82 protein-coding genes and 2 pseudogenes are annotated in these 90,222 nt (G+C 66.4%); 33 read left to right on the forward strand and 51 right to left on the reverse strand.

All coding sequences use genetic code 11. The annotated features are described in order from the left end of the window. Positions 1-34: 34 nt before the first annotated feature. The 3 genes from LBW94_RS25310 to LBW94_RS25325 all read left to right on the forward strand — a co-directional run bounded on the left by LBW94_RS25310 (position 35) and on the right by LBW94_RS25325 (position 3,201). Entirely contained in the window at positions 35-514 is a 480-nt protein-coding gene (locus LBW94_RS25310; RefSeq protein WP_225060559.1) for a hypothetical protein, read from the forward strand. Continuing rightward, on the forward strand, positions 511-855 hold the full coding sequence (locus tag LBW94_RS44475; RefSeq protein WP_416276944.1) for a hypothetical protein: 345 nt from the start codon (positions 511-513) through the stop codon (positions 853-855). Before LBW94_RS25310 ends, LBW94_RS44475 begins: the two co-directional genes overlap by 4 nt. Before the next feature lie 630 nt (positions 856-1,485). Further along, on the forward strand, positions 1,486-3,201 hold the full coding sequence (locus LBW94_RS25325; protein WP_225060558.1) for a CocE/NonD family hydrolase: 1,716 nt from the start codon (positions 1,486-1,488) through the stop codon (positions 3,199-3,201). Positions 3,202-3,466: 265 nt separating this feature from the next. On the opposite strand, the gene LBW94_RS25330 is transcribed toward LBW94_RS25325, so the two are convergent. The 8 genes from LBW94_RS25330 to LBW94_RS25365 all read right to left on the reverse strand — a co-directional run bounded on the left by LBW94_RS25330 (position 3,467) and on the right by LBW94_RS25365 (position 13,962). Continuing rightward, positions 3,467-6,889, reverse strand: coding sequence for a serine/threonine-protein kinase (locus LBW94_RS25330; protein WP_225060557.1), 3,423 nt, complete (start codon positions 6,887-6,889; stop codon positions 3,467-3,469). A gap of 503 nt (positions 6,890-7,392) precedes the next feature. Next, positions 7,393-7,950, reverse strand: coding sequence for a TetR-like C-terminal domain-containing protein (locus tag LBW94_RS25335; protein WP_225060556.1), 558 nt, complete (start codon positions 7,948-7,950; stop codon positions 7,393-7,395). A gap of 445 nt (positions 7,951-8,395) precedes the next feature. Continuing rightward, a complete protein-coding gene (locus tag LBW94_RS25340; RefSeq protein ID WP_225060555.1) occupies positions 8,396-9,319 on the reverse strand; it encodes an NmrA family NAD(P)-binding protein in 924 nt (307 codons plus the stop codon). A gap of 46 nt (positions 9,320-9,365) precedes the next feature. Beyond that, positions 9,366-10,355: a nitronate monooxygenase gene (locus LBW94_RS25345; RefSeq protein ID WP_225060565.1), complete on the reverse strand. Its 990-nt coding sequence runs from the start codon at positions 10,353-10,355 to the stop codon at positions 9,366-9,368. Between the two features lie 40 nt (positions 10,356-10,395). Next, a complete protein-coding gene (locus LBW94_RS25350) occupies positions 10,396-11,226 on the reverse strand; it encodes an enoyl-CoA hydratase/isomerase family protein (protein ID WP_225060554.1) in 831 nt (276 codons plus the stop codon). Beyond that, a complete protein-coding gene (locus tag LBW94_RS25355; protein ID WP_225060553.1) occupies positions 11,166-12,419 on the reverse strand; it encodes a cytochrome P450 in 1,254 nt (417 codons plus the stop codon). Before LBW94_RS25355 ends, LBW94_RS25350 begins: the two co-directional genes overlap by 61 nt. A gap of 17 nt (positions 12,420-12,436) precedes the next feature. Then, positions 12,437-13,108 carry an enoyl-CoA hydratase-related protein gene (locus LBW94_RS25360; RefSeq protein ID WP_255634851.1) on the reverse strand — a complete coding sequence of 224 codons (672 nt, stop codon included), beginning with the start codon at positions 13,106-13,108 and terminating at the stop codon, positions 12,437-12,439. Between the two features lie 47 nt (positions 13,109-13,155). Continuing rightward, entirely contained in the window at positions 13,156-13,962 is an 807-nt protein-coding gene (locus LBW94_RS25365; RefSeq protein ID WP_225060552.1) for an SDR family NAD(P)-dependent oxidoreductase, read from the reverse strand. Between the two features lie 116 nt (positions 13,963-14,078). On the opposite strand from LBW94_RS25365, the gene LBW94_RS25370 reads away from it, so the two are divergent. Beyond that, positions 14,079-14,879, forward strand: a complete 801-nt coding sequence (locus LBW94_RS25370; RefSeq protein WP_225060551.1) for an enoyl-CoA hydratase/isomerase family protein — start codon at positions 14,079-14,081, stop codon at positions 14,877-14,879. A 95-nt stretch (positions 14,880-14,974) separates the two neighbouring features. Here the strand turns inward: LBW94_RS25370 and LBW94_RS25375 are convergent, their stop codons facing one another. The 5 genes from LBW94_RS25375 to LBW94_RS25395 all read right to left on the reverse strand — a co-directional run bounded on the left by LBW94_RS25375 (position 14,975) and on the right by LBW94_RS25395 (position 21,084). Continuing rightward, positions 14,975-16,246 carry an ABC transporter substrate-binding protein gene (locus LBW94_RS25375; protein ID WP_225060550.1) on the reverse strand — a complete coding sequence of 424 codons (1,272 nt, stop codon included), beginning with the start codon at positions 16,244-16,246 and terminating at the stop codon, positions 14,975-14,977. 141 nt (positions 16,247-16,387) lie between these two features. Beyond that, complete coding sequence (locus LBW94_RS25380) at positions 16,388-17,083, reverse strand: hypothetical protein (protein WP_225060549.1); 696 nt, start codon at positions 17,081-17,083, stop codon at positions 16,388-16,390. Continuing rightward, on the reverse strand, positions 17,080-18,327 hold the full coding sequence (locus LBW94_RS25385; RefSeq protein WP_225060548.1) for a phenylacetate--CoA ligase family protein: 1,248 nt from the start codon (positions 18,325-18,327) through the stop codon (positions 17,080-17,082). Before LBW94_RS25385 ends, LBW94_RS25380 begins: the two co-directional genes overlap by 4 nt. Positions 18,328-18,789: 462 nt before the next feature. Continuing rightward, positions 18,790-20,076: an ISL3 family transposase gene (locus tag LBW94_RS25390; RefSeq protein ID WP_255634871.1), complete on the reverse strand. Its 1,287-nt coding sequence runs from the start codon at positions 20,074-20,076 to the stop codon at positions 18,790-18,792. 378 nt (positions 20,077-20,454) lie between these two features. Further along, positions 20,455-21,084 carry a TetR/AcrR family transcriptional regulator gene (locus LBW94_RS25395; protein ID WP_255634849.1) on the reverse strand — a complete coding sequence of 210 codons (630 nt, stop codon included), beginning with the start codon at positions 21,082-21,084 and terminating at the stop codon, positions 20,455-20,457. A 210-nt stretch (positions 21,085-21,294) separates the two neighbouring features. On the opposite strand from LBW94_RS25395, the gene LBW94_RS25400 reads away from it, so the two are divergent. From LBW94_RS25400 to LBW94_RS25415, 4 genes are all read left to right on the forward strand, one after another. Then, positions 21,295-22,908 (forward strand): AMP-binding protein, encoded by a 1,614-nt coding sequence (locus LBW94_RS25400; protein WP_225060546.1) that lies wholly within the window; start codon positions 21,295-21,297, stop codon positions 22,906-22,908. Beyond that, positions 22,905-23,699, forward strand: coding sequence for an enoyl-CoA hydratase/isomerase family protein (locus tag LBW94_RS25405; RefSeq protein WP_225060545.1), 795 nt, complete (start codon positions 22,905-22,907; stop codon positions 23,697-23,699). Before LBW94_RS25400 ends, LBW94_RS25405 begins: the two co-directional genes overlap by 4 nt. After that, positions 23,696-24,454: an SDR family NAD(P)-dependent oxidoreductase gene (locus LBW94_RS25410; RefSeq protein WP_225060544.1), complete on the forward strand. Its 759-nt coding sequence runs from the start codon at positions 23,696-23,698 to the stop codon at positions 24,452-24,454. Before LBW94_RS25405 ends, LBW94_RS25410 begins: the two co-directional genes overlap by 4 nt. 125 nt (positions 24,455-24,579) lie before the next feature. Further along, positions 24,580-26,250 (forward strand): CocE/NonD family hydrolase, encoded by a 1,671-nt coding sequence (locus LBW94_RS25415; protein WP_225060543.1) that lies wholly within the window; start codon positions 24,580-24,582, stop codon positions 26,248-26,250. A gap of 145 nt (positions 26,251-26,395) precedes the next feature. Here the strand turns inward: LBW94_RS25415 and LBW94_RS25420 are convergent, their stop codons facing one another. From LBW94_RS25420 to LBW94_RS25445, 6 genes are all read right to left on the reverse strand, one after another. After that, entirely contained in the window at positions 26,396-28,021 is a 1,626-nt protein-coding gene (locus LBW94_RS25420; protein ID WP_323137926.1) for a class I adenylate-forming enzyme family protein, read from the reverse strand. 45 nt (positions 28,022-28,066) lie between these two features. Next, positions 28,067-30,433, reverse strand: coding sequence for a GNAT family N-acetyltransferase (locus LBW94_RS25425; protein WP_225060542.1), 2,367 nt, complete (start codon positions 30,431-30,433; stop codon positions 28,067-28,069). Between the two features lie 76 nt (positions 30,434-30,509). Then, positions 30,510-31,202 carry a hypothetical protein gene (locus LBW94_RS25430; RefSeq protein ID WP_266272042.1) on the reverse strand — a complete coding sequence of 231 codons (693 nt, stop codon included), beginning with the start codon at positions 31,200-31,202 and terminating at the stop codon, positions 30,510-30,512. Beyond that, entirely contained in the window at positions 31,199-32,554 is a 1,356-nt protein-coding gene (locus tag LBW94_RS25435) for a phenylacetate--CoA ligase family protein (protein ID WP_225060540.1), read from the reverse strand. The genes LBW94_RS25430 and LBW94_RS25435 overlap by 4 nt, the downstream gene beginning before the upstream one ends. A gap of 120 nt (positions 32,555-32,674) precedes the next feature. Next, positions 32,675-33,205 carry a PaaI family thioesterase gene (locus tag LBW94_RS25440; protein ID WP_225060539.1) on the reverse strand — a complete coding sequence of 177 codons (531 nt, stop codon included), beginning with the start codon at positions 33,203-33,205 and terminating at the stop codon, positions 32,675-32,677. Positions 33,206-33,345: 140 nt separating this feature from the next. Further along, the gene (locus LBW94_RS25445) at positions 33,346-34,449 is read right to left on the reverse strand and encodes an amidohydrolase family protein (protein ID WP_225060538.1); all 1,104 of its coding nucleotides are present in this window, start codon (positions 34,447-34,449) and stop codon (positions 33,346-33,348) included. 127 nt (positions 34,450-34,576) lie between these two features. Here LBW94_RS25445 and LBW94_RS25450 point away from each other — a divergent pair, with 127 nt between their 5' ends. Together LBW94_RS25450 and LBW94_RS25455 are read left to right on the forward strand one after the other, a co-directional pair. After that, positions 34,577-35,926, forward strand: a complete 1,350-nt coding sequence (locus LBW94_RS25450) for an acyl-CoA dehydrogenase family protein (protein WP_225060537.1) — start codon at positions 34,577-34,579, stop codon at positions 35,924-35,926. Between the two features lie 70 nt (positions 35,927-35,996). Then, the gene (locus LBW94_RS25455; protein WP_225060536.1) at positions 35,997-36,662 is read left to right on the forward strand and encodes a TetR/AcrR family transcriptional regulator C-terminal domain-containing protein; all 666 of its coding nucleotides are present in this window, start codon (positions 35,997-35,999) and stop codon (positions 36,660-36,662) included. A gap of 41 nt (positions 36,663-36,703) precedes the next feature. Here the strand turns inward: LBW94_RS25455 and LBW94_RS25460 are convergent, their stop codons facing one another. The 10 genes from LBW94_RS25460 to LBW94_RS25505 form a co-directional block, all read right to left on the reverse strand. Continuing rightward, on the reverse strand, positions 36,704-38,143 hold the full coding sequence (locus tag LBW94_RS25460; protein WP_225060535.1) for a class I adenylate-forming enzyme family protein: 1,440 nt from the start codon (positions 38,141-38,143) through the stop codon (positions 36,704-36,706). Between the two features lie 43 nt (positions 38,144-38,186). Beyond that, complete coding sequence (locus LBW94_RS25465; RefSeq protein WP_225060534.1) at positions 38,187-39,221, reverse strand: hypothetical protein; 1,035 nt, start codon at positions 39,219-39,221, stop codon at positions 38,187-38,189. 299 nt (positions 39,222-39,520) lie between these two features. Then, the gene (locus LBW94_RS25470; protein WP_225060533.1) at positions 39,521-39,742 is read right to left on the reverse strand and encodes a hypothetical protein; all 222 of its coding nucleotides are present in this window, start codon (positions 39,740-39,742) and stop codon (positions 39,521-39,523) included. A gap of 20 nt (positions 39,743-39,762) precedes the next feature. Continuing rightward, positions 39,763-40,248, reverse strand: a complete 486-nt coding sequence (locus tag LBW94_RS25475) for a hypothetical protein (RefSeq protein WP_225060532.1) — start codon at positions 40,246-40,248, stop codon at positions 39,763-39,765. Between the two features lie 126 nt (positions 40,249-40,374). Beyond that, entirely contained in the window at positions 40,375-41,118 is a 744-nt protein-coding gene (locus LBW94_RS25480) for an ABC transporter ATP-binding protein (RefSeq protein WP_225060531.1), read from the reverse strand. Continuing rightward, on the reverse strand, positions 41,111-43,816 hold the full coding sequence (locus LBW94_RS25485; protein ID WP_255634847.1) for a branched-chain amino acid ABC transporter permease/ATP-binding protein: 2,706 nt from the start codon (positions 43,814-43,816) through the stop codon (positions 41,111-41,113). The genes LBW94_RS25480 and LBW94_RS25485 overlap by 8 nt, the downstream gene beginning before the upstream one ends. A gap of 190 nt (positions 43,817-44,006) precedes the next feature. Further along, positions 44,007-44,198, reverse strand: a complete 192-nt coding sequence (locus tag LBW94_RS25490; protein WP_225060529.1) for a ferredoxin — start codon at positions 44,196-44,198, stop codon at positions 44,007-44,009. Continuing rightward, positions 44,195-45,385, reverse strand: a complete 1,191-nt coding sequence (locus LBW94_RS25495; RefSeq protein ID WP_225060528.1) for a cytochrome P450 — start codon at positions 45,383-45,385, stop codon at positions 44,195-44,197. The genes LBW94_RS25490 and LBW94_RS25495 overlap by 4 nt, the downstream gene beginning before the upstream one ends. Before the next feature lie 16 nt (positions 45,386-45,401). Further along, a complete protein-coding gene (locus LBW94_RS25500) occupies positions 45,402-46,286 on the reverse strand; it encodes an SDR family NAD(P)-dependent oxidoreductase (RefSeq protein ID WP_255634864.1) in 885 nt (294 codons plus the stop codon). A 19-nt stretch (positions 46,287-46,305) separates the two neighbouring features. Next, positions 46,306-47,772 (reverse strand): aldehyde dehydrogenase family protein, encoded by a 1,467-nt coding sequence (locus LBW94_RS25505; protein ID WP_225060526.1) that lies wholly within the window; start codon positions 47,770-47,772, stop codon positions 46,306-46,308. 218 nt (positions 47,773-47,990) lie between these two features. On the opposite strand from LBW94_RS25505, the gene LBW94_RS25510 reads away from it, so the two are divergent. The 4 genes from LBW94_RS25510 (at position 47,991) to LBW94_RS25525 (ending at position 52,482) form a co-directional block, all read left to right on the forward strand. Beyond that, positions 47,991-48,623 (forward strand): TetR/AcrR family transcriptional regulator, encoded by a 633-nt coding sequence (locus tag LBW94_RS25510; RefSeq protein ID WP_225060525.1) that lies wholly within the window; start codon positions 47,991-47,993, stop codon positions 48,621-48,623. Positions 48,624-48,932: 309 nt separating this feature from the next. Continuing rightward, entirely contained in the window at positions 48,933-49,571 is a 639-nt protein-coding gene (locus tag LBW94_RS25515; protein WP_225060524.1) for a TetR/AcrR family transcriptional regulator, read from the forward strand. Between the two features lie 49 nt (positions 49,572-49,620). Further along, positions 49,621-51,156 (forward strand): AMP-binding protein, encoded by a 1,536-nt coding sequence (locus tag LBW94_RS25520; protein ID WP_225060523.1) that lies wholly within the window; start codon positions 49,621-49,623, stop codon positions 51,154-51,156. Between the two features lie 66 nt (positions 51,157-51,222). Then, positions 51,223-52,482, forward strand: a complete 1,260-nt coding sequence (locus LBW94_RS25525; RefSeq protein WP_225060522.1) for an acetyl-CoA C-acetyltransferase — start codon at positions 51,223-51,225, stop codon at positions 52,480-52,482. Between the two features lie 338 nt (positions 52,483-52,820). On the opposite strand, the gene LBW94_RS25530 is transcribed toward LBW94_RS25525, so the two are convergent. Both LBW94_RS25530 and LBW94_RS25535 read right to left on the reverse strand, forming a co-directional pair. Then, positions 52,821-53,279 (reverse strand): MaoC family dehydratase, encoded by a 459-nt coding sequence (locus LBW94_RS25530; protein ID WP_225060521.1) that lies wholly within the window; start codon positions 53,277-53,279, stop codon positions 52,821-52,823. 26 nt (positions 53,280-53,305) lie between these two features. Beyond that, positions 53,306-54,514, reverse strand: a complete 1,209-nt coding sequence (locus tag LBW94_RS25535; protein WP_225060520.1) for an amidohydrolase family protein — start codon at positions 54,512-54,514, stop codon at positions 53,306-53,308. Between the two features lie 146 nt (positions 54,515-54,660). On the opposite strand from LBW94_RS25535, the gene LBW94_RS25540 reads away from it, so the two are divergent. Then, a complete protein-coding gene (locus LBW94_RS25540) occupies positions 54,661-55,428 on the forward strand; it encodes an SDR family NAD(P)-dependent oxidoreductase (protein WP_225060519.1) in 768 nt (255 codons plus the stop codon). Between the two features lie 65 nt (positions 55,429-55,493). Here LBW94_RS25540 and LBW94_RS25545 read toward each other — a convergent pair whose 3' ends face one another. Next, entirely contained in the window at positions 55,494-56,267 is a 774-nt protein-coding gene (locus LBW94_RS25545; RefSeq protein WP_225060518.1) for an SDR family oxidoreductase, read from the reverse strand. A 50-nt stretch (positions 56,268-56,317) separates the two neighbouring features. Then, positions 56,318-57,067 (reverse strand): crotonase/enoyl-CoA hydratase family protein, encoded by a 750-nt coding sequence (locus LBW94_RS25550; protein WP_416276948.1) that lies wholly within the window; start codon positions 57,065-57,067, stop codon positions 56,318-56,320. 166 nt (positions 57,068-57,233) lie between these two features. On the opposite strand from LBW94_RS25550, the gene LBW94_RS25555 reads away from it, so the two are divergent. Together LBW94_RS25555 and LBW94_RS25560 are read left to right on the forward strand one after the other, a co-directional pair. Next, positions 57,234-58,127, forward strand: coding sequence for an enoyl-CoA hydratase (locus tag LBW94_RS25555; protein WP_225060516.1), 894 nt, complete (start codon positions 57,234-57,236; stop codon positions 58,125-58,127). Further along, positions 58,124-59,635, forward strand: a complete 1,512-nt coding sequence (locus LBW94_RS25560; RefSeq protein WP_225060515.1) for an acyl-CoA synthetase — start codon at positions 58,124-58,126, stop codon at positions 59,633-59,635. Before LBW94_RS25555 ends, LBW94_RS25560 begins: the two co-directional genes overlap by 4 nt. Before the next feature lie 9 nt (positions 59,636-59,644). Here LBW94_RS25560 and LBW94_RS25565 read toward each other — a convergent pair whose 3' ends face one another. From LBW94_RS25565 to LBW94_RS25610, 10 genes are all read right to left on the reverse strand, one after another. After that, the gene (locus tag LBW94_RS25565; RefSeq protein ID WP_225060514.1) at positions 59,645-60,487 is read right to left on the reverse strand and encodes an acyl-CoA thioesterase; all 843 of its coding nucleotides are present in this window, start codon (positions 60,485-60,487) and stop codon (positions 59,645-59,647) included. Between the two features lie 82 nt (positions 60,488-60,569). After that, positions 60,570-61,715 carry a thiolase family protein gene (locus LBW94_RS25570; RefSeq protein ID WP_225060513.1) on the reverse strand — a complete coding sequence of 382 codons (1,146 nt, stop codon included), beginning with the start codon at positions 61,713-61,715 and terminating at the stop codon, positions 60,570-60,572. Further along, complete coding sequence (locus LBW94_RS25575; protein ID WP_225060512.1) at positions 61,712-62,161, reverse strand: Zn-ribbon domain-containing OB-fold protein; 450 nt, start codon at positions 62,159-62,161, stop codon at positions 61,712-61,714. Before LBW94_RS25575 ends, LBW94_RS25570 begins: the two co-directional genes overlap by 4 nt. Before the next feature lie 2 nt (positions 62,162-62,163). After that, entirely contained in the window at positions 62,164-63,333 is a 1,170-nt protein-coding gene (locus LBW94_RS25580) for a thiolase family protein (protein WP_225060511.1), read from the reverse strand. A gap of 71 nt (positions 63,334-63,404) precedes the next feature. Beyond that, positions 63,405-64,592 (reverse strand): acyl-CoA dehydrogenase family protein, encoded by a 1,188-nt coding sequence (locus LBW94_RS25585; protein WP_225060510.1) that lies wholly within the window; start codon positions 64,590-64,592, stop codon positions 63,405-63,407. Positions 64,593-64,619: 27 nt separating this feature from the next. Beyond that, positions 64,620-65,414 (reverse strand): enoyl-CoA hydratase-related protein, encoded by a 795-nt coding sequence (locus tag LBW94_RS25590; RefSeq protein WP_225060509.1) that lies wholly within the window; start codon positions 65,412-65,414, stop codon positions 64,620-64,622. Further along, positions 65,411-66,268, reverse strand: coding sequence for an enoyl-CoA hydratase-related protein (locus LBW94_RS25595; RefSeq protein ID WP_225060508.1), 858 nt, complete (start codon positions 66,266-66,268; stop codon positions 65,411-65,413). Before LBW94_RS25595 ends, LBW94_RS25590 begins: the two co-directional genes overlap by 4 nt. A 3-nt stretch (positions 66,269-66,271) precedes the next feature. Further along, a complete protein-coding gene (locus LBW94_RS25600) occupies positions 66,272-67,174 on the reverse strand; it encodes an SDR family oxidoreductase (protein WP_225060507.1) in 903 nt (300 codons plus the stop codon). Then, positions 67,174-68,115 (reverse strand): amidohydrolase family protein, encoded by a 942-nt coding sequence (locus tag LBW94_RS25605; RefSeq protein WP_225060506.1) that lies wholly within the window; start codon positions 68,113-68,115, stop codon positions 67,174-67,176. Before LBW94_RS25605 ends, LBW94_RS25600 begins: the two co-directional genes overlap by 1 nt. Before the next feature lie 25 nt (positions 68,116-68,140). Further along, the gene (locus LBW94_RS25610) at positions 68,141-68,932 is read right to left on the reverse strand and encodes an enoyl-CoA hydratase/isomerase family protein (protein WP_225060505.1); all 792 of its coding nucleotides are present in this window, start codon (positions 68,930-68,932) and stop codon (positions 68,141-68,143) included. A gap of 176 nt (positions 68,933-69,108) precedes the next feature. On the opposite strand from LBW94_RS25610, the gene LBW94_RS25615 reads away from it, so the two are divergent. Genes LBW94_RS25615 through LBW94_RS25635 form a run of 5 tightly spaced genes read left to right on the forward strand, consistent with a single transcriptional unit; the run spans position 69,109 to position 74,373 of the window. Further along, positions 69,109-69,630, forward strand: coding sequence for a DoxX family protein (locus tag LBW94_RS25615; protein ID WP_225060504.1), 522 nt, complete (start codon positions 69,109-69,111; stop codon positions 69,628-69,630). Beyond that, positions 69,528-70,874 carry an acyl-CoA dehydrogenase family protein gene (locus LBW94_RS25620; RefSeq protein ID WP_225060503.1) on the forward strand — a complete coding sequence of 449 codons (1,347 nt, stop codon included), beginning with the start codon at positions 69,528-69,530 and terminating at the stop codon, positions 70,872-70,874. The genes LBW94_RS25615 and LBW94_RS25620 overlap by 103 nt, the downstream gene beginning before the upstream one ends. Position 70,875: 1 nt before the next feature. Continuing rightward, the gene (locus LBW94_RS25625; protein WP_225060502.1) at positions 70,876-72,105 is read left to right on the forward strand and encodes a CaiB/BaiF CoA transferase family protein; all 1,230 of its coding nucleotides are present in this window, start codon (positions 70,876-70,878) and stop codon (positions 72,103-72,105) included. Between the two features lie 40 nt (positions 72,106-72,145). Next, positions 72,146-73,309 (forward strand): acyl-CoA dehydrogenase family protein, encoded by a 1,164-nt coding sequence (locus tag LBW94_RS25630; RefSeq protein WP_225060501.1) that lies wholly within the window; start codon positions 72,146-72,148, stop codon positions 73,307-73,309. Then, the gene (locus LBW94_RS25635) at positions 73,306-74,373 is read left to right on the forward strand and encodes an acyl-CoA dehydrogenase family protein (protein ID WP_225060500.1); all 1,068 of its coding nucleotides are present in this window, start codon (positions 73,306-73,308) and stop codon (positions 74,371-74,373) included. The genes LBW94_RS25630 and LBW94_RS25635 overlap by 4 nt, the downstream gene beginning before the upstream one ends. Positions 74,374-74,464: 91 nt before the next feature. On the opposite strand, the gene LBW94_RS25640 is transcribed toward LBW94_RS25635, so the two are convergent. Further along, positions 74,465-75,580 (reverse strand): acyl-CoA dehydrogenase family protein, encoded by a 1,116-nt coding sequence (locus tag LBW94_RS25640; protein WP_225060499.1) that lies wholly within the window; start codon positions 75,578-75,580, stop codon positions 74,465-74,467. Positions 75,581-75,659: 79 nt separating this feature from the next. Between LBW94_RS25640 and LBW94_RS25645 the strand changes: the two genes are divergently transcribed. After that, positions 75,660-76,433: an enoyl-CoA hydratase/isomerase family protein gene (locus LBW94_RS25645; RefSeq protein ID WP_225060498.1), complete on the forward strand. Its 774-nt coding sequence runs from the start codon at positions 75,660-75,662 to the stop codon at positions 76,431-76,433. Between the two features lie 56 nt (positions 76,434-76,489). Here LBW94_RS25645 and LBW94_RS25650 read toward each other — a convergent pair whose 3' ends face one another. Then, positions 76,490-77,638, reverse strand: coding sequence for an acyl-CoA dehydrogenase family protein (locus tag LBW94_RS25650; RefSeq protein ID WP_225060497.1), 1,149 nt, complete (start codon positions 77,636-77,638; stop codon positions 76,490-76,492). Positions 77,639-77,752: 114 nt separating this feature from the next. Between LBW94_RS25650 and LBW94_RS25655 the strand changes: the two genes are divergently transcribed. After that, positions 77,753-78,541 (forward strand): FadR/GntR family transcriptional regulator, encoded by a 789-nt coding sequence (locus LBW94_RS25655; protein WP_225060496.1) that lies wholly within the window; start codon positions 77,753-77,755, stop codon positions 78,539-78,541. Positions 78,542-78,615: 74 nt separating this feature from the next. Beyond that, complete coding sequence (locus LBW94_RS25660) at positions 78,616-79,227, forward strand: TetR/AcrR family transcriptional regulator (RefSeq protein ID WP_225060495.1); 612 nt, start codon at positions 78,616-78,618, stop codon at positions 79,225-79,227. On the opposite strand, the gene LBW94_RS25665 is transcribed toward LBW94_RS25660, so the two are convergent. The 4 genes from LBW94_RS25665 to LBW94_RS25680 are packed head-to-tail and all read right to left on the reverse strand — an operon-like array spanning position 79,206 to position 82,974. Beyond that, positions 79,206-79,760 (reverse strand): GTP-binding protein, encoded by a 555-nt coding sequence (locus LBW94_RS25665; RefSeq protein ID WP_323137927.1) that lies wholly within the window; start codon positions 79,758-79,760, stop codon positions 79,206-79,208. The two genes, LBW94_RS25660 and LBW94_RS25665, sit on opposite strands and share 22 nt — an antisense overlap. Positions 79,761-79,794: 34 nt before the next feature. Then, positions 79,795-80,175, reverse strand: coding sequence for a DUF742 domain-containing protein (locus LBW94_RS25670; RefSeq protein WP_225060493.1), 381 nt, complete (start codon positions 80,173-80,175; stop codon positions 79,795-79,797). Then, on the reverse strand, positions 80,172-80,585 hold the full coding sequence (locus LBW94_RS25675; RefSeq protein ID WP_255634856.1) for a roadblock/LC7 domain-containing protein: 414 nt from the start codon (positions 80,583-80,585) through the stop codon (positions 80,172-80,174). Before LBW94_RS25675 ends, LBW94_RS25670 begins: the two co-directional genes overlap by 4 nt. A gap of 25 nt (positions 80,586-80,610) precedes the next feature. After that, positions 80,611-82,974 carry a nitrate- and nitrite sensing domain-containing protein gene (locus tag LBW94_RS25680; protein ID WP_225060491.1) on the reverse strand — a complete coding sequence of 788 codons (2,364 nt, stop codon included), beginning with the start codon at positions 82,972-82,974 and terminating at the stop codon, positions 80,611-80,613. A gap of 270 nt (positions 82,975-83,244) precedes the next feature. Here LBW94_RS25680 and LBW94_RS25685 point away from each other — a divergent pair, with 270 nt between their 5' ends. From LBW94_RS25685 to LBW94_RS25715, 7 genes are read left to right on the forward strand one after another with little or no spacing between them, the layout of a single operon-like run. Then, complete coding sequence (locus LBW94_RS25685; RefSeq protein ID WP_225060490.1) at positions 83,245-83,754, forward strand: Zn-ribbon domain-containing OB-fold protein; 510 nt, start codon at positions 83,245-83,247, stop codon at positions 83,752-83,754. Beyond that, positions 83,751-84,947, forward strand: a complete 1,197-nt coding sequence (locus LBW94_RS25690; RefSeq protein ID WP_266272064.1) for a thiolase family protein — start codon at positions 83,751-83,753, stop codon at positions 84,945-84,947. Before LBW94_RS25685 ends, LBW94_RS25690 begins: the two co-directional genes overlap by 4 nt. A 44-nt stretch (positions 84,948-84,991) precedes the next feature. Further along, entirely contained in the window at positions 84,992-85,771 is a 780-nt protein-coding gene (locus tag LBW94_RS25695; RefSeq protein WP_225060488.1) for an SDR family NAD(P)-dependent oxidoreductase, read from the forward strand. Beyond that, a complete protein-coding gene (locus tag LBW94_RS25700) occupies positions 85,768-86,625 on the forward strand; it encodes an SDR family NAD(P)-dependent oxidoreductase (protein WP_225060487.1) in 858 nt (285 codons plus the stop codon). Before LBW94_RS25695 ends, LBW94_RS25700 begins: the two co-directional genes overlap by 4 nt. Beyond that, the gene (locus LBW94_RS25705) at positions 86,626-87,399 is read left to right on the forward strand and encodes an SDR family NAD(P)-dependent oxidoreductase (protein WP_225060486.1); all 774 of its coding nucleotides are present in this window, start codon (positions 86,626-86,628) and stop codon (positions 87,397-87,399) included. It begins immediately after the preceding gene. Further along, positions 87,396-87,977: a nuclear transport factor 2 family protein gene (locus LBW94_RS25710; RefSeq protein WP_225062776.1), complete on the forward strand. Its 582-nt coding sequence runs from the start codon at positions 87,396-87,398 to the stop codon at positions 87,975-87,977. The genes LBW94_RS25705 and LBW94_RS25710 overlap by 4 nt, the downstream gene beginning before the upstream one ends. Continuing rightward, the gene (locus LBW94_RS25715) at positions 87,974-88,966 is read left to right on the forward strand and encodes an LLM class flavin-dependent oxidoreductase (RefSeq protein ID WP_266272067.1); all 993 of its coding nucleotides are present in this window, start codon (positions 87,974-87,976) and stop codon (positions 88,964-88,966) included. The genes LBW94_RS25710 and LBW94_RS25715 overlap by 4 nt, the downstream gene beginning before the upstream one ends. 83 nt (positions 88,967-89,049) lie before the next feature. Here the strand turns inward: LBW94_RS25715 and LBW94_RS25720 are convergent, their stop codons facing one another. Together LBW94_RS25720 and LBW94_RS25725 are read right to left on the reverse strand one after the other, a co-directional pair. Next, entirely contained in the window at positions 89,050-89,472 is a 423-nt protein-coding gene (locus tag LBW94_RS25720; protein WP_266272069.1) for an SDR family oxidoreductase, read from the reverse strand. Between the two features lie 20 nt (positions 89,473-89,492). Next, positions 89,493-89,999, reverse strand: a pseudogene (locus LBW94_RS25725) (transposase); the annotation flags it as partial. A 53-nt stretch (positions 90,000-90,052) separates the two neighbouring features. Here LBW94_RS25725 and LBW94_RS25730 point away from each other — a divergent pair. Then, positions 90,053-90,222: pseudogene (locus tag LBW94_RS25730) on the forward strand (ISAzo13 family transposase); the annotation flags it as partial.

Consider the following 90,222-nt stretch of genomic DNA (forward strand, 5'->3'; position numbering starts at 1 on the left):
GCCCATCATTGTTCGGTGCGGAAGAGGTGACCTCATGGTCGCGACGATCGGATTCCCCCGCGAATCAGCACCCGGCGAGCGGCGCACGCTCCTGACCCCGACGGTGGCGGCCGTGCTGACCAGTGCCGGGTTCGCGGTGCTCACCGAGCCCGGCATCGGCGCCGACGTGTACCTCGGCGACAGTGAGATCGCCGCCGCGGGTGCACGATTCGCTGATCCGGACGCGGTGTGGTCGGCGGGGCTGGTGCTGCGCTACAAGTCGCCGGATCCCGCCGATCTGTACCGGTTGCGTCCCGGGCAGTCGATCGCGGCACTGTTCCACGCCGAGGGTGATCCCCGGCTGCTGGCCGCGCTGACCGAGTCCCGGGTGACCGCCTATTCGTACGAATTGCTGTGCGAGGCAGGGCGTTCCGTTGGCGGTGCCGCGCGGGCAGGTGGCGGGCGTGCAGGCGGTGCTGTACGGTGCGCTGGCGTTGCAGGCCCCGGCCGGCGGCCGGGGTCGAGGTCGTCGTGAACACCGCCGCGGCGCGCGCGGCGCTGCTGGCGGACGCGGATCTGGTGATCGGCGCAATCCTGATCTCCACCTACGACACCCCGGCAATGATCACTGCGGTGGAGCTGGCGTCGATGCGGCCCGGCGCGGTGATCGTGGACGCCACCTGCGGGTACGGGCCCGGCGGGTATCTGCCGACCGCGGGCCCGCGGCAACACCCCGGCGACGCACCGCATGTCGAGGCCGGGATCGGGCATGTGCGCCTGGACATGCCTGGCTCGAGAACTACCGCCGACTGCGTGTCCGCACCGAGCGCCGGGCCGATGTCCATCAAGCCCTCCTCAGCCTGGCCTGCTCGATGATCTGCCTACGCCAACTCACTCTGAACTGATCAGTATGACCGGGCCGGACCTGCTACTTCTCAGGCCGGACCTGCTACTTCTGTAAAGCTGAGGGGACTCGAACCCGTCACCCCCACTCAGCAGTCCGGGCCGCTCACGACAACCACCGAGTCGACCTACAAGGGGTAGTCGGCTTCGATCATCAGCTTCCGGAACAGTTGGACGCTCGTGGATGGCATCGGTGGTGTCAGCTACTCTGCCTGCGGTCCGGTCGTGCCGACCGGGGTGACTCGCCTTCTGGTAGCGGCACCGCGCGCCGCGAACACCACTGCCGCATCCAGCTCCGACCTGTCCGTTGCCCATCGTCACCACACAGGTCGGATCCACCCACCACCCGAGGGAGTCCGCACCCACGCGGCACGGATGGCCCTGCCCGAGTCCGATTCGATCGCCCCGTAGTGGGCGGCTACCTCGGCCAAGTGGACGAACGTGGCGTCCCCGAGCGGTTGACACCTCCGTTAAACAGATAAATAATTGTGTTTGTCATACGGAATACTCCAGCACAACCCATCGTGCGATCGATATCTGTTCTGCCCGTCCCGACGCTCACCGAGGAGCCTCGTGAAGTACCTGAACGAATACAATGTCGAGATGTCCATGCGCGACGGCGCAACGCTCGCCGCGAACGTCTGGCGACCGGTGGACGGGACCGCCCCGACACTGCTGATCCGGCTTCCTTACAGCAAAACCCTGGAGGCACCCTTCGGCGACACCCTCCCGAATTTCGCGGTGCTCCTCGAGGCCGGATACGCGATCGTGGTGCAGGACTGCCGGGGCACCTTCCGCTCCGAAGGCGACTTCGTTCCGCACGCCGCCGAGCGGACGGACGGCGAGGACACCATCGCCTGGATCGCCGAACAGCCGTGGTCCGACGGCACCGTGGGCATGTTCGGGCCGTCCTACCTGGGCATGGTCCAGTGGGCAGCCGCAGTGATGAAGCCGCCCGCTCTGAAAGCGATCGCTCCGTTCTTCACCTCCGCCGACCCGTATCGGACGCCGTGGTATTCGAACGGTGGCGCTCTGTCCCTGAGCTTGGTGACGCTGTGGGGCACGTCGATGTACACCGCAGACGCGAAGCGGGCCCTCGAACGGGGGACCGGGTCGGTCGATCAGTTGCTGAAACTCGGCGGGGCGCTGCTGGAACCCGAGCGCCTCAACGACGTGCTGCCCACCGGCGACGTGCCGGTTCTGGCGGAGTACGGCCAGTGGTGGAGCGACTTCATGGCTCACCCCGCGCACGACGAGTACTGGAACCAGTACGACGTGAGCACCGAGATCTCGCAGGTCTCGGTCCCCGCCCTGCACATCGGTGGCTGGTACGACCTCTTCCTCGGAGCGACCGTGCGTGCTTTCGTCGCCGCGCGAAGGCACGCGGGAACCGAGCAGGCCCGCGCCGAACAGCGTCTCGTCATCGGCCCGTGGGATCACTTGTCCACCGACGGCATCTACCCGGACCGATCGTTCGGCGCGAGGGCGTCGGCGAGAACCCTGCGTCTCACCAACCTGCAACTGAAGTTCTTCGACCGCTGGGTTCGCGGCGACACCGCCGCCCTCGAGGACATCGCGCCGGTCAAGATCTTCGTCATGGGGATCGACCAGTGGCGCGACGAGCAGGACTGGCCGCTGCCCGACACCCGATGGACCGACTATCACCTGAGCAGCGATGGCCGTGCCAACACCTCGAGCGGCGACGGCACCCTGAGCACCGAGCCCGCACCCACTGCGGACCGGGACACCTACCTCTACGATCCCCGCCGCCCGGTGCCCACGACGGGCAGTGCCAGCCTGCCGACGACTCCGGGGTTCGGCGGACCGGTCGATCAACGCACGGTGGCCGGTCGTGACGATGTCCTCTGCTACACCACGCCGATTCTCGAGGCACCCGTAGAAGTCATCGGCCCGATCAGCGTGACCCTGTTCGTCTCCTCGTCCGCGGTCGACACCGACTTCACCGCCAAGCTCATCGACGTCTTTCCCGATGGCAAGGCGATCAACCTGTGCGATGGGATTCTGCGTGCCCGGTACCGCGACGGCCTGGAGCAGGAGGTGCCGCTGGAACCCGGAACGATCTACGAGATCACCATCGACCTCATGGCGACGGCCAACGTCTTCCTGCCGGGGCACCGGATCCGGCTGGATATCTCCAGCAGCAATTTCCCTCGCTACGACCGCAACACCAACACCGGCGGCGTCATCGCCCGGGAGTCCGAGGTGCAGATGATTCCCGCAGTCAACCACATTCACCACGGGCCGGAACACCGCAGTCGCCTCGTCCTGCCCATCATCGATCGGAACGAATCACACTAACTGATCAGTTCACGGTGTCACCTATTCGTGCAGCAGCCCCGGAACCCTGGTGGTGGATCTTCCGGCGCGAAGCCCTCGCCGGGCAGACCTTCGCCGACGTGACCGAGATCGACCGAGCCACCCACCAGGCCACCGCCGCCCTCAACGCCCGTGCACGACCATGGATCTGGGGCAGACCCCCACCCAAGCCCCGGACCCTACGCGCGCACCCACCAAAACAGCCTTATTCAGCAGTCTCCTAGTCTCGACGGCCTCGGCGCGCAGATCAGATATCGTCGAGTAGACGTTGCAGGAACTGCCGCGACGGTAGCCCGGACCGATCGGGCGCTCCGTGAAGAGTCTCTGCGATGGAGGCGAGTCCCGGGCCCCCCGCGTCGACAGCGAATCGGACGAGCCCGAGCTCTGCGCACCGAGACAACGCAGGCGTCAGTAGGTCGATGGACTCCGGGGTCCGGCCGCCGGCGACCAGGCAGCTTCCGTAGAGTAATTGCGCTTGCAGCAGGGCTCGCGGTCGCTTCTGTTGCCGAATTTGCTCGAACAACTTGCCGGACCTCTCGATCGACGACCGGCTCGCCACCGGTGTGCGCTCTGCGAGCAGGAGCCGGACTGCCGCATCTTGTTCCAATTCAGCCGTGACAGCCTGGATATGGTCGGGCTGCTGATGATAGCCGCCGAGGTCAGTCAGGCGGTGGCGCTCGTCGTGAGTGATGGGCAAACCGAGCCGGACCCGCTCATCGAGCATCTGGACCGCCAGGCGGCGAAGTGAAAGCCGGTGCGCGACACGGTGTCCCTCGTTGAGGCAATGCTCCGCCGCGGTGACATCGCCGCGGACCGCTGCCAGGCCCGCGGTGGTCCGGTACGCGGTCAGCAGGACCTCCACGTTTGCTACGTCGATGTCCGCCGCGTCGGGCGCCAGTTCGTCAGCTTCGGCGAACTGGCCGGTTTGGTAAAGCAATCCTGCGAGTTGCGTGGAGACGATCAATTTCGCAGTGTGCGACCGAGCGCCCGACTCCAGAGTTATTTCCAGCGCTCGCCGGAGGATCGATTCGGCTCCATCGATATCCAGCTGCTCGAATGCAGCCATCGCGGCAATCGTATCGTTCAGCGCCATGACGACCGGATGATCGGTCACACTGTTCGAAACGACGTATTCATGCCACCGGCGGGCTCTTTCGAAATCAAAATGGAAGAAGGCTGTCGTGGCCACCGCGACGGCTCCGGCGTCGGCTACGAACGACCGTAACGGTCGCTGCATCAGGCGATGCTCTGCCGCAGGCGATACCTCGTCGAAGCGGTCGGACTGTAAGGATTGCGTCACCCTGACGATCTCGGATTCGATTGCGAGGTCGTCGGTTTCGATGTTGGACGGAAGTCGGGCGAGTACGGCGTCGGCCCGATTCCGTGCCGCCCCGGCGGCGTCAGGGTGGAACAGCCCCAGCTCTGCCCAGGCCACCGCCAATTGCAATCGTGGATCGGCCTCGGCGAGCGCTGGTGGCAACTTCGCGACGAGGGCCAGGAATACAGAGTTCCGGGAGTCCGAGAGCATGTCGTCGGCGTGGTCGAGAACCAGGCGAAGTCCACGATCGAGGTCACCTGCCGCCAAGGCGTGATCCACGGCCTCTAGTGTCATCGAGTGGCCGGCGAACCAATCGGCAGCGGCGCTGTGCAGCTGTTCGGTCAGCCCCGGATGGCACCGGGCCAGACGATGGCGCAAGAAGTCGGCGAACATGCTGTGGTAGTGGAACCAGTGCAGTTCGTCGTCGGCGCTACGCAGAAACAGGTCTCGACGGTGAATCTCCTCCAGCGTGTCCTGCGCGGTCGGGCTTCCGGTCAGCGCCTGGGCGAGATCGGCGCAGATCGTATCGATCACCGCCGTCCGCATCATGAACTCGAGCAGCTCCGGTTCGATATCATCGACGACGTTTTCCATCAGATACTCGCCGATGGCTCTGTGGTGTCCCGATATACGGCCGATACCGGACGCCGGATCGGCCTTTCCTCGCATCGACAGGGACGCGAGCTGCAAGGCGGCGACCCAGCCTTCCGTGGTGTCCCGCAGGCGGTCCGCGTCGGCCGGGTCGAGCGCGAGCCCACCGATATCGACGAGAAGTTCCTCGGCCTCAGCATAATCGAATCGCAGTGCACTCTCACCGATTTCGACCAACTCGTCGCGAACTCGCAAGTCGGCCAGCGGAAGTCCTGCGGACGACCGGCTGGTTACGATCAGACGCAAATGACGACAACCATTTTCGATAACGAAGCGCATCGCATCGTAGGCTTCGCCGCCACGGATACGGTGCCAGTCCTCGACCACGATCGCGACTGCCTTTCCGGCATCGTGAATCTCATCGATGAGCGTGGCAAGGACGTGACGGGCCACATCGGACGCCCCTTCTTCGACGATGCCGGCGAGCTCGCCACCCAGATCGGGTCGGACCCGGCGGATCGCCTCCACGAAGCGAGGCAGACCCCAGACGACGTTGTTGTCGTCGGGCACGATCGTCAACCATGCCACCGGAATTCCCTCGCCTTTCAGCTCCGCGGCCCACTGGGCAGCGAGGGTGGTCTTGCCGTATCCGGGCGGCGCATGGATGAATGCCAGCCGACGCTGCCCGCCTTCGCGCAAGATGCGGATCAGTCGTGGACGGTCGACCAGCCGATGGGACGAACTCGGCGGCCGAAACCGGGTTACGGGAGTGGCAGCCGCCCCGCGCCGGGGAGGTGGCTTCTCCGAAAACGACTCCGTGGTCTCGGTTCCGCGGCTCCCGCTGCGGCCCTTCAAAACCAACACGTCGACGTGTAGCCCATTGGCGAACTGGATATTTCGGAGCTGCGCTGCGAAGTCGGCCACAGACGTCGGTCGATTTTCCGGCGCGCGTTCCATGGCCGCTTCTATCGCCGAGCACAGTGCCGGGGGCATACCCGATGAACGCACATCCGGAACGGGGTCGCTGCCGATTCGAAGGAACTGCGCGACAAGAGATTCATTTTGCTTGCGGGCGAACGCTGCATGACCGGTGAGAGCGGTGAACAGAGTGGCGCCGAGCCCATAGAGGTCGGATGCTGCCGTGGCAGGCTTGCCCTGGAGGACTTCGGGGGCAGTGTAGGCAGGCGTCCCCGCAACGACTCCTTCTGCAGTACGAAAGGCACCGGCAACCCGCGCCAGGCCGAAGTCGGCCAGCTGAGGCTCTCCGTAGTCGGTAAGCAGGATATTCGACGGGTTCACGTCCCGGTGGAGGACTCCGGCCGTGTGCGCCGTGGCCAGAGCGCTGGCGATTTTCACACCGAGCGACAGCACATCGGCCCACGGCAGGGGACCCTCATCACGAATTTGACGATCCAACGACCCGCGGACGTGGAACGGCATGACGAGAAACGGATAGCCGGCTGGAGTGGTATCGACTCTCAGCACCTGCACGATGTTGGGATGGGAGGAGAAACTGCCGGCGATACTCTGTTCCCGGAAGAATCGAGCACGCCACTCGTCGTCCAGCGCTGTGGCGAGCACCTTCACGGCGACAACTCTGTTCAGCGACAACTCGACACAGCGGAAAACGGCCCCGAATCCACCTCGTCCAACCTCGGTAGCGTCGCCGAATCCAGCCTCTCGCAACTCGTCAGCAATCTCAGGCGGAAGCCGAGGTTGTGTCGAGTCCGGATTCGAGTCGGGTAGGTCGCCTCGACTCACACAGCCGCCCCGACCACCTGGAGCGCCGCGTCGGCGTATACAAACATGTCATGAGAATTGTGAGCAGTCATGTCTCAACCTGGGTGCGGAAGTGAACCGACCTCTGCCAGTATAGGCGAGCAACTTCTCAGCAGTGAAATGGCTGGTGGTAGGCGTCCACGCGAAAACACCGGCGAGCGGGCCGAGTGGTTGAACCGTTACAAGTTGGGGACCGGCTTCGGCGTCGAACCAGCGCCGGTCGGCGTGGCGGTTGTCGAGCATGGTACGCGGTCTCGTATTCGGCCCGGGTGAGGTAGTCCAGCCCGGCGTCGTTGTGCCAGTCGGCCCATTCCATGAGGGCGAATCGACTTTGGTGAGGGTTTGCAACGGGCGGGACTGCCCCGGGTTCGGTTGACCGACTGGGTATCCAGATTTCAGGGCCGCGGAGCAAAGCCTGGCAGACACCGCAAAACGACCCAACGCCGTACCTCCCGCAACGGCGACGAAAAGTGAATCGGGCGGACCTACGCCGACCGGTTGGACAGTGCCGCAAAGGTATCTAGCACGGTCTCGAGGCCTGTCCCCACATTGTGGCCGCCGACCGACCATTGCTCGACCACCGTCAGTGCGCCGATAAAAGCCGCCGCAAGGGCTCGCGGATCGGCGTCTCCAGGGAAATCCTTACGCGCACAGGCACGTTCGAATACCGCGATGACCCGCTCGTTACCCGGGATGATCACTGTTCGCTGTACGCGCGCGTACAGTTCCGGATGCCGGGCGGCCTGACCCGCGAAAGTGAACAGAATCTGCAGGCTCCGCCACGCCCCCGGCCGATCGAATGCCTCGATCAGGACGCGCAATTCCTGTCGGAGATCGCCGAGGTCGGGGACGTCCGGCCATGTGGCGATCGAAGCGAATGCGTCGACGATGAGGTCCTGCACACTGGCCCATCGCCGATAGAATCCGCTATTGCCGACCCTCGCACGCCGCAACGTCGCCGTGAGGCTGAACGCGTCGACCCCGGCTGTCACCAACTCGGCCCTGGCCTCCCGTAGCACGCGTTGCTCGACGGTGGCATCCACCGGTCGCCCGGCGCGCCTGCGGTCGGTGGCAGGTGACCGAGGGTGCTGCGGCGATACCATTTCTTGACTGTAGGCCATCCGTCCCGGCCCGGGATGGGGCGTGTCAGCCACCGCCGCCCGGGCTCATCGATCCTTTCCACGTCCCCGGTGCGGAACCGGCCGTCCGCGAGGAACGGAATGCTCGTGCACAACGGTATAGCTCCGGGCTACGCAAAGACCTCGGATCTCGATCTCGTTTCCTTCGCCGAACCGAGCCCGGTTGGGCCGCGATATCCTCACTGGCCTTCGCCTTGTCCCGGACTGCCGGTACTCGACGCATGATCGCGTGCTGGCCGCCCTCATCGTCCCTCAGGGTGCCCCAGAGGATCCGATCGGAGAGAGTTGGTCGGCGAGGCCGGTGGTCACGTCGACGGTCCCCGCGGTGGGAACGGCGCAGACCAGGTGGTCAGCGTTGGCCGACTACGAGGTCGGATGCGTGTTCGGTGGCCCAGTCCGCGAATGTCACCGGATGGAAGCCCCAGCGCGGCATCTGCGACAGGTCGACCCGATAGCCCTCGGCCGACAGCCACTGGTGGTTCTGGACCGGGCCTCGGGAACTGCCTGCGGCAACCGCGCCCTCGGGATCCAGATGGCGGGCCCGGACGGTCCGTCCGGTGATCTGTGTGAGCACCGCCGCAACCTCGGACATCGTCAGCGATTCGGCGGCGAGATCAATTTCCTGGCGGTCGAAGTGTGCGGAGTCGGCAAATGCCGCCGCCGCAACCCGGCCGATGTCCGCGGCCGCGATGAGGTCCAGACGGGTCTCCGGAGCCATCGCCGTCGTGATCTCGCCCTTCGCCAGTTGCGGGAACATCAGATCCGCCTTGGGCGGGACGAAGTTGTCCATCATGTAGGCGGGCTTGAGTATGACCCACCGCTCGAGGGAACTGGATCGCACGACATCGTTCGCTGCGGCCTTGCTGGTCCAGTACGGCTGCCACCAGCGGTTCTCGTCCCATCCGGCGAACTGCGCATGGTCGCCCGCCCGAGCGACGGAAGTGTGCACGAACATCCGGACGTTCGCGTCCTCCGCCGCGCGCACCAGGGTCTCCGCCGCCCGCCGCTCGCTGTCGAGGTCCTTGGGATGCGGCGGCAACTGCATCGAGAACACCCCATCGGCGCCGTCGACGGCGGTGCGGACGGCATCCACGTCGTCGAAGCTGCCCGCGCACAGCTGCACACCGCGCTCGGCCAGTCGCACCGCGGCCTCGGACGCGGGATCTCGGACCAGTGCCCGGACCGATCGCCCTGCGCCGAGCAACGCGTCGACCGCGGCTCCGCCCTGTGCCCCGGTTGCGCCGGTGACCATCACGACCTGCGGCTCGTCCATTGGTTCCTCTCGGGATGGATGGGGTTCTCGTGGCCGGTCCGGCCACTCATCCGGCGACGGGAAGATCGCCGACCGTGCTCGCGACCAGGCGAGATCGAATGAGGGCTTCGGCCTCGGCAACGATGCGGACGATCACGTCACCGACCGTGGGTATGTCGTGCACCAGGCCCTGTGCCATCCCCACGGTCCACACACCGTGATCCAGGTCGCCGGTCGTGTAGACCTCTCTGCCGCGAACACCCGCGACGAGCGGCCGGATGTCCTCGAAGTTCGCGCCTCGGCGCAACATGTCGACCACCTGTCGGCTGATCGCGTTACGAGCCACGCGTGAGGTGTTCCGCAACTCGCGGAAGATCAGGTCGGTATCGCGCAGGTCCGAGTCGCGGATCCGCTGCTTGACGTTGTCGTGGATAGGGGACTCGGCGGTGCACATGAAGCGGGTGCCCATGTTGATGCCCTCGGCACCCAGCGCCAGCGCGGCGACCAGTCCACGGCCGTCCGCGAATCCGCCCGAGGCGATGACCGGAATACTCAATTCGTCCACCGCGGCGGGGATGAGAACGAGACCGGGCGTGTCGTCCTCACCGGCGTGCCCGGCGCATTCGAAGCCGTCGATGCTCACCGCGTCGACTCCCAGACGCTGCGCCGACACCGCATGGCGGACACTGGTGCATTTGTGCACCACGGTGAGGCCGGCGGACTTGAACGCGTCGACGTGCTCGGCCGGATTCGAACCCGCGGTCTCGACGACCGTGATTCCGGCATCGATGATGGCTCTCCGGTATTCGTCGTACGGCGGTGGCGTGATCGAGGGCAGGATAGTGAGATTCACTCCGAAAGGCTCGGCGGTCAGGGCTCGGCACCGCTCGATCTCCCGAACCAGATCCGCTGGAGTGGGCTGGGTGAGCGCGGACAGGAAGCCGAGCGCCCCGGCCTCCGCGACAGCCGCGACCAGGGGCGCCGTGGCCACCCATTGCATGCCCCCTTGCACGATGGGGTGCCGGATACCGAACAGATCGGTCAATCTGGTTCTGATCACGAGATCTCCGAAACGAGGAAATATGTCACAACCGGGCTCACGACCCGAGTTGCCGATTCACGAATTCGCAATGCTCTTCCGAGGCCATGCTGTAGCGCTCGGTCATCAACGAATGTCCCACCGGACCGGCCAGGCTGGTTTCCAGGTACATGTTGAGCGCACGCTTGGTGTCCTGGAGGGCGCCTGCCGGAAGTGCGGCGAGCCGGTGCGCGATGTCGAGAGCTTCGCCGAGAACATCGTCGCGGGGAACGACTCTGTTCACCATGCCCGCGGCTTTTGCCTCCGCGGCGCCGATTCTGCCGCCGAGCAGGAGCAGTTCCTTGGCGCGCAGGAGTCCCACGTGCAGCGGCCACGCAACGCCACCGTCGCCGCACACCAATCCGACCGCGACGTGGGGATCAGCGATGAAGGCGGATTCGGCCATCACCACGAAGTCGCTGAAGGCGAGAAAGCTCGCGCCGAGACCGACTGCCGCGCCGTTCACGGCGGCGACGATCGGCAGCGGGAAGTGGACGAGTTCGACCAGCAGGCGCCGCGCTTCGTCGACATTCCGCCAGCGGCCCGCCGGCTGCAACGAGAGTTGCATCATTTCGTAATCGCCGCCAGCACTGAATGCCTTGCCCGCACCGGTCACGACGACGCAGCGTGCACCCGGATCGGCAGCCAGTTTCGGCCACAGGGACAAGAATTCGTGGTGCATGGTCACGCTGGTGGCGTTTCGACTATCGGGCCGATTGAATGTGACCAGCCGCACCGGGCCGTCCGCCTCGACCAGGATCTCGGGTTCGGAATTCGTTGTCATCTGGTTCATCCCTGTTCCATAGCCTGCGGATCGTCCCAACGGACCGGAAGGCGGCGTCGGCCCCACAGATGCCACTGCGGCACGCGTTCACCAGGGCCGTCGAGACGAAGGTGGGGCAGCCGTGTGCGCAGGATCTCCAGCGCGCGGTAGCCTTCCGAGCGCGCCAACTGGGCACCGAGGCAGAAATGCACGCCGGCACCGAACGCCAAATGGCGGCGCAACTCTTTCTGTGTCCGGTCGAGCCGGAATTCGTCCGGATGCTCCCATTGCCGCGAATCCCGATTCCCGGAGCCGAACAACAGCATCACCTTGGAGTTCGCCGGAATCGGGCAACCGTCCACGGTGACATCTTCGGTATTGGTCCGGAACAGTCCGAGCACCGGCGGATCCAGACGCAGGCTCTCCTCGATCGCGGTTTGGACCAGTTTCCCGTTGTCGACGACCTGCTGCCACAGCGACGGCCTCTCCAGTAGCCGGTGGATCACATTCGTCAACATCGATGTGGTCGTGTCGTTCCCGCCGGTGAGAGCGGTCGCCAGGACATAGCCGATCTCGGCCGGTGTCAGGCCCCGGTCTCGGTAACGCAGCACGAGCATGTAGCTGAGCAGATCGTCCGGCAACACGTCCCCGAGATCGCGCTCCGCCGGCTCGCTGATCCCGGCCTCGCGCAACAGGGCACGACGATGTTCGAGATGCGGCGCGAAATACGCATTGAGCCGGGCGACCGCAGGCGCGACACCGTTGGCGGCGGGAATGCAGAATGCGCCCAGGAACTCGTCCGTCATCTCCTTGAGCTCGGCCGCGTCCTCCGGCGGGATACCGATGAGACGTGCGATGACTCGGATCGGCAACAGGACAGCGAATTCGGTGGCGAAGTCGCCCCGCGTCCGCCCGTCGACGATCATCTCATCGATCAAGTCGTGGATCGTGGCGTCGATCAATTCGGCGTTCACCGCTCCCGCCGAGGGAGACAGCCACTTGCGGAACAGCTTCCGGAACTCCTGGCTGTTCGCGCCGTCCTGGTTGAAGCCGATCGGGCGGTTGAACTGCGGGCTGCTCCCACTCTCGGCGGACCATATTTCCGCGTGTGCGTCGTTCAATGCCGCCAACACATCGGAAAACCTTGTGAGACTGTAGAACTCGGGTGAGAACTCGGCAGTGTGGTGTACCGGGCACGCGTCCCGGGCACGCTCGAATGCCGCGAACGGGTCGTCCGCGATCGTCGCGGAGAGCGGGTTGAAATCGGCGACTTCGGCCACGTCCGACGGCGGCGGGGTCACGGGTGTGTCTTCCATCCTCGGCCTTTCTCCCGGTGTTCCCGGAGGGCTGCGGCTTCCAGACCCAGACCTGCTTCGGCGGTCGTACGGTCGGTCGCATCGCACAGTCGTTTCGTTGTCGAGACCAGGGCCGGATCCATCGCCGCGATCCGGCCCGCGAGGGCCGTCGCGCGATCCAGCAGTTCGGGCATGGGCACAAGTTCGGTGACCAGGCCGACCTGGAGCGCGACCTCGGCCGGCATGGGGTCACCGGCGAGAATCATTCGCCGAGCCCAGCCGCGCCCCACGGCGCGCGAGAGAAATACGGTCATCCCGCTGCCGCTCATCGCGCCGATTCGCACGTGCGTGTCGCGAAAGATCGCCTCCGGTGTCGCGAGGAGGATGTCGCAAGCCAGCGCCAGTTCCAATCCACCGGTGACCGCGGCGCCGTTGACGGCACCGATCAGCGGCTTCGAAAAGTCGCGTGCGCGACGAATCGCGTCTCCGACGAGTCCACGAGGCGCGTCGGCCCCGCTGAACTCGGCCAGATCCAGGCCGGCGCAGAAACCTGGACCCGCTCCGGTGAGTACGACCGCCCCGACCTCCGCGTCCGCCTCTGCGCGCGCCAGCTCCGCGAGGAGCCGCGCGGCGAGCGTGCTCGTCAACGCGTTGCGTGCGGCGGGCCGGTTCAACGTCCAGACCTCGACACGGATGGGGTGCGCCTGCACCAGCAGCTCACTCACGAGTACGAGTCCCAGAGCACCGAGTAGCCACCGTCGACGTTGATGGCCTGGCCGTTGATGTAACCGCCCGCGTCCGACGACAACAACAGAGCGAGACCGGCGAATTCGCTGGCCTGGCCGACTCTTCCGGCAGGGCAGCGTTCGATGTAACGGCGGAGGCGGTCTTCGTCGGACAACACCGAATGCGCCTGCCGGGTGTCGAACAGAGCGGGAGCGATGGCATTGGCCCTGATCCCGTGCCTGCCGTATTCACAGGCGAGATTGCGCGCCATTTGCACCAACGCCGCCTTGGTGATGCCGTAGGGCCCGTTGTCCGAGCTCCCCAGCGTGGAACCGATCACCGATGACGTGAAAACGATTCTGCCCCAGCCACGTTCCACCATTCCCGGCAGCACCTCACGGCAGAACCAGTGTGCCGACATCACACTGCTCTCCAGGAACTTGGCGAGGGTGCGATCCTCGAGCTCGGTGGTCTCACCGAGCCAGATGTTCATGCCCGCATGCAACATCAGCACGTCGATGCGGCCCAGGTCGCGTTGTGTCCGCGCTACCAGGTCCAGCACCGTGTCACGATGGCCGATATCGGCCACGACCGGGTGCGCACGTTCGGCGCCGATCGCCGCGTTGATCGTCTCGGCCGCAGCACCGGTGTCCCCGACATTCCGGCCGACGATCACGACCTCGGCACCGTGCCGGGCGAGCTCCTCCGCGGCGGCCATGCCCATGCCGCGGGTGGAGCCCGTGATCAGGGCGACCCGGCCGGTCATGTCGAAGAGGTCGCGATGGCCGGAAGGCTCCGTCATCGGGCGGTTCACCCGCGCATATTTTCGGTCACGACTATTACCGTAATAGGCTTGCTTCGCAAATGCAACGACCGCTCCGCCCGGGATGCGCGGACGAGGACAGAAGGATTCGCACGATGGACGTCGACAACTCTCTGCTGCTGGTGTCGGACCCCGAGCCCGGCGTCGCCCTGGTGACGCTGAACCGGCCCGACCACCTCAATGCGCTCACGTGGCCGCTGATCGATGAACTGTTGCGTGTACTGGCGACGCTGGACGCACGTCGCGACCTGCGGGTGGTGGTCGTCACCGGCGCCGGACGCGCCTTCTGCGCCGGATCCGACGTGGCCGGAGCCCGTGAGCGGAGTTCAGTGGACATTCCGGCCCGGTTCGAGGCCCAGCAACGCACCAGCGGCCTGGCCGTCGCGGTGCGGGAACTCCGGCATCCCGTCATCGCCGCAGTGAACGGGCCGGCTGTCGGCGCCGGCCTTGGGCTGGCCCTCGCTGCCGACATCCGCATCGCGGGTGAGTCCGCCGCATTCCGCGACGGTGCGATCCGGATGGGCCTGAGCGCCTGCGAAAGCGGCATCAGCTGGCACCTGCCCCGGCTGATCGGCACATCGAGCGCCCTCGAGCTCATGCTGACCAACCGGCTGATGCCCGCGGCGGAAGCCGAACGACGGGGACTCGTGTCGGCGGTGTATCCGGACGATGAGCTGCTCGCCCGGGCGGTCGACATGGGCACCCGCATCGCGTCCTTTGCACCGTTCGGGCTCGCCGCGACCAAGGAGGTGTTCTGGGCCAATCAGTCCGGCGACTTCCAGCACGCAGTCGATCGGGAGAACCGGACCCAGATCCTCGCGGTCAATACGGCCGATTCGCGCGAAGCGATGTCAGCCTTTCTCGAACATCGGAAACCGGAATTCCATGGCCGATGACGGCCACCGCGGCGTGGCACCGGCACCTAGGCGGCGCGCACTGGGGAGGCGGTCGCGCACCCGGCACGACCGCCTCCCCGGTTCCGATCGGTCGGTCAGCGAGTGGGCAGTGCGAACATCGATGGGTCGGCTTTCAAGACCTGGTATGCGCCGAGGACGCCCTGCTTGTCGGCCGTCGAGACGATGAAGTCGTTCTCACAGACATTCGGCCAGAGCGCGAGTGCTTTGCCGTCGCACTGGAATTGGATACCGTTCGTCAGCGGGTACGGCTGCGGCGGCGCGGTCCGGAGCCCGTCCGACACCGACTGACGAGTGATGTCCTGTCCTTGGACCGCATTCAAGGCCCGCGCCAGGCCCACCATCGGCTGCCAGCCACCCGCTGCGTTCGCATCGATCCGCAGACCGGGGTGGTATTTGTCGATCGCAGCCTGGAAGACCTTGACGTCCTCGGTGGCCGGATCGAGATTCGCGGTCGTGCCCACACGCACTCCCTCGAACCCACCCGGGATGGACGAGGCGATCGTCGGATCAACGCATCTGTCGTTGACGGCCACCGTCGCCTCGCGGTCCGCGGTCTTGATGGCCTTGAGCACACCACTGCAGAAATTGGTGCTGCCCAGGATTGTCCACATGCCGGGATGGCTGCGGTTCGCTGCGGCGATCTGCGACGTAGGGTCCGGAGTGCCGGGCGCGATCGCCACGACATCCAGTTGCACACCGGCATTGCCGAATACCAATTTACCCAGTTGGTTGGCGACTTCGGTCGCGCCTGGCACATCGATGGTCACCAGGGCCGCCTTGGTGACGTTCTTCTGCTTCGCCAGTTCGGCGGGTGCACCGAAAATCCCCGTGACACCGTTCAGCAAACCGAAGACATTCGGAGTGGTCAGCGACTTCGCCGAGTTCGCGTAATCCAGTACCACCGGCACCCCGGCGGGCGACAGCACGTCGATCGTCTGATCCACGAGACCCAGCGCGCCTTCCACGACGGCGACGGCACCGGCACCGGCCATCTGATTCGAGCAGTCCGCGGCCGCGGCCGGATTGCCCTTGGACTCACAGGTCTTCAATTCGATTCGGTGCCCGCGCAGGCCGCCGAGGTGCTCGTTGATGTAGTCGACCGCGACCTGTGCGGCGACCATCTCGGCACTGGTGTCATAGGCGACGGCCTTGCCCTCACTGATGTAGCCGATGGTGACTGCCGACCCCGTCGCGACATTCTGCGCGCCCAGCAGAGCGGGATCAGCAGTCTTCGGATTGGGCGTCGTGTCTCCGCCCGAACTGCACGCGACCGCGGTCACGGCCGCGAGCGCAGCCACGGCGACACCGACCACGGTGCGCCGGGTGTGGTGTAATCCCAGCTTCATTTCTCTCCTTCAGGTGGTACGGGCCGAGCAACGGCCCGCAGAGTCGTATCGCGATGCCGGAGGCGGCGATCCGCCGACGCGCAGGCTGTCGATACCGACTGCGCGAGGCTGGCGAACGTCCGCGTCACCGCGACGGCGGGGTCAGTGCCGGAGCCTGGGCCCCGGTAGCCCGCAAGCACACGGGGTCCGCTCGACCGATCCTGCGAAATCCAGCGCCAGATCACGGCTCGGGTGAACACGCTGCCCGACCGCGGACAGCACCGGGCCCGTGGCGGTCGCACCGATCTCCCACTCCGCGGGATCGATGTGCAGACCCGCCCGTTCGGGGCACTCGACCCCCAAAGCCGGTCCCAGCAGCGCCATTTCGGCTGGCTGGAGGCCCGCGGATCGGAGCGAGCCGATCGCTTCGGTTCGCGCCCAGATCACCGGCAACTCGCGTAGCAAGCCGGTCGACCGCTCGTCGGCCAGGAGTACCTCGGCGTGTTCGGCAGGAAGGCCGATCATCGCCTTCATCGTCAGGAATCCCAGCAGGGCCGTGCTACGCCGCGCGTCCCAGGCGTAGGGCTCGGCATTGCTGTGCACCGAGCCCATGGCGCGGATTGCGCGCACAATCGGGTTGAACCACGGACTTTCGGAATTCCGGCCGGTGAACAGGACGAAATCCCCTCGACCGATACCCCAGACCGCCAGCAACCGGTGTGCCCACACCGTATCCCGCTCGACCTCCGGCCACCCGATCTCGAACGCGACATTGCCACCCTCATAGGGGAATTGCCCGATGCCGGCGAGGGACGGGTGGTGCCCGGCCATGGCCTCCGCGATCGATTTCCGACTCATTCCTTCACCACTCTCGGGAACTTCGCAACACTCGAACTACGGGCCAGCAGGTCGTCGACCGGAACCAGTTCGATCTCGGGTTCCAGTCCGACCCGGGCGACTACCGCGGCGGACAACCGACCACGTAGGTCGTCCAGATCCGGGGTGCCGGTCGACTGGTAGCCGACGCGCAGGCGTAGCCGATCGGCGACCCGCGACGTGCGGATGACCTGGAACATCCCGTCGTGGGTCTCCTCCTGGGATTCGATCGCGGGCCACAGCTCCGCCAACACCACCGGTTTGCCGTCGACGACCGTCTCGTCGCCCAATCGGCCGATGATCCACTGCCGGACGTGAGTGCGACCGCAGCCGCAGACGCCTCGGTCCAGCCGGACCAGATCACCGCTGCGGTATCGGATCAGCGGGGCCGCACGGTTGTCGAGGTCGGTGGCGACGAGTTCACCGATCTCGCCGTCGGGGACCGAGCGCAGACCATCCGTCGCCAGGGACTCGGCCATCACCAGGTCCTCCCACAGGTGATAGCCATCGTGTTCGCGGCATTCCCAGGCCGTTCCGGTGTCTCCGGCACTGGTGAAGGTGAACAATTCCATGCCCCAGTCGTCACGGACCTTCGAAGCCAGCGCGGCCCCCAACGGCTGGCCGGCGAACGCCGCACCCTTGAGTGACGAACACGCCTCCCGGATGTCGTAGGCACCCTCCAACCGCTCCAACTCCAGCACCATGGGCATCACGAGCTGGATCCACGCCGGCCGGTAACGCCGCAGCGCGGCGATGATCTCCGCGCCCTGGCCGATCCAGGAGTCGACGAAGACCGGCACCAGTCCCATCTCCTGGAAGAAGGTGTCGTAGAAGCCGCGGAACGTGCCGGCGGGCACGATCACACGGTCGCCGGGACGGACCCCCAGCTCCCAGAAATCGCGGGCCTGACAGCCCGGCAGCGGGGGCACCGACTCCCAGATCTCGGGCAGGAGTTCCGGAGTCCCGGTCGTGCCGGATGTGGACATGATCGAGGTCAGCTGCGTCGGCGGCACCTGCAGCAGACCGGCGAACGGGTCCCCGGTGCGGTCGCGGTACGCGCGGAGATCGTCCTTCGTGAACGTCGGGATCATCGCCGCGAAATCGTCGAGTGACCGGACCTTGCCCGGATCCACCCCCGCCGCGGACCAGAGCTCGCGATAGAACGGCGAATGCTCGTACGCCGCCGGTATCAGCTCCAGAATTCGCTGTTCCTGCAGCTCGCTCAACTGCTTCCGCGGCATCGCCTCGATATCGGGCTGGAAGAACCGCCGGTTCGGATCTTCCGAGCTTCGTTCGAGCGTTCTGGACCGGATCGCATCCACGTCGCCACTTCCTTCGTCGGGTACTCACAGCACCAAGAGATTTGGGTCACACCGTAGGTCTTCCTTGCGGCGTGGACCTAGGGAACGTTGTTCCGGACCCGGATGGTCCAACTCTCTGCTATGCAGTAGAATTATTTATCTGATTTCCCGAGCGGATCGTCGTGTTGCGATCAGGCGAGCAGAGCTACACTCAACCGCTCTTCAAGATCATCGGTAGTCACAACCACTCACGAATCCGACCAGGAAAGAGCAAGGCTCGCGCCCGAACAGCACGCCTGACCAAGTTCGTGAAGCCGCTGCGCGGCGTGTCAACGGACATCGGGACCTGGCTCTGGCACAAAGTTGTTGGTGGCGTTGCTGATCGGGTCATTCGTTGAGGAGCAGACGGCGGCGGAGAAGATCGAAATTTGCCCTGCCGCAGGTGGCCCTTTTGAGTGCCTTCAACTTCGTGACGATGCCCTCGACAGCACCGCTGCTCCAGGAGAGGGTGAGTCCGTTGCGGACGGCGTCGTAGTCCTTGACCAGTCCTGCCGCGAACCCTTGGAGTTGGGAGATACCGCTGGTCTCGGCCGCGGTAATCCAGGTATCGAGATGCTGACCGCGGCGGTGGCGCAGCATCCCGCCGAAGTCGCTGACCAGCTGATCGACGGTGCGCAGGACCGGGCAGCGGTCGAGGATCCGGGTCAGGTCGGCTTGGTCGGACTCGGTGCGCTTGTGCGCTGGGCGGATGATCCAGCCGGTGACCTGCCGTGGCTCGGGCGTCGTGATCGGTGTAGCGGCCGGTGGCGTACTACTCTCGCGCCACGTGTGGAGCAGGCGGCGGACGTGACGTTCGCTGCCCCGGTATCCGCGCTCGCGGAGTTCGCCGAACAGCCGCCGGGCGTTGGTGCAGCCCTGCCGCCAGCGTTCGGCCAGGTAGGCGGTGTGCTCGTCGAGCGCGCTGCCGCGTCGCAGTGCCTGGGTCAGCAGTTCCTCGGCGCTGCCAGCTCGCGCGTAGCGGCGTACCGTCTTGTCGTCGAGGTTGAGCGCTCTGCAGATCGCGGTGTGCCCGATTCCCTTGTCCCACAAGGTATGAACCTCGGCCCATCGTTGGCGGGTCAGCTCTGCCCGTGCCCCTTCGACGGGTGCCGGTGCGGGGACGGGCTGGGCGACAGCGTCGTCGGCGGGTTGATCGTGCAGGCATGTGCGGTGGGCGCGGACTACTCGGTCGACCGCGGTGGTGAGGTTGTAGAGCAGGTGGAAGCGGTCGGCGACCTGGATGGCGTCGGGTGCTCCGCGGCGGGCGCCTTCGGCGTACCCGCCCGCACGGTCACGGCAGACGACGGTGGCACCGGGATGGGCGCGCAGCCACGCGGCGAAGGTGTCGCCGAGCCGGTCCGGCAGCAGGTCCACCGGGCGATGGGTGTGCATGTCGACCAGGACGCTGCCGTAGGTCGCGCCTGTGCGGAAAGCGAAGTCGTCGACGCCGAGTGCGGTCACCGTGCCGGGTTCGGGCAACGGCAGTGCCCTGATCAATCGCAGCAACGTCATCCGCGACACAGTCACGGCCAGGCGGTGGGTCAGTCGCTCGCCGGGCCGGCCGCCCAGCGACAGCGCGATCCGCTCCAGCATGCCGCGCAGCAGTGGGGTCCGGCGGGCGTGAGCGGCGGTCAGGCCCGGAACCTGTTCGGCGAACGTGGTTCTCGCGCACTCGGGGTTGCCGCAGGTAGAACCGGCGCACCCGCAAGCAGATCACCGTTTCGGCACCGCCGATGGCGGCATCGGACAGGTATCGCTGGTAGCGGCTGTGTACTCGCACCGACCGGTGAGCGCACTCCGGGCAGGATGCGCTCCGGGCGGTGGTGCTGGCTTCGATCCGCAGGACGGCTCCGCGGCGGGTGATCTGCTCGATACTCAGGTCGGCCAGATGTGGAAGGAGGACTCTCGCGTCGAGATCAGCACACCCGGATCATGATCGATTACTGCCAGCCCGCCTCCAAATCCCCAGCGCGCCAACAACTTTGTGCCAGAGCCCCTCGCCGCGGCGGTCGCTCAACTCGGTCGGCGGATCAGCCCATCGAGCAGCAGTGTGCCGAGCTCGGCGAAGGCGTCGGCCGCGGTCATGCCGGTACGTTCGAGCAGCGCCCCTGATTGGACGCCTTCGATGGCCAGGGCGACCAGATGGGCGGCGAAGTTGCCGTCGGCGGAACGGAATTGTCCGTCGGCGATACCTTCGTCGATGAGTTCGCGCACGCGCGCGGCGGCGCGTTCGGTGTTGCGGGCGTAGATCGCGGCGGTCGGGGCGAAGGCGACCATGTCGTCGTAGAAGGCCGGGGAGTTGCGTCGCATCGCTTCGGCCACGCCGTCGAGGTAGACCAGGATGCGCTGGCGCGGGTCGTGGTGCTCGCTCACGCGGCGTTCGATGAGCTGGGCCGAGGAGCGGAAGAACTCCTTGGTCGCCAGCACGACCAACTGCTCCTTGGTGGAGGCCACGCTGTAGAGCGTGGCCCGTGAGCAGTGCAGCCGCTCGGCCAGTTCCCCGATGGTGACCGTGGTGAATCCTTCGTCGAGGAAGATCTGCTGGATGCTGGCGAGCAGATCGTCGCGGCGGGCGGAGTCGACCTGCCGCCGACGGCGGGGGGTTTTCACCGGGGATCGGTCACGGGACGAAAGTGCGGCCATTGCGCGAGTTTGACACATGCCACCCCCCACCTTCCGTGCGCGGCCACGGGCACAGCGCCCGATCAAGGCCCGGCTTGCCAATGGCCTCGATTCCCGATCACGCCCCGACCACCTGAAATAAGCCGCCGATTTGCTGTCTTCCCTCCGCGTCCACAGTGAGGTAAGTTACATGGTACTTGAGAACTATATTTAGTACCCAACGGAGTGGTGATGGACGTCGAAGTCGCAGCGCGTGTCGGTCGGCTGCTGGAGGAGTTCGGTGCACCGCAGGCGGATGTGGCGTGGCTGCTGTGCGATCGCCATCCGGCCGCGAGCACGGCGTTGACGGTGGCCGAGGGGCCGGGGCCGGTCACGAGCTTCACCTTCGGTGAGCTGGCCGAGGCGTCGCGGCGGGTCGCGGCGGTGCTGGCCGATGCGGGGGTGGGGCGTGGTGACCGGGTGGCGACGGTGATGGGCAAGAGCGCGGATCTTGCCGCGGTGGTGCTGGGTATCTGGCGGCTGGGCGCGGTGTACGTGCCGTTGTTCACCGCGTTCGCCCGTGAGGCGGTCGGGTCTCGGTTGGCCGATGCCGCGGTGGTGCTGGTGGTGGCCGACGTGGATCAGCTGGCGAAGGTGCCCGAGGGGCGGTGGTCGGTGCTGGTGGCAGGTAATGATGCCGCCGACGGGCTGCGGGCGCGGATGGCGGCCGCGGATCCGGGGCAGGTCACCTCGGTCCCTGTCGGCGGGGATGCGCCGCTGGTGCACATGTTCACCTCCGGCACCACCGGCAAGCCCAAGGGGGTGGTGCATCCGGTCCGCTACATCGCCGGGTGGCAGGGCTACCTCGAGTTCGGCCTCGGCGTCCGGCCGGAGAGCGTGTTCTGGTCGGCCGCGGATCCCGGCTGGGCCTACGGCCTCTACACCGCGATCGTGGCACCGCTGGCCGCCGGAGTGCCGACGATCCTGCTGCGCGGTGGCTTCTCGCCCGAGACCACGTGGGCAGTGCTGCGCGACCTCGCGGTGACCGACTTCGCCGCCGCCCCGACCGTCTACCGCGGCCTGCGCGCCGCGGCCGCGACCGTCCCGGAAGGGCTTGCGCTGCGACGGCTGTCCAGCGCCGGGGAGCCGCTGACCCCGGAGGTCAACGAATGGGCCACCCGGGTGCTGGAGCTGCGGGTGCACGACCACTACGGCCAGACCGAACTCGGCATGCCGATCGGCTTCCCGCATCATCCGCACCTGGAAGTACCGGTGCAGAACGGGGCGATGGGTCCCGCGCTGCCGGGCTGGACGATGACCGTGCTCGCCGAGGAGAGCGACGAGCCGGCCTCGCCCGGGCAGCCGGGGCGGCTGGCCGTGGTGGTCGCCGAGAGCCCGTTCATGACCTTCCGGGGTTATGCCGGGGGAGTCGGCGCGGAGCGTTTCCGGGCCGAGGGTGCGTATTTCCTGACCGGGGATCTGGCCTCGATCGACGGCGAGAGCATCATCCGGTTCTCCTCCCGCGACGACGACGTGATCATCATGGCCGGCTACCGGATCGGGCCCTTCGACATCGAGTCGACGCTGCTGCGCCACCCCGCGGTCGACGAATGCGCGGTCGTCGCCGCCCCCGACGAGGTCCGCGGGGAGGTGGTGGAGGCTTTCGTCGTCCTCGCCCGCGGCACCGCCGGCTCCGACGACCTCGCCGCCGAGTTGCAGCGGTGGGTCAAGACCGAATACGCCGCGCACGCCTACCCCCGGCGCATCCACTTCGTCGACACGCTGCCCAAAACCCCCAGCGGCAAGATCCAGCGCGCCCAGCTGCGCCGCGACCGCGCCGCCGAGATCACCGCGAGCAGCCGATGACCGCACCTGCCCCGATCCTGGTCACCGACTCCGGGCCGGTCCGCACACTCACCTTGAACCGGCCGGGCCACCGCAACGCGCTCGACCCCGAGCTGATCGACGCGCTGGAGGCCGCGCTCACCGACGCCGAAGCCGACGCGACCGTCGGGTGCCTGATCCTGACCGGCGCCGGGAAGAGCTTCTGTGCCGGGGGCGACCTGCAGTACTTCCTGAGCGTTCGCGACAACCCGGGCGGACCGACGCAATTCCTGCGCCGCGTCTCGGCGGTGGTGACCCGGTTCGAACGCAGCCGGCTGCCGGTGGTGGCCGCGGTGCACGGCCACGCGGTAGCCGGTGGGCTCGAGCTGGCCCTGGCCTGTGACGTCGTGGTCGCGAGCGCGGGCACGCTGATCGGTGACGGGCACATCCGCAACAACCTGCTCCCGGCCGCCGGATCCAGCGTCCGGCTGCCCCGCAAAGTCGGCGACTCGATGGCCCGCTGGCTCGCGCTCACCGGCGCCCTGCTCCCGGCCGAACAGCTCACCACCACGGGCTGGCTGCACGCCGTCGTCCCGGACGCCGAGCTCAACGCCACCGCCCACGCGCTGGCCGCCGAGCTGACAGCCGCCGCCGGACCGGCCCAGTCGGCCTTCAAATCCCTGCTGCACGACCTGACCGGCCTACACGAAGACGACGGCCTGGCCGCCGAACTCACCGCGTTCGAGAAGCACTGGAACAACACCGATGTCCCGGCGGCGCTGACCGCGTTCCTGCACCGCCGCCCACCCCGCACCGAAGAGGAAAACCGTTGAACCGCTACACCGACCAGGTGGTCCTGGTCACCGGCGGCGCCCAGGGCCTGGGCGCGGCCATGAGCGAACGCTTCGCCACCGAAGGCGCGCACGTGGCCATCGCCGACGTCAACATCGACGCCGCCACCGCGCTCGCTGCCCGCCTGCAAGCCGAGACCGGGCACACCTGCACCGGCCACGCCGTCGACGTCACCGACTCGGCGGCGGTCACCGCCTGGGCCGACGAGCTCGCCGCACGCCTGGGCCGCATCGACGTGCTGGTCAACAACGCGGGCATCATCCGCGACAACCGCATCGAGGACATCGGCGACCACGACTGGCACGCCGTGCTCGACGTCTCGCTGTCGGGATCGTTCTACTGCGCGCGAGCGGTGCTGCCGCACATGCGATCCCGCGGTTACGGGCGCATCGTGTCGTTCTCCTCGATGAGCTGGCGCGGCAACTTCGGCCAAGCCAACTACGTCGCGGCCAAAGCCGGCATCGTCGGGCTCACCCGCACCCTGGCTCTCGAGGTCGCCCGCCAGGGCATCACCGCCAACGCCATCGCCCCCGGCCTCATCGAGACCCCCATGCTCGCCTCCATGAACGGCCCCGCCCGCGACAAACTCATCGCCAAGATCCCCCAACGCCGCACCGGCACACCCCACGACATCGCCGAAGCCGCCGCCTACCTCTGCTCACCCGCCGCCGGCTACGTCAGCGGCATCGTCCTCGACGTCGACGGCGGCCTCGGCATCGGCTCCTCCATCCGCTGACCACACGGTGCCCAGCCCCGTGCGGACTTCCGTGTCCGTCATGGGCTCCGTCCCCGCCTCAGCGAGCGGCACCCCTGATCCACTCACGCGAAACCTGAAGAGAAAGCGAGACAACGATGTCCGGAATGGAAGTCGAATTCGATGTCGAGGCCACGATGCGCGACGGCACCGTCCTGCGCGCCGACGTGTATCGGCCGGTCGGGGACGGACCGTGGCCCGTCCTCATCCAGCGCACGCCCTACGGTCGGCGCGCGATGCTGCAGATGTTTATCGACCCGTTCCCGGTAGTGTCGCGTGGCTACATCCTGGTTCATCAGGACACCCGCGGCCGGTTCGGTTCCGAGGGCGAGTGGCTCCCGTTCACCTACGAGGTCGAAGACGGCTATGACACCGTGCGCTGGGCGGCGGGGCTACCCGGCAGCAGCGGTGTGGTCGGCATGGTCGGCGCCAGCTACACCGGCAATACCCAGTGGACAGCCGCCCTGGCCAAGCCGCCGGAGCTGCGAGCGATCAGCCCACAGACCACGTGGAGCGACCCGAGCGACGGCCTGCACTTCCGCGGCGGCGCCATCGAGCACGGTCTCAACGGGGCGTGGTCGCTGAGTACCGGTGCGGGGGAACTCGCCGCCCGGGCACAGGACCCCGCCCGCGCCGCCGACACGCTCGCCGCCCTCGGCGCGCTCATGGCGGACCTCGACAGGCTGGTCCCCGACGGCTACCGGGAACTGCCCTCCGGGCAACCGGCCGCCGTGACCCGCCACAACGTCCCCGACATCGGTGTCCACCGCGCACTGGCCGACCCCACCACCGCCGACGGGGCAACCATCGCGGGCAAACTCAGCAGCGTCGAGGCCGCCGCCCTCAACACCGGCGGCTGGTTCGACGTCTTCCTGCAAGGAAGCCTCGACAACTACAGTGCCATGGCCGCTCTGGGTAAGCCCGCCCGGCTGATCGTCGGCCCGTGGACCCACACGGCCAAAGCCGCACTCACCGGAAGCGTCATCGGCGAGACGAACTTCGGCCTGGCCTCCACCCATGCCGGCATCCGCTACGACGACCTGCAACTGGACTGGTTCGACCACTGGCTCAAAGGCGCCGACAACGGAATCGATGCCGCACCGCCGGTGAAGATCTTCGTCATGGGCATCAACCAGTGGCGCGAGGAAACCGAATGGCCCCCCGCCCGCGCGGTCGACACCCCCTGGTACCTCGGCGCCGAGGCCACCCTCACCCCGGACGCGCCTGCCACCGATCAGACCCCCGACCACTACCTCTACGACCCCGCCGACCCGGTGCAGACCCGGGGCGGGAACCTGGTCATGGCCCACGAGTACCCAGCCGGCCAGTTCGCCCAAACCGCGACCGAAGCGCGCCCCGACGTGCTGCTCTACACCAGTGAACCCCTCACCGAGGACCTCGAGGTCACCGGCCGGATCCGCATGCGCCTGCACGCCGCCACCGACGCACCCTCCACCGACTGGGTCGTGCGGCTGTGTGACGTCGGCACCGACGGAATCTCACGCAACCTCTGCGACGGAATCCAGCGCATCCGGGCCGTCTCCGGTGAGCCCGGCGAATACGAGATCGACCTGTGGTCGACCAGCAACGTCTTCCGCACCGGGCACCGCATCCGGGTCCAGGTCACCTCCAGCAACTTCCCGCGCTGGGACCGCAACCTCAACACCGGAGAACCCGCCACCACCGCGACCACGATGCGCACCGCCCAGCAGACCATCTACCACGACCAGGCACGGCCCTCCCACATCATCCTGCCGATCGTGGCGCCCACGCTGTAACAACACCGCCTCCGGCGGGCCCGGCAGACCACGATGGGCAGTCCGAGGACCCCGACCAAGGGTCCTCGGACTGCCCACGTCAGGCCCTTGTGCAGGTCCAGGCCCCCCGGGGGGCCTGTAAATTCTCAGGTGTGAGCCGGTCGGATCAGGAACCCCACCGGTCGTTCTGCACCACGTCGCACTCGGCTCGGATCGAACCGTTCTCGTACCACTCCCGAAGCTGATGTTTGCGAATTTTTCCGGTGCTGGTCCGCGGCACTTTCCGGACGATGATCCACTCACTGGGGCGCTTGTAGTGACTCAGCTGTTCTTCTGCCAGCGACGCCAGATCATCGAGATCCACCGCATGGTGGGCAGACGGAAGAATCGCCGCGACCACTCTTTCACCGAGGCGCGGATCGTGAACACCGAAAACCGCCACTTCCGATACCGACCCGTGGGCCGAGACAACGCGCTCGACTTCTGCCGGGAAGACATTCAATCCACCGCGGATGATCATTTCACGGATTCGGCCGTGGAACGTCACTACGCCATCGGCATCCATCGAGCACAGGTCGCCGGTGCCTCGCCATCCTGCCGTATCGGTGGCGGGATCGATGCTGCCGTCGCCCTGGAGATAACCGGTCATGGTCAGGGGCCCTCGAACACCGAGTTCGCCGACCTCGCCCAGCGCGGCGATACCTCCGTCGGCTGCGACAATCCGATAATCCCGGCCCGGTAGGCACCGGCCCAGCGTCCGGGTTCGTACGGCCGCGGAGTCGTCCGGCGCGCTGACGGTCATAGTCGGGGCTTCGCTCTGGCCGTAGGCCACCATGAACGTGATGCCCAGGCGGCTCTCCACGTCCGCGATCAGACTCGGATCGACCGCGGTAGCCCCGCCGATCACCAGCCGGACGCTGGTGAAGTCGGCCGCCGAGGCGCCGGGCAGGTTCAACAGGTCGATGATCATGGTGGGCACCAGTCCGACGAGCGCGGGGCGGACCTCCCGAATCACCCGCAGAGCAGTGTCGGGGCTGAACCGGTCCATGACGACGTAGGCGCTCGAGAGCTCCAGGGAGACGAGCAGGCCGGCCACCGAACCGCCGACATGAAACAACGGCAGCGGGTTCAGCCAAATCTCTCCCTTTCGTGCGGTGCATCCATCAGCGTATATGCGGGCGCAATTGACGGATGCGCGGTGCGAGAGCACCGCTGCCTTCGGTACCCCGGTGGTCCCGGAGGTGAACTGCACGAGGAATTCCGAATTCGCTTCGACCGGCTCCGGCGCCACGAGCGAATCGGAGGGAATGTTGAATTCGGCGATGTCGTGAACGCCCGGCGGGTGCGGAAGGTGCCGAGCCGCCTCGGTCACCCTGATCAGCGGTGCGTCGTCACCGGCACGATCCACGACCAGGACCGTGGTCACCTGGGCAAGCGACAGCATGTGGGTGACCTCGGCCGCGGTCGCCGCCGGACTGATGGGAACGACGGGCCGTCCGGCCAGCGCGCATCCATACATCGCGACGATCCAGTCCACGGAGTTGTAGGAAATCAACGCCACCCGGCCACGGCCCGGATCCAGAGCCTTCAATCGGTGTGCGGCACTGCTCGCTCGCTGATACAGCTGCTTCCACGTGAGCGAGCCGACGCCGTCCGGAGTCAGCCAGTACAGGGCCGGTGCGTCGGGAGCGGCGTTCGCGATTCGAACGAATTCCTCGCCGACCGACACATTCGACAACATCGCCGATTCGGTCGCCTCGATGAGCGACAGATCTTGGTGCGGGTGATTCATCTTCCGTCTATCTACTTCGCTACCGGCAACGGCAGCATCGGGCTTTCAGGGATGGGCTTTCATATCCAGCACCAGGGCGGCGGTCCGTACCTCGACGCCCTGTCCGGTAGCACCGACCGCTACCGGCGACAGGTGCAATCGAATGAGTCCGGGCAACTCTTCGACCAGCCATGCCACCCGCAGAATCAGGTCCACCACAGCATCCACATCCCATTCGGCCAGCAGCGGAATAGCCCGGACCGAACGAACCATCCGGGCTGCGTCCAGGTCGGTGACCGGGGTGATGTGGGCAGCGATATCGCCGTACAGGGTGATCGGATCTCCGAGGACGCCGAAGGTGAGCACCGGACCGAACACGTCGTCCGCGGTCACCGATACGGAGACTTCCGGACCGGAGATGCCGGTGTCCGTCCCCACGGCGAGCCCGGCCGCGGCCAGCAGTTCCGAGACGTCGGCGGTACCGACGGGGCCGGTACCCACCCGCTCGGCGACGGCATGGACACGATCGGCCGCCACCCCGGCCGGTCGTCGGACGATACCGGCCGGCTGCTGACGCCACGCGCCGTACACGGTTGCCCGGCCGAGGGCCACGGCAGCCGCCTCGGGAAATGTGTAGCTCGGAATCGCATGTCCTCGGCCGTCGGCTGCCGACAGCACGCCCTCGGTGCCGTCGAAGCTGGCCAGCAAGGGTTTTTCGGGCACGGACGCGCCGGCGCGCAGCACGGCGGCCATGATCGCTTCGGGATCCTGGGCCAAGGGCGGAATGAACAGGGCGATAACGGAATCGACCGCGTCGTCGGCAAGCAGGGCACGCAGGGCCGCCTCGTAGCGTCCCGCGTCGGCGCGTGGCGACAGATCGTGCACGGACGCCAGGCGCAGTCCCGCCGCCCGGCACGCGGCCGCGGTCAGGACGCCGGGCTGGCTCGCATTGGTCACCACTGCGACCCGATCACCGCGCGGCACTGGCTGAAATGCGAAAAGCCTTGCCACATCGAACATCTCGGCCAGTGTCCGGGTGGCCACCACCCCGGTCTGGGCGAACAGCGTATCGGTGATCGCAGCGCGGCCGCCGAACTCCGAGCCGATGATTCCGTCGAGTGTGGTCTGTATCGCGCTGGTGACGGTCACGATCGGTTTGCGGGCGCTGACCCGCCGGGCGATGCGAGCGAATTTTCTTGGGTTGCCGTACTTTTCGAGATCGAGCAGGATGACGGAGGTGGCAGGGTCCTCCTCCCACCACTGGAGCAGGTCGTTGGGTGACACATCTGCCGATCGCCCCAGTGACGCGAAGCCGGAAAATCCCAGTCCGGTCCGCCGGGCGTGTTCGAGAATGGCGAGACCCAGCGTCCCGGACTGGCTGGCCATCGCGACCACGCCGGGCGGAGGCAGCGATACCGAGAAGGTTGCCGCCAGCCGCCGCGAACCTTGCTGGGCGAGAATGCCCATACTCCCCGGCCCGATCAGCCGCATTCCTTGTCCCCGGGCGTAGCGAACCATGTCGAGTTCGGTCGCTCGGCCGTGTTCACCCAGTTCACCGAAACCGACCGACACCACCACCACCGCGGCCACCGAGGCAGCGGCACAGTCACGCAGAATCTCCGGGACGAGCTCGGCGGCTACCGCCACCACCACCAGATCGACGGGTTCACCGATCGCACTGACGGAAGGGTACGTCGGTACTCCCATCACGGACCGGGTGTTCGGGTTGACCGCGTAGACGCGGCCCGGAAAGCCGTGTGACGCCAGGTTTCTCAGCACTGCGCGACCGAGGTTGTTCGCGCTCCGGCCGGCGCCGACCACGGCGACCGCCCGGGAGTCGAAGATGCGCTGCATCGATGACCGGACGGACTGATGTTCTCGGCGATCCGAGCGCGCCGTGACCTGTGCCTGGGGCCGGAGCACGACGTCCGCATGGAGAATCGAGCCCGGCGGACCGAACTCGACCGGGTAACCGGAGCTTTCCAGGGTGCGGATCATCGCCAGGTTCTCCGCCAGGACGTCGGCCTCCAGGATCGTGATCTCGCTGTCGCGGGCGGCGGTGGCGATGTGTTCCAGCAGCAGGCCGCCCAAGCCGAGGGATTGGAATTCGTCGGCGATGGTGAAGGTCATCTCGGCATGCCCTGGATGGCCTTCCACGCGGACGAAGTCCGCGACTCCGACCGCCCGGTTCTCGTGGATCGCGACCAACGCCAGCTGGCGATCGGGGCCGAGATCCATGAACCGGGCCAAGCCCGCCCGATCCAACGTCACCACCGGACCGAGCATGCGCATCGAGACGGTGCGCCGCGACAGCCGACGACTGAAGTCGACGATCAGCTCGAGGTCATCCGGGATCAGACGGCGTACGAGGACCGATCGGCCATCCCTGAGCAACCCCGGGATGCCATCGTCGAGATCCAGATCGTCGGCCACAACACTGCCGCCTCTCGTCCGAGAAATATCGCGGGTTGGGTGCTCGTCCCCGGGGCTCGGGGACGAGCACCCTTGATCACAGTTCGATCAGCAGCGTGCCGCCGTCGGTGGTGACTCGACCGGATATGCCCGTGGGCATATCAACGATCCGCGCGGTCCGTGCCTCGGTGGACGAGACGAGCAGTCCGTTACTCGATTCCCGAATCGCCCACTCGGCTCCATCGACGAGTAATACTCCGGGTGCCTCGGGCCGCGCCAAGCCGAGGGCCGGACCGAGGAATGCCACGAGCATGGAATTCACATTCGCCGCGGCCAACTCGATGTGCGCCTCCGGCCGGGCCCACATGAGCCGAACCTTCTCGAGCAACGCCGCCAGATCCGGATTCTGTGCCTGGACGGAACCGAGCGTTTCACCGCACAGACCGAAGATCACGGTGATCGGCATCCGATCGAGCACCGAGAGGAATCTGGCCGAATCCCAACTGTAGGTCTCGGCCGGCGTGTACGTCGCCCCGATCTGACGCAACGCCCGCACGACGGGGCTCAGCCATGGGCTTTCGTGGTTTCCCGCAGTGATGAGCACGTGATCGTCGCCGGTCACCCCGGCCGCCAGCAACTGCTGCCGCGCCCACACGACGTCACGTTCGAGATCGTCCCAGCCGATCTCGTAATCCACAGCACCGTGGTCACCCGTGCGGCACACACCGATCCCGTAGATCGGGGATCGCGGCAGCCTGCGGGCGGCTTCCAACATCGTCTTGCGTGTCATTCTTTGGCCGTCCTCGGAAACTTGGCGACGCTGGAGCTGAACTGCAAAATGTCCTCGACAGTGAGCATGACGAGATCGACGCCGACACCCAGTTCGGACTCCAAGAGCCGGCGCAGACGGTGCTCCAGACCGGGCAGGTCGGTCGTCCGGTCGGGTGCATACCCCACCCGCAGGCGTAGCCGCTGCATCGGCGTGTCCGCTCGCAGGATCTGAAACATGCCATCCGACAGTTCGGGCAGCGATTCCACCAGCCGCCAGACGTCACCGATCACGATCGCCTTGCCGGCCACGACGGTCTCGTCGCCGCGCCGGCCGGAGAACCACATCCGGGCGTGCGTCCGGCCGGTCGAGGACGGCTTCCGGGTCACTCGCACGAGGTCGCCGGAGCGGAAACGGATATACGGTGCGGCACGGTTGTCGAGGTCTGTCGCGACCAGTTCACCGATTTCCATGTCCGCGACGGGCCGGTCGGTCGCGGTGTTCAGGACCTCGGGAAGCATGGTGTCCTCCCAGAGCTGGAACCCGTCGAGATCCGGTCCCTCCCAAGCTGTTCCGGTATCTCCGGCGCTGGTGTAGGTCACGATCCTGACCCCCCAGTCCTCGGTGACCTTACGCTTGAGCGCCGCGCCCATCGGCTGTCCGGCGAATGCGAAGAACTTCACCGACGAGAATGCCTCACGCAGGTCGTACTTGGCTTCGAGCTTTTCGAACTCCATGATCGCGGGCAGGTGTACCTGCATGTAGGCCACCTTGTGCGCACGAATGGTCCGCAGCAGGGACTCCCCCTGCCCCAGCCAGCTGTCCACGAACACCGGGGTCAGCCCCAGCGACAGGTAGAAATCATCCCAATAGTTGCGAAATGTGCCGACCGGGACGATGACCCGATCACCCGGGCGGAGCCCGTGTGCGTAGAGGTCGCGGGCCGACGCCGACGCCAGCGGCGGGGCATCGGTCCAGATCTCCGGAAGCGGCTCGGGTGGCGAGGTCGTGCCCGAGGTCGTCGTCACCGAAGTGAGCTCCTTCGGATCCACACACAGCAAACCACCGTAGGGATCACCGGTGCGCTCCCGGAAAGCCCTGATATCGGCCTTGGTCAAGGTCGGGATCTTGGTCGTGAAGTCCTCGAGGCTGTTGATGTCGTCGGGCGACACACCGGCAGCTCCCCAGTGCTCGCGATACAGCGGCGAATTGTCCCACGCGAACCGAACCAGCTGCAGCACCGCGGCCTCTTGGTCGGCTTCTATCGCCTCCCTGGGGGCAGTTTCCGCATCTGGTTCGAGGAACTCGTAGACCTCGCCGTCGAGCGTCTCGCGCGGGTCCTCCAGCCCACTGATAGTCACCATCTCCTCCATCGCCGGGCAAAGACACGCTCGGTCATACCGAGCGGGCACACTCGCAGAAACACCGCCAGCGTGATCCACCACACAGCCTAACAGCATAAATATCTAACTGTATAGAGGCCCATTTTTCGGTCACCCGGCACCACGCTGGCCCTCCAACCACTGGTAATGCTGTTCGAAATGAGTGTCGGGCCGCTTGATCATGATGGCGTCGGCCTCGGCCAGAACAGCTCCGGAACTCGCCAGCACCAACGTTGCCCGAACGAAGACCTTCCGGTTCTCCCGACCGGTGAACCAGGCCCGCCCGATCAACGGCCATCCGATCGGAACCGGCCGGACGAACTTGACCGTCAGAGTTCCGGTAACCCCGAACTCTTCGTTCAGGAGAAGCGTATGCCCGACGAGTTCGTCCATGACGCCGGCTGTCCAGCCACCATGAGCCACCTCCGGTCCGCCTTCGTTCGCCGACTCGCACACGACGTGACTGATCACCACGCCCTTGTCGTCCAGCCGCTCGCTCTCGATACCGAGACGGCAGCGCTGCAACCGGCGGCATCCATAGCAGAGGCGCATCCCATCGGCCGATTCGGGAGCGGAGAACGGCGATGACGGATCGAGGCCGACCCCCGGATCGGTGTGCTGATACTGCGAGTTCTCGTTCACCCGAGATTCGGACACAGGAGTCCTTTCGATATGAAAAGGCCCGGACCACGGTGTGCCGCAGTCGCGGGCGAGGATGAGCCGGCGATGGACAACGGCCACGCCGCGAGCGTGCCGGCGGCACGCTCGCGGCGTTCCGGGACTCAGGCAGCCACGGCCGCCGGGAACAGCTCCTCGAACGTGCCGCGCAGAACCCGATCGCGGATCCGCAGGTCGACGCCGTCGAAGATCGTATGCAGGGTCTGCTGGGTATGCCCGTAGGTACCTTCGAGGTGCGGGTAGTCATCACCCCAGAGCACGTTGTCGTACCCGGTGTCCTCGATGACCTGCACGGCACTGATGTCATGCTGGAACGAGGCGTAGACCTGTTGCCGGATGATCTCGCTGGGCAGGCGTGAGAGCCGCGGGCGCACGAACATGCCGTGCTGGCGATACGCCTCGTCCATCCGGTCGCCGATCGCGGGCACCCAGCCGGCTCCGCCCTCGGCGATCAGCACCTTCAGATCCGGATGCCGGTCCAGCGCGCCGCCGGCGACCAGATGCGTGATCACCCGCATACCGGGGTAGGTGGTCTCCATGTAGTTGACCACCGCACCGCCCGGGCCGCGGTAGACGACGTTCTGCGCCCCTGTGCCGATGTGCCAGCACAGCGGCATGCCGAGTTCCTCTGCGGCGGTCCACAGCGGTTCCCACAGCTCGAGACCCCAGGCGCGATCGTCCTCGATGCCACACGGGAAGTACAGCGCACGGAAGCCCATTTCGGCGGCGCGATACGCCTCGGCGACGGCGTTTTCGATATCCCTGAGCGGAACGATGGCGGGCGCGAAGATCCGGTCCTGCTTGCCCATCACATCCTCGATCGCCCAGTCGTTCCACGCGCGGGCGACCGCGTTCTCGAGTTCCGGATCGCGGATCGTGCAGGTCCAGAACCCCATCGAGGGAAACGCGAGCTGGTTCTGCACGCCCTCCTGATCGAGGTCCTGCAGCCGGATGCTCAGATCCTTGAACCCCGGGGGGCGCATGGCGTCCATGAAGTCGTTGAGCTGGCGATCGATCTGCATGCCGTCGATGTACAGGATCTCGTACTTCTCCCCGCGCTCCGAGCGGGGCGCCCGGTCCGCCAGCCGTTTCGGCAGCCGAGCAGTCCACAGATCTTCCGGCTCCATCAGGTGGGAGTCGCCGGAATTCGCCCAGATCTTCTCGTCTCGATGGGTTTCCTGAACGGCGGCAGGCATCGCCTCTTCCATGGATCTCTCCTTCGTCGAGTGGCTTCGGACCGCACCGCAGCGGGTCGGCCTCCTATATACTTTACACTGTAACGAAAAGTGGGCATCCTGGGTAGCGAATGCCGAAACGACAGTGCTGGGAGGCGCGATGGAACCGACGACAGGCGGCAAGGCACTCACTCGCGAGCTGCGCGACAACTACCTCGCAACCTTGACCGAGGAGTCCCTATCCGCGCTCATGCGATCCACGTGGACCTGGGACGATCGCGCCCTGCGGCGTCGACTCAGCGAGCTCCTCACCGGACTGACGGCCGTACGCGAACTACGCGTCGGTGCGGTCGGATGCCCGGCTTCGGCGCTCGAGGCCATCGAGTCGAGGGTGCTCGCCGCTGCGGGTGAGTTCGTCGCCGAGGTTCTCGGCTTACGACTGCTGGCCGATGCCGACAACGCATACCGCGAGGCCCTACTCCCGCTGGTCGCGGCTACCGGCGAGTTGACCGCCGAAGCCTCCCGCGCTGTCGACACGCTGGCCGTGGATGTCACCGGCCGGGTGATCGTGCGCAACGAAGGATCGACCTCGGTTCTTCCAGAGGTCGAATGGGACACGAAAGCGTTCCAACACGACGCGAAGGCGCTTTCCGAAGTCGCCTACGCGGCCGGCTACACCCTGACCCGACGCGATTACTTCCCGGCGGCCGGGCTTGGTGCGCAGGCATTCGCCATCGCGAGTTCCCCGACGGACAACAGCGTCGACGTGCGGCGGTCGACGCTGGCGGCAGCCGAGAAAACCGGTTCCTGGGATCCTGCTCTGGTGCGGACCCGGGCGACGGCCGCCGGCGACGGATGGCAGCTCACCGGCGAGAAGTGGTACGTGCCGGGCGCGGAAGCAGCGGAGCAGATCTTCGTGATCGCGCGCACTGTCGGCGGGCCCTCGCTGTACCTGATCGAGCGTGACGCTCCGGGCGTCACCGTCGAACAATCGGACTCGCTGGACGCGACACGACCGCTTGCTCACATCCGGTTCGAGAACGCTCCCGCCGTCCTGATCGGCCGCGAGGGCGCCGGCGGCCGCACCATGAACCGCACCGTCGATCGCGCGACCACAGTGCTCGCCGCGGAACAGATGGGCATCGTGGACCGGGCGTTGAAATGCTTGTCCGAGGTGCTGCCGGCATCCACCGATGCCGAGTCGTGGCATGCGTACACCAGGCAACTGGCTGAACTCGAACTGGCTCGGGCGAGCGCGACCGCACTCTGGTATCGGTCGGTGCGACTCCAGGGCGGAGACGACCTCGAGGCGAGCTCGGTCGCCGCGGCAATGGCACACATCGGTTGTTCGAACGCGGTACGGCAGGTTGCGCTGCACCTGCCCTCCATCACCGCTGATCTGGACCGAGCCACCGCCGACACGATCGCCGTTCGCGCCCGGTGCACCGACCTGATGTTCGGTGGTCCGGCACTGGCACACGAACGATTGCTGGAACGCCTCGGAATCTGACGCGGTGTCCGGCGGCCGGGCGGAAGTGGTACTCCCCCCTCTCGAACAGGTGGGTGAGTACACTCGATCCGTGGGAACGAGCGACCGCCTGGCGCACGCCGACGGGTCCGCGACAACGTCCCGGCGCGGTCGGCCCCCCTCGCTGACCGAGGACCAGATCGTCGATGCCGCCCTGGAGATCATCCGGGCCGACGGGCTCGAAGCGCTGTCCATGCGGCGGTTGTCTCAGCGGCTTCGCAAATCGCAGATGGCCGCGTACTCCTACGTGGCGGACAAGCAACAACTGCTGGATCTGGTGGCTCGCCGCACCCTGGCCGACGTGCCGATCCCGGATGAAGCGACCGGGCCCTGGGATGTCCGGTTGAGAGTGCTCATCGACGGTATCGACGCTCAACTGCGCAGGCATCCGGGCATTGCGGGCTTGCTGTTGCAGCGGATGCTGCATTCGGATCGACGGTTGGTCGATGCGATCATGACCATTTTGCTCGAGGCGGGCTTGGCCGAACGGCAGGTTCTGCTCTCCTACTCGATGATCCACACGTATCTGTTCGGCCGGTACGAGGTTGCGCTGGCGGATGCTCCTCGCCACGACACCGATCTACCACCGACGCTGGCACAGGTGATCCCATATCTCGACGATCTGCACGGTGCCGACTACTACAACTTCGGCATCGAAACCCTCATCGATGGGTTGCGCGCGCGGGTGGCCGAGAACTCTCGTGAGGTCATCGACTGATCCGCCTCCCGTCGCGCCGACCTCGATCAGAGGGCAGCGCGTCAGCCGCCGTCCCCGCGCAGCCGCGCCCGCTGCAGCTTCCCGGCCGCAGTCCGCGGCAACTCGTCGACGATGACGATCTCGCGCGGAATCTTGTATGTCGCAAGACGTTTCGAAAGGAACTCGAGCAGGTCCGCCGGAGAGGTCGCTTCCGACAGCGTGACGAAAGCGACCACACGCTCGCCGCGGTGCTCGTCGGGACGCCCGATCACCGCGGCGTCGGTCACCGCCGGATGTCGCGAGAGCTCGGCCTCCACCTCGGCCGGTGCGACCTGGAAACCCGAGACCTTGATCATGTCCTTGAGCCGATCCAGGATCCACAGCCGCTCGTTCTCATCGACGCGGCCCGCGTCGCCGGTCCGGAACCAGCCCTCGGCGAGGAACGGGTCGTCCTCGACGGTGACGGTGTATCCACTGGCCACGCACGGGCCGCGGACCTCGATCTCGCCGCCCTGGCCGAGTCTGATCTCGTTTCCGGCGGCGACGAATCCCGGGGAATCCAGGCGCCATTGCGCAGGTTGTCCCACCGGATTGAACGCCACCGCAAACGCTTCGGTCATTCCGTAGGAACACAGGAACCCGATGCCCGTGCGCGAGGTGATGGCCGCCGCCAGTTCGGCCGGAACGGCGCTACCTCCCCACATGAAATACCGCAGACCCGGGAATCGGGCCGCGCTCAAGTCGGGCAGCGAGGCCAGACGATTCGCGACAGCGCCGGCGAGCGGCCACACGGTCACCGCGTCGTCCTGAATCTGGCGCAGGCAGCGATCGAAGTCGAATCGTTCGAACAGTGTCACCTCCGCCCCGGCGCTGAGGGCCGCGCCCATCATCGAGGTTCCGAAGATATGGCAGAGCGGCAGCGAGATCTGCAACCGATCCGTGTCGGTCAATCCCAGATGCGCGACCAGCTGGCCGATGCCACCGGACAGACTTCGAACGGTGTGCACGACGCCCTTCGGGAGTCCGGTGGTGCCCGAAGAGAACGGGATGCACAACTCGGCATCCGCGGGTGAGCCGGCCGGATGAGGAGACCGGGCCGGCGTGGCGTCCGCCGACGCATCGGAAATCACGTCGGCGGACAATCGGATCGGCAGTGTGGTGCCCGTGTCACAGTGGCGGCTCGAGTAGATCATCGCCTCGGCGCCGGCGGTCGCGATCACCCGGTCGATCTCGGCACGGGTCCAATACGGGTTCGGCAGCACGAACACCGCGCCGATCCGCGCCAGCGCGAACTGCGCGAACAGATACTCCGGCCGACTCTCCAGCACCAGCAATGTGCGGGTGCCGGCGCCGATACCGGACTGGACGAGTCGCGCCGCCACTCGGGAGATCGCCTGATCGAAGGCCTGATAGGTCCACCTCCGGCCCTCGAATCTCAGCGCGGTCCGGCTCGGCCAGCGTTGCGCCGCCAGAGTCGGCAGGTCGCCGTACTCCGCGATCATTTCCGCACCTCGATCCACCCGAGCCGTGCACGGATCCCGCGCGTCACCAACGACGGCGATCACCGTTGCCCGGAACGGACTCTCCCCACGCCATCCAGACATCCGGCACCCGGGTGTCGGCGACTCGATGCATCCGGCCCTCCTGCTGCGGGTTCGGGATCCGGCCCAGCCCCTCCATCCGGCCGCGCGGATCGGGATCACAGGTCCAGGCCTCGCCGTCGATCGTGTAGTCGATGCCGTCGTGCCAGTAGCCGTCCGCGTTCCGCCGGATCTGCGCGTCCATGGTGTGGGCGCTGGTGACACTGCCGTCGCTGTGCCCGATGACCCCGACGTGGAGACGACCGTTGCCGTAGAGGAAATGTCCGACCTCGGCGGTGCCGTCCTCGTAATGGTTGGCCCACGAGTACCAGGTGGTGTACTCGGCATCGTGCAGCGGATCCTTGTCGACGTAGAGCCGGGCGCCCGCCCGCATCCACGCCTCCTCCCAGAACAGGAAGCCGCGCACCCGCTTGCCGCCGAGATCGCCCTGCACGAGCCATGTTTGGGTCAGATACAGCAGCGAGGAGTCCGGCCCGGGGAGGAACCACTGCAGCGGCGGCGCGATCAAGGTGCCGGTGACGTCGATGATATCCGTCTCGCGGTAGGCCATGCCCTCGGTGGTGAGCGTCAGGGCCACGGCACGCCCGTGCTCGTTGGCCGGTGCGGACAGCTCGACGGTGGTCGAGTCCACGACCCGGCGCGACATCTCGTTGCTGTCCGGAGCGTAGCGTGGCTCACGCCGGAGCTGTAGCTGCTCGTCCACGCCCGTGCTGGACAGCAGGATGAGTTTGCCACCGAGTGAGCGGATGTCGTCGCCGGCCTTGACGTTGTCCCGGACAGCGGGGATTCGTCGCATGATCGAGTGCAGACCGCCCTCGTCGTCGCGGAGCGTGCCCCAGATATAGCCCGCCTCCGGGGCCAGGCCATGGATGGTGCTGTCGGCTGCGAGGACAGCGGCGGGCTCGAAGCGCCGCCCGGAGCTGAGCGCGGCATGGTTGAACGAGCCGGTCGACGGCAGTTCGATGCTCACACTGGTCACAGTGTTCGTCCTTTCGGTGAATTGCGGCGGCTGTTGCGCCGCCGTCGGCGGATGTCGGTCGGCACCGATATCGGCCCGTCGTGCGGGTCGATATCGTGGCCACCTCCCATGCGCGGCCGGCAGCCCGAGTACGGCGGACCGGCGTCGGCCGTAGTTTCGGTCACTACCATTACCGTAACTTGTCGGCTGGGTAAGAGCAACGATTTCCGTGGTCAGCACTCGGTTCGGCAGACAGCCGACGTCACGGTGCGCGGAAGCGGTCGTGCGCAGACACGTGCCGCCGCCGCGCTCCGCGTCGGTCAGCGGGTCGGCGGGATGAACAGCGCCGGGTCGCTCTTCAGCACCTGGTATGTGCCCAGCACGCCCTGCTTGTCGGTGGTGGCGACGATGACGTCCGACCCGCAGACGTTGGGCGAGAGAGCGAAAGCCTTACCGTTGCACTGGAACTGGATACCGTTGGTGAGCGGGTACGGCTGCGCCGGCGCGTTCCGGAGGCCGTCCGCCACCGATTCACGCGTCACCTCTTGTCCTCGGACCGCGTTCAGCGCGCGAACCAGGCGGGCGTACTCGGCGGGATGGCGACGACGTCCAGCTGCGCCCCGACATTGCCGAATGCCAGCTTGCCCAGCTGATCGGTGGCCGCGGGCACGTCGATCGTCACCAGGGCCGCCTTGGTGACGTGACTCTGCCTGGCCAGTTCGGCCGGCGTGCCGAAGATCGAGGACACACCGTTCATCAAGCCGAAGACGTTCGGGGAAGTCAGCGACTTCTGCGACGTGGCGTAGTCCAACACCAGCGGAACACCGGCCGGCGACAGCACATCGACGGTCTGGTCGACGAGCCCCGGCGCGCCTTCGACGACGGCGACCGCGCCAGCGCTGATCATCTGGTTGGCGCAGTCGGTCGCCGCAGCCGGATTACCCTTCGACTCATTCGGCGGACCCAGCAGCGCCGGGTCGGCCGTGGCGGTCGGGGATGACGTGCTGCCTCCCGAACTGCACGCGGCGACGGTCGCGACGGCGAGCACGGTGACGGCGGCACCGACCACGGCGCGCCGGGTCCGAGGTAATCCCAGCTTCATTTCTCCCCTTCTGGTGAACACGAGCCGAGTGACGGCTCGCGGAGTCGACTTTTCGGCGCGGATGCGGACGGCTCACGCCTCGGCCGCGGTGGCAGACCCGAGGTAGACCTCGCGCAGGCGCTGCGGATTCGCCCGCAGTTCCGCGGCGGAGCCCCGCAGTCGCACCTGGCCGTGCACGAGGATCAATGCCTGATCGGCGATCTCCAGTGCCAGTCGAACGTGCTGTTCGACCAGGACCACGACCGCCCCGGTGTCGTCTGCGATCCGTCGCACGACCGGCAGCAGTTCCTCGACGATGACCGGCGCCAGGCCCATGCTCATTTCATCGATGAGCAGGACTCTGGGCTTCTGCACGACTGCCCGGGCCACGGCGAGCATCTGTTGCTCACCGCCGGACAGATCGCCGGCGCGTACCTTCAGCCGGTCCCGCAGCGCGGGGAACAGCTCCAACGTCGCTATCAGCGCACTGCCGTCGTCACGAGCGACCTTCAGGTGCTCGCGGACGGTCAGGTCGACGAAAAGGCCCCGGTCGTCCGGCACCAGTACCAGCCCGTTCCGGTTCGCGTGCCGCGGATCGCCGTTGTGCAGTGTCGTCGTTCCGACCCGCACCGAGCCGCGCCGGTGCTTCAGAAACCCCGCCATCGTGTTGAGCAGCGTGGTCTTTCCCGCGCCGTTGGGGCCGAGGACCGCGAGTACCGTACCGGCGGGTGACTCGATATCGATGTCTCGGGCGACGGTGATGTTGCGGTATCCCACTGCCAGCCCGGCACATTCGAGAACGGACTGCTGTTCGGGGACCGGTTGCGTGTCAGGCACCGACAGCCACCTCGCTTCCGAGATAGGCGGCCGCGACGAGCTCGTTGCGCCGGATCTCGTCGGGTGTGCCCACGGCGATGACCTTGCCGAAATCGAGGACGTAGACCAGGTCGCAGGCGCCGAAGATCAGGTCCATATCGTGATCGACCATCAGAACCGCGATTCCGGATGCGGCGATACGCCGCAAACGGGTTCCGAGCCACAGGCTTTCGTCGCTGTCCAGACCACCGGCAGGCTCATCGAGCAGCAGAACCGAGGGATTCCCGGCGAGAGCTCGGGCGATGGAAACCAGCTGCCGCTGCCCTTGTGACAGCTCGCTGACCGGCCGCTCACCCGCTGTTCCGAGGCCGACCGCCTCGAGTACGGTGTCCGCCGATACCGGTGTGCCGGTTACCGTCTCGCGCTGTACCGCTACCTTCACGTTCTCGCGAACCGAGAGGTCGTCGTACAACTCGAGCGCCTGGAATGTACGGCCGATGCCACGCCGAATTCGCTGATGGGGTGCCAGGCCGTCGATCGGTTGTCCGAGGAGTTGCACGGATCCGCCGCATTCGGAGAATCCACACAACGCGTCGATCAAGGTGGTCTTACCCGCGCCGTTGGGGCCGATGAGGCCCACCAATGCACCTGCCGGAACCGATAATGTCACGCCGTCGAGTGCGACCACTCCCCCGTAATGCACCGACACTCCGTCGGCGCGCAGGACGACCCTGCCCGACTCGTCGACGCCGGTGCTCGTGGGATCGCCGTGCGGGCGCGCGGCCTGGTCGTCGCCGTCGTCCGAAACCATGCTCGTGACAACATCATTCGGCCGACGGCGGGCGATGAGAGCGTGCACCGGGCCGACCAGTCCTTCGGGATTCACGATGACGGTGACGATCAGCAGGAGCGCAGCGATGGTCGGGTACCAGGCACCCGCGCCGACCGTCTCGTCGACGGCGATGTAGAGGAGCCCGCTCGTAGCGAGGACGCCGGCCAGAACACCGCCCGACATCGAGGTGACGCCCGCCAGGTAGACGGTTGCGAAGAATCCCACTGAGCTCATCGCCGAGAACGGCTCGAAGATCACCGACTGCTGCTGGTAGGCGAGCAGTGCCCCGCCCAGTCCGGCGATGAAGGAGCCCACCGCGAAAGCGATCAGCTTCACCAGCACCACATTGACGCCCGCCGCGGCTGCTGATTTCTCGTTGGCCCGGACCGCCAGCATCTGCGAGCCGAACCTGCTGCGCCGCAACATCGCTACCGCGAGAACGGTTGCCGCCAACACCATCAGGCACAGCACACCGAAGGCGAGCCGCGGATAGTCCGCGCCGACGCCGATCCCGAGATTCCACCCGAACAACGACGGCTGCGGTGTCGCGACGCCGGAGGAACTGACGAAATCGGTATTGCGGAACCACACCGCTTCCACGGCGTATGCCATCGCGAGCGTGACGACCGCGACCGACAGCCCGCGGATCCGCAATGCGGGCAAGCCGATCAGCACCCCGACCACGGCAGCGACGAACGCGGCCACCAGCGGCGCTACCGGGAACGGCAGATGCCAGGCCCGGGTCACGGGCCCGACGAGGAACGCCGCAACGCCCGCGATCGTCAACTGCGCCAACGAGACCTGTCCGGCGTACCCGGTCACGACGACCACCGACAGCCCGATGACGGCCATGATCAGCGACAGGATCAACCCGCTGCGCCAGCGGTCATCGAGGACGGTCAGCAGTATCAGCGCGACCACCGAAACCACAGCCGTACCGAGGAACGGGCGTCTCGGCCGCGGTGCGGAACCGAGCGCTTGGACCACGACCGCTCCCCGCGCGGGCAGCGGCCGTGCCCGGACCACCAGCACGATCAGAATCAGCACCAGCGGAACGAGTTCCGGCAGACCCGTCGCCGGCAGCCAAGTGTGGATGGTGGTGAGATATTGAATCCACGACTGCGCCGTACCGATACCGATACCGGCTACCACCGCGACCACGGCAAGATCGAAGCGTGCCACCACGGCGGCGGCCAATGCCGGGACGATGAACAGGGTGTAGGACACTGGTGCGAGCGATGTGATCGGTGCGATCAGGATCCCGGCCAGGCCGGCGACCACCGAACTCAGCATCCAGTTGTAGGCCGCGATCCGGTCCGGGGACAAGCCGCTCAGATAGGCACCGCGCTCGGATGAGGCGACCGCCCGCGTCACGAGTCCGAATCGGCTGAATCGGAGCCAGATCATCAGCGCAGCGGCCAGGCCGACGATCGTGACGGCGAGGTAGACACGGTCCTGCGGCAGTATGAAGTCTCCCCACCTCCAGACCCCGTCCGGGTAGATCGGATCGATCGTGACGGGTGCGGTTCCGAGACGCTGAGCGAGCAGCGCCGGAACGAGCACGGCAATCCCCAGTGCGGCAACCGCTTTCGCGACGGCAGGCGCGGTGCGCAGTGGCCGGAACACCGCGAAATACAGGAACGCACCCAGCAGCGCCGCTGCTACGGCAGCGAGTGCCATCGCCGGCCATTGCCCGAGCCTGCCACCGATGTTCACGGTCTTCGGCAGGCCCGGGATCGGAATCATCAATTGCCCTTGGCGCAGAAAGGCGTAGAAATACGCCGTCAGCAATGCGATTGCGCCGGTGCCGAAATTGACTACTCCCGAGCTTCGGTAGGTCAGCACGACCGCCAGCGCCAACGCTCCGAAGACCGCACCGCTACCCAAGCCAAGGAGCAGAAAGGCTATGTGCTCCATTCCACTCTCTCTCGAAATGCTCGGGTGCCGGTCCGCCCTCCGTGCCGGCCACCCGAAATCAGTTGTCATATTTGTGTGATGCGGACACATCACAGGCACGGAGATTTCCTGGGCGAACCGGCGCCGGGTCGTCGACCTCGGGACGAGCGGTCGATTCGGACTATTCCTCGATGGCCAACGCGCGCTCGGGGCACGCGTTCACACCGGCATGTGCTCGGCCGAGGTCGGCCGAATCCAATTCGTTGTCATCGACGGCCGAGTAGCCGGCATCGTCGATCGGAAAGAGCGCGGGGTCCACCGTGTGGCACAGTGCATGCCCCGCGCATTGACCGTGCTCCAAGCGTAGCCTCATCGGACCGTCACCGGAAGGTTGGTGACCGCCCGCACTGCGACGTTGTCGTAGGTCAGCGCATCGACGTCGACTTCGTACAGCGGCACACGCCGGAGTACCTCTTCCAATGCGATACGCAGTTCCAGGCGAGCCAGATGTGAACCGAGACAACGATGTACGCCGCTGGCGAAAGTCATGTGCGCGGTTCGCTGCCGGTGGAAGTCGACACGCAGCGGATCCTCGTGGTAGGTCGGGTCCACATTGGCCGCTGCCCAGAAGGCATTGATCTGTGCGCCGGCCGGAACGATCAGCCCGTCACCCAGATCGATATCGCGCTCGGCGAAACGCATACCCGACGGCACCGGCGCCTCGTACCGGAGCAACTCCTCGATGGCAGGAGTCAGCAGATCGGGTGAATCGATCAACTGTTCGCGGTGGCCGGGATTTCGGCCGAGCCACCCGGTCAGGCAGGACAGCGAGGCGGTCACGGTGTCCAGCCCTGCGAACATCAGCAGGAAAAGGATGTTGATCAGGTCTGCTTCGCCGAGAGGCTCATGGTCGACCTCCGACCGCATCAGCTCGGCGATGACATCGTCGTCGCTGTCGAGGCGAGTACGTTTCTCGGTGAGGAAGACGCTGAAGTATTCCAACAGCTTTCCGCCCGCCACCGCCATATTGAGATCGATCTCCTCGGTTGTCTCTCCTTTCGGGTGGATCACTCCTTCCTTGAACTCCAGGAAGAAGTCGAGGTCGGTCAAGGGGGCTCCGACCAGACCGAGAAAGGTCTGGCACGGCAGCGGCGTACAGAATTCGCGATACCACTCGGCGCCTCCCGCGGCGCGGGCGTTCTCGATGAGCTCACCGGCAAGGCGCCGGACGCTCTCCTCGAGATGCTGTACTCGTTTGGGAGCGAACAGCGGATCGAGCAACCGCCGCCATTTCCGGTGTTCCGCGCCGTCGATTTCCAGCGGAATCAAACGCCCGTCGTGACCGAAACTTCCGCCGCGGCCACCGTTTCCGAGCACGTCCTGATGCTTGTTGATCGCGAGAATGTCCTCGTGGCGGTAGAGGTGCAGCGCACCATCGATGTATTCGGAGCGGACGTCGCCCGCCTTCGCGGCATAGATGTGCTGCGGTTCGGCCAAGTCCTTGACCTGCTGGGACAGGCCGGCTACGCGCGGATCGAATCTGGTTGTGGAGGATTCCATGCGACTTCTCTGCCTGTCAGCGGTCGATCTGCTCGCGCAGATCGTCCGGGATCGAGCCCGACGTGATGTCCGTGCTCTCCCCGAGATCGGTCGGGAAGATGATCGAGGTGCGGGCGAACTGGCCGCCGTCGGCGGACTGGATCGTCTGGCCCGACATGTAAGCCGACTCGTCGGAGGCCAGGAACAGCGCAAGGTTGGCGTTGTCGCGCAGCACCGGGGGGCGATCCAGCCGCAGCGGCATCGCGCGTTTGTCGGGGTCCCAGGGCTGCATCTGCTCGTAGGACTTGCCCAGTACCTCGGCCTCCGGCGGCAACGCGAAGTTCACCGACATTCCGTGCGTGGGACACAACGCATTGGCCCGGATCCCGAATGTGCCGAATTCCAGGGCGGCGGCACGGACCAGCCCGTTCACCGCAGCCTTGGAAGCGGTGTACATGGGGAAACCCGGGTAGGCCGTGAAGGACGCCGCTGACGACGTTGCCAGTAGCGCGCCACCGGCGCCGTTCGCGATCATCCACCGCGCCGCGGCTTTCCAGGCCAGATAGATGCCGGTCGAGTTGACCGCGAAGATGTTGTTCCAGTCGTCCAACGACGACTCGGCCAGTGGCTGCATGCCGAATCCCGGTTCCGGGATGCCGGCATTGGCCCACATCACGTCGATGCGCCCGTAGGTCTCGACCGCCACCTCGACCACCCGGTCCATATCCGCTTCGACGCGGACATCCGCATCCACGGCGACCGCGGCGCCACCCTGCGCTTCGATCGCATCGACCACCTGCTGCGACCGGCCCGGCACGATATCGCTGACGACCACCCGCGCGCCCTCGGTGGCGAAAAGCAACGCGCCCTCGCGACCGAGACCGGAGCCGGCCCCGGTGATGGCAACGACCTTGTCCTGCATCCGCACAGCTGTTCCTCCGTTACTTCGCCGGGCTGGCGATCGACTTGATGCGCAGGTACTCCCGGAATCCGGCGACACCGTGCTCGACGCCGTCGCCGCTGATTCCGTAGCCACCGAACGGCGCATCCGGCGACAGGTAGAAGGAGTTGTTGATGTTGACGGTTCCGGCGCGCAGTTTGTGCGCCACCGCCCAGGCGCGGTCTTCATCCGCCGACTGCACATAGGCCGACAATCCGTAGCGGGAGTTGTTGGCGACACGGACGGCTTCGTCGTCGTCGCCGCTGTAGCGAATCACCGACAGGACGGGCCCGAACACCTCGGTCTGAGCGACTTCGGCGTTCTCGTCGACATCGGCCAGCACTGTGGGTTCGTACCAGAAGCCGCGATCGAACCGGTCGCCGCGCTTGCCGCCGGCCAGGACACGCGCCCCGGCCGAGCGCGCACGATCGACCAGGCCTTCGATCCGTTGGAGCTGTTCCTCCCGGATGATCGGACCGACCATGGTCGCCGGATCCTTCGGATCACCCCAGGGCAGGTGAGTGATCATCGCCTCGAGCCGCGCCAGCACCTCGTCATAGATATCGGCATGAACCACCATCCGGGTCGCCAGTGCGCAGCCCTGGCCGCTGTTCGACATGCACATCACCACGCCGAGTCCGCAAGCCATGTCCAGATTCGCGTCCGGCAGAACGACATTCGCCGACTTGCCACCCAACTCGAGCACGCTGTGACGGATTCCGTTGGCGGCCCGCTCGGCGATCCGCTGCCCGACACCCGGGGAACCGGTGAAGTGGTACAGGTCGATCCGCTGATCCGCGGTCATGGCGTCGCCGACGATGGCCTTGTCGGCGGAGCTGATCGCGTGGTAAGCGCCGTTCGGGATATCGGTGGACTCGCTGACGACCTGCGCGAGGAGCGCCGCCGTCAACGGGGTGTCGGGCGCGCTCTTCAGGACGACGGCATTACCGGTGGCCAACCCGTGGTGGACCTTCCAGATCGCGGTCATGAACGGGGCATTCCACGGCGTGATGGCCCCGACCACGCCATACGGCTCGTAGCGGATTCGGCGCAGGCTCCGGTTGCCGAGGATCTCGTAGGCCGGCAGGTCTTCTTCCCATGGGAACGACGTGACGAGGTCGTTGAAGAAGTCCATCCCGTCGATCATCACGTCGACATGCGTCGGCATGTTGGACGCGCACACCCCCGCTTCGGCGATGAGCAGAGCCTTGATCTCGTCGGATCGCTCGATCAGCCCCTGCTTCAACTGCTTCAGGCACTTCTGGCGGAACTCGTGATCGGTACCCCAGTCGGAACTGTCCACGAACCGGCGCGCAGCTGCGATCGCGTCGGCGACATCCTCGACCCCGGCATCGGCGGCCTCGGCCACGACGGACTCATCGGCCGGGTTGATCACCTCGTAACCTCGCCCCGATCGCGCTTCCCGGAATTCACCGTCGATGAACAACCGGCCTTCGAAGGTCGACATACCCGCATCTCCTCGTCGTGATGGCGTGGTCAGTGAAAAAGATTCAGCACCAGCTGGTTTCGTCTCAGCGACGCCGGATCGCAGACGTACCACCCGGTCGGCCGAGGCGACTCACAAGCGAGGCACGTGACGTGAATCTCTTAAATTATCTAACTGTAAGCGGCGTCACGCGTCAAGGGAGTGTCACTCCCTAATCGCCGCCGTGCGACGATGGATCGATGACGACCACCACCGCCCGGAAACGGCGGGCGTCGGCCGAAGTCAAGCGACTGATCGCGCACGCCGCGTCCGCGGAGTTCGCGGAGAAGGGGTTCGAGCGCACGACCATTCGCTCAGTGGCCCGCCGCGCGGGAGTCACCGAGTCGATGGTGTTCCGCCACTTCGAATCCAAGGCCGAGCTGTTCCGGTCGACCGCGGCCGCCCCGCTGGTCGAATTCATGAACGAGTTCGCGGGCGCGATGGGTGACGACCCGAGACAGGACCCTTACGACGTCACCCTTCGCTTTGCCGATGGCTTGTACGCGTTGTGCTCGACCAACCGGCACATCCTGATGTCGCTGGCCGCCGGCGCGAGCGACCGTCCCGCAACCGCGGCGGCTTCGCCGCTCGCGCCATGCCTGCAGGCGTTGATCGACGGCGTGCACGAGTACATGGAGAACAGCGGGACCGCGGCCGCCAGCGACATGCGGTCCACCGTCCGGCTGGCCGTGGCGCTGGTACTCGGCACGGCGCTGGCCGGTGAAGCGTTGTTCCCCCCGGATACCGCGGAATGCGAAATACCCTCGGCCCTGGCACGATTCATTCTCCACGGTGCCGACTACCGCCCGGCGTCCACGGCGGACGACGTGTGAACCACCGTCCGCCGCGCACGGCTGAAGCACTACCGGATCCGGGGTCCGGGTAGCGCACCGGCGCCGGTCCGATCGCGGCACACGTGTGAATCGTCCTTCGTGACGGTCGGGACCCATGTCGTGACTTCCTTCGAAGGTAACGGATACCACCAAGAGATTTGGGTCACACCGTAGGACGCACGACCAGCTCGAGCCTAGGGAACGTTGTTCCAGCCCGCGCTGGCCCACCCTTCTGTTATGTAGTAGAATTATCTATCGGATTAACCAGGAGGATCGCCGTACTGCGATCAGCTGATCAGAGGTGCAGAGTTGCAGCCATCCGCCACCACATGCGATGATGGGATATTTTCAATAGCCAGCTACCACCCGTCAGCGCGTGACTCGGAGACACGGCGGATTCTGACCGCGGCGTGGCGGGTGCTCGAGCGCTCCCGATTCCGGTCGCTGAAGGTGCGCCAGGTCCTGGCCGCGTCCAGCACTTCGGCGAGCAACTTCTACCGTCGTTTCCCCAGCAAGGCACACCTACTTCTCGCGTTGCTGGAGGACGAGGTGCAGCTGGTCGACCGTCAACTGCGCGACCGTATCGACCCCGACGCACCGGTTGCCGACCAGCTGGGCGCATGGCTGCGGTACAACATCGGCATCCTCTACGACCACAGCAGGGCCCAGCGGACCCGGCTGTTTCTGGATCGGGACCTGATCGACGTTCTGCCTGAGCCGGTCGCCGTGTTGTTCGGCATCGGTGACAAGCAACTGTCGGAGATCGTCCGGTGCGGTATGCAGCGACGAGAGCTCGAGCCGGGCGACCCCGAGGTCGAAGCCGTACTCGTCGGACACCTGATGCGAGGCCTGCTGACCAGCGGACGCAACGGCGGACTGCCGCCGGACGAACACGAACTCGTCACCCAGGTCCACCGCTTCGTGCTGCGCGCGCTGGGCCACCGCTGAGACCACCGAACCGATCCACTTCGCAAACGATCGCAAACGAGGAGATCCCGTGACCCACACCACGTTGGGTGATATTTCCAGAGAACACCGGCGGAGCTATCCCCTGGCCACCGCCATCGTGGACGACCGATACCGCCTGACCTGGCCGGAGTTCGACGATCGGATCAACCGGGCCGCGCACGCGCTGCAGGCCGCCGGCGTCGGCGAGGGCGACCGGGTGCTCTGGCTCGGCCAGACTTCGTTCCGGGTGTTCGAACTGCTCGGAGCGTGTGCCAAGCTCGGGGCGATGGTGTGTCCCGCGAACTGGCGGCAGTCCGGCGAGGAATTCGCCTTCGTCATCGATGATTTCGATCCGAAGGTCGTCGTCTGGCAGGAGGAGGAGATCGGGGACGCGGTGCGTGCGGCGCGCAAACTGACCCAGCGCGACCCGGTGTGGTGGCAGCACGACACGGAGGGAGAGGGCAGCTACGAATATGCCCTAGCGGCACAGACCACAGAAGACCCGTGGGGCTCTGTCGACATCGACCTTCCCGTCCTGGTGATCTACACCGCCGCGATCGGTGGCCGCCCCAACGGCTCCCTGCTGACGCAGCGCAACCTGTTGGCCATGGCGACCGAGGCGTCCTATCTGACCCGAACCAGCCAGGAATCGGTCTTCCTCAACTCCGGGCCGTTGTTCCACATCGGCAACTTCCAATGGGACGCGATGGCGGTCTATGTGCAGGGCGGCACCAATGTGTTCGTTCGCCGGGTGGAAGCCGAAGCAGTCCTGGACATCATCACCGCAGAAGGCGTCACCTCGGCATTCCTGATGCCGCCGACCATCATTCAGATGACGCAGATCTACGACGCGGACAAGCACGATGTGTCCGCACTGCGCGGCGGCCCGTTCACTCCCGTGTGGAACGGTTTGCTGCCTCCCGACACGACGCCGTGGGGTGCCACGCCCGGAGGCTTCGGCCAGACCGAGGTCAGTGGTTTGGCGGTCGTGAACGGACATGGCGGCCGCGGTCAGGGGAATTCCGGACGGCCGTCTCCGCTGGCCCGGGTCCGGATCGTCGACGTCGAGGGCAACGAGCAGCCGATCGGTGTGCCGGGCGAGATCGTGGTGGCCGGCGACGTCGTACACGCCGGTTATTGGAACCGGCCGGACATCAACCGGCAGCGGATGCGCGACGGTTGGTGGCACACCACCGATCTGGGCCGGCGCGAGAACGACGGCAGCATCCACTTCATCGGCACCATGACCCGGATGATCAAGTCCGCCGCCGAGAACATCTACCCGGTAGAGGTGGAGAACTGCCTGGAGCAGCATCCCGCCGTGCGGGAGGCGGCGTTGATCGGTGTGCCGGATCCGCAGTTCACCCAGTCGGTGAAAGCGGTGGTGGCGCTGGTGGAGGGTGCCGAGGTGACGGCCGAGGAGCTGATCGAGCACTGCCGCGTGCGGATCGCCTCCTACAAGAAGCCGCGCACAGTCGAATTCGTGAACGAGATTCCCAAGCGCGACGGTGCCAAGGACTACGAGGCGCTCGACGAGATGTTCGGTGGCGGCGGCTACCCGGGCGGGGACAACGTCCGCGCCTGACGAGAACACGGCGCCGGCCCCGTCGGGGCCGGCGCCTTTTTCATGCATGAACGAAAGGAGCTTCCCATGGTGGAAGCAGTGATCGTCGCGGCCGCGCGCACCCCGATCGGCCGGGCGTACAAGGGCCGGACCAAGGACATGCGACCGGACGATCTCGCAGTTCAGGCCGTGCGCGCAGCGCTGGATCAGGTGCCTGGACTCGATCCGGCCGATATTCAGGATCTGTTGCTCGGTTGCGGCGCGCCCGGGGGGGAACAGGGCTTCAACATGGGCCGGGTGGCCGCGGTGCTGATGGGGCTCGATACCGTACCCGGCACCACGGTCACGCGATATTGCGCCTCCAGTGTTCAGACCACACGCATGGCGTTCCACGCCGTCAAGGCCGGCGAGGGCGAGGTCTTCGTTTCCGCCGGCGTGGAAGCGATCAGCCGCGGCACACGCGGACATGCCGATACGCCCCCGGTGGCCGACGGCGCCGATCCCCGCGACCGCGCTGCCAACCCGTGGACCAATCCACGCTTCCGCGCCGCGCAGACCTCGACCGCGCAGCGCGCGACCGGAAACGCACCGGATTGGCGCGATCCGCGGGCGGACCACAAGCTGCCGGACGTCTACATCGCCATGGGACAGACCGCGGAGAACGTGGCCCAGGCCCGCAAGGTCTCGCGCCAGGAACAGGACGAGTTCGCCGCTCGCTCACAGCAGTTGTATGCCAAGGCCGCCCAGGAGGGATTCTGGGCCCGCGAGATATCACCGATCGTCCTGCCCGACGGCAGCGTGATGGATTCGGACGAGAGCCCTCGGCCGGGTACCACGATCGACGCGCTCGCGGGACTGCGGCCCGTGTTCCGCCCCGACGGTACGGTGACCGCGGGTAACGCATGTCCGCTCAACGACGGCGCCGCCGCGCTCGTGATCATGTCCGATCAGGCCGCCCGCGACCGCGGCCTCACTGCGCTGGCGCGGATCGTCGCCACCGGCGTCTCGGCACTGTCCCCCGAGATCATGGGGCTCGGACCGATCGAAGCCACTCGCGACGCGCTGGCTCACGCCGGCCTGACCATCGACGACATTGATCTGTTCGAGATCAACGAGGCGTTCGCCGCGCAGGTGATCCCGTCATATCGGGAGCTGGGAATCCCACTGGACAAGCTCAATGTCAACGGCGGTGCCATCGCGCTGGGTCATCCGTTCGGCATGACCGGCGCTCGCATCACGACGACTCTGATCAATTCGCTGCGTACCCATGACAAGCAGTTCGGCCTGGAGACGATGTGTGTCGGCGGCGGCCAGGGCATGGCCCTGATCATCGAACGGCTCAGCTGACGACGACACGGTGGCCGGTCGGAGCGCAACCGCGGGGGCGGAACCTCCGGCCCTATCCACCGACTGCGGGCGGACCCGCCGGCAGCGCCGGAGCCGCCCACAGTCGTATCTCCTGGCCGTCCGAACCGAGAACGACGAGCCGCTCAGCGACTTCGAAATCTCGAACACCTTGATGAACCTTCTTCTCGCGGGGACGGGGAGAGCACCCGGATCGGGCCGTTCAACTTCTGGGGCCGCCGCACACTTCCCGTGGCCTGGTGACACCCCAGGGAACGCGGAAACAGCATGGCCGCAGGTCCGGTTTCCACCGGACCTGCGGCCATATCGGAGGTATCAGGTCAGAAGACGACCCGGCTGACGGCTTCGGCGATCATGGCCGGCTTGACGCCACCCTCGATCTCGACGGTGTGCCGGACGACAAGCTGCAGCGCCCCGCCGGCCACCTCGGTCGCATCCACCAACTCGGCGGTCGAGCGCACTCGCGCGCCCACCGGTACCGCGCTCGGGAAGCGCACCTTGTTGGACCCGTAATTCAGGCCCATCTTGGCGTTTTCGACCCGGTAGATCTGATTCCCCAACACCGGCAACAGGGACAATGTCAGGTAGCCGTGCGCGATCGGGCCCTGGTAGGGACTTTCTCGGCGCGCTCGGTCCACGTCGATGTGAATCCACTGCTTGTCGCCGGTCGCCTCGGCGAACAGATCGACCATTTTCTGGGTGACGAGGACCCACTCACTGGTGCCGAGGGTCTGCCCCACCGCCGCGAGCACCTGCTCCTTGCCCGAAAAGACCTGCATTTCTCCTCTTTCGCTGTCCGGGGAGTCTAGGTACCCAGGAACAGATTCATCCCGTTGTCCCGCAGGAAGTGCTTGCGCTTCTCGTCGCCGAGTCCTTCGGCGCGCACGAAGAAGTCGGCGGGCTCGCGCAGACCTTCCGCATGCGGCCAGTCCGAGCCCACCACCAGTGCGTCGACCCCGCCGAGCTTGTCGGCGAGGGCGACGACGTCGTCCTCCGGGTACGGCACCACCCGGACGTGCTCCTTGAAAATCGTGCTCGGACGCTCGCTGAGCTGACCACCCAGCCACCGGCCGTTGCGGGCCATACCGCGGCTCTTGTCCATGTGCCGGATGAAGTGCGGCGCCCATTCCGCGCCGAACTCGCTGACCAGCACCTTGATGTTCGGAAAACGCCCGAAAAGGTTGTCGAAGATGAGGGCCGACAGCGTGTCCGTGATCGGCCGCTCGCCGTAGGTGTTCTGCCATTGCCACGCCGAGAACTGGAAGGGCGGCACCAGGTTCCAGCCCCAGTGCGACGCCACGTTCGCCTGGTAGTGGAACTCGGCGATGTGATAGCAGACAACGGCTTTGGCTTCGTTGATCCGCGCCCAGAAGGGATCGAAGTACGGATCACCCGGGGACCGGCCGTACGCGGGACCGGCCGGCAGCAGGATGAAGCGCGCGCCCTGGGCGAGCACCCGGTCCAGCTCGGCGCAGGAACGATCCAGATCGCGCATCGACAGCATCGCGGGCGCGTAGATGGTGTCCTTGTAGTTGAAACCCCAATCCTCGTCGATCCACCGGTTGAAGGATTCGAGGTTGTCGTACAGCGGATCGAGTCCGTCCAGATACGCCTCGGCCAGCAGGCCCCAGCCACCCGGATACATGATCGACTTTTCGATCTGCTGCTCGCCGAGCTGGATCAGCCGCTTGTCCTTGTCGAGGTACTCGGCCTGGATCGGTTCGTAGAACCGCTCGGCGTCGGTCGCGTCGCCCGACGCGCGCTGCTTGAGCATCTCGACCAGTGATCCGGGCAGATACGCCTGGTCCAGGTCGGCCTCGAGCGCGGTCACGATGCGGTCGTTGGCCAGTAGCACCTTGCGGTCGTAGCCATCGGCGACGATCGGCCGCACGGCGGTGTGCAATTTGCCCTTGGGCATGAATCGGGTGAAGGCGTCGGGCGCCTCGTAAGAATGCTGGTCGAAGTCCGTCATGAGGTACGGCAGCGTGCCGACGGTGTTCTCGATCAGAGCCATGTCGAAGTCTCCTTCTCACGCCGGCGGCACGACTGCCGCGAGGATTGCGCGAAGTCATCTACAGATGCATACATACTAGCAATATGAGAGGATCTATCGCAATGATGGGCACTATCGCCAACTGAGGCGAGGCAGAGGAGGCCGAGTTGTCGAAGGAATTGGACGGACGGATCGCGCTGGTGACAGCCGCTGCCGGCGTGGGCATCGGCCGTGCGATCGCGCGGCGTCTCGCTGAGGACGGTGCCGTCGTCGTTCTCACCGATATCAACGAGAAGCGACTCACCCAGGCGGCCACCGAGATCGCCGACGCCACCGGCGCCCGGGTGATCCCCCGGATCCTCGACGCGGGCGATCGCGAGCAGATCATCGACGTCACCGACTGGGTCCTCGAGCATGTCGGGCCGTTGTCGATCTTGGTGAACAACGCCGCGGTGAACATTCTCGGGTCGATATTCGACTACGACCCGGCCGACTGGGATCGTGTCCTGGCCGTCAACCTGAGTGGGCCCTGGATGCTCAGCCGGCAGGCGATGCGGCAGATGCGCGACGCCGGTGCCGGCGGAGTGATTCTGAACGTCTCGACCTATGCCCCCGACGTCGGCGGCCTGGGTATCGAAGCGCCGTATGCGATGTCCAAGGGTGGCCTGAACGTCCTGACTCGTAGTTGCGCACACGAGGGCGGCCCGCACGGAATCCGGGTGAACACGCTGTCCATGGGCATGGTGACCGGCACCCGATTCACCGACGCCTTGCATGCCGACATGCGCAACGAGGAGGTCGCCAAGGCGCCACTCGGCCGGCTTGCGCATGTCACCGACATCGTCGAGGCTGCCGCATTCCTCCTCTCCGATCGGTCGGCGGCGACCACGGGAGAGATCCTGAACGTGGCCGCGGGCAGCCACATGAGGTACTGATCCCGCATGACACGGCTGCCGTACTCCGAACGATTCCGCGGTACGGCAGCCGTGCGGACGACTGCTCAGCGGGGCGCGAAGCGCTGGGCGCCGTCCAGCCGGACGACCTCGCCGTTGATGTAGCCATTGGTCAGCAGATGCTCGACGAGTGCCGCGAACTCCTCCGGATCGCCGAGTCGCTTCGGGAACGGGACGTTGCCGGTGAACTTGGCCAGCGCCTCGTCACCCACCGACTCCATCATGGCGGTGCGCATGGTTCCCGGCGCGACGGTGTTCACGCGGATGCCGACCGAACTCAGGTCACGGGCCGCGGCCAGGGTGAGGCCGACGACGCCTGCCTTGGCGGCGGCGTAGGCGCTCTGCCCGATCTGACCTTCATAGGCCGCGATGGAGGCGGTCGCGACCACCGCTCCCCGTTCGCCGCCGGCGGTCGGCACATTGGCCGCCATGCGCGCCGCGGCGAGCCGGAGGATGTTGTAAGTGCCGACCAGATAGAGGTCGAGGGTCTTGGTGAAGCCCTGCAGCGACGCAGGGTTACCGTCGCGGTCGACCACACGCTCGGCGACACCCCAGCCACCGTGTGCGATGACAACGTGACGCAGGGTGCCGAGTTCCGCCGCGGCGTCCAAGGTCGCGTGCACCGACTCCTCCGATGTCACATCGGTGCGCCGATACACCGCACCGCCACCGAGGCTTCCGACCAGCGCCTCGGCCCGTTCATCGGCGAGATCCGCGACGACGACCTTCGTGCCCATCTTGTGCAGTCGGCGGACGACGGCTTCACCGAGCCCTCCCGCGCCACCGGTCACCAGTGCCACATCGCTCGCTGAGGTGGTCATTCCGTTCTCCATTCACTGTTCCTGCTTCGAGGTCTTACTGAGGGACCGGCTCATGCGCCGGTCCATACCGGTTCCCGCTTCTGCGCGAAGGCTTCGGCACCCTCCCGGGCGTCCTCTGACTCGAAGACCGGCGCGAGCAGCGTCCGCTGCCGGCCGAAGGCTTCGGCATCGCTCCAGTCGCCGGACTCGCAGATGACCTGCTTGGTGGCCGCGACCGCGAGCGGACCGTTGCGGCAGATGCGCGCAGCGAGCTCGAGTGCGCTGTCGAGCGCGAGCCCCGGCTCGGTCAGGCAGTTGACCAGACCGAATTGGTAGCCGCGCTCGGCCGAGAAGGTGTCCCCGGTCAGCGCCAGCTCCATCGCGATCTGGTACGGGATGCGCCGCGGCAACCGAAGCAGGCCACCACCGCCGGCGACCAGCCCACGCTTGACTTCGGGCAACCCGAACGCCGCTGTACGAGACGCGACGATGAGATCGGTGGCGAGCGCCAGTTCCGCACCACCGGCGAGGGCGAAACCCTCCACCGCCGAGATCACCGGCTTGCGCGGCGGCGCCTCGGTGAAGCCGAGTCCACGGCCTTCGACCGCGATGACCTCGCCTCTCAGGAACGCCTTGAGATCCATTCCGGCACAGAAGTTCTCACCGGCGCCGGTCAGAACTGCCACCGACAGGTCAGGACTGCTGTCCAACAGTTCCATCGCAGCAGCCAGCCCCCGGCTGACCGCCGCATCGACTGCGTTGCGCGCAGCGGGCCGATTGATCGTGACGACGAGTACGCGGTCACGCTGCTCGACGAGCACAGCGGAGGTTGGGGATTGATCCGTCACGATGAGGCCTTCCGGGAACAGTGGAACGATCTAGGTCGGTCTGTATAGTACAAATATATACCTATTTGACAACGGGCCCCCGAGTCGGGACCCGGGGTGCGGAGACACCACATCTCCCCGACGACGCGGATGAGGAGCCATGGCCGACTACGTCGAATACGAGGCGTTGGACGACGGAAGAATCGCGCGATTGACGCTCAACCGTCCGGAGACCCACAATGCCCAGAACCGCGGAATGCTGGTCGAACTCGACGACGCCTTCTCCCGCGCCCAGGCCGAGGACACCGTCCGAGTGGTCATCCTCGCCGCGGCGGGCCGCAGTTTCTCGGCCGGCCACGACATGGGAACGGCCGTGTCGAGCGAGGAGATCGAACCGGGCCCGAACCAGCATCCCACCATGCGGATCCATGGCGGCACCCGGACGAGCGTGGTGGAACAACGAATGCTGCAGGAGTGGCACTACTACTTCGACAACACCCTGCGATGGCGGAATCTCCGCAAGATCACCATCGCGCAGGTGCAGGGCAACGTCATCTCGGCCGGGCTGATGCTGATGTGGGCCTGCGATCTGATCGTCGCCGCCGACGACACGATCTTCGCCGATGTGGTGGGCACCCGACTGGGTATGGGCAGCGTCGAATACGTCGCGCACCCTTGGGAACTCGGCCCCCGCAAGGCCAAGGAGTTACTGCTCACCGGTGATTCGATCGACGCCGAGGAGGGCTACCGGCTCGGCATGGTGAACAAGGTGTTTCCGCGCGCGGATTTGACCGAACGAACGTTGGCCTTCGCCCGGCGGATCGCCGCGCGGCCCACCATGTCGAATCTGGTGGTGAAGGACCTGATCAACGATGCCGTCGACCAGATGGGCTTCACGAACTCGCTGAAGCACAGCTTCGCGTTGCACCAGCTCAACCACGCGCATTGGTCCGCACTGCACGACGACAAGTTCCCGGCCGGCAAGCCCGGCGAGGACGTCGAGGACTGGCGGACGGCGGGCAAACCCAAGCCGAGCCGAATCGATCAGCCATGACAGCCGATACCCTCTTTCCCCCGGAGTGGTCGGACCGGATCGCACTGATCGTCGAACCATCCGGCGCGAGAATGACTTTCGGTGAGCTGGAGGCCCGGTCCAACACCGTCGCCCATTTGCTCCGCGCCCGCGGACTCACCCCCGGCTCGACAGTCGCCCTGCTGATGGAGAACCGCGCCGAGTTCTTCGTCATCGCCTGGGCAGCGCAGCGCACCGGCCTCTACTACGTGGGGGTCAACTCTCATCTGACGAGCCCGGAGATCGAGTACATCGTGCGCGACAGCGGCGCGACCGCACTGTTCGCTTCGGCCGCGCAACTCGGTGCCGCAGCTGTGGCCTCGAGCGATGTCGAGCATCGTTTCGTGGTCGATCCCGCCAACGATCACACGGGCTGGGAAGCACTCGGCATCGCGCTCGACGGATTTCCGGAGACGGCCGTGCCGGATCAGTCCGAAGGCGACTTTCTGCTCTACTCTTCCGGAACCACGGGACGCCCGAAGGGTATTCAGCGGCCGCTGCCCGGCGGCCCGTTGGGCAGCTATCCCGACGCGCCGGGCCGATGGTTGCGCGAGTTGCTCGGATTCCGGCCCGGTGACGTGTATCTCTGTCCTGCCCCGATCTACCATGCCGCACCGCTGGGCTGGAGCATGGGCGCTCAACGCTCGGGCGGGACCGTGGTGATGCTCGAACGTTTCGATGCCCAGTCGGCACTGGCTGCGATCGAGACACATCGCGTCACCCACGCACAGTGGGTACCGACGATGTTCGTTCGAATGCTGAAGCTGGCACCCGAGATTCGACAGCGATACGACCTGTCGTCACAGCGGGTCGCGGTGCATGCCGCGGCACCGTGCCCGATAGCCGTGAAGCGCGCGATGATCGACTGGTGGGGCCCGATCCTGTTCGAGTTCTATTCCAGTACAGAAGGCATGGGCGCCACCGCGATCCGCTCCGAGGATTGGCTGCGCAAGCCCGGCTCGGTCGGCCTGCCCCTGCTGGGCCGCCCGTTGATCCTGGACGATCACGGTCGTGAGCTGGCGGCAGGCGAAATCGGCACCGTCTGGTTCGAAGGCGGTACGAGTTTCAGTTACCGCGGCGATCCGGGCCGCACCGCGGCGGTTGTCGACGACAAGGGCCGCGCGACCGTGGGCGATCTGGGCTATCTGGACGAGGACGGCTACCTGTACCTGGCCGATCGGCGCACCGACCTGATCATCAGCGGCGGAGTGAACATCTATCCGCGGGAAATCGAGGACGTCCTGATCCTGCATCCCGGCGTGCTCGACGTGGCGGTGATCGGGGCTCCGGATCCGGATCTGGGCCGGCGAGTGGTGGCGGTGGTCCAACCGGCCGCGTCCGGCGTAGTCGGCGCGGAGGAGCTGCTGGAGCATTGCCGCGCGCGTCTGGCCCGGTTCAAGGTCCCGCGGGAGGTGCGTTTCGTCGAGCAACTCCCCCGCACGCCCACCGGCAAACTCCGCAAGCATCTGATCGCCGACGAACCGGCCTGACCCACCGACTCAGGCCCGCAACGGAACCGGGCGCAACAACCCCTCCTGCAGCACGGTTGCCACCAGGGTGCCGTCGGTCGCGAAGACGTGGCCCTGGGCGATGCCACGGCCCAGCGCCGCGGTCGGTGAGAACTGGTCGTAGAGCATCCATTCGTCCACCCGGACCGGCCGGTGGAACCACACGCAGTGGTCCAAGGAGGCCAGCTGGAATCCATCGTGCCGCGGTGGCACACCGTGGGGAGCGAGAGCCACCGACAACAGGGTGAGGTCGGTGAAACACGCCAACAGGCCGGCGTGCAGCACGCTGTCCGCGGGTACCGCTTCGGTCGTCTTGAACCAGACCCGGCGGCCGTCACGTACGCCGGAGACACCCGGGACGTAGCGGATATCCACCGAACCCCATTCGTAGTAGAACTCGGGCCAGGCGTCGGGCTCCGCCTCGATCGTCTGCGTGATCGTCGGCAACGTCTCGGGGGCGGGCACATCCGGAAACGGCATCTGGTGATCGGGTCCGATTTCGGGGACGTGGAACGAGACGGATGCATCGAAGATCACGCGACCGTCTTGTTCCGCGACTATTTTGCGAGTATCGAACGATCTGCCGGAGCGAATGCGATCGACCTGGAATTCGATCGGCCGGCCCACCTTTCCGGGCCGGAGGAAGTACGCGTGCATCGAATGGGGTACTCGGGAGTCTTCGACGGTGCGCGCCGCGGCGATGAGTGCTTGACCGGCCACCTGCCCACCGAATACCCGTACCAATGACGTCTGCGGAGACCCCCCGAGGAACCGATCCGGTGCGATTTCTTGCAGGTCGAACAGTTCGAGCAGGGTCGACAGTGTCGTCGTCAACGAGGGTCTCCCGAGGAATGCGATCGGACATTGGGCGCTGCCGGCCGGATGACGGGGCATGTGCATCCGGCCGGCCCGCCGGTCAGGTGGTCAGGATGGTGACGGCGCCGGTGCCGGGCGACCCGTACAAGTGTGCGTAGCCGACGCGATGCGGGCCGGGAATCTGCCGGTCTCCGGCCGTACCACGCAATTGCAGCACCAACTCGTGAATTTGGCGCAGGCCCGACGCACCGATCGGCTCGCCGTTTGCCATCAGGCCACCGTCGGTGTTGACCGGAAGTCTGCCCGTGATCTCGGTATAGCCCTCGGCGATCAACTTCTCCTGATCTCCGTCGGCGCAGAAGCCGTTCTCGGCCATATGGATGATCTCGGATCCCGCATCGGTGTCCTGCAGTTGCGCGACGTGCACCTCGTCGGGCCCTATTCCGGCCTTCTCGAACGCCTCACGGGACGCGTCCACCGTCGGGCTCGGTACCGAGTTCGCCGGCAGCGACGGACTCTGCATCTCGAACGCTCCGAATCTGCGGGTGCGCAACGATGTAGCGGCGAGATGGATCGGCGTGGACGTGAACCGTCTCGCCATGTCACGCCGCGCCAGCACGATCGCCGCGGCGCCCTCGTCCGGGCCGCAGTACATGTACTGCGTCAGCGGGAAGTTCACGTACGGAGCCGCGAGAATCTGATCCTCGGCCATGGGCTTGCGGCGCCACGCCTTGGGGTTTCGCGAACCGTTGGCGAAGTTCTTGGCGGCGACCCGGGCGAGCGTCTGCCGGGAAATACCGTGCAGGGCCATGTACCGATTGATTTTCATCCCGAAGAAATGGGTGGTCATGAACAGGCCGGTCTCGCCGTACCAGGACGGCAGTCCGAGCACCGACGGATCGGCCGCGAACGCGCCTTTCGGGTGCTTGTCGAAGCCGACCGCCACGGCGATGTCGACTTCGCCGTGCTCGATCGCTTCGGCCGCCATCCGCACCGAGGTGTTGGCGGTGGCGCAGCCGTTGAAGACGCCGAAGAACGGGATACCCGTCAGCCCCAGCTTGCCCACGATGGCGTCGGGATTCGACACTTCCAAGCTACCGGCGAAGCCACGTTGCACGTCCGGCCAGCCGATCCCGGCGTCGGCGAGCGCGTCCCGCACCGCTTCGGCACCCATGTCCAGTGCCTGCTTGCCCTCGAACCGCCCGAAGGGATGCAGCCCGACACCGACGATCGATACGTTGCTCATTCGGATTCCTCGCTCTGCGCAGGATTCGACGTCGGTGCGAAGGCGAAGGTGACCACGTTCGTACCGTCCGGATCGGTGCGGAACGGCGTGACGACGACGGTCATCGCCTGCCCGATGGTCAGCGACTTCGGATCGGGGGTGGCGATCCGGCCTTCGATGAGGATGCCTTCGGGAAATTCGACATAGCCGACGGCGTAGGGCTCGAACTCCGCCGGACCGCGGTAGGGCGGGGACGGCGGAGGGAATTCCTGGGTCGTCCACGTGTACAAGGTTCCGGTGCGCGCGAGCAGCACTTCCTGGTCACCGGGTATCGCCGGAAACTCCAGCGGCGCATCGGCATCGCGGCGCGAGGCGATCAACCGGGGCTCGGCGGCCGGCCAGGTGAACAGTCCCGGCGCGATCGGCGCGGGCACGGCGGATTCGTCCGCTACGGTTCCGGTCGCCACGGTCAGATCCGCTCGTAGATGGTGGCGTTGGCGGTGCCGCCGCCTTCGCACATGGTCTGGAGGCCATATCGCTTACCGGTACGCACCAGATAGTGGATCAGCGTGGTCGCCAGTCGGGCACCGGAACAGCCGAGCGGGTGCCCCAGGGCGATGGCGCCGCCCACCGGATTCACCTTCGCCTCGTCCGCGCCGGTCTCGATCTGCCAGGCCAGCGGCACGGAGGCGAAGGCTTCGTTGACCTCGAACGCGTCGATGTCGTCGATGGTCAGACCCGACTTGCGCAGCGCCAGCGCCGTGGCCGGGATCGGCCCGGTGAGCATCTTGACCGGATCGTCGCCCGCGACGACAGCGGTGTGCACCCGCGCCAGCGGGGTGAGGCCCAGGCGGGCAGCGTTTTCCGAGGTGGTGATGAGGACGGCGGCCGCGCCGTCGGAAATCTGCGACGCATTACCGGCGCTGATCCGCCCGTCCTGTTTGAACGGCGTCTTCAGAGTGCCCAGCTTCTCCACCGTGGATCCACGACGGATTCCTTCGTCCGTCTTGACGGTGGCATCGGTTGTCGTGACCGGGATTATCTCTCGGTCGAAATCGCCGTTGTCCTGCGCGGCGGCTGCCAGTTCGTGTGACCGGATGGCGTACTCGTCCAACCGGGTCCGCGACAGGCCCCACTTCTCGGCGATCAGTTCGGCGCCGGCACCTTGGTTGAAGGTTCCGCCGAAGACGGGATCGGTCAGCTGGTCGGCATACCGATCCACTGCCGGGCCGCCCATCTCACCGGTATCCTCGACCCGCGCAGCACCCATCGGCACTGCCGACATCATCTCGACACCACCGGCCACCACGACGTCGGCCTGGCCGGAGATCACGGCAGCGGCGGCGGTGGAGATGGCCTGCTGCGAGGAGCCGCACTGCCGGTCGATCGTGAAACCCGGGACGGATTCCGGCCAGCCCGCGCCGAGTACCGCCATCCGGCCGATATTCCCGGACTGCTGACCGATGCTCAGCACGTTGCCCCAGTGCACGTCGTCCACCAGGGCCGGGTCGAGGCCGGTCCGCTCGGCCAGCGCCCGCAGCACCTGCGCCGATATCTCGACGGCATGGACGGCGGCGAGGCCGCCGCCACGCTTGCCGACCGGTGTGCGCAGAGCCTCGACGATCACAGCGTCACGCATCGGGAAGTCCTCTCACTAGAGCATAATAGTTAAATAATTGCACCATACTCGTCCGGTGCGCAAGGCCGGGATCAGCGCGGAAGGCCGAGCACTCGCTCGGCGATGATGTTGCGCTGGATCTCGGCGGTACCGCCGTAGATCGTCTCGGCGCGGGAGAGCAGGAAAGACTTCTGCTGTGCGTCCAGGCCTTCGTGCCCGACACCCGCGGTCACCATGGCTTCGTCCCCGCGCAGATCCATGGCGAGTTCACCCAGCTTCTGATGCTCGGTCGCGGCGAACAGCTTGCTGACCGTCGCCGCGGCGGTGGTCGTCTCCTGTTTGTCCTCGATGATCGAGGCGATCACCCGCAGGGTGGTCGCCCGCATCACCCGGGTCGCGATGTACGCGTCCGCGAGGCGCTGGCGCATCCGGGCATCGCCTGCGACGCCGACGCGGGACGCGGTGCGCACCACCTCGTCGACCTCCCGTTGCATCGCCAACTGCATCGGCAGCAACGCCGAGCCACGTTCCATCGCGAGGGTCCCCATGACGACCTTCCAGCCACCGTTCACCTCGCCGACGACCAGGTCAGCACTCGTCCGCGCGCCGTCGAAGAAGCACTCGCTGAACTCGGCCGACCCCGCGATATTGCGGATCGGGCTGATCCGCACGCCCGCCTGGTCGACCGGTACCAGCAGCAGAGTCAATCCGCGGTGGCGCAGGCTGCGATCGGGATCGGTACGGCACAGCACATACAGCCAGTCCGCGTGGTGGCCGAATGTGGTCCATACCTTCTGGCCGTGGATCACCCATTCGTCACCCTCGCGCACCGCGCGGGTCTGTACCGACGCCAGGTCCGACCCGGCGCCGGGTTCGCTGAAACCCTGACCCCACATCTCCTCCACTGCCAGGATCGGTGGCAGGAACCGGGCCTTCTGCGCCTCCGTACCGTGCGCCAGCAGGCTCGGTCCGAGCAGTTCCAGCGCCTGGGTGCCCACTCGGGCCGGCGCGGCGGCCTTCGCGTACTCGTACTCGAAGACGATTTCCTGAGCGGGGGTCGCGCCGCGGCCGCCGTACTCCACCGGCCAGCCGAGACCCAGCCATCCGCCGGCGGACAACTCCTTCTCCCACGCCACCCGTACATCCCAGGCCGAGTCGTCGGTGGGACTACCCACTCCACGATGGCGCGCGAACTCGCCGACGAGATGTTCGTCGAGCCAGGTACGGATCTCGTCCTGGAATTCGGCGTCCTCCGGCGCGATCTCCAGCTCTGCGACCATGGGGTTTCTCCTTGTGCGGGCCCGAGCTCAGAACTCGAGCCGGGAATACGGGGCGAATCGGGGCGGTCGGCGTTCCACCAGGCTGCTTACGCCCTCTTGGAAGTCCGGCTGCTGTTTGGCGAGGGTCAGCAGGTATTGGGCGCGGATACGTGCCTGTTCCCGAGTGCCTTCGCTGTCGGTCCAGACCTGGCTCTTCATCATCGCCATCGCGACCGGGGAGACATCTGTCGCCAGCGTCCGTGCGTAGGCGACGGCATCGGCGAGCACCTCACCCGGTTCGGACAATCGCTGCACCAGCCCGATCTCGAATGCCTCCTCCGCAAGGAAGACGCGGGCCGACACGAGCAGGTCGAACGCCCGGGCCGGGCCGACCAGCCGGGTCAGCGCCCATGCGGTGGCGTCCTCGGCCGGCAGGCCCCGTTTGGCGAAGGCCGTACTGAACTTGGCGCCCTTGGCGGCGAAACGCAGATCGAAGTTGAGCGCCTGCGCCAATCCGATACCGGCGCACGCGCCGTTGATCGCGCCGATGACGGGCTTCGGGACCGTGGTGGCGTAGGTCTGGGGTCGCCGGTTCGTGGTGTACCGCTTTCCGCCGCCGACGTCCTGCAACACCGCCGGATCCAGCCCCGGCACGAAGGAGGTCCCGGCGCCGGTCACCACGATGACGCGTACCGCGGGGTCGTCGGTGGCCCGATCCAGCGCCGCGAAGAACTCGGACTCCATCTGCGCCGTCCACATGTTACGACGGTCCGGACGATTCAAGGTGATCACCAGCACCTCGTCGTCGACCTCGTATCGGACGACATCCTGCTCGTCGCTCAACGCTCCCCCATCCATGCCGCACGGTCGTTCACCACGTCGGCCAGTGGTGCCGAAACGTCTTTGCCGCTGGGAAATTCGGGCTTCCGCTTCTCCAGGAAGGCCGCCACTCCCTCTGCGGAGTCGGGTTGGCGACCGGTCCAGCGGAAGATCTCCCATTCCCGCCGGAAAGCAGCTTCACGATCGGTTTCCGCGAGCATCTGATAGATCAGCCGCTTGGTGAGACCCACTGCCGCAGGGGAGCATTCGGTGGCGATCTCGGTGGCGATCCCGAGCGCTGCGGGCAGGACCTGCTCGCCGGGCAACGCCTGGGTCGCCAGACCCATACGTTGCGCTTCGTCGCCGCGGAAGAGTCGCCCGGTGAGCAACAATTCGGTAGCTTTGGCCGCGCCGACCAAGCGGGGCAGCAACCACAGCGAATTCTGCTCCGGAATCAGTCCTCGTCTCGTGAACACGAAGCCGTATTTGGCGCTCTCGTTCACCACGCGGATATCCCATTGCAGGGCGAAGGTGAGGCCGAGGCCGACCGCCGGGCCGTTGAGGGCGCCGATGATCGGCGTCCGCAGCTCCCAGGGCCGTGTCCGTGCTGCCATCATGGCGCGGGCGGCTCGGGTCTGCTCCTCGTCGAAGGCGAAGTTGGAGCCGCCCGGTTCCATATCCGCGCCGGTCGAGAAGAACCGGCCCCGGCCGGTGACCACGATGGCGCGGACGTCCTCGTCATCGTCCAGTTCGGCGAGTCGCCGGTGCAACTCGACCTGCATCGCGGAGACGAAGCCGTTACCCCGGTCCGGCCGGTCGAGCCAGACGGTCGCCACATGGGCAGCGCGCTCGACCGAGATTCCGTCGACTACGCCCACCGCTCAACGGCTTTCGGCACGAGGCTTACCGGAGCCATCGGAATTCGGCCGAGCATCGGCGACCAGCTTGGGCACGACCGCACCGAGCTGGGCGGGGTCCCAGCGCTCCCATTGCTCGACACCGGGACCCGCTGTCCAGGTCTCGGCGACGCTGATCGCGCCGCCCTTGACGTTGAAGACCCGGCCGGTGATGTCCGCGGCCTCCTCCGAGGCCAGCCACACCACCAGCGGCGCGATGTTCGCCGGCGAGCCGGCGTCGAACCCGGTGGTGGCCTTGATCTCCTTCATCTTCTCGACGTAGTCGTGGAGACCCGCGGTCATACCGGTGAGAGCGCTGGGTGCGATGGCGTTGACCGTGATATCCAGGCGCGCCAATTCGTCGGCGAGGATGACGGTGAAGGCCGCGATCGCGGCCTTGGCAGCGCCGTAATTGGACTGGCCCACATTGCCGTACAACCCGGACGGCGACGACGTGTTGATCACGCGCGGATGGTGCACCCGCTCACCGGCCTTGGCCTTCGCCCGCCAGTGCGCGACCGCATGCTTCGTGGGGCAGAAGGTACCCCGCAGGTGCACCTTCATCACGGCATCCCACATGTCGACGTCCATGTTCACGAACATCTTGTCGCGCAGGATGCCGGCGTTGTTGACCAGCACGTGCAGGTCACCGAACTCGTCCAGCGCGGTCTGCACGAGCGAACCCGCCGCATCCCAGTCGGAGACGTCGTCGTGGTTGGCCACCGCACGGCCACCCATCGCGGTGATCTCCTCGACCACCGCCTCCGCCGGGCCCAGATCGTTGACCACGACCTGCGCGCCCTGCCGGGCGAATTCCAGCGCGTGCTCCCGGCCGATGCCGCCCGCCGCGCCGGTGACGATGACGACCCGGCCGTCGTGTAGTGCCATTATCGTTCTCCTGTTCCGGCAGCGGCTGCGATGGCCGCGGGCGGCTCACCGAAGACGGCCGATGCGTTGGCGCCGAGGAAATTGCGACGCGAATCTTCGGGTAGTTCGAGCGCTCTGCCTTCGGTGATCGTTCGATCGAAGGGGAGAATGGGGTAGTCCGAGGCCCACATGAGCTTGGCCTTGTTTCGTTTGCGGGCGACCGCGAGGATGTCCTCCGGCACGTATCGCGGCGCCCACCCGGCGGTCATGGCGAACACATTGGGATGCTTGACGAGCATCGCCACCGTCTCGCTGATCCATGGGTCACCCAGGTGCGACATCACGATCTTCAGTTCGGGGAAGGTCAGCGCCACCTCATCGATCAGGATGGTGCGCTGCAGTTTGGCGGGCTTCATCGGACCGGGCACGCCGACATTGATCGAGACCACCGCGCCTTCGTCGCACGCGGCCGTGTACATCGGAAAGGCCAGCTTGTCGTCGATGGCGATACCGGTGAACATCGGGACGATCCGGATGCACTTGATGCCGTACTCGCGCACCGCGATCCGGACATGTTTGGCCGCCTCGTACCCCAGCCGCGGATCAATTCCCACGGAGGTCACGAATCGGCCCGGATATTCCGCCTGGAATCCGGCGAGACGTTCACAGGTCTCGCGCAGCACGGCCTCTCCGGTCCTGGTGCCGTGCACGAAGGGCGGCGTGATGTCCCGCGGCACCTTGGTCAGCACACCGGCGGAGATCCCGAGCCGATCCATCTCCGCGACCACGTCGTCCATGGTCTGGCCGCCTTCGTACGCGCTGTTGCCGCGTTTGAAGCGCGCCACCACCGAGGGATCGGGCGTCACCTCGCCCGGCGCGTACGGCAGGTTGATCCAGGCGTCGAAGACGCGCGGTTCCTGCGGGTCGGAACCGGCAGCGGCGATGCTGTCTCGAGTACTCACGTGATTGTGCCTCCGATGTCGTGTCTCAGCGGCCGAGGTAATTCGGGGCCCGCTTCTCCTTCATTGCCGCCAGTGCCTCCGCGGCGTCCTCGGTGGCGGCCACCACCGCGAAGTGCGAGGAGATCAGGTCCAGCGCTGTGCGCAGGTCGGTACCCGCGGACTGGTAGGTGGCGCGTTTGATCATGCGCACGGTGACCGGCGGAGCGGACGCGAGTTGCGCGGCCAACGCTCCCGTCACCGCGGCCAGCCGATCCGGATCGGCCAGCCGATTGACCAGGCCGATCCGCAGCGCCTCTTCCGCGTCGATGAAATCCCCGGTCAACAGGAGCTCCAGCGCCTTGGAGGTGCCGACGAGCCGTGGCAGGTAGTAGGCACCACCGTCACCCGGCGTCAATCCGACCCGCACATAACCCTCCGACACGGTCGCCGAGCGGGACATCACTCGCATGTCGCACATCAGTGCCATGTCCAGCCCGGCGCCGACCGCGGCACCGTTGATCGACGCGATCAACGGCTTGTCGAGCGCCTCCACCGCCAGCGCCACCCGGTGGATCTCGTCGTGCAGCTGCGATTTGCGCTGCAATGGCGTGAGCTCGCGGTTCGCGTTGGAGATGCTGCCCAGATCCACGCCCGAGCAGAACGCCTTGTCACCCGCACCGGTCAGCACGACCACCTTGACGTCGTCGTCGGTCTTGGCGACATCGAGCAGGCGTGCCCATTCGCGGATCATCTCGAAGGTGAAGGCATTGCGCGCGTGCGGCCGGTTGAGCGTGATCGTCCCGATACCCCGCTCGAGGTGCCATTCCAGATCGGGCAACGCCGTCCTCCCTAGCTTAATCAGTATATTATTTGTACTATAAATGTTGCGAAAGACCAAGCTCCGAGAGAGCCGACCAGCGAAGGAGGGGGCGTGTCCGAGTCATACCGGGCCGGTCCGATCAACCAACCCGGCCACGGCGTCAGGCCGGCCCACATCGGCATGAGGACAGCGCGTTGAACGGCACCGAGACCGACCTCGCCCTGCTGGTCCTCCGGGTGATCACTGGGCTGACGATGTCCGCGCACGGCCTCAACAAGTTTCTGGGCGGCGGCCGGATTCCGGGAACCGCGCGCTGGTTCGACAGCATAGGCATGCGGCCGGGCCGGCTACATGCCGTGGTCGCGGCGACGACCGAGACCGCGGCGGGCGTCCTCTTCGCGATCGGTCTGCTCACCTCGTTCGCGGCGATGGCGTTCGTCGCGTTGATGGCGGTGGCGGCATGGACGGTGCATCGGAACTCGGGCTTCTTCGTCAACGCGAACGGTTGGGAATACAACCTGATCCTCGCCACGATCGGCGTGGTGACCGCGACCGCGGGACCCGGCAGGTGGTCCCTGGACCATCTCGTCGGGCTCGCGAGCGACCTCGACGGATGGGCCGGCGCGAGTATCGCCCTCCTGGGCGGAGCGCTCGCCGCGGCACTGCTGCTCGGTCTCAGCTATCGACCGGCCCGCGCGGCGACCGCGACTTCGTGACCCACCGCTCCATGACCAGAAAGAACAGAGACAGCATGCGCGACACGACCAACGAGCTGCCCCTGACCGCGGCGGATCTGCGGTTCCGCGACGAGCTGCGGGAATGGCTTCACGAGCACCTGAGCTCCGACTTCTCCGGCCAGTACGATCGCGGCGGGCCCGACGACGACGACAACTGGGAGTTGCGTCGCCGTTGGGAGCACGAACTCGCGTCCGGCGGCTGGCTCGGCATCTCCTGGCCCACCGAGTACGGCGGACGCAATGCCACGCTGCCCCAGGAAATCGTGCTGGCCACCGAGCTCGCCCGCGCCGGCGCTCCCCCGCGCGCTGCGTTCCACGGCGAGACCTTGATGGCGCCGACCGCGCTCCACTACGGCACGCCCGATCAGAAGGCGCGCCTGCTGCCTCCGATGGCCCGCGCCGAAGTCGTTTGGTGCCAAGGATATTCGGAACCCGGTGCCGGCTCGGACCTGGCCGGGATCGCCACCCGGGCGCGACTCGACGGTGATGAATGGGTAGTGACCGGCCAGAAGATCTGGACCACCTTCGCCCATCACGCCGACTGGATCTTCGCGATCGTCCGCACCGACCCGCAGTCGCGGCGCCATGCCGGTCTGTCGTACATGCTCATCCCGCTGGACCAGCCCGGCGTCGAGGTCGTCCCCATCCGAACCATGTTGGGCGACAGCGGTTTCAACGAGGTCTTCTTCGACGGGGCGCGGACGAGCACCGACAACGTCCTCGGCCGCCCGGGCGATGGCTGGAAGGCCGCCATGACCACCCTGGGCCACGAACGCGCGACCTCTGTGCTCGGGTACCAGTTCTCCTTCCGCCGCGAGATGGCCGAGCTGAGAGAGCTGGCACGCAAACGCGGCGCCACCGAAGACCCGGTGCTGCGCGATCGGCTCATCGACAGCATGATCCAGCTGAACATCATGGGCTACAACAACTTACGCACGTTGTCGACGGCACTGCGCGACGGTCAGTTCGGGCCGGAGGCCTCCATCGGCAAATACTACTGGTCACGCTGGCATCAGGAATTCACCGAGGTCGCGATGGACATCCTCGGCCCGGACAGCTGGCTGTCCACCGAATGGGGCTCCGGTCCGGACCGCCCGTCGGAAGCGTTGCGCCGCTCGTTCATTCGCGCCCGCGCGGAAACGATCTACGCCGGTTCCAGCGAGGTGCAGAAGAACATCATCGCCGAGCGTGTTCTCGGCCTGCCCCGCGAACCGAGGGCGTGACATGAGCTCAGCCAGCCTGTTCGGGATACGGGTGCTCGATCTCAGCCGCATCCTCGCCGGCCCGTTCACCACTCAACTGCTCGGCGACCTCGGCGCGGATGTCGTGAAGGTGGAGCGGCCCCACATCGGTGACGACGCGCGCACCTACGGCCCGCCGTATCTGCACGACACCGCCGGAGCGGTCACCGACGAAGCCGGCTTCTATCTGAGCTGCAACCGGAACAAGCGATCGGTCACGGTCGATCACTCCAAACCCGAAGGCGCACAACTCATCCGAGAGCTCGCCGCGCAGTCCGACGTGCTGGTGGAAAATTTCCGGGTCGGGGTTCTGGCCAAATACGATTTGGACTACGAATCGCTGCGAGCGATCAATCCCCGGCTGATCTACTGCTCGATCACGGGTTTCGGCCAAGACGGGCCCTATTCCGATCGACCCGGTTACGACGGCATCTTCCAGGCCATGTCGGGCATGATGAGTGTCTCGGGCCATCCCGACGGTCATCCCGGCGCCGGGCCGATGAAGGTCGGCGTCTCGATGGTGGACATCCTCACGGGCCTGTACGCGTCCAACGCCATCCTGGCCGCGCTACGCCACCGGGAAATCACCGGGTCGGGACAATACATCGACATGTCGCTACTCGACTGCGGGATTGCGGCGCTGTCGCATTACACCCAGAACTATTTGATCTCCGGCACACCGGCGCCTCGCCGCGGCAACGGTGGCTTCGGCGGCATCCCCTCGCAGACGTTCCGCTGTTCGGAGGGAGACGAGATCTTCGTGGTCGCCTCCACCCCCAAACAGTGGTCGGGATTGGTGAAGGTCCTCGGCCGGCCGGAGCTCGCCGACGACCCCCGATTCGCGACGGTGTCCCAACGGATCGCCAACCGGGACCTTGTCCTGGAGACACTCGACCAGATCTTTCTGACCCGTCCGGCGCGTATCTGGGTTTCCGAACTCGAGCGGGCCGATGTCCCGGTGAGCCCGGTCAACGACATGAACGGCGTCTTCGCCGACCCTCATGTGCAGCACCGGGAGATGCGGCTGAGCATCGACCATCCCGTCGCGGGCAGCCTCGATCTGCTGCGCAACCCGATCCGGCTGTCCGATACGCCACTGGACCGCTACGACGCCCCGCCGACGCTCGGTCAGCACACACGAGAGGTACTCGCGGAAGTTCTCGGCAAATCGGATCGCGAGATCGACGCACTCACAGCGGACGGAGTCGTGTGAGCATCCGGAACGAACGATCGGAAAGACCACGGTGACCACGGTGAACACAGCACTGATCCCCCCGTATCGGGCCCTGCCCCCGGAAGTCGCGGCGCTGCGCGGTGAAGTCCGTGCGTTTCTCGACCGTGACCGCGCCGCGCATCAGTGGACGCCGCACGTCGATTCCTGGATCTCCTCCTGGGATCCCGCATTCAGTGAGCGCCTGGCCGAGCACGGGTGGCTCGGCATGACCGTTCCGGTCGAATACGGCGGCCATGGTCGCAGCCACATCGACCGCTTCGTCGTCACCGAAGAACTGCTGGCCGCGGGCGCGCCGGTGGCCGCGCACTGGGTCGCGGACCGGCAGGTCGTGCCCGCCCTGCTGAGCTACGGTACCGACGAACAACGGCAACGCTATCTCCCCGAGATAGCGGCAGGCCGATGCTTCTTCGCGATCGGCATGAGCGAGCCGGAATCCGGTTCCGACCTGGCCAGCGTTCGCACCCGGGCCGTGCCGGTCGACGGTGGCTGGGAGTTGACGGGCACCAAGGTGTGGACCTCCGGGGCACATCATGCGCATGCGTTCTTCGTGCTCGCCCGCAGCGCTCCGCTCGATCCTGCGCACCGGCACGACGGACTGAGCCAGTTCGTCGTACCACTCGATTCGCCGGGCATCGAGATCCGGCCGATCCGGCTGCTCACCGGCCAGCATCACTTCAACGAAGTCGTGCTGGATCATGTCTTCGTCCCGGATTCCATGGTTCTCGGCACCCCCGGGCAGGGCTGGCGGCAGGTCTCGTCGGAGCTCGGATTCGAGCGCAGCGGTCCGGAGCGGATTCTGTCCACTCAGCCGCTGCTGAACGCTTTCGCCGACCGGCTGGCCGCGAATGCCGACGTCGATCCGGCAGCGGTGGCTGTTCTCGGCGGACTGGTGGCACGACTGAGCACACTGCGGCAACTGTCCGCGACGGTCGCCACCGCTCTCAGCCGGGGAGCGTCCGCCGACCTGCCCGCCGCACTGGTCAAAGACCTGGGCACGAGGTACGAGGGCGAGGTCGTCGAGGCCGCCGCGACATCGACCGACGTCGGCGCCGATCCCCACTCCCCCGACGATTTCGGCCGGCTGCTGGCCGAAGGTCTACTGCACACACCCGGATTCACCCTGCGCGGGGGAACCAGCGAGATCCTGCGCGGCGTGGTGGCACGAGGACTAGGACTGCGATGACGCACGACACACCCGACCGCACCGACGAACTGGCCGAGCTACGCCGACTGGCCGACAGTATTTTCGGGGCCGCCGCGGACGCCGTGCTCGATGTCCCCGACACGGCGATCGACTTCGACGCCACCCTGTGGAAAACGCTCGCCGATTCCGGGCTCGCATTGCTGACCACCCCGGAATCCGCGGGTGGCAGCGGTGCGACCGTGGCCGACTCGGCCGTCGTTCTGGAGAGCGCCGCAGCGCACGCCGCGCCCATGCCGCTGGCCGAGACCGACCTGCTCGCATCCTGGCTGCTGCGCACGGCCGGTCTACCGGTTCCGGACGGGCCACTGACCGCCGTATACGATCCCGCCCTCACAATCCGGGACGGCGGGGTGCGGGCGCAGCTCGACCGGGTGCCGTGGGCACGGATCGCGCACGCGATCGTGCTGGCCGATGACCATGCGGTGGTATCGGTACGCACCACCGACATACAGGTCGAACCCGGTGCCGATCTGGCCTCCGACCCGCGCGACCGGATCGTCATCGACACCGACATCGACCGTGCGGAAATCGGTCCCGCACCCGGCGACATCGCACGGAGTTTCCTGCTCCGGGGTGCTCTCGCCCGCTCGATCCAGATCGTCGGCGCCGTGACCCGAGCTCTCGATCTGACGGTGCGGCATGTCGGCACCCGGGAACAGTTCGGCAGGCCGATCGGAAAGTTCCAAGCCGTCCAGGCCATGGTCGCCGAGGCCGCGGAGGCGGTGGCCATGGCCCGCGCCGCGACCGACTTCGCCGTCGACACGGTGACGGCCGGAGGATTCGACGACGAGCGCGCTGCCTTCGCGATCGCGATCGCCAAGGTACAGGCGTCACGCGCCGCGCCGATCGTGGCGCGTATCGCGCACCAGGCCCACGGCGCGATCGGATTCACCCTCGACCATCGGCTGCGGCACTTCACGCTGCGAGCCCTGGCCTGGCGTTCGGAATTCGGCGGGCCACACTACTGGGAACGCGAGCTGGGTGAGACGGTGCTCCGGCAACCCCGAAACGGCCTGTGGGGCTTCATCACCGGCACAGCATGACGGAAGGGTCCCCCTCGTCCTGGTGACGAGGGGGACCCTTCCGCTCCGAAATAGATGTGCGAGAGGATCGGTCGCGCTCGGACGACGCGACTCACAGACCGATCCGCTGCGCGAGCACCTCCCGGTGATGAGCCGGCGTGCCGAGCAGGATCTCCGAACCTTTGGCTCGTTTGAAGTACAGGTGTGCGGGATGTTCCCACGTAAATCCGATACCACCGTGCAGCTGAATGCCCTCGGCGGCAATGTGGTAGTAGGCCGTCGAGCAGTACACCTTGGCCGTCGACGCGGCGATCGGCAGGTCGGCGGCGTCCGTCGCGACGGCGTAGCTGGCGTAATACGCCGCGGAGCGCGCCGACTCCAGTTCCACGAGCATGTCCGAGCAGCGATGCTTGATCGCCTGGAACGAGCCGATGGGCCGGCCGAACTGCTCCCGAACCTTGAGGTAGTCGACGGTCGTCTCGAGGACCCGCGCCGCACCGCCGACCTGTTCGCAGGCGAGCGCCGTGGCACCGATATCGACCACGCCGGAGACGACCGCCCAGCCCGTTCCGACCGCACCGAGCAGCCGGGCCGGGGTGTCACGCAGCGTGACCGTCGCCTGGCGGCGCGTGCGATCGAGCGTCGGTAGGTCCTCGATCGTGACGCCGTGCGCTCCGGACTCGACCAGGAACAGCGACATTCCGTCGACCCCACGCGCCGCCACGATCACGACATCGGCGCTCGCGCCGTCCAGGACATACCGCTTGACGCCGTCCAGCCGCCAGCCGTCGGTGGTATGGATCGCGGACGTGGCGATTCGATCCTCGGCCCATACGCCACTGTCCTCGATGACCGCCAGGGTGGCGATGGTTTCCCCGGCCGCGATGCCCGGAAGGTAGTCCCGGCACGCCTCGACGTCACCCGAGAGCAGCAGCGTGTTGGCGGCCAGCACTACGGTGGAGAGCAGCGGGGCGCACAGCAGCGCGCGGCCCGACTCCTCCAGCACGACGGCAAGTTCCCCGAAGCCGAAGCCGGCACCGCCGTACTCCTCCGGAATCGCCAGCGCCTGGACGCCGATCTGTTCGGCGAGTTGGCGCCAGACCTGCCGATCGAAACCCTCCGGAGTCTCCATCTGCGCACGGACCTGCGACTCGCCGGACCGGGATTCCAGAAATTTACGCACGACCGCGCGCAGCTCCAGCTGTTCGTCGGTGAACGACAGGACCATCGAGCCTCCTCGGGCTGGCCGGCACCGCCCTGGTGCCGTAATGAGTATAATATATTAACTGATTATCGAGAGGTGTGATGTGACCCGATACAGCGCGCTGGACGTGACCGACGACGGCCTCGTCGCGATCGTGACCATGAACCGGCCGGCGACCCGCAACGCCGCGGACGCGACCATGCATCGCGAACTCGGCGACATCTGGGCCGATCTCGCAGCACACCGCACGATCCGGGCCGTCGTTCTGACCGGCGCCGGGCGGGCCTTCAGCGCCGGCGGCGATCTGCCTCGCATGCTCGAGACCCAGCGAGACCTGGCCGTACAGGACGAGGTGTTCGATGAGGCGCGGCGCATCGTTCACGGCATGGTGAACCTTCCCCGCCCGATCGTGGCCGCAGTCAACGGACCCGCAGTCGGGCTCGGAGCGAGCCTCGTCGCGCTGTCCGATTTGGCAGTGGCCGCCGAGACGGCCTTCTTGGCCGACCCGCACCTCGGAGTCGGTCTCGTCCCCGCCGACGGCACCGCGATGCTGTGGCCCCTCATGACAGGCCTGCTCCGCGCCAAGGAGTTCGTCCTGCTCGGGGAGCGCATACCTGCCGCGAAAGCCCTGGAATACGGGCTGGTGAACCGGGTGGTCCCGGCCGAGGACGTCCTCTCGACAGCGATCGAGCTCGCACACCGGCTGGCGGAAATTCCGCGGCGGGCGCTGGCGGACACCAAACGCATCCTGAACGCCGGCGCGACCCAGATCCTGGGCGCGGCACTGGAGCAAGCCCTCGCGGCCGAGCGCCAGAGCGTCACCTCTCCGGAGCACATCGCACGGGTACAGGCCATGGTCGACGCGCAGCCGCAGTGACAGTGATTCCTCCGTCCGGGGCGCGGCGGCGAATTCCACCGCGCCCCGGACGTTCGTCAGAAGCCCAGACCCTTGCCGACGATGTCGAGCATGATCTCGTTCGTACCGCCGTAGATCCGCTGGACCCGCGCGTCACGCCACAACCGGGCGATCTCGTACTCGTTCATGTAGCCGTAGCCACCGTGCAACTGCAGACAGCGATCGACGATCTTCCACTGGGTCTCCGTGGCCCACCATTTGGCGCCGGCGGCCTCGTCGGCAGTCAACTCGCCCGCGTTGACCGCCAGAATGCACTGGTCGACATAGGTTTGCATGACGTCGACCTCGGTCTTCATCTGTGCGATGGCGTGCCTGTTGACCTGGAAATTGCCGATCGGCGTACCGAACGCCTGCCGCTCGTGCGCGTAACCGGTGGTCAGCTCGACCGCCCGCCGCGCCTGCGCCACGGCGTGGATCGCGATGCCGAGTCGTTCGGCGGGAAGGTTCGCCATCAGATGGTAGAAACCGCGGTTCTCCTGACCGATGAGGTTCTCGGCCGGCACCCGCACCTCCTCGAAGATCAACTCGGCGGTATCGGCCGAGCGCTGACCGATCTTGTCCAGCTTGCGGCCACGGGTGAAACCCTTCATCCCGGTCTCGACCACCAGCAGGCTGATCCCCTTGTGCGGCTTCTCCGCCTGGGAATCGGTTCGGCACACCACGACCACCAGGTCGGCGAGCAATCCGTTGGAGATGAAGGTCTTGGAGCCGTTGACGATGTAGGAGTCGCCGTCCTTGCGCGCGGACGTCTTGATGTTCGCCAGATCCGAACCCGCGCCGGGCTCGGACATGGCGATCGCGGTGATGTACTCACCCGAGACAAACTTGGGCAGCCATCGCTTCTTCTGCTCCTCCGTGGTCAGGTCCCGGAAATACCCGGACAGGATGTCGTTCTGCACACCGAAGCCGACCCCGACCGTATTGGTCGCGTGGTATTCCTCGTTGAGGATCGCGTTGAAGCGGAAGTCCTTCAGGTTCGAGCCGCCGTACTCCTCCGGCATTTCCCAGCCGAGCAGGCCCAGCTCGCCGGCCTTCAGCCACACGTCCCGATCCACGTATCCCTGCGCTTCCCACTCCTCCGTGTGGGGCGCGCACTCCTTCTCGAAGAAGGACCGTGCCGTGGCGCGGAACTGGTCGTGTTCGGGTTCGAAGATCGTGCGGCGCATGTTGACGCTCCTATGCGGCGAGAGGGTACCAAAAGGTAGTATCAGTTCAACAGTCTAACTGATTAAACCCGAGGAATAACCCAGGCCCGCGAACACCTGGCATGATTCCTCGAAATGACTCCGACCGAGATGAGCGAGGACTTCGTGGCCAAACTGGTCAAACCGAACCTGGTCAAGGTTCCCAAGGCCGGCGAACTGGTGGCGGCCGACCTCCGTCGCCGCATCATCACCGGCGAACTGTCGGCCGGCGACCCCCTCCCCAACGAGGCGGTTCTCATGGAGAACTTCGGAGTCTCCCGGCCGACCCTGCGCGAAGCATTCCGGATCCTCGAGTCCGAGTCGATCATCACCGTGTTGCGCGGAGCGCACGGCGGCGCCAGGGTTCTCGCGCTCGACGACATGGTCGCGGCCCGATACACCGGGTTCCTGCTCCAATACAACGGAACCTCGCTCGCCGACGTCTACCGCGCTCGCACCGAGCTGGAGATGGCCGCGCTCGCGATGCTCGTCAACGGCAAATTCCGCGCCGCGGCCGCCGATCGGATCGAACAGATGGTTCAGGACGGCGTCGCACTCGTCGGCGATGCCGAGGGCTACGCCGAGCACGAGGTCACGATGCACCAGACCCTGATCGAGCTGGCCGACAACAGGACGCTGGGGGTGCTCGCCAGAATGCTGCTGAAGATCATCGGCAGCCACAACGTCGTCCATATCGCCACGCATGCAACCGAGCGGGAAGGGAGCGAGGCCCGGGCCGCGCAGCGCGCCTGGACCAAGCTCGTGAAGCTGCTGCGCGACGGTGACATCCCCGCCACTCAGGCGTTCTGGCGGCGTCACCTGGAGGGAGTCGCCAAGTACATGATCGGCAATACCGAGGCGACCGTCGTCGACCTGTTGTCATGAGGAGGACGACACACCCATCAAGTTGCCTGTTACTCTCATCTTGAGGATAACTATCACGAATGGTAGGAGTCGCCGTGAGCACACTGCGCGAGCGCAATCGTCTGCGCACCCGCGCGGACATCGCCACGGCCGCCATCGCTCTGTTCGAAGAACACGGATACGACGCGACCACGATCGAGCAGATCGCGAAGTCCGCGGGTGTCTCGATCGCGACGTACTTCCGGCATTTCCCCGCCAAGGAGGACGTGCTCTTCTCCGATGAAGACCTCACGGCCGCGGCGATGATCGAACTGGTAGCCGAGAGAGCCGACCGTACGGTGTCGGTTGCGGCGCTCGCAGATCCGATCGCGGCGTTCGCCGCCGATCTCGAGGACGAACGCATATTCAAGCTCACCCACCTGGTCATGACCAACCGTCAGTTGGAGCCACGAAGCCTGCGGATCCGTCTGCGCTGGGAACGTGACGTCGCGCGCCGGTTGGCCACCGAACAAGGCCGCACCGAGCCGTCTCCGGACGACACACTGATCGCCTCGATGGCCGTCACATGCCTTGCCGTAGCGCTCCGGTTCTGGGACAAGACCAGTTCGTCGAGTGGGCTCAGTGACCTTGTGCGACAGATGTTCGCGCGCTCCACCGAGGTCATGGACGGCCGGCCGAGTACGGGTCAGCGCGACACGACGCCCTGAACGCGGCTCGCACGCGCGAGGATGTATTCCATCAGCGTCGTGAGGACCTCTTTGACCGAATCGCGTCGACGCACATCGCAGATCACCAGCGGGACCCCGGGATCCAGATCCAGCGCCTGTCTGACCTCGTCCGCGTTGTACCGGATCGCGTCGTCGAAGCAGTTCACGGCCACGACGAACGGCACCCCACGGCTTTCGAAGTAATCGACCGCGGCGAACGAGGCATCGAACCGCCGAGTATCGACCAGGACGACCGCACCGAGCGCGCCGCGGGACAGCTCATCCCACAAGAACCAGAAGCGATCCTGGCCCGGCGTCCCGAACAGATAGAGCACCACCGCGCCGTTCAGCGTGATCCGCCCGAAATCGAGGGCGACGGTGGTCGTCGTCTTCGTCTCCACACCGTTCAGATCGTCCACTCCGACGCTGAGTTCGCTGAGCACCTCTTCGGTTCGCAGTGGTGTCACCTCGCTGATCGAGGCCACCATCGTCGTCTTTCCGACACCGAATCCGCCGGCCACGACAACCTTCACGGCAGTGACAGGCAGCGTCGGAGATTCCTGGCGGTCAGAGTGCACGTATTCCATCCAATACCGTACGAAGGAGATTGATGTCGGCAGAATCGACGTTCATGGGGCGCGGCGAGCGGTAGGCGACATAACCGTCATCGATGAGGTCGCCCACCAGGACCTTGGTGACCGCGAGTGGCCTGCGGATCTCGGCCGAGATCTCGGCGACCGATTTCGGAACACCGCAGAATCGCACGATCTCACGGTATTCGTGCTCCAGCCGACTCAGCCCGATGCCGGTGGAAACCGTGACGACCAACGTGATCATGTCCAGGTCGTGGCGGTTGCTGGACGTCCGGCCGCGGGTCAGGGCATAGGCGGGCACCAACGGACCCGCGTCGTCGTCGAACCAAGGGTCCTGGTCCTGGTGCCGGTTCATGACGGTCTGTAAGCGCTACCGGAGCCGGTATTCGGTCGGGGCGCCGTCGAGAGGAACGTGCCGACCCGTATCACCGTCTGGTTCATCTCGTAAGCGACCATGCCCATGTTCATGTTGTCGCCGGCCAGTACCGCGAGGCACGCGTTGTGACCCGCCGAGGTCACGAACAATATGCCCTGGTCGAGTTCGATGACCGACTGGCGGACACCGCCGATTCCGAAATGACTGCCCGCGCTGCGGGCCAGGCCTTGCAGTGCCGATGCCATGGCGCAGAATTGCTCCGCGCTCTCGCGCGACAGCGCGCTGGACTTGCTGATCAGCATGCCGTCCGTGGACAGCACCACGGCGGATTCGATACCCGGCATCCGGGCGAGAAAATCGTCGAGCAGCCAGTCGAGGTTCTTCATCATGTTCGCGGAGGTCACCGGGGATTACTCACTCACTGTTGTTGTCGGGGTATGAGAGAGGACGGGGTCTCGCCACGCGGCCTTGGCGCGTTCCGCTCTCGATCGCCGAGAACAGGTCGCGCGCCTGGTCCGCGGAACGCTCGGCGGGCCGCTCGACGGTCGCGTCGGTGGACGACGGCCTGGTCGCCAGCTGCGGTGCGAGATGCGCCTGTCGTCGGCGGCGCGGCAGATCCGGCCGCGGCTCGGCGGGCTCGGCCGCGAGCGCCCCGTGACCGCCGTATCCACGGCGATCGACCAGCTCACGAGAGGGATCCTCCCGCTCCACCGAATGCCACACCCGACCCGGCGCGGCAGGGGCAGCACCGCTTCCGGCCGCGAACACCGCGGTCTGTGGTTCCGGCGACGCGGTCCACGACTGCGGACCGTCGATTTCCTGCGTCAGCAGGGTCGCCGGAATGAGTACGACGGCCTTGATGCCACCGTATTCGGACTCGGTGAGCCGCACGGACACCTCGATACGAGCCGCGAGCCGCGCTACGACGAACATGCCCAGGCGATTGTCGCTGGACAAGGCTGCGAGTGCGAAATCCGGTGGGCTGGAGAGGGTCCGGTTGAGTTCCGCTATCTGCTCCTCGGGCATTCCGAGGCCTTGATCGACGACTTCCACCACGATGCCCCGGCCGACGACGTTACCGACCACCTCGACCCGAGAATCCGGTGGCGAGAATGCCGTCGCGTTGTCCACCAGTTCGGCCAGCAGGTGGATCAGGTCGGCGATCACCGCGCCGGACACCTTGACATCAGGCAACCGGCCGACCCGCACCCGGGAATAATCCTGGGTCTCGGCGATCGCCCCTCGTACGAGTTCGTCCAGTTGCACCGGCTGCCGCCACTGCCGCCGCGGCTGCTCGCCACCCAGGATGATCAGATTCTCCGCATTCCGGCGCTCGCGCGTCGCGAGGTGGTGCAGCCGGAAGAGCAGATCGAGAATCTTCGGATCCTCCTGTTCGTATTCTGCCTCGTTGAGCAGCTTCAGATGCCGATGCAGGACGACCTGGCTACGGTGTGCGATGTTCAGGAACACCGAGTTCACGCCGTCGCGAGTTCTGGCTTCGGTCGCGGCCGCGTTGACCGCGGCCAGCTGCGCGCGGTTGAACGCGTCGGCGACCTGGCCGATCTCGTCGGTGCCGAAGTCCAATCGAGTCATCTCCTGCTCGATATCCACCGGCTCACCGCGGCTCAAAGATCCGACGATGGCCGGCAACTGTTCATCGGTCAGCGTGATCGTCTCCGACCGCAGCCGATGCAGGCGGCGAATCATCCTGCTGGACAGATGCAAAGTGGTGCCGAACGCCGCCACGGTGACGAGCAGGACGACCAAACCACCCGCCAGCGAGTTCCACGCCCGACGGTCGCCCAGCTCACGAGTCGATGCCGTGACGGAACCGGCCTGGCCGACCCAGACCTCGAGCAGCTTGCCCGACACCGCGACGACCGCCGATTCCCACTCCGTCGTCGACATCGGCAGCGCGATGTCGTCGTTGCGTACCGGATCCAGCCGACCGGAACCGCGCGGCGACGGGGCGTCGGTGTCATCGGCAGGCGCGGCCGCTCCGCGTCGGATGAGAATGCTTTCGACGCCGCCCAGCTTGCGCCACTCCGGGGATTCGGTCAGCGCCTGCCACTGCGCACGACTGTCGGCGGTCAAACTCGGCAGCAGCGTCTGCATCTGATTGTGATAGAAGCCGACCTCACGCGCGAACTCCTCGGCCTCCACCGGAGACAGTGGGCCCACCGCGGCCGCGGCCACCGCCAGGTCGTGCGCCCGGGCCATCGCCTCGGCCGCCGCGAACATGCCGGCGATGGTGCTCAGACCGAGCGCGATCTCGGTATCCGGCGCGCTGTGGGCGAACGACACCATGGCCGTACTGACGACCTCGGTGAGCCGGTTGTAGAAGTTGTAGGCGTCGATGATCGACATCGCGTTGCTGTCGACCTTGACCCGTACCGCGGCCAGATCGTGCGCCAGAGCTCGATACCCCTCGCCGGCGCTGGCGGTGGAACCGGGATTCAGCTTCTCGAAGGCGGTGGCAGCGACGATCATCTGCTGCAACGAGGCATCCACCTTCGGCCGCACGTCCGGCAACCCGGTGGCCAATTCGGGATGGCCGGCAAGCCGCAGCAGAGTCAGGCGTCGCTCCTGCTGCACCGTCTGCGAGTACACGAGGCCGGGCGAGGCATGAGCGCTCTGCTCATCACCCCAGGACCGAAGCTTCTGGCCCTGCACGACCAGATACACGGCACCGCCGCCTCCGACGACGAGAAGGGCGATGCTCGGGACGAGCGCGATGGCCAGCACGCGCGCTCGCAGAGTGCGGAAGGCGGTGAACACCGACCCAAGGTAGCCGTCTCGCAGACAGGTTGGAAGTTAAATGAACAAAATTCTTTAACTAATTGACCGGTATACGATCGCCCTGCGGTTCGCGGTCGAGTAGCCGGTCGGCTGCCGGACCCTCGGGCTCGACCGGTCGGTCGCTCCGGCTCCCCTGTTGGCCTGCTTGTTTTCGCAGGCGAACACGGTTCGGGCTCGCCCCCCTTCCCCAGCGGCGCTCACCGGCCGAAGATCGAAGGTGGTAGCCAGCTAGGAGACGAGGGAGTACGAATGGTCGACGAGTCACCGGTGACAGACAGCCCCGGCATCGACGCCGCCTCGACCGGGCATGCTCGACCCACTGACGAGGACGTCTTCCGGCGCTTTCCTCGCGTGCGCCTCGATCAGGTCAACATCGAGTACTACCGAGCGCTCCTCGTGCGTCACCTGACTGCGGGCTGGTGCCGAAACTGTGAACGCTGGCACACCCCGTTGCGCCCGATCTGCCCGTCTTGCTGGACCGCGGATGTGACCGTGCGGCAGGTCGAAGGCAAGGGCACTGTCCATTTGCTGACCCGGCTCTATCAAGGACCACCGATCGTGGACTACTCACCACCGTGGCCGCTCGCCGCCGTCGAACTCGCCGAACAGGAGGGCCTTCGGATCGTGGCGCCTCTGGTCGACACGCCCGAGGCAGCGCAGCGGATCGGACAATCGGTCGAACTGGTCTGGATCGATCGCGACGGCACGCCCTGGCCCGCGTTCCGGGCCACCACCGCCGGGACGGAGGTCTCGCGGTGAATCTTCTTCCACAGCGGAATCCGATCCGGGATCAGGTCGCCATCGCCGGCCTCGGGCGATCGAGCTACAGCCGTGACCGTGGCACAACCGAACTGAGCATGGTCCTGGAGGCAGCGACCGCTGCCATCCACGATGCCGGCCTGACCGGTCGCGAGATCGACGGTGTCGTAGGCGGTGGCCTTCATACCGGCGGCATCGATCCCGCCGTGGTGGCATCCGCATTGGGGCTTCCCGCCCTGACGTACTGGGCCGGTGCCCGCCCCCCCATCGGCAACCACCTGACTGCCGCGGTCAACGCGGTCTGGTCGGGAACCGCGAACGCCGTGCTCGTCTACCACTCGATGTATCGCCTCGGACGAGATCCCTTCCGCGCTCGCGCCGCCTTCGGCCTGCCCGACGGCCGCGCGATGCTGGGCGATGGACACACCGAATCCGAGCCGTGGGGAATGTTCGGCCCCACCGGCTATGCGGCCTGGGCCGCCCGTTACCTCGACCGGTTCGCACGTACGCGGGAGGATTTCGGCCTGGTCGCCCTCAACGACCGCGCCGGCGCGAGCGACAACCCGGGCGCGGTGATGCGCGAACCGCTCGACATGGCGGCCTATCTGAGCGGACGCATGATCCGCGAGCCGCTGTGCGTCTTCGACATGGATGTGCCGGTGGACGGCGCGGACGCGTTCGTGGTGACGACCTCGGAACGGGCACGAGACCTGCCGGCGAGGCCGGTCCTGGTCCACGCTCTCTCGATGGGCCTGACCGCCCATCCGGAGGAACATCTGACGGCCGGGCTCGACCACACCGGGCAGACGGTCGCTGCTCGAGCACTGTTGGCACGAAGCGAGCTCACCCTGCGGGATTTCGATGTGCTGTTCCCCTACGACGGGTTTTCCTTCATCACCTTGCACTGCCTGGAACAGTACGGCTTCTGCGAGCCCGGTGAGGGCGGAGATTTTCTCAGGGAGCACTGGAACCCCGATCGCGGACGCGTCCTCATCGACGGCCGGGTGCCGATCAATCCGCACGGCGGCAGCCTGTCGGAGGGCGGGTCGCAAGGCGCCGGGCATCTCCGGGAAGCCGTACTCCAATTGCGCCACGACGCCGGCGATCGGCAGGTCGGCAACGCGCGAACCGCGCTACTTTCGCCGGGCGGGCTTTTCTTCAACGCGCAGGGCATCGCACTGCGAACGAACTGAGAATCACAGCCGGAAAAACGGCATTCCAACGAAAGAGGCTGCTGATGAGCAAACGGTTCGGCGAGTGCATTGCACTGATAACCGGTTCGGGTTCCGGCATAGGCCGGGCATCCGCGGTGCTGCTGGCACGGGAAGGTGCAGTGGTTGTGGTCAACGACATCTCGGAGAAGTCCGCCGAAGTCACCGCGAATCTGATTCGTGAAACCGGCGGAGAAGCACACGTCATAGCGGGCGATGTCACGGTACCGAATTTCGTGGACGAGATGTTCGATGATGTCGTGGACCGCTACGGCCGGGTCGATGTCGTCCACAACAATGTCGGCTTCGGTGGCCGCAATTCCATAGTCGACACCGACGACGAATCCTGGCGACACGGCCTGGACGGTAACCTCGGAGCCACCTTTCGTGGCATACGCGCCGCTGTCAGGGTGATGGCCCCGCGGCGACGCGGAGCAATTGTGAACACCGCCTCCGCCGCCGGGACCCGGAAGGTGCCGGGTGTCGTCCCCTACTATGGCACCGCGAAGGCCGGGGTGATCCAGTTGACCCGCGAAGCAGCAGTCGAAGCGGGAGAGTTCGGAATCCGTGTGAACGCGGTTGTCCCCGGCTCGGTCCGTACTCCGGCCTTCGAATCGTATTTGGGCGCATACCGATTCCAGCGCTATGTCGCGCAGTTGCCCCTGCACCGGATGGCCGAGCCCGAAGACATCGCACACGCGGTCGCATTTCTCGCTTCCGCGGAGGCAGCGGCCATCACCGGAATCGCCCTTCCCGTCGACTCCGGAGTCGGTGCCGTCCTCTATCAGCCGGTGATGGACCAGTGACGCCGGCAGGACCGGCGCAGGCCGCACTGAATGGGCGAGTCGCATTGGTCACCGGCGCCGGCCGCGGACTGGGCGCGTCCCATGCGGCAGCACTTGCCGCGGCCGGGGCCGCTGTCGTGGTGAACGATCCGTCCGTCTCGGTCGACGGCACCGCCCGCGACGCTGCCGACGTCGCCTGTGCGGTTGTCGAAACCATCAGTGCCGCAGGTGGAATCGCGGTCGTCGATCGATCCGACGTCTCGTCGTTCACCGGTGCGGAACGGGCCGTGGCGTGCGCACTCCACCATTTCGGCCGGCTTGACATCGTGGTCAACAACGCCGGCATCATGTCCGCCAGCGCAGTGACCGAACTGTCCCAGGAGGAGTTCCAGCGGAGCCTGGCCACCAACGTGACCGGCAGCGTCGGCGTCGCTCGGGCGGCGTTCGCGTCCATGCGCGACCGCGGCTACGGCAGGATCGTGAACACGCTGTCCGAGGCGGCGCTGGCAGTCGGCTACCACGCGGGCACGGCCTACGCCGCCTCCAAAGCAGCGCTCTGGGGCGCGACCATGGCTCTCGCCGACGAAGGCGCACCGTGGGGCATCACGGTCAACGCGATTTCACCCGGCGCCCGTACCCGCATGTCTCGTGACCATCTGGAGCGAGTCGGAAGCACGGTGGATCTGGATCCCGCGCATGTTTCGAAAGTCGTACTCGCGCTGGTCGACGAGTCCGCCGGCGACATCACCGGCCGCGTCGTACACGCCGCCGGCGGTGCGATCCGCGAGTACCGACTCCAGCGGCACATCGACACTCCGCTCGTCCCGAGGCTCGAGGCTGCACAGATGAGCACGGCCGACAGGAAGGTGCAGTAAATGGGCTCCGACGGAGCAAACGTCAGCTCGGGCCGGTTGAGCGGGAAAGTCATCCTGGTCACCGGAGCCGGCCAAGGAATCGGCCGAGGCATAGCGCACGCGCTCGCACGAGAGGGCGCGGCGGTCGCTGTCGCAGGCCGGACCCTGGTCAAATGTGAAACCGTTGCCGGTGAGATCAGCTCGTTCGGCGGAACGGCGATCGCGCTGGAATGCGATGTCACCGAGCGCGACCGGATCGAACATGCGCTCCGAACCACCGCCGACGAATTCGGCGGGCTGGACGGGCTGGTGAACAACGCGCAATCCTCGACCCAAGGTCCCCTGGCCGAGGTCACCATGGAGGATGTCGAACTCAGCCTGCGCAGCGGGCCGTTGGCGACACTGTGGGCGATGCAAGCCGCACTGCCGCTGTTGCGCCGGCGTGGCGGCGGTTCGATCGTCAACTTCGGCTCCAGCACCGCAATCAGCGGCGCTCCGCTGTTCGGCGCGTATGCCATGGCCAAGGAAGGCATCCGGGGGTTGTCCCGGGTCGCTGCCCGGGAGTGGGGGCGCTATGGGATCAGAGTGAATGTCGTTGTGCCTACGGCGCTCTCCCCCGCCGCGCAACAATTCCAGCGAGAACAGCCGGAACGCTTCGAGCAGCACGTCAAGCGACTGCCGCTGGGCCGGATGGGCGACCCCGAGACCGATATCGGGCGCGCCGTGGTCGCCTTGATGAGCGACGATCTGACCTATCTCACCGGTGACACACTGATGCTGACGGGAGGCGAATGACGAGCACAACGACTCTGGCGAATCGACTCGCGCGAGCGGAGGCCCGGTTCGAGATCGGTCAGCTGCCGATCCGCTACGCCCTCGCCGTCGACCAGCGGGACATCGACACCTGGCTGTCGCTGTTCGTTCCCGATGTCCGCCTCGGCCGACACGGATCCGGCCGCGAAGCGCTACGCGATCAGATCGAACCGCAGTTGCGATGGTTCTACCGCTCGATCCATCTGATCTGCGGGCATCGAATCGAGCTGGGCCCGGATCTGGACGACGACGGCCCGGACACCGCCAGCGGGCAGGTCTACTGCCGCGCCGAGCACGAGGTGAACGATCGCTGGGTCGTAATGGCGATCCGATACGACGATCGCTACCGCCGAGTCGACGGCGAGTGGTTGTTCGACAGGCGGATCGAGAATCATTGGTACGCAGCCGATCTGCTCGAACGACCACAGGAGGCCGAATTCGACAGCTGGCAGGTGGGGCCTGCACCCGCGCTGCCGGCCCGAGAGGCTTCCTGGGCAGCGTTCTGGTCGCCGGATGTCCTTGCTCCGACCGCGAAGCCCACTGCCGGTGGTGCCCGGTGACCGCGAAGACACCGACGTCGGGGCTCGAGATCGGTCTCTACTTCGACCTGCGCAACCCGCCGCATCGGGAGGGCTCCGCTTCCCGTCTGCACGGCTTCACTCTGGACATGTGTGCCGAAGCGGATCGTCTCGGTGCGGGATCTCTGTGGTTTTCCGAGCATCATCTCTTCGACGACGGCTACCTGACCCAACCCCTGACCTTCGCCGCCGCGGCGGCCGCGCGCACCGAGCGCGCACGTCTCGGCACTGCAATCCTGATCGCACCACTGCATTCACCCGTGGAGGTCGCCGAGCAGGCTGCCCTGGTCGACCTGATTTCCGCGGGGCGGCTGGATCTCGGCATCGGCACCGGGTACCGCAAGCCGGAGTACGAGCTCTACGGTGCCTCGGATCGCCGGCGCTACAGCAGGACCGACGACATGGTCCGGCAGCTACGCCGGTTGTGGGCTGCGGGCGGCGTGACGCCTCAGCCTGTGCAGCAACCGATTCCAGTGTGGCTCGGCTATCACGGCCCGCAAGGAGCTCGACGCGCCGGCCTCCTCGGCGCGCCCCTGCTCACCCCGAACGCAGACAGTTGGCCCGCCTACCGAGACGGCCTGGTAGCAGGCGGCCACGATCCTGCCGTGGCACGAATGGGCGGTGGTGTCCAGGCCTGGGTCACCGAAGATCCCGAGCGCGACTGGCCGTTGGTGGCACCGTACATCGGCTACCAGGTCGACTCCTACCGTCGGCACATGGTCGAAGGCACCGATGCACCGGCACCCCGTCCGGTCGAACCAGAGAAACTCGTATCGCGCGATTCCGGTAACCCGTTGTCCTACTTCTGGTTCGGCACGCCGGAGACGATTGCCGAGCGCATACGAGAACTCGTGAAGGATGCCCCCGTTTCCACGGTCTATCTCTGGGGCTCGGTGGGCGGCATGCCCGAGGCGATGGTCGCGGAACACGTTCGGGTCGTATGCACGAGGCTGGCGCCGCTACTGCGCTGAGCATCCGGTCCGCCGCTCCCGAACGCAATCTCGGTGGCGTTCCCGCTCATCGAGCGACAACACCTACGACGCGGGCTGAGCGATCACAGATCATGGAGTACGCGGCCAACGCCGGCGCCACCGTCGACCACGACCACCTGTCCGGTAATGCAGCTGGTCGCCCCGGAGGCGAGAAGGGCTACGACAGAAGCGATTTCGCGTAGTTTGGTGAGCATGCCGGGGTAGCTGGGATGGGTTTTGGTGGTGTACCAGCGGGCCCGAGTGCGGTGCTCGGCGACGACCGCAGGTGAGTGCCCGGCCAGGTGGTACCAGAGGATTACCGGGATCTGGGTGAGCATCCCGAATGGGACGGTGCGCTCCACCGCCAATCGGGTGCGGTTGCGGGCCTCGCCGGCGCAGGTGACGTGTTTGGCGTCGAAGAACGCGACCTCGATCGGCCAGCGGGCGGAATACCGGGCGATGAGTTCGGCTGCTGCAGTGGTGGTGTCGGTGGGAGATATTGTCAAATCCTGTGGATCGGCGAGTTTCAGGCGACCTCCGTCCGGGCGGCTTCGACCGCGTCCGCTGACGACGCCGGGGTGAGTTCGTGGGGGCGTTCGAGGAGCTTGCCCTTGTGGAACAGGGCACCGGCCTGGACCAGCGCGGCGAGTTCCGGGGCGTTGACCTTGCGCCAGCGGGCTTGGGCGGCCTCGATCAGCTTGTAGGCCATCGCGATCCCCGCCGCCCGCGAACCAGGCCCCTTGGTGACCTTCGTCCTCAAACGCACTGTGGCAAAAGTAGATTCGATCGGATTCGTCGTGCGCAGATGGATCCAATGCTCGGCCGGATACTTGAAGAACTCCAGCAGGACGTCGAGGTCGTCGACGATCTTGGCGACCGCTTTCGGATACTTCTTCCCGTAGTCGAGTTCGAACGCCTTCACCGCGACCTGCGCCCTGTCGATATCCTCGGCGTTGTAGATGTCCTTCATCGCCGCGATCGCCCCCGGATGCGCCGCTTTCGGTAGCGCGGCAAGCACATTCGCTGACTTGTGGGACTGTAAGGTAATAACATGTTGTTTTGTGGTGCAAAGTGTTTCGAAGTGCTATGACGGCGGCGAGGGAGGATGTCGAGGGGTTGCAGGAGCGGTTCGATGTGCTGTTGCCTCATCTGAACGAGCGTCAGAGGCGTCTGGCGCTGGCCACCGAAGCACGACTGCTGGGACACGGTGGTGTGCGGACGGTGGCCCGGATCGCGGGAGTCAGCGAAACCACGGT

The organism is Nocardia sp. alder85J (assembly GCF_020176955.2).
Taxonomy (GTDB): Bacteria; Actinomycetota; Actinomycetes; order Mycobacteriales; family Mycobacteriaceae; genus Nocardia.

Excerpts from the sequence above, each read along its gene's own strand:
- LBW94_RS25340 (WP_225060555.1), bottom strand. The coding sequence starts at position 9,319 with ATGGACGAGCCGCAGGTCGTGATGGTCACCGGCGCAACCGGGGCACAG.
- LBW94_RS25705 (WP_225060486.1), top strand. The coding sequence starts at position 86,626 with ATGGGCTCCGACGGAGCAAACGTCAGCTCGGGCCGGTTGAGCGGGAAA.
- LBW94_RS25430 (WP_266272042.1), bottom strand. The coding sequence starts at position 31,202 with ATGACACGCAAGACGATGTTGGAAGCCGCCCGCAGGCTGCCGCGATCC.
- LBW94_RS25640 (WP_225060499.1), bottom strand. The coding sequence starts at position 75,580 with ATGGTCCTGTCGTTCACCGACGAACAGCTGGAGCTGCGCGCGGTCGTG.
- LBW94_RS25505 (WP_225060526.1), bottom strand. The coding sequence starts at position 47,772 with ATGTCGACCTTCGAAGGCCGGTTGTTCATCGACGGTGAATTCCGGGAA.
- LBW94_RS25375 (WP_225060550.1), bottom strand. The coding sequence starts at position 16,246 with ATGAAGCTGGGATTACACCACACCCGGCGCACCGTGGTCGGTGTCGCC.
- LBW94_RS25585 (WP_225060510.1), bottom strand. The coding sequence starts at position 64,592 with ATGGTCGCAGAGCTGGAGATCGCGCCGGAGGACGCCGAATTCCAGGAC.
- LBW94_RS25415 (WP_225060543.1), top strand. The coding sequence starts at position 24,580 with ATGGAAGTCGAATTCGATGTCGAGGCCACGATGCGCGACGGCACCGTC.
- LBW94_RS25560 (WP_225060515.1), top strand. The coding sequence starts at position 58,124 with ATGACAGCCGATACCCTCTTTCCCCCGGAGTGGTCGGACCGGATCGCA.
- LBW94_RS25460 (WP_225060535.1), bottom strand. The coding sequence starts at position 38,143 with ATGATCGCGGAGTACGGCGACCTGCCGACTCTGGCGGCGCAACGCTGG.
- LBW94_RS25325 (WP_225060558.1), top strand. The coding sequence starts at position 1,486 with ATGTCCATGCGCGACGGCGCAACGCTCGCCGCGAACGTCTGGCGACCG.
- LBW94_RS25445 (WP_225060538.1), bottom strand. The coding sequence starts at position 34,449 with ATGGAAGAGGCGATGCCTGCCGCCGTTCAGGAAACCCATCGAGACGAG.
- LBW94_RS25510 (WP_225060525.1), top strand. The coding sequence starts at position 47,991 with ATGACGACCACCACCGCCCGGAAACGGCGGGCGTCGGCCGAAGTCAAG.
- LBW94_RS25495 (WP_225060528.1), bottom strand. The coding sequence starts at position 45,385 with ATGGAATCCTCCACAACCAGATTCGATCCGCGCGTAGCCGGCCTGTCC.
- LBW94_RS25310 (WP_225060559.1), top strand. The coding sequence starts at position 35 with ATGGTCGCGACGATCGGATTCCCCCGCGAATCAGCACCCGGCGAGCGG.
- LBW94_RS25530 (WP_225060521.1), bottom strand. The coding sequence starts at position 53,279 with ATGCAGGTCTTTTCGGGCAAGGAGCAGGTGCTCGCGGCGGTGGGGCAG.
- LBW94_RS25370 (WP_225060551.1), top strand. The coding sequence starts at position 14,079 with ATGGACGTCGACAACTCTCTGCTGCTGGTGTCGGACCCCGAGCCCGGC.
- LBW94_RS25635 (WP_225060500.1), top strand. The coding sequence starts at position 73,306 with ATGACGCACGACACACCCGACCGCACCGACGAACTGGCCGAGCTACGC.
- LBW94_RS25450 (WP_225060537.1), top strand. The coding sequence starts at position 34,577 with ATGGAACCGACGACAGGCGGCAAGGCACTCACTCGCGAGCTGCGCGAC.
- LBW94_RS25400 (WP_225060546.1), top strand. The coding sequence starts at position 21,295 with ATGGACGTCGAAGTCGCAGCGCGTGTCGGTCGGCTGCTGGAGGAGTTC.
- LBW94_RS25685 (WP_225060490.1), top strand. The coding sequence starts at position 83,245 with ATGGTCGACGAGTCACCGGTGACAGACAGCCCCGGCATCGACGCCGCC.
- LBW94_RS25395 (WP_255634849.1), bottom strand. The coding sequence starts at position 21,084 with ATGGCCGCACTTTCGTCCCGTGACCGATCCCCGGTGAAAACCCCCCGC.
- LBW94_RS25490 (WP_225060529.1), bottom strand. The coding sequence starts at position 44,198 with ATGAGGCTACGCTTGGAGCACGGTCAATGCGCGGGGCATGCACTGTGC.
- LBW94_RS25555 (WP_225060516.1), top strand. The coding sequence starts at position 57,234 with ATGGCCGACTACGTCGAATACGAGGCGTTGGACGACGGAAGAATCGCG.
- LBW94_RS25695 (WP_225060488.1), top strand. The coding sequence starts at position 84,992 with ATGAGCAAACGGTTCGGCGAGTGCATTGCACTGATAACCGGTTCGGGT.
- LBW94_RS25380 (WP_225060549.1), bottom strand. The coding sequence starts at position 17,083 with ATGAGTCGGAAATCGATCGCGGAGGCCATGGCCGGGCACCACCCGTCC.
- LBW94_RS25525 (WP_225060522.1), top strand. The coding sequence starts at position 51,223 with ATGGTGGAAGCAGTGATCGTCGCGGCCGCGCGCACCCCGATCGGCCGG.
- LBW94_RS25580 (WP_225060511.1), bottom strand. The coding sequence starts at position 63,333 with ATGCGTGACGCTGTGATCGTCGAGGCTCTGCGCACACCGGTCGGCAAG.
- LBW94_RS25420 (WP_323137926.1), bottom strand. The coding sequence starts at position 28,021 with ATGAATCACCCGCACCAAGATCTGTCGCTCATCGAGGCGACCGAATCG.
- LBW94_RS25570 (WP_225060513.1), bottom strand. The coding sequence starts at position 61,715 with ATGAGCAACGTATCGATCGTCGGTGTCGGGCTGCATCCCTTCGGGCGG.
- LBW94_RS25405 (WP_225060545.1), top strand. The coding sequence starts at position 22,905 with ATGACCGCACCTGCCCCGATCCTGGTCACCGACTCCGGGCCGGTCCGC.
- LBW94_RS25670 (WP_225060493.1), bottom strand. The coding sequence starts at position 80,175 with ATGAACCGGCACCAGGACCAGGACCCTTGGTTCGACGACGACGCGGGT.
- LBW94_RS25365 (WP_225060552.1), bottom strand. The coding sequence starts at position 13,962 with ATGACGGAGCCTTCCGGCCATCGCGACCTCTTCGACATGACCGGCCGG.
- LBW94_RS25675 (WP_255634856.1), bottom strand. The coding sequence starts at position 80,585 with ATGATGAAGAACCTCGACTGGCTGCTCGACGATTTTCTCGCCCGGATG.
- LBW94_RS25625 (WP_225060502.1), top strand. The coding sequence starts at position 70,876 with ATGAGCTCAGCCAGCCTGTTCGGGATACGGGTGCTCGATCTCAGCCGC.
- LBW94_RS25600 (WP_225060507.1), bottom strand. The coding sequence starts at position 67,174 with ATGGCACTACACGACGGCCGGGTCGTCATCGTCACCGGCGCGGCGGGC.
- LBW94_RS25500 (WP_255634864.1), bottom strand. The coding sequence starts at position 46,286 with ATGCAGGACAAGGTCGTTGCCATCACCGGGGCCGGCTCCGGTCTCGGT.
- LBW94_RS25650 (WP_225060497.1), bottom strand. The coding sequence starts at position 77,638 with ATGCGCCGCACGATCTTCGAACCCGAACACGACCAGTTCCGCGCCACG.
- LBW94_RS25710 (WP_225062776.1), top strand. The coding sequence starts at position 87,396 with ATGACGAGCACAACGACTCTGGCGAATCGACTCGCGCGAGCGGAGGCC.
- LBW94_RS25435 (WP_225060540.1), bottom strand. The coding sequence starts at position 32,554 with ATGGAGGAGATGGTGACTATCAGTGGGCTGGAGGACCCGCGCGAGACG.
- LBW94_RS25620 (WP_225060503.1), top strand. The coding sequence starts at position 69,528 with ATGGGCCGGCGCGAGTATCGCCCTCCTGGGCGGAGCGCTCGCCGCGGC.
- LBW94_RS25655 (WP_225060496.1), top strand. The coding sequence starts at position 77,753 with ATGACTCCGACCGAGATGAGCGAGGACTTCGTGGCCAAACTGGTCAAA.
- LBW94_RS25545 (WP_225060518.1), bottom strand. The coding sequence starts at position 56,267 with ATGACCACCTCAGCGAGCGATGTGGCACTGGTGACCGGTGGCGCGGGA.
- LBW94_RS25535 (WP_225060520.1), bottom strand. The coding sequence starts at position 54,514 with ATGGCTCTGATCGAGAACACCGTCGGCACGCTGCCGTACCTCATGACG.